103 protein-coding genes and 1 pseudogene (2 of these 104 cut by a window edge) are annotated in these 112,480 nt (G+C 63.7%); 42 read left to right on the forward strand and 62 right to left on the reverse strand.

Translation table 11 applies throughout. The annotated features are described in order from the left end of the window. From gspI to pilM, 19 genes are all read right to left on the reverse strand, one after another. Positions 1 to 276, reverse strand: partial view of a type II secretion system minor pseudopilin GspI gene (gspI, locus tag R9B85_RS10865; protein ID WP_112249638.1) — the 5' portion only. Its footprint begins 105 nt before the window's first position; 276 of the gene's 381 nt are visible here — the first part of the coding sequence; its start codon is at positions 274 to 276; the stop codon falls past the left edge of the window. Beyond that, positions 254 to 718 (reverse strand): type II secretion system minor pseudopilin GspH, encoded by a 465-nt coding sequence (gene gspH / locus R9B85_RS10870; RefSeq protein WP_112249641.1) that lies wholly within the window; start codon positions 716 to 718, stop codon positions 254 to 256. Before gspH ends, gspI begins: the two co-directional genes overlap by 23 nt. Then, the gene (gene gspG / locus R9B85_RS10875) at positions 715 to 1,161 is read right to left on the reverse strand and encodes a type II secretion system major pseudopilin GspG (RefSeq protein ID WP_075046635.1); all 447 of its coding nucleotides are present in this window, start codon (positions 1,159 to 1,161) and stop codon (positions 715 to 717) included. Before gspG ends, gspH begins: the two co-directional genes overlap by 4 nt. 1 nt (position 1,162) lies before the next feature. Further along, a complete protein-coding gene (gene gspF / locus R9B85_RS10880; protein WP_112249643.1) occupies positions 1,163 to 2,368 on the reverse strand; it encodes a type II secretion system inner membrane protein GspF in 1,206 nt (401 codons plus the stop codon). A gap of 1 nt (position 2,369) precedes the next feature. Continuing rightward, on the reverse strand, positions 2,370 to 3,833 hold the full coding sequence (gspE, locus tag R9B85_RS10885; protein ID WP_112249645.1) for a type II secretion system ATPase GspE: 1,464 nt from the start codon (positions 3,831 to 3,833) through the stop codon (positions 2,370 to 2,372). Continuing rightward, positions 3,830 to 5,671, reverse strand: coding sequence for a type II secretion system secretin GspD (gene gspD, locus R9B85_RS10890; protein ID WP_112249647.1), 1,842 nt, complete (start codon positions 5,669 to 5,671; stop codon positions 3,830 to 3,832). Before gspD ends, gspE begins: the two co-directional genes overlap by 4 nt. Then, positions 5,668 to 6,165 (reverse strand): type II secretion system protein N, encoded by a 498-nt coding sequence (locus R9B85_RS10895; RefSeq protein WP_112249649.1) that lies wholly within the window; start codon positions 6,163 to 6,165, stop codon positions 5,668 to 5,670. Before R9B85_RS10895 ends, gspD begins: the two co-directional genes overlap by 4 nt. A gap of 5 nt (positions 6,166 to 6,170) precedes the next feature. Further along, positions 6,171 to 6,683, reverse strand: coding sequence for a cytochrome b (locus R9B85_RS10900; RefSeq protein WP_112249651.1), 513 nt, complete (start codon positions 6,681 to 6,683; stop codon positions 6,171 to 6,173). Between the two features lie 51 nt (positions 6,684 to 6,734). Next, a complete protein-coding gene (gbpA, locus tag R9B85_RS10905; RefSeq protein ID WP_243432320.1) occupies positions 6,735 to 8,198 on the reverse strand; it encodes an N-acetylglucosamine-binding protein GbpA in 1,464 nt (487 codons plus the stop codon). Positions 8,199 to 8,597: 399 nt separating this feature from the next. Further along, a complete protein-coding gene (gene hemE, locus R9B85_RS10910) occupies positions 8,598 to 9,662 on the reverse strand; it encodes a uroporphyrinogen decarboxylase (RefSeq protein WP_075046641.1) in 1,065 nt (354 codons plus the stop codon). A gap of 235 nt (positions 9,663 to 9,897) precedes the next feature. Beyond that, entirely contained in the window at positions 9,898 to 11,316 is a 1,419-nt protein-coding gene (locus R9B85_RS10915; RefSeq protein WP_013974599.1) for an FAD-dependent oxidoreductase, read from the reverse strand. 106 nt (positions 11,317 to 11,422) lie between these two features. Continuing rightward, a complete protein-coding gene (gltB, locus tag R9B85_RS10920; RefSeq protein WP_423771018.1) occupies positions 11,423 to 15,868 on the reverse strand; it encodes a glutamate synthase large subunit in 4,446 nt (1,481 codons plus the stop codon). A 372-nt stretch (positions 15,869 to 16,240) separates the two neighbouring features. Next, positions 16,241 to 17,875, reverse strand: coding sequence for an SPOR domain-containing protein (locus tag R9B85_RS10925; RefSeq protein ID WP_112249656.1), 1,635 nt, complete (start codon positions 17,873 to 17,875; stop codon positions 16,241 to 16,243). 15 nt (positions 17,876 to 17,890) lie between these two features. Next, positions 17,891 to 18,988, reverse strand: a complete 1,098-nt coding sequence (gene aroB / locus R9B85_RS10930; protein WP_112249658.1) for a 3-dehydroquinate synthase — start codon at positions 18,986 to 18,988, stop codon at positions 17,891 to 17,893. Between the two features lie 96 nt (positions 18,989 to 19,084). Continuing rightward, positions 19,085 to 19,603, reverse strand: coding sequence for a shikimate kinase AroK (gene aroK / locus R9B85_RS10935; protein ID WP_025340956.1), 519 nt, complete (start codon positions 19,601 to 19,603; stop codon positions 19,085 to 19,087). A 4-nt stretch (positions 19,604 to 19,607) separates the two neighbouring features. After that, positions 19,608 to 20,876 carry a type IV pilus secretin PilQ gene (locus R9B85_RS10940; RefSeq protein ID WP_207878241.1) on the reverse strand — a complete coding sequence of 423 codons (1,269 nt, stop codon included), beginning with the start codon at positions 20,874 to 20,876 and terminating at the stop codon, positions 19,608 to 19,610. Beyond that, the gene (locus tag R9B85_RS10945; RefSeq protein ID WP_112249933.1) at positions 20,800 to 21,801 is read right to left on the reverse strand and encodes a pilus assembly protein PilP; all 1,002 of its coding nucleotides are present in this window, start codon (positions 21,799 to 21,801) and stop codon (positions 20,800 to 20,802) included. The genes R9B85_RS10940 and R9B85_RS10945 overlap by 77 nt, the downstream gene beginning before the upstream one ends. Positions 21,802 to 21,812: 11 nt before the next feature. Beyond that, on the reverse strand, positions 21,813 to 22,349 hold the full coding sequence (locus R9B85_RS10950) for a PilN domain-containing protein (RefSeq protein ID WP_112249662.1): 537 nt from the start codon (positions 22,347 to 22,349) through the stop codon (positions 21,813 to 21,815). Then, positions 22,346 to 23,227: a type IV pilus biogenesis protein PilM gene (gene pilM / locus R9B85_RS10955; RefSeq protein WP_207878243.1), complete on the reverse strand. Its 882-nt coding sequence runs from the start codon at positions 23,225 to 23,227 to the stop codon at positions 22,346 to 22,348. Before pilM ends, R9B85_RS10950 begins: the two co-directional genes overlap by 4 nt. Before the next feature lie 207 nt (positions 23,228 to 23,434). Here pilM and R9B85_RS10960 point away from each other — a divergent pair, with 207 nt between their 5' ends. Further along, positions 23,435 to 25,885: a penicillin-binding protein 1A gene (locus tag R9B85_RS10960; RefSeq protein ID WP_375150036.1), complete on the forward strand. Its 2,451-nt coding sequence runs from the start codon at positions 23,435 to 23,437 to the stop codon at positions 25,883 to 25,885. 190 nt (positions 25,886 to 26,075) lie between these two features. Here the strand turns inward: R9B85_RS10960 and R9B85_RS10965 are convergent, their stop codons facing one another. The 3 genes from R9B85_RS10965 to rpmE form a co-directional block, all read right to left on the reverse strand. Beyond that, positions 26,076 to 27,344 carry a malic enzyme-like NAD(P)-binding protein gene (locus tag R9B85_RS10965; RefSeq protein ID WP_252378394.1) on the reverse strand — a complete coding sequence of 423 codons (1,269 nt, stop codon included), beginning with the start codon at positions 27,342 to 27,344 and terminating at the stop codon, positions 26,076 to 26,078. Between the two features lie 177 nt (positions 27,345 to 27,521). After that, complete coding sequence (locus R9B85_RS10970; protein WP_313857018.1) at positions 27,522 to 28,343, reverse strand: thermonuclease family protein; 822 nt, start codon at positions 28,341 to 28,343, stop codon at positions 27,522 to 27,524. A gap of 2 nt (positions 28,344 to 28,345) precedes the next feature. Continuing rightward, a complete protein-coding gene (gene rpmE / locus R9B85_RS10975; RefSeq protein WP_046613534.1) occupies positions 28,346 to 28,561 on the reverse strand; it encodes a 50S ribosomal protein L31 in 216 nt (71 codons plus the stop codon). Between the two features lie 167 nt (positions 28,562 to 28,728). Here rpmE and R9B85_RS10980 point away from each other — a divergent pair, with 167 nt between their 5' ends. From R9B85_RS10980 to R9B85_RS10990, 3 genes are all read left to right on the forward strand, one after another. After that, entirely contained in the window at positions 28,729 to 30,948 is a 2,220-nt protein-coding gene (locus R9B85_RS10980) for a primosomal protein N' (RefSeq protein ID WP_313857021.1), read from the forward strand. Positions 30,949 to 31,147: 199 nt separating this feature from the next. Continuing rightward, positions 31,148 to 32,884, forward strand: a complete 1,737-nt coding sequence (argS, locus tag R9B85_RS10985) for an arginine--tRNA ligase (RefSeq protein WP_112249674.1) — start codon at positions 31,148 to 31,150, stop codon at positions 32,882 to 32,884. Position 32,885: 1 nt separating this feature from the next. Then, positions 32,886 to 33,584 (forward strand): SPOR domain-containing protein, encoded by a 699-nt coding sequence (locus R9B85_RS10990; protein ID WP_423771019.1) that lies wholly within the window; start codon positions 32,886 to 32,888, stop codon positions 33,582 to 33,584. 126 nt (positions 33,585 to 33,710) lie between these two features. On the opposite strand, the gene R9B85_RS10995 is transcribed toward R9B85_RS10990, so the two are convergent. Continuing rightward, entirely contained in the window at positions 33,711 to 34,127 is a 417-nt protein-coding gene (locus R9B85_RS10995; protein ID WP_112249678.1) for an NINE protein, read from the reverse strand. A gap of 166 nt (positions 34,128 to 34,293) precedes the next feature. Between R9B85_RS10995 and R9B85_RS11000 the strand changes: the two genes are divergently transcribed. Next, complete coding sequence (locus R9B85_RS11000; protein ID WP_112249680.1) at positions 34,294 to 34,929, forward strand: C40 family peptidase; 636 nt, start codon at positions 34,294 to 34,296, stop codon at positions 34,927 to 34,929. 127 nt (positions 34,930 to 35,056) lie between these two features. Here the strand turns inward: R9B85_RS11000 and R9B85_RS11005 are convergent, their stop codons facing one another. Beyond that, positions 35,057 to 36,055 carry a type IV pilus twitching motility protein PilT gene (locus R9B85_RS11005; RefSeq protein WP_423771020.1) on the reverse strand — a complete coding sequence of 333 codons (999 nt, stop codon included), beginning with the start codon at positions 36,053 to 36,055 and terminating at the stop codon, positions 35,057 to 35,059. A 65-nt stretch (positions 36,056 to 36,120) separates the two neighbouring features. Here R9B85_RS11005 and R9B85_RS11010 point away from each other — a divergent pair, with 65 nt between their 5' ends. The 9 genes from R9B85_RS11010 to R9B85_RS11050 all read left to right on the forward strand — a co-directional run bounded on the left by R9B85_RS11010 (position 36,121) and on the right by R9B85_RS11050 (position 42,687). Beyond that, entirely contained in the window at positions 36,121 to 36,804 is a 684-nt protein-coding gene (locus R9B85_RS11010; protein WP_112249684.1) for a YggS family pyridoxal phosphate-dependent enzyme, read from the forward strand. Positions 36,805 to 36,842: 38 nt separating this feature from the next. Next, the gene (gene proC, locus R9B85_RS11015) at positions 36,843 to 37,661 is read left to right on the forward strand and encodes a pyrroline-5-carboxylate reductase (RefSeq protein WP_112249686.1); all 819 of its coding nucleotides are present in this window, start codon (positions 36,843 to 36,845) and stop codon (positions 37,659 to 37,661) included. 10 nt (positions 37,662 to 37,671) lie between these two features. After that, on the forward strand, positions 37,672 to 38,262 hold the full coding sequence (locus R9B85_RS11020) for a YggT family protein (RefSeq protein ID WP_013974619.1): 591 nt from the start codon (positions 37,672 to 37,674) through the stop codon (positions 38,260 to 38,262). A 99-nt stretch (positions 38,263 to 38,361) separates the two neighbouring features. Continuing rightward, positions 38,362 to 39,501 (forward strand): homoserine O-succinyltransferase MetX, encoded by a 1,140-nt coding sequence (gene metX / locus R9B85_RS11025; protein WP_046613543.1) that lies wholly within the window; start codon positions 38,362 to 38,364, stop codon positions 39,499 to 39,501. A gap of 7 nt (positions 39,502 to 39,508) precedes the next feature. Beyond that, positions 39,509 to 40,129 carry a methionine biosynthesis protein MetW gene (metW, locus tag R9B85_RS11030; protein WP_110632944.1) on the forward strand — a complete coding sequence of 207 codons (621 nt, stop codon included), beginning with the start codon at positions 39,509 to 39,511 and terminating at the stop codon, positions 40,127 to 40,129. Positions 40,130 to 40,151: 22 nt separating this feature from the next. Continuing rightward, entirely contained in the window at positions 40,152 to 40,586 is a 435-nt protein-coding gene (locus R9B85_RS11035; protein WP_025340971.1) for a DUF4426 domain-containing protein, read from the forward strand. Further along, positions 40,583 to 41,179, forward strand: a complete 597-nt coding sequence (gene rdgB, locus R9B85_RS11040; protein WP_046613545.1) for an RdgB/HAM1 family non-canonical purine NTP pyrophosphatase — start codon at positions 40,583 to 40,585, stop codon at positions 41,177 to 41,179. The genes R9B85_RS11035 and rdgB overlap by 4 nt, the downstream gene beginning before the upstream one ends. Then, positions 41,176 to 42,351 (forward strand): radical SAM family heme chaperone HemW, encoded by a 1,176-nt coding sequence (hemW, locus tag R9B85_RS11045; RefSeq protein ID WP_112249688.1) that lies wholly within the window; start codon positions 41,176 to 41,178, stop codon positions 42,349 to 42,351. The genes rdgB and hemW overlap by 4 nt, the downstream gene beginning before the upstream one ends. 9 nt (positions 42,352 to 42,360) lie before the next feature. Further along, positions 42,361 to 42,687, forward strand: a complete 327-nt coding sequence (locus R9B85_RS11050) for a DUF3392 domain-containing protein (protein WP_003257821.1) — start codon at positions 42,361 to 42,363, stop codon at positions 42,685 to 42,687. Positions 42,688 to 43,486: 799 nt separating this feature from the next. On the opposite strand, the gene trmB is transcribed toward R9B85_RS11050, so the two are convergent. From trmB to R9B85_RS11070, 4 genes are all read right to left on the reverse strand, one after another. Continuing rightward, the gene (gene trmB / locus R9B85_RS11055) at positions 43,487 to 44,209 is read right to left on the reverse strand and encodes a tRNA (guanosine(46)-N7)-methyltransferase TrmB (protein WP_013974624.1); all 723 of its coding nucleotides are present in this window, start codon (positions 44,207 to 44,209) and stop codon (positions 43,487 to 43,489) included. A gap of 9 nt (positions 44,210 to 44,218) precedes the next feature. Then, the gene (locus tag R9B85_RS11060) at positions 44,219 to 45,013 is read right to left on the reverse strand and encodes a thiazole synthase (protein WP_013974625.1); all 795 of its coding nucleotides are present in this window, start codon (positions 45,011 to 45,013) and stop codon (positions 44,219 to 44,221) included. Between the two features lie 53 nt (positions 45,014 to 45,066). Further along, positions 45,067 to 45,267 (reverse strand): sulfur carrier protein ThiS, encoded by a 201-nt coding sequence (gene thiS, locus R9B85_RS11065; RefSeq protein WP_003257817.1) that lies wholly within the window; start codon positions 45,265 to 45,267, stop codon positions 45,067 to 45,069. A gap of 102 nt (positions 45,268 to 45,369) precedes the next feature. After that, positions 45,370 to 45,741 carry a DUF423 domain-containing protein gene (locus R9B85_RS11070; RefSeq protein ID WP_112249690.1) on the reverse strand — a complete coding sequence of 124 codons (372 nt, stop codon included), beginning with the start codon at positions 45,739 to 45,741 and terminating at the stop codon, positions 45,370 to 45,372. A gap of 64 nt (positions 45,742 to 45,805) precedes the next feature. Here R9B85_RS11070 and mtgA point away from each other — a divergent pair, with 64 nt between their 5' ends. Continuing rightward, positions 45,806 to 46,516, forward strand: coding sequence for a monofunctional biosynthetic peptidoglycan transglycosylase (gene mtgA / locus R9B85_RS11075; protein WP_112249692.1), 711 nt, complete (start codon positions 45,806 to 45,808; stop codon positions 46,514 to 46,516). A gap of 179 nt (positions 46,517 to 46,695) precedes the next feature. Here the strand turns inward: mtgA and rpoH are convergent, their stop codons facing one another. The 4 genes from rpoH to ftsY all read right to left on the reverse strand — a co-directional run bounded on the left by rpoH (position 46,696) and on the right by ftsY (position 50,863). Further along, on the reverse strand, positions 46,696 to 47,550 hold the full coding sequence (rpoH, locus tag R9B85_RS11080) for an RNA polymerase sigma factor RpoH (RefSeq protein ID WP_003249083.1): 855 nt from the start codon (positions 47,548 to 47,550) through the stop codon (positions 46,696 to 46,698). Between the two features lie 111 nt (positions 47,551 to 47,661). Further along, complete coding sequence (gene ftsX, locus R9B85_RS11085; RefSeq protein WP_013974629.1) at positions 47,662 to 48,684, reverse strand: permease-like cell division protein FtsX; 1,023 nt, start codon at positions 48,682 to 48,684, stop codon at positions 47,662 to 47,664. Next, on the reverse strand, positions 48,681 to 49,352 hold the full coding sequence (ftsE, locus tag R9B85_RS11090) for a cell division ATP-binding protein FtsE (RefSeq protein WP_013974630.1): 672 nt from the start codon (positions 49,350 to 49,352) through the stop codon (positions 48,681 to 48,683). The genes ftsX and ftsE overlap by 4 nt, the downstream gene beginning before the upstream one ends. Positions 49,353 to 49,354: 2 nt before the next feature. Continuing rightward, positions 49,355 to 50,863, reverse strand: coding sequence for a signal recognition particle-docking protein FtsY (gene ftsY / locus R9B85_RS11095; RefSeq protein ID WP_112249694.1), 1,509 nt, complete (start codon positions 50,861 to 50,863; stop codon positions 49,355 to 49,357). 230 nt (positions 50,864 to 51,093) lie between these two features. Here ftsY and R9B85_RS11100 point away from each other — a divergent pair, with 230 nt between their 5' ends. The 6 genes and pseudogenes from R9B85_RS11100 to R9B85_RS11125 all read left to right on the forward strand — a co-directional run bounded on the left by R9B85_RS11100 (position 51,094) and on the right by R9B85_RS11125 (position 58,399). Then, on the forward strand, positions 51,094 to 52,449 hold the full coding sequence (locus R9B85_RS11100) for a M16 family metallopeptidase (protein ID WP_112249696.1): 1,356 nt from the start codon (positions 51,094 to 51,096) through the stop codon (positions 52,447 to 52,449). Positions 52,450 to 52,579: 130 nt separating this feature from the next. Continuing rightward, positions 52,580 to 53,932, forward strand: a pseudogene (locus R9B85_RS11105) (M16 family metallopeptidase); the annotation flags it as partial. Then, positions 53,932 to 54,534, forward strand: coding sequence for a 16S rRNA (guanine(966)-N(2))-methyltransferase RsmD (gene rsmD / locus R9B85_RS11110; RefSeq protein ID WP_112249700.1), 603 nt, complete (start codon positions 53,932 to 53,934; stop codon positions 54,532 to 54,534). The pseudogene R9B85_RS11105 and the gene rsmD, both read left to right, overlap by 1 nt. A gap of 71 nt (positions 54,535 to 54,605) precedes the next feature. Then, positions 54,606 to 55,949, forward strand: a complete 1,344-nt coding sequence (locus R9B85_RS11115; protein WP_112249702.1) for a M16 family metallopeptidase — start codon at positions 54,606 to 54,608, stop codon at positions 55,947 to 55,949. Next, complete coding sequence (locus R9B85_RS11120) at positions 55,946 to 57,346, forward strand: M16 family metallopeptidase (RefSeq protein ID WP_423771021.1); 1,401 nt, start codon at positions 55,946 to 55,948, stop codon at positions 57,344 to 57,346. Before R9B85_RS11115 ends, R9B85_RS11120 begins: the two co-directional genes overlap by 4 nt. Before the next feature lie 60 nt (positions 57,347 to 57,406). Further along, the gene (locus R9B85_RS11125; protein ID WP_112249706.1) at positions 57,407 to 58,399 is read left to right on the forward strand and encodes a hydrolase; all 993 of its coding nucleotides are present in this window, start codon (positions 57,407 to 57,409) and stop codon (positions 58,397 to 58,399) included. Positions 58,400 to 58,542: 143 nt separating this feature from the next. Here R9B85_RS11125 and R9B85_RS11130 read toward each other — a convergent pair whose 3' ends face one another. Both R9B85_RS11130 and R9B85_RS11135 read right to left on the reverse strand, forming a co-directional pair. Then, a complete protein-coding gene (locus tag R9B85_RS11130) occupies positions 58,543 to 59,397 on the reverse strand; it encodes a sulfurtransferase (protein WP_423771022.1) in 855 nt (284 codons plus the stop codon). A 47-nt stretch (positions 59,398 to 59,444) separates the two neighbouring features. After that, positions 59,445 to 60,110, reverse strand: a complete 666-nt coding sequence (locus R9B85_RS11135; RefSeq protein ID WP_025340981.1) for a TetR/AcrR family transcriptional regulator — start codon at positions 60,108 to 60,110, stop codon at positions 59,445 to 59,447. Between the two features lie 151 nt (positions 60,111 to 60,261). On the opposite strand from R9B85_RS11135, the gene R9B85_RS11140 reads away from it, so the two are divergent. The 5 genes from R9B85_RS11140 to R9B85_RS11160 all read left to right on the forward strand — a co-directional run bounded on the left by R9B85_RS11140 (position 60,262) and on the right by R9B85_RS11160 (position 64,759). Further along, positions 60,262 to 61,692, forward strand: coding sequence for a coniferyl aldehyde dehydrogenase (locus R9B85_RS11140; RefSeq protein WP_207879177.1), 1,431 nt, complete (start codon positions 60,262 to 60,264; stop codon positions 61,690 to 61,692). A gap of 10 nt (positions 61,693 to 61,702) precedes the next feature. Continuing rightward, the gene (locus R9B85_RS11145) at positions 61,703 to 62,188 is read left to right on the forward strand and encodes a twin-arginine translocation pathway signal protein (RefSeq protein WP_112249713.1); all 486 of its coding nucleotides are present in this window, start codon (positions 61,703 to 61,705) and stop codon (positions 62,186 to 62,188) included. Between the two features lie 20 nt (positions 62,189 to 62,208). Then, positions 62,209 to 63,807: a GMC family oxidoreductase gene (locus tag R9B85_RS11150; RefSeq protein WP_215520527.1), complete on the forward strand. Its 1,599-nt coding sequence runs from the start codon at positions 62,209 to 62,211 to the stop codon at positions 63,805 to 63,807. 112 nt (positions 63,808 to 63,919) lie between these two features. Beyond that, positions 63,920 to 64,399: a pantetheine-phosphate adenylyltransferase gene (gene coaD, locus R9B85_RS11155; RefSeq protein WP_112249717.1), complete on the forward strand. Its 480-nt coding sequence runs from the start codon at positions 63,920 to 63,922 to the stop codon at positions 64,397 to 64,399. A 108-nt stretch (positions 64,400 to 64,507) separates the two neighbouring features. Then, on the forward strand, positions 64,508 to 64,759 hold the full coding sequence (locus tag R9B85_RS11160; RefSeq protein WP_013974644.1) for a YfhL family 4Fe-4S dicluster ferredoxin: 252 nt from the start codon (positions 64,508 to 64,510) through the stop codon (positions 64,757 to 64,759). Between the two features lie 135 nt (positions 64,760 to 64,894). Here the strand turns inward: R9B85_RS11160 and mutM are convergent, their stop codons facing one another. Together mutM and R9B85_RS11170 are read right to left on the reverse strand one after the other, a co-directional pair. Then, positions 64,895 to 65,707, reverse strand: coding sequence for a bifunctional DNA-formamidopyrimidine glycosylase/DNA-(apurinic or apyrimidinic site) lyase (gene mutM, locus R9B85_RS11165; RefSeq protein ID WP_112249719.1), 813 nt, complete (start codon positions 65,705 to 65,707; stop codon positions 64,895 to 64,897). 3 nt (positions 65,708 to 65,710) lie between these two features. After that, positions 65,711 to 66,529, reverse strand: coding sequence for an HDOD domain-containing protein (locus R9B85_RS11170; protein WP_181457298.1), 819 nt, complete (start codon positions 66,527 to 66,529; stop codon positions 65,711 to 65,713). Between the two features lie 191 nt (positions 66,530 to 66,720). Here R9B85_RS11170 and R9B85_RS11175 point away from each other — a divergent pair, with 191 nt between their 5' ends. From R9B85_RS11175 to ilvD, 3 genes are all read left to right on the forward strand, one after another. Further along, positions 66,721 to 67,260: a type 1 glutamine amidotransferase domain-containing protein gene (locus R9B85_RS11175; RefSeq protein WP_112249723.1), complete on the forward strand. Its 540-nt coding sequence runs from the start codon at positions 66,721 to 66,723 to the stop codon at positions 67,258 to 67,260. A gap of 202 nt (positions 67,261 to 67,462) precedes the next feature. After that, a complete protein-coding gene (locus R9B85_RS11180; protein ID WP_060498080.1) occupies positions 67,463 to 68,659 on the forward strand; it encodes a class I SAM-dependent rRNA methyltransferase in 1,197 nt (398 codons plus the stop codon). 339 nt (positions 68,660 to 68,998) lie between these two features. Next, positions 68,999 to 70,840, forward strand: coding sequence for a dihydroxy-acid dehydratase (gene ilvD, locus R9B85_RS11185; RefSeq protein ID WP_112249726.1), 1,842 nt, complete (start codon positions 68,999 to 69,001; stop codon positions 70,838 to 70,840). 246 nt (positions 70,841 to 71,086) lie between these two features. On the opposite strand, the gene R9B85_RS11190 is transcribed toward ilvD, so the two are convergent. Next, positions 71,087 to 72,142, reverse strand: coding sequence for a haloacid dehalogenase-like hydrolase (locus tag R9B85_RS11190; RefSeq protein WP_252378387.1), 1,056 nt, complete (start codon positions 72,140 to 72,142; stop codon positions 71,087 to 71,089). Positions 72,143 to 72,386: 244 nt separating this feature from the next. Here R9B85_RS11190 and R9B85_RS11195 point away from each other — a divergent pair, with 244 nt between their 5' ends. Then, positions 72,387 to 73,778 (forward strand): L-cystine transporter, encoded by a 1,392-nt coding sequence (locus R9B85_RS11195; protein ID WP_112249728.1) that lies wholly within the window; start codon positions 72,387 to 72,389, stop codon positions 73,776 to 73,778. 179 nt (positions 73,779 to 73,957) lie between these two features. Here R9B85_RS11195 and R9B85_RS11200 read toward each other — a convergent pair whose 3' ends face one another. Further along, positions 73,958 to 74,473 (reverse strand): dihydrofolate reductase, encoded by a 516-nt coding sequence (locus R9B85_RS11200; RefSeq protein ID WP_112249729.1) that lies wholly within the window; start codon positions 74,471 to 74,473, stop codon positions 73,958 to 73,960. Between the two features lie 54 nt (positions 74,474 to 74,527). Here R9B85_RS11200 and R9B85_RS11205 point away from each other — a divergent pair, with 54 nt between their 5' ends. Together R9B85_RS11205 and R9B85_RS11210 are read left to right on the forward strand one after the other, a co-directional pair. Next, the gene (locus R9B85_RS11205; protein ID WP_423771023.1) at positions 74,528 to 75,919 is read left to right on the forward strand and encodes a DUF2868 domain-containing protein; all 1,392 of its coding nucleotides are present in this window, start codon (positions 74,528 to 74,530) and stop codon (positions 75,917 to 75,919) included. Then, complete coding sequence (locus tag R9B85_RS11210; RefSeq protein WP_207879183.1) at positions 75,912 to 77,276, forward strand: GTPase/DUF3482 domain-containing protein; 1,365 nt, start codon at positions 75,912 to 75,914, stop codon at positions 77,274 to 77,276. The genes R9B85_RS11205 and R9B85_RS11210 overlap by 8 nt, the downstream gene beginning before the upstream one ends. 124 nt (positions 77,277 to 77,400) lie before the next feature. Here R9B85_RS11210 and R9B85_RS11215 read toward each other — a convergent pair whose 3' ends face one another. The 6 genes from R9B85_RS11215 to R9B85_RS11240 all read right to left on the reverse strand — a co-directional run bounded on the left by R9B85_RS11215 (position 77,401) and on the right by R9B85_RS11240 (position 85,223). After that, positions 77,401 to 77,949: a phosphonate degradation HD-domain oxygenase gene (locus R9B85_RS11215; RefSeq protein ID WP_423771024.1), complete on the reverse strand. Its 549-nt coding sequence runs from the start codon at positions 77,947 to 77,949 to the stop codon at positions 77,401 to 77,403. A gap of 133 nt (positions 77,950 to 78,082) precedes the next feature. Next, the gene (locus R9B85_RS11220) at positions 78,083 to 79,108 is read right to left on the reverse strand and encodes a putative 2-aminoethylphosphonate ABC transporter substrate-binding protein (RefSeq protein ID WP_085592463.1); all 1,026 of its coding nucleotides are present in this window, start codon (positions 79,106 to 79,108) and stop codon (positions 78,083 to 78,085) included. 18 nt (positions 79,109 to 79,126) lie between these two features. After that, positions 79,127 to 80,851 carry a putative 2-aminoethylphosphonate ABC transporter permease subunit gene (locus tag R9B85_RS11225; RefSeq protein ID WP_313857062.1) on the reverse strand — a complete coding sequence of 575 codons (1,725 nt, stop codon included), beginning with the start codon at positions 80,849 to 80,851 and terminating at the stop codon, positions 79,127 to 79,129. A gap of 1 nt (position 80,852) precedes the next feature. Then, the gene (locus R9B85_RS11230) at positions 80,853 to 81,911 is read right to left on the reverse strand and encodes a putative 2-aminoethylphosphonate ABC transporter ATP-binding protein (protein WP_375150008.1); all 1,059 of its coding nucleotides are present in this window, start codon (positions 81,909 to 81,911) and stop codon (positions 80,853 to 80,855) included. 219 nt (positions 81,912 to 82,130) lie between these two features. Further along, positions 82,131 to 83,000 (reverse strand): LysR family transcriptional regulator, encoded by an 870-nt coding sequence (locus R9B85_RS11235; RefSeq protein WP_112249736.1) that lies wholly within the window; start codon positions 82,998 to 83,000, stop codon positions 82,131 to 82,133. 9 nt (positions 83,001 to 83,009) lie between these two features. Further along, entirely contained in the window at positions 83,010 to 85,223 is a 2,214-nt protein-coding gene (locus tag R9B85_RS11240; protein WP_423771025.1) for a heavy metal translocating P-type ATPase, read from the reverse strand. 84 nt (positions 85,224 to 85,307) lie between these two features. Here R9B85_RS11240 and cadR point away from each other — a divergent pair, with 84 nt between their 5' ends. After that, positions 85,308 to 85,751, forward strand: coding sequence for a cadmium resistance transcriptional regulator CadR (cadR, locus tag R9B85_RS11245; protein WP_016712550.1), 444 nt, complete (start codon positions 85,308 to 85,310; stop codon positions 85,749 to 85,751). Positions 85,752 to 85,870: 119 nt separating this feature from the next. Here cadR and R9B85_RS11250 read toward each other — a convergent pair whose 3' ends face one another. Genes R9B85_RS11250 through R9B85_RS11260 form a run of 3 tightly spaced genes read right to left on the reverse strand, consistent with a single transcriptional unit; the run spans position 85,871 to position 88,499 of the window. Further along, complete coding sequence (locus R9B85_RS11250; protein ID WP_013974664.1) at positions 85,871 to 86,842, reverse strand: thymidylate synthase; 972 nt, start codon at positions 86,840 to 86,842, stop codon at positions 85,871 to 85,873. 51 nt (positions 86,843 to 86,893) lie between these two features. Further along, on the reverse strand, positions 86,894 to 87,700 hold the full coding sequence (gene lgt, locus R9B85_RS11255) for a prolipoprotein diacylglyceryl transferase (protein ID WP_013974665.1): 807 nt from the start codon (positions 87,698 to 87,700) through the stop codon (positions 86,894 to 86,896). A gap of 16 nt (positions 87,701 to 87,716) precedes the next feature. Then, positions 87,717 to 88,499, reverse strand: coding sequence for a sulfite exporter TauE/SafE family protein (locus R9B85_RS11260; RefSeq protein ID WP_112249741.1), 783 nt, complete (start codon positions 88,497 to 88,499; stop codon positions 87,717 to 87,719). A 129-nt stretch (positions 88,500 to 88,628) separates the two neighbouring features. Here R9B85_RS11260 and R9B85_RS11265 point away from each other — a divergent pair, with 129 nt between their 5' ends. Further along, the gene (locus R9B85_RS11265; protein ID WP_112249743.1) at positions 88,629 to 89,375 is read left to right on the forward strand and encodes an NRDE family protein; all 747 of its coding nucleotides are present in this window, start codon (positions 88,629 to 88,631) and stop codon (positions 89,373 to 89,375) included. A gap of 134 nt (positions 89,376 to 89,509) precedes the next feature. Here R9B85_RS11265 and ptsP read toward each other — a convergent pair whose 3' ends face one another. Further along, the gene (gene ptsP / locus R9B85_RS11270; RefSeq protein ID WP_013974668.1) at positions 89,510 to 91,789 is read right to left on the reverse strand and encodes a phosphoenolpyruvate--protein phosphotransferase; all 2,280 of its coding nucleotides are present in this window, start codon (positions 91,787 to 91,789) and stop codon (positions 89,510 to 89,512) included. A 22-nt stretch (positions 91,790 to 91,811) separates the two neighbouring features. Next, on the reverse strand, positions 91,812 to 92,291 hold the full coding sequence (locus R9B85_RS11275; RefSeq protein ID WP_003249017.1) for an RNA pyrophosphohydrolase: 480 nt from the start codon (positions 92,289 to 92,291) through the stop codon (positions 91,812 to 91,814). Between the two features lie 141 nt (positions 92,292 to 92,432). Here R9B85_RS11275 and R9B85_RS11280 point away from each other — a divergent pair, with 141 nt between their 5' ends. Next, entirely contained in the window at positions 92,433 to 93,089 is a 657-nt protein-coding gene (locus tag R9B85_RS11280) for an HAD family hydrolase (protein WP_423771026.1), read from the forward strand. A 129-nt stretch (positions 93,090 to 93,218) separates the two neighbouring features. On the opposite strand, the gene R9B85_RS11285 is transcribed toward R9B85_RS11280, so the two are convergent. Together R9B85_RS11285 and ilvA are read right to left on the reverse strand one after the other, a co-directional pair. After that, complete coding sequence (locus R9B85_RS11285) at positions 93,219 to 93,644, reverse strand: DUF2269 domain-containing protein (RefSeq protein ID WP_133976150.1); 426 nt, start codon at positions 93,642 to 93,644, stop codon at positions 93,219 to 93,221. A 148-nt stretch (positions 93,645 to 93,792) separates the two neighbouring features. Then, the gene (gene ilvA / locus R9B85_RS11290) at positions 93,793 to 95,307 is read right to left on the reverse strand and encodes a threonine ammonia-lyase, biosynthetic (protein WP_112249747.1); all 1,515 of its coding nucleotides are present in this window, start codon (positions 95,305 to 95,307) and stop codon (positions 93,793 to 93,795) included. Between the two features lie 135 nt (positions 95,308 to 95,442). On the opposite strand from ilvA, the gene rpiA reads away from it, so the two are divergent. After that, on the forward strand, positions 95,443 to 96,117 hold the full coding sequence (gene rpiA, locus R9B85_RS11295) for a ribose-5-phosphate isomerase RpiA (protein WP_112249749.1): 675 nt from the start codon (positions 95,443 to 95,445) through the stop codon (positions 96,115 to 96,117). A gap of 104 nt (positions 96,118 to 96,221) precedes the next feature. On the opposite strand, the gene R9B85_RS11300 is transcribed toward rpiA, so the two are convergent. From R9B85_RS11300 to R9B85_RS11315, 4 genes are all read right to left on the reverse strand, one after another. Further along, positions 96,222 to 97,124, reverse strand: coding sequence for an SdiA-regulated domain-containing protein (locus R9B85_RS11300; protein WP_112249751.1), 903 nt, complete (start codon positions 97,122 to 97,124; stop codon positions 96,222 to 96,224). A 90-nt stretch (positions 97,125 to 97,214) separates the two neighbouring features. Next, a complete protein-coding gene (locus R9B85_RS11305) occupies positions 97,215 to 98,135 on the reverse strand; it encodes an SdiA-regulated domain-containing protein (RefSeq protein ID WP_215520532.1) in 921 nt (306 codons plus the stop codon). Between the two features lie 181 nt (positions 98,136 to 98,316). After that, on the reverse strand, positions 98,317 to 98,982 hold the full coding sequence (locus R9B85_RS11310) for a fumarylacetoacetate hydrolase family protein (protein WP_112249755.1): 666 nt from the start codon (positions 98,980 to 98,982) through the stop codon (positions 98,317 to 98,319). Between the two features lie 25 nt (positions 98,983 to 99,007). After that, positions 99,008 to 100,405, reverse strand: coding sequence for an FAD-binding oxidoreductase (locus R9B85_RS11315; RefSeq protein WP_112249757.1), 1,398 nt, complete (start codon positions 100,403 to 100,405; stop codon positions 99,008 to 99,010). 170 nt (positions 100,406 to 100,575) lie between these two features. Here R9B85_RS11315 and serA point away from each other — a divergent pair, with 170 nt between their 5' ends. Continuing rightward, positions 100,576 to 101,805, forward strand: coding sequence for a phosphoglycerate dehydrogenase (gene serA, locus R9B85_RS11320; RefSeq protein ID WP_003258542.1), 1,230 nt, complete (start codon positions 100,576 to 100,578; stop codon positions 101,803 to 101,805). Between the two features lie 166 nt (positions 101,806 to 101,971). Here the strand turns inward: serA and R9B85_RS11325 are convergent, their stop codons facing one another. Further along, positions 101,972 to 102,448, reverse strand: a complete 477-nt coding sequence (locus R9B85_RS11325; RefSeq protein ID WP_112249761.1) for a DUF4399 domain-containing protein — start codon at positions 102,446 to 102,448, stop codon at positions 101,972 to 101,974. A 226-nt stretch (positions 102,449 to 102,674) separates the two neighbouring features. Here R9B85_RS11325 and R9B85_RS11330 point away from each other — a divergent pair, with 226 nt between their 5' ends. Next, positions 102,675 to 103,163: a substrate-binding periplasmic protein gene (locus R9B85_RS11330; protein ID WP_112249763.1), complete on the forward strand. Its 489-nt coding sequence runs from the start codon at positions 102,675 to 102,677 to the stop codon at positions 103,161 to 103,163. 122 nt (positions 103,164 to 103,285) lie between these two features. Here the strand turns inward: R9B85_RS11330 and R9B85_RS11335 are convergent, their stop codons facing one another. After that, complete coding sequence (locus R9B85_RS11335; RefSeq protein WP_207879207.1) at positions 103,286 to 103,777, reverse strand: DUF523 domain-containing protein; 492 nt, start codon at positions 103,775 to 103,777, stop codon at positions 103,286 to 103,288. After that, on the reverse strand, positions 103,764 to 104,396 hold the full coding sequence (locus R9B85_RS11340; RefSeq protein ID WP_112249937.1) for a 2OG-Fe(II) oxygenase: 633 nt from the start codon (positions 104,394 to 104,396) through the stop codon (positions 103,764 to 103,766). Before R9B85_RS11340 ends, R9B85_RS11335 begins: the two co-directional genes overlap by 14 nt. 113 nt (positions 104,397 to 104,509) lie before the next feature. Between R9B85_RS11340 and R9B85_RS11345 the strand changes: the two genes are divergently transcribed. Then, complete coding sequence (locus R9B85_RS11345; protein ID WP_112249767.1) at positions 104,510 to 105,262, forward strand: DUF2059 domain-containing protein; 753 nt, start codon at positions 104,510 to 104,512, stop codon at positions 105,260 to 105,262. Here R9B85_RS11345 and R9B85_RS11350 read toward each other — a convergent pair whose 3' ends face one another. After that, entirely contained in the window at positions 105,263 to 106,189 is a 927-nt protein-coding gene (locus tag R9B85_RS11350) for an alpha/beta hydrolase (protein WP_112249769.1), read from the reverse strand. A gap of 217 nt (positions 106,190 to 106,406) precedes the next feature. Here R9B85_RS11350 and R9B85_RS11355 point away from each other — a divergent pair, with 217 nt between their 5' ends. Continuing rightward, positions 106,407 to 106,976 carry a DUF6436 domain-containing protein gene (locus R9B85_RS11355; protein WP_112249771.1) on the forward strand — a complete coding sequence of 190 codons (570 nt, stop codon included), beginning with the start codon at positions 106,407 to 106,409 and terminating at the stop codon, positions 106,974 to 106,976. Here the strand turns inward: R9B85_RS11355 and R9B85_RS11360 are convergent. Beyond that, entirely contained in the window at positions 106,955 to 107,521 is a 567-nt protein-coding gene (locus R9B85_RS11360) for a sugar O-acetyltransferase (RefSeq protein WP_112249773.1), read from the reverse strand. The genes R9B85_RS11355 and R9B85_RS11360 overlap by 22 nt on opposite strands. Positions 107,522 to 107,608: 87 nt before the next feature. Here R9B85_RS11360 and R9B85_RS11365 point away from each other — a divergent pair, with 87 nt between their 5' ends. Further along, positions 107,609 to 109,972 carry a penicillin acylase family protein gene (locus R9B85_RS11365; RefSeq protein WP_423771027.1) on the forward strand — a complete coding sequence of 788 codons (2,364 nt, stop codon included), beginning with the start codon at positions 107,609 to 107,611 and terminating at the stop codon, positions 109,970 to 109,972. Positions 109,973 to 110,037: 65 nt separating this feature from the next. Continuing rightward, positions 110,038 to 110,856, forward strand: a complete 819-nt coding sequence (locus R9B85_RS11370) for an alpha/beta fold hydrolase (RefSeq protein WP_112249777.1) — start codon at positions 110,038 to 110,040, stop codon at positions 110,854 to 110,856. 129 nt (positions 110,857 to 110,985) lie between these two features. Here R9B85_RS11370 and R9B85_RS11375 read toward each other — a convergent pair whose 3' ends face one another. Together R9B85_RS11375 and R9B85_RS11380 are read right to left on the reverse strand one after the other, a co-directional pair. Further along, positions 110,986 to 111,858 (reverse strand): transporter substrate-binding domain-containing protein, encoded by an 873-nt coding sequence (locus tag R9B85_RS11375; RefSeq protein ID WP_112249779.1) that lies wholly within the window; start codon positions 111,856 to 111,858, stop codon positions 110,986 to 110,988. After that, positions 111,855 to 112,480, reverse strand: partial view of an amino acid ABC transporter ATP-binding protein gene (locus tag R9B85_RS11380; RefSeq protein WP_112249780.1) — the 3' portion only. Its footprint extends 148 nt past the window's final position; 626 of the gene's 774 nt are visible here — the last part of the coding sequence; the start codon falls outside the window, past its right edge; it ends in the stop codon at positions 111,855 to 111,857. The genes R9B85_RS11375 and R9B85_RS11380 overlap by 4 nt, the downstream gene beginning before the upstream one ends.

Here is a 112,480-nt window from a genome sequence, read left to right on the forward strand (position 1 = left end):
GCCCAGACGGCGGCTTTCGTGCAGAGTCCAGCGGTGTTGACCGAACATGACCTCCAGGCTCCGCTGGCCGGGAGCCGGCGCAGCTTGCAGGCCCAGCTCCGTCAGGTGGTTGTCGGCCACCCAGCTAGCCAATAGGCGCTCTCGAACCCCCTGCGATTGCGCCAGTACATGCTGGCTGGCCGTGGTCACCGCCACGGCCAGCACCGCGAAAATCGCCAGCGCCACCAACACCTCCAACAGGGTGAAGCCGCGTTCAGTGCACGAACTGGGGGTCATTGAGGCCATCACTCGACACGGAAACAAGGCGCACATTGTCGACCTCGAAATGCAGGGTAAACGGCGTGTGCTCGTCATTACCGTACATCAGCAGTTGCGGCGCCCCGCCAGCCAGGGCATGCGGCACAGGCAACCCATCGATCTCCAAGCGCAGGTCCAGGCCAATATCGCGATGCCTGCCGACTGCCTCCCAGCCATCCTCAGAGGCTTTGAGCAGTTGGTAGCCCTGGGCATCGATGCGAATTCCTTGCGTCAGCCCTTCCAGCACCGCCTGCTGCCGCGCGTACTGCACCAACTGGAGGAAGAGGTTGGCCTCCTGGCTGGCCACACGCTGCGGATCTCGTGCGAACGTAAACCCGGCCATGCCCATTACAATGCCCAGCAACAGCATCACCAGAAGCAGCTCCAGCAGGGTGAAGCCTCGAGTGCGGCGCGGTTTCATTCAGACCAGTTACCGATATCAGCATCCATTTCCTCACCGCCCGGCTGGCCGTCGCCGCCCAGGGAGTAGAGGTCATAGCCCTGGGTCGAACGGGTTCCTGGGCTTGCGTACTGGTAATGCGAGCCCCAGGGGTCGGTTGGTGTGCTCTTCAGATAGCCTTGGGCACTCCATTGACGTGGCAGTGGCGCCACCGTGGGGCGTTTCACCAAGGCGTCCAGCCCTTGCGCGGTTGTCGGGTAGCGGCCGTTGTCCAGACGGTAGATTTCCAGTGCGGTGGAAATTGACTGGATATCGGTGCGAGCTGCGGTCAGCTTGGCATGGTCGGGACGGCTCATGACGTTGGGCAGCACCAGCGCGCCAAGAACCCCCAGGATAATGACCACCACCATGATTTCGATGAGAGTGAAGCCGCGTTCGGCGCGGCGTGATGAACGCATGGACATGTCAGTTGACCAGTTGGTTGAGGTTGAGGATCGGCAGCAGGATGGCGAGCACGATGAACAGCACGATGCCCCCCATCACCAGCAGCATCAGGGGCTCACAGAGGCTCACCAGCAAGGAAATACGCCCTGCCAGTTGTTTGGCCTGAAGGTCTGCGGCACGTTCGAGCATGGTGTCCAGCTCACCGGCGCGTTCGCCGCTGGCGATCATGTGCAGCATCAGCGGTGGCAAGGCTTCGCTGCGTGCCAGGCAGTTGGCCAGCGTGGTGCCCTCGCCCAGCTCACGGGCGGCCCGCAGCAGGCGCTCGCGTAGAATCAGGTTGCCGATCACGCCCGCGCTGATGTTCATCGCTTCGACCAATACCACGCCGCTGCGCCCCAGGATCGCAAGGGTGCTGATGAAACGGGCCGCTTCACTGGCCCGGACGAACTCGCCATATCCGGGCAGGCGCAGTGAAAAGCCATGCCATTGCCTGCGCCGTGCCGGTTGGCGAAGGGCACAGGCAACCAGTGCGATGGCCATGGCCAATAGCGCCAGCGCTGCCAAGCCGTAATGGTTCGTGGCATCGCTCAAGGTGATCAGCACTCGCGTTGCCAGCGGCAGTTGTGCATGGTCATGCGAAAAGGCCTGCACCACGTCTGGCACCACATAGCCCAGCAGAAAACCCACCACCAGCAACGAGACAACCAGCAGGATCACCGGGTAAACCATCGCCAGCTGTACCTTCTGCCGCAGGGCCTGATGGTTCTCGCCATGCTCGGCCAAACGCTCGAGCACACCTGCCAGGTGGCCGGAACGTTCGGCAGCGGCCACGGTGGCCCGATAAACCATGGGAAATGCCTGTGGGTAATGCGCCAGGGCCTGCGCCAGCGCATGGCCTTCGGCAACCCGCTCAGCCACGCCGCGCAATACCTGACGTACGTGGCGCGGCGTACTCTGCTCGGCAACTGCCTGCAACGCCTCGGTCAACGGCACCCCGGCATGCAGCAGAGTCGCCAGCTGGCGCGTCAGCAGCGAGCGCCGGGCCAGACTCAGGGTATTGCGTGCCAGCAACCGGGCCAAAGGGGATGCCCCCAAGGGGCTCATGCTCAGCACCAGCAACCCTTGCTCGCGCAATGTTTGCCGGGCCTGGCGCGCACCCGACGCTTCCACGGTGCCTCGCTGGCGCACACCCTTTGCATCCTGGGCCTGATAGCGGAACAGCGCCATGTCAGTCCTGCCCCGTCACGCGCAGCAGTTCTGCCACGCTTGTCTGCCCCTGGCAGACACGCTGGACGCCATGCTGGAACAGGCTTGGTGTATCCACGCGGATCAATTCGAGCATGTCGTCCTGAGACGCCCGGGCATGAATCGCCTGGGCCAGCGCGGGCTTCACCACCAGCATCTCGTGCAACGCCAGGCGCCCGCTGTAACCCAGCTGGCATTCGCTACAGCCCTGCGCCTTGTAGAGCCGCGGTGGCAATTCGGCCGGGTGGCCCAGGACGCTCGCCGTGGCCTCGTCCACTTCATGTTCGACCCGGCAATGGGGGCAAAGCCGTCGCACCAGGCGCTGGGCCATGATCCCGGCCAGCGAAGATGCGAGCAGGCAAGTATCGATGCCCATGTCGGCAAGGCGTGTGATTGCGCCCAGAGCGCTGTTGGTATGCAAGGTGGACAGCACCAGGTGGCCCGTCAGCGAGGCCTGCACCGCAATCTCGGCGGTCTCCCGGTCGCGGATCTCGCCCACCATGACCACGTCGGGGTCCTGTCGCAAGATGGCACGCAGCCCCCGGGCGAAGGTCATGTCGACCTTGGTGTTGACCTGGGTCTGGCCGATGCCGGGAAGGTAGTACTCGACCGGGTCTTCGACGGTGAGGATATTGCGCGATACCTGGTTGAGGTACGAAAGCGCGGTGTACAGCGTTGTGGTCTTGCCGGAACCGGTGGGCCCGGTGACCAGGAAAATGCCATGTGGTTTCGCCAGCATGCGCATGAAGCCAGCACGCACAGAGCCGGGCATCTGCATATGGTCGATGTCCAGACGCATTGCCTGTTTGTCCAGCAAACGCAGTACCACCCGCTCGCCATGGGCGGCGGGCAAGGTCGACACCCGCACATCCACTTCGTGGCCGGCCAGGCGCAGGCTGATCCGGCCATCCTGAGGCACGCGCTTCTCGGCGATGTCCAGGCGCGCCATGACCTTGATGCGCGAAACCAGCAGTGCAGATAGCTCCCGTGGTGGCGCCAGCACTTCGCGCATGACGCCGTCGATACGCATGCGTACGCGCAGCTGATGCTCGAAGGTTTCCAGGTGGACGTCCGAGGCCCGGGCCCTCACCGCCTCGCTGAACAAGGCATTGAGCAGGCGGATGATCGGCGCATCGTCCTGTTGCTCCAACAGGTCGCTGGTTTGCGGCAAGGCTTCAGCCAGCTGCGCCAGGTCGATTTCCCGGTCCAGGCCCTGAACAACGGCCTGCGCCGCATCCTGGCCGGGGCCGTAGCAACTGGCCAGGCGCTCGGCGAAGTCGGCATCGCTGACACGCCGCAGGTGCCAGTTGCTGCCCACTACACGGCAGGCCTCGGCAAGGGCTGCCAGCGAAGTGCCTTCTCGCATCAGCAAGGCAGGCTCAGCCGCCTGGCGGTCGAGCAGGATGCCGTGACGTCGGGCAAAGCTGAACGGCAGGTCGCTGTTCATGAGCGTGGCCCTGACGCGCCGGGCAGAGCCTGCGACTCGAACATCTGCCGGGGATCTTCCGGCAGGGTCGAATCATCCGCAGCGCGTACCCCTTCGTAGGCGCGTCGTCCCGTCTCGACCAGCTCGGCCTGGCTGCGCAGAATGGTCGGGCGCAGGAAGACCATCAGGTTGGTCTTTTCCTGAGTATCGCTGCGCCACCGGAACAGACCGCCCACCCATGGGATTCGGCTGAGCAGCGGAACACCGCGCTCTACCTTGCGCACGCTGTCCTTGATCAGGCCGCCGATCACGATAATCTCGCCATCGGCGGCCAAGATGGTGCTTTTGAGCGTGCGCTTGTTGGTGATCAGGTCGTTCTCGGCCGTGCTGGGTGCAATTTCCGAGCTCTCCTGCTCGACCTCGAGGCGCAGGCTGCGCCCTTCATTGATGTGCGGGCGCACCTTCAGGCTGATACCGATGTCCTTACGCTCGACTGTGGTAAAGGGGTTCTCCGAACCACTACCGGGGGTAACGTAGGAGCCGGTCTTGAACGGCACGTTCTGGCCTACCAGGATCTGCGCCTCCTGGTTGTCCAAGGTCAGCAGGCTCGGCGTCGACAACAGGTTGCTGCGGCTATTGCTGGCCAAGGCCGAAACCAGCGCGGCAAAACGGTCCGAGCCAATGGCCAGGGCGACGCCCCCCGGCAGCTTGGTTTCCTTGCCCAGCAGGTCGGCCAGGGCAGCACCACTTTCGCTGAAGGTAACGCCGCCTTTGAGGCCACCTTTGTCGATGCCCCATTGCAGGCCCAACGCTTCATCGATGCTGCCACTGACTTCGACGATTGCCGCATGGATCAGCACTTGCGCCCGGGGCTGGTCCAGTTGTTGGATGATCTGCTCCACGCGGCTCAGCGTCTGCGGCTCGCCCATTATCACCAGAGCGTTCTGGCTGGCATCGGCCTTGACCATGGCCTCGCCGGGGAGGTCCGCGCCCAGAGCCTTGGTGCCCGGCGTACCATCGAGCCGCTTGCCCACCTCACCCAATACTTCGGCAAGCTGCTCGGCACTGCTGTGTTGCAGGCGTACCACCCGCCAGTTCTGCGAAGTGGCCGTAACCGGTACATCCAGCGAGCGGGTCAGTTGCGCAAGACGTTGCCTGGACTTGATCGGGCCCAGGATCAGAAGACGGTTACCGTTCATGTCAGCCAGTACCCGAACGCCGCTGTCCGGGCCACCGGCGGCGGCTTCGACCACCGGGAACACAACCTCGGCCTGGGCTTTGCGCAAGGTCACCAGTTCATGATCATGCCGCTGGCCACTGTCGAGCTGCAGGACCAGGTTTTCCAGGCGGTCCAGGTTGGCTGCGGAGTCGGTGATCACCAGGGCGTTGGCGGAGCTGGACGGTCCAATGTAGCCATTGCTGGAAACCAACGGCCGCAGCAAGCCGGCCAGATCGGCAGCGACACTACCCGACAGGTTGAAAACCCGTGTGGTGACCGCTGCCGGTATGGCCTCCACCTGCTGGTTTGCCCAGGCCTTGGCTTCGCTTGCAGGCAGCACCAGCAAGCGTTCGCCGTCGTTCACGGCGGCAAAGCCCTGGGCATTGAGCACCGAGTAGAACAGCCGCCGTATCCCTTCGCGATCGAGCGCCTCGTTCGAAAGGACGGTGATGCGCCCCTGCACGCGCGGGTCGAGAATGATCGGCTGGTCAAGGATCGCCCCCACCTCACGCACCACGTCGCGCACGTCGGCATCGCTCATCGCCAGTTGCCAGGTGGGTGCCTCAGCAAGCGCCAGAGCGCAGGCAAGGGTTAGAGAGGCGCCGAACGAGGCGGCGCGCAGATATCGCATCAAAGTCATTGCACCTCCCGCAACAGGCGGGCTGAGGGGTCTGAAACAGGGCGCGGGCGGGTTGCCGCACCCGTAGGCAGAAATACAGGGGGCGTATCGCTGGACAACGACACGACTTCCTCGCGGCCGTCGATCCACAGCACGATGGAACGCACATTTATTTGGCGCAGCACGCCATGGCCAGGTAACCGGTCTCCGACGCGATAGATAGCCTCGCCGCTATCGCTTCTCACTAACGCTCGGGCATCGCCCTGGCTGGAAACGAAGCTGGCCTTGAGGGCGATATCCGCCCGGCTCGACTGCCGTTGACCCGGCGCCTGAAAGCCGAACGCCAGGGCCAAGGTAGCCGCCGACAATGGTTTTTCCGGCAAAGCCGCTGTCGTCACCGGCGGGTCCTGGACGACCGGGGGCGCAACTGCGGGATAAACGCTTTCACGCCATGCCAGGCAGGCAAGCGTTACCAGCGCGAACGTCAGCCAAATCAGATACGACGAGCGCTTCATCGTAATCAGGGCAGCATCCGCCTCAGCACGCGCCGCCCGGACAGCTCATGCAAGAGCACGGCGGCGATGTGCATCGAAACGCCGAGTCCTAGCAACAGGCAAGAAGCGATGTGAGTCTTGAACCAGACGTTGTGCCAGAACGGGTCGCTCAGCATGGGCGCGATTGAGAACCAACCGAACACATCGATGACCCGATCCATCATCAGCACACCGGACAACAGCACGATAGCCGTGGTCCAGTACAAGCCCTCATGGGCGACATGAGCGATGCGCTGGTGCTTGAGATGGTCATGCGGGCTGCGTGGTTTGGGTCTGGTCAGGCGCAACAGCCAGCGCAGCATGAATATCGGAATGAACAGCGTCGTCATGGCCACATTGACGAATGCCACAAAGTGGCGTGTGGCGGGGGAGACATTCAGGTACGCCACGTAGAAACCGCTGATCAAGACCCAAATGATGACCGTGGCAGAGATCCAGTGCAGGAGGATCTGCTGCCAGCAATATTTTTGTACTTGCATAGATAGTACTCGAGGAGCCTGGCCCCACCGGAAGGGGCCAGGTCAGACGCTTTACTTCTCGGTCCAGGCCATGTTCCAGTGGGAACCAACACCTGGCTCGAACTGGGTGGCATCTGCGGAGTACTGCAAGCAGTAACCCGAGTTGGGGAACGGCTGGCACTCGTAGACCTTGCCATTCTTAGGCTGCAGCACTGTTGTGCCAGCCTTGTAGCTCGACAGCGATTCCGGGAAAACGAAGTCGTGAGACCCATCGCCAGCCGCTTTGAGCTGAACCGTCTTCTCGTCCTGCAGCAGCACCCGCTCACGCTTGTCCACACCTACGACCTTGAGGGTATGCTCGCCTTCGGTACTTTCGACATTCAGCACGAACGGCTCGGTGCCGTTGACGCTCTGGCGCGAGTAAGAAACCTGCTTCTTGTTGGTATCGAACAACCGCGCTGTCACTGTCAGGGCCTTGTTGGTCATGACGGTGAAATCCACACCACCTTTGCCATCGGTGATCGTGTATTCGGGTTTGACATCGTGCAGGTGCATCGTGGCCTGCTCGCCAGCGGCGCTTTCAAAGTGCAGAAGGTAGTTGGTCAGCCCACTTTCGGCTTTGGCGAAGATGCTGTTGGAACCCTGCACGGGCTCGATATTACCGTCCGCATCCATTTTACCGGCACGTACCAACGTCTGGGTTTCGTTGATCTGCTTGGCAAGCTTGTAAGCCCAGTTGGCAGCGATGGCTTCTTCGGCATTTTCGATCTTGATGCTTACATGGTTTGCAGTACGCTCCCCATTGGCATCGAATGCCCTGGCAGTAACTTTGTCCCCTACTTCTAGGTCACGGCTGGCGCTTATTTCAGCCAGGCGCGGCCACTCAGGGACCGGGCCGCCATCCAGTTGGATATCGACGTCAGCGACACTGTGGAAAGCCTTATCGGTATCGCCAACCTTCCAGACGGCGAGAATCACGTGCTGGCCCGAACGGTCAGCAGGCAATGTGCAGCTGTGCCTTGGATTGGTGCCGGTACCTTTTGCTGGTATCTGGTTGCTGCCATCCAACGCACAGAACGGGGTCGAATCGAATGAGTCACGGGTCAGCGCAGCGTTGGGGTTCCAATCCGCCTTGGTAATGAAGTACTCCCACGACCGCACCGGATGCGGGGCTTCATAATGCCAGTCGAACTGCATGTTACGGTCCACGACCGGGGTCAAATGCCAGCGATTGGCTGATTGCTCATCGAGTGCGGAAAAGTCTCCCCGAACACCACCACTGGCGATTTTTCCATTCTCGGGACCTTGGCTTGGAAAGCGCCCTATCACTTCGCCGACCGACCACGGTTCGTACTGGGCACCTCCGCAGTTGACGTTCAGGTTTTTAAAACCTGCATGGCAGAGCGCTGCTCGAGACGGAGGGTCAGCCAGGTAACCATGTGCATTGGCAATTTGCGCCTGCAAACCTGCACCTACGATCGCCATCCACACACCGGTGGCGACAACGCTTTTTCGCAGGGTCTTTCTTGTATTCATCACGAACTCCGAACGCATTGCTGGTTAAATGCGTAAAGGCACATTTATTGAAATGCAATGCACCTTCAGCGCGAATGGAGCGCGGAGAGTAAAGAAAACAACTTTGCGTTCATGTAGGAATAAACCTGGCAGGCCGCGGTCTTTTCTCGCGGCCTTGAGGCAATTTCCATGTAGGGACTTTCGAAACAAAAGCGTTAAAGACGCGAGAAGGGATTACTATCGATCTTCAATGTCGAGAACTTCCTCTACATCGAAAGATTCACAGCGACATGCAACTTTCTTGGTGAAACGCTGACATGTAACTTGAACAAGCCTGTTCAACATCAGGGAAATATCCCCAATCTGATGCGAACAGGCTTGCGAAAGACTCCCCGACCCGAAACCTCGGGGAGCCTCGAATCAAGCGTGATATTGCGCCGACAGCTCATGCACCGCGTTGATGAACACGCCGGCGTGCTCTGGGTCGACTTCCGGTGTGATGCCGTGGCCAAGGTTGAACACATGGCCTGTGCCGTGGCCATAGCTGGCCAGGATACGCGCCACTTCCTTGCGGATGGCCTCGGGCTTGGCGTACAGCACGGTCGGGTCCATGTTGCCCTGCAGCGCCACCTTGTCACCCACGCGGCGGCGGGCATCGCCGATCTCGCAGGTCCAGTCCAGGCCCAGCGCGTCGGCGCCGGCTTCGGCGATGCTTTCCAGCCACAGGCCGCCGTTCTTGGTGAACAGGATCACCGGCACCTTGCGCCCCTCGTGCTCGCGGATCAGGCCGCTGACGATCTTGCGCATGTAGGCCAGGGAGAACTCCTGGTAAGCCGCCGCCGACAGGTTGCCGCCCCAAGTGTCGAAAATCTGCACGGCCTGGGCACCAGCGAGGATCTGGCCGTTGAGGTAGCTGGTGACCGACTGGGCCAGCTTGTCCAGCAGCAGGTGCAGGGCCTGCGGGTTGTCGTAGGCCATGGCCTTGGTCTTGCGGAAGTCCTTCGACGAGCCGCCTTCGACCATGTAGGTGGCCAGGGTCCACGGGCTGCCGGAGAAGCCGATCAGCGGCACGCGGCCGTTGAGCTCGCGGCGGATGGTGCTGACCGCGTCCATCACGTAGCCAAGGTCTTTCTGCGGGTCGGGGATCGGCAGCGCTTCGATGTCGGCCGGGGTGCTGATGACCTTCTTGAAGCGCGGGCCTTCGCCGCTTTCGAAGTACAGGCCCAGGCCCATGGCATCGGGGATGGTGAGGATGTCCGAGAACAGGATCGCCGCGTCCAGCGGGTAGCGGTCCAGCGGCTGCAGGGTGACCTCGCAGGCGAACTGCGGGTTCATGCACAGGCTCATGAAGTCACCGGCCTTGGCGCGGCTGGCGCGGTACTCCGGCAGGTAGCGGCCGGCCTGGCGCATCATCCACACCGGGGTGACGTCTACGGGTTGCTTGAGCAGTGCACGCAGGAAACGATCGTTCTTCAGGGCAGTCATGTCGGCATCCGGAAAAAAAGTGCGGGCATTTTCTCAGACGCCAGCGCAAAAGGCACGGTCAAGGCCATGCGTTTTGTCTATTGGATGCCATGGATCAAGGATTTTTGTATACAAAAATGCCTTTGGGGCTACTTTGCAGCCCGTCGCGACACAAGGCCGCTCCTACAGGAAGTACGCGATCCCCTGTAGGAGCGGCCTTGTGTCGCGACGGGCCGCAAAGCGGCCCCATAATCAATCAGACTTCCAGGTAGTCCAGGATACCTTCAGCAGCAGTACGCCCTTCGAAGATAGCCGTCACCACCAGGTCCGACCCACGCACCATGTCGCCACCGGCAAACACTTTCGGGTTGCTGGTCTGGTGCTTGAACTTGCCCTTCTCCGGTGCCACCACGCGGCCCTGGCTGTCCAGCTGGATGCCATGCTGCTCGAACCACGGCGCTGGGCTTGGTCGGAAGCCGAAGGCGATGACCACGGCATCGGCCGGCAGGATCTCTTCGGACCCCGGGATCGGCTCCGGGCTGCGGCGGCCACGGGCATCCGGCTCGCCGAGACGAGTCTCGACCACCTTCACGCCTTCGACCTTGTCCTCGCCGACAATGGCGATAGGCTGGCGGTTGTAGAGGAACTTCACGCCCTCTTCCTTGGCGTTCTTCACCTCACGACGCGAACCCGGCATGTTGGCCTCGTCACGGCGATAGGCGCAGGTCACCGACTTGGCGCCCTGGCGGATCGAAGTGCGGTTGCAGTCCATCGCGGTGTCACCACCGCCCAGTACCACCACCTTCTTGCCCTGCATGTCGACGAAGTCTTCCGGCGACTTCTCGAAGCCCAGGTTGCGGTTGACGTTGGCGATCAGGAAGTCCAGCGCGTCATGCACGCCCGGCAGGTCCTCGCCCGGGAAGCCGCCCTTCATGTAGGTGTAGGTACCCATGCCCATGAACACCGCGTCGTACTCGGCGAGCAGTTGCTCCATGGTCACGTCCTTGCCCACCTCGGTGTTCAGGCGGAACTCGATGCCCATGCCGGTGAACACTTCACGGCGGTTGCTGAGCACGGTCTTTTCCAGCTTGAACTCGGGAATACCGAAGGTCAGCAGGCCGCCGATTTCCGGGTTGCGATCGAACACCACCGGGGTCACGCCGGCACGTACCAGCACGTCGGCACAGCCCAGGCCAGCCGGGCCGGCGCCGATGATGGCAACGCGCTTGCCGGTTGGCTTGACCTTGGACATGTCCGGGCGCCAGCCCATGGCGAAGGCGGTGTCGGTGATGTACTTCTCCACCGAGCCGATAGTCACCGCGCCGAAGCCGTCGTTCAGGGTGCAGGCACCCTCGCACAGGCGGTCCTGCGGGCATACCCGGCCGCATACTTCCGGCAGGGTGTTGGTCTGGTGCGACAGTTCCGCCGCGGCCAGGATGTTGCCTTCGGAAACCAGCTTCAACCAGTTGGGGATGAAGTTGTGTACCGGGCACTTCCATTCGCAATAGGGGTTACCGCAGCCCAGGCAGCGGTGCGCCTGCTCCACGGACTGCTGCGGCTTGAACGGCTCGTAGATTTCCACGAACTCCTTCTTGCGCTGGCGCAGCAGCTTTTTCTTCGGGTCCTTGCGGCCCACTTCGATGAACTGGAAGTCGTTGTTCAGACGTTCAGCCATTTTTCAAAACCTCTTTACCGCAGTTGCCAGCCTCAGGCTGCAAGCTGCAAGACGATCACTTGAGCACGACAGGCCCCGCGTACGGGGCCGTCACTTGCAGCTGTTGTTACTGCGGGTTGGCACGGGTGCTGGACAGCAGTTGCTTCAGGTTGGCTGCCTTCGGCTTGACCAGCCAGAAGCGCCGCACGTAGTCGTCCAGGTTCTCCGAGAGCTCACGCCCCCACTCGCTGCCGGTCTCTTCCACGTACTCGGCAAGGACCCGCGCCAGGTGGCTGCGGTAGGCCTCCATCGCTTCACCACTGATACGCTGGATTTCCACCAGCTCATGGTTGAGCTTGTCGACGAAGGTATTGTCCATGTCGAGCACGTAGGCGAAGCCGCCAGTCATGCCAGAACCGAAGTTGTAACCGGTCTTGCCCAGCACGCAGACAAAGCCGCCGGTCATGTATTCACAGCAGTGATCGCCAGTGCCCTCGACAACAGCGTGGGCGCCGGAGTTACGTACAGCGAAGCGCTCGCCAGCAGTACCGGCGGCGAACAGCTTGCCGCCGGTGGCGCCGTACAGGCAGGTGTTGCCGACGATGGCGCTGTGCTGGGTTTCGAACGGGCTGCCGACTGGCGGCACGATGGTGACCTTGCCGCCGGTCATGCCCTTGCCGACGTAGTCGTTGGCATCGCCTTCCAGGTGCAGGTTCAGGCCGCCGGCGTTCCACACGCCGAAGCTCTGGCCCGCAGTGCCCTTGAAGCGGAAGGTGATCGGCGCTGCGGCCATACCCTGGTTGCCATGCAGGCGGGCGATTTCACCCGACACGCGCGCACCGATGGAGCGGTCGCAGTTGCAGATGTCGAGGCTGAACTCGCCACCGGCCTGGTCACGGATGGCCGGCATGGCCATTTCCACCATCTTCTCGGCCAGCTCACCCTGGTCGAACGGCGGGTTCTTGTCGACCTCGCAGAACTGCGGCTTGTCAGCCGGGATATGCGAGCTGCCCAGCAGCGGCGTCAGGTCCAGGTACTGCTGGCGCTCGGTGTCGCCTGGCAGCACGTCGAGCAGGTCGGTACGGCCGATCAGTTCGCCGAGGCTGCGCACGCCCAGCTTGGCCAGCCACTCACGGGTCTCTTCGGCGACGAAGGTGAAGAAGTTGATCACCATGTCGACGGTGCCGATGTAGTGGTCCTTGCGCAGCTTGTCGTTCTGGGTAGCCACGCCGGTGGCGCAGTTGTTCAGGTGGCAGATGCGCAGGTACTTGCAGCCCAGAGCGATCATTGGCGCGGTCCCGAAGCCGAAGCTTTCGGCACCGAGGATAGCCGCCTTGATCACGTCCAGGCCGGTCTTCAGGCCGCCGTCGGTCTGTACCCGCACCTTGCCGCGCAGGTCGTTGCCGCGCAGGGTCTGGTGGGTCTCGGCCAGGCCCAGCTCCCATGGAGCGCCGGCGTACTTGATTGAGGTCAGCGGCGAAGCACCGGTACCACCGTCGTAGCCGGAGATGGTGATCAGGTCGGCATAGGCCTTGGCCACACCGGCGGCGATGGTGCCGACGCCGGCTTCTGCCACCAGCTTGACCGAAACCAGGGCCTGCGGGTTGACCTGCTTGAGGTCGTAGATCAGCTGGGCCAGGTCTTCGATCGAGTAGATGTCGTGGTGCGGAGGAGGCGAGATCAGGGTCACGCCAGGTACTGCGTAACGCAGCTTGGCGATCAGGCCGTTGACCTTGCCGCCTGGCAGCTGGCCGCCTTCACCGGGCTTGGCACCCTGGGCAACCTTGATCTGCAGCACTTCGGCGTTGACCAGGTATTCCGGGGTCACGCCAAAGCGGCCGGTGGCCACCTGCTTGATCTTCGAGCTCTTGATGGTGCCGTAGCGCGACGGGTCTTCACCGCCCTCGCCAGAGTTGGAACGCGCGCCCAGGCGGTTCATCGCCTCGGCCAGCGCTTCGTGAGCCTCCGGCGACAGTGCGCCCAGCGAGATACCGGCGGAGTCGAAGCGCTTGAGGATCGCCTCCAGTGGCTCGATCTGCTCCAGCGCCAGCGGCTGGTCGGCCACTTTCACCTTCAGCAGGTCGCGGATCATCGACACCGGACGCTGGTCCACCAGCGTGGTGTATTCCTTGAACTTGGCGTAGTCGCCCTGCTGCACGGCGGCCTGCAGGGTGTTGACCACATCCGGGTTGTAGGCGTGGTATTCACCACCATGGACGAACTTCAGCAGGCCGCCTTGCTGGATCGGCTTGCGCGCGCTCCAGGCTTCGGCTGCCAGCAGCTTCTGGTCGCTTTCCAGGTCTGCGAAACGCGCACCCTTGATGCGGCTGGAAACGCCCTTGAAGCTCAGAGCGACCACTTCCTCGGCCAGGCCGATGGCTTCGAACAGCTGCGCGCCACGGTACGAGGCGATGGTGGAGATACCCATCTTCGACAGGATCTTCAGCAGGCCCTTGGAGATGCCCTTGCGGTAGTACTTGAAGACTTCGTCCAGGTCGCCCAGCACTTCGCCGGTACGGATCAGGTCGGCCAGCACTTCATAAGCCAGGTACGGGTAGACGGCCGAGGCACCGAAGCCCAGCAGCACGGCAAAGTGGTGCGGGTCGCGGGCGGTGGCGGTTTCCACCAGGATGTTGCTGTCGCAACGCAGGCCCTGTTCGGTCAGGCGGTGGTGCACCGCACCAACGGCCAGCGAGGCGTGCACCGGCAGCTTGCCCGGGGCGATGTAGCGGTCGCTCAGCACCAGCTGGGTCTTGCCAGCGCGCACGGCTTCTTCAGCCTGGTCGGCGATGTTGCGGATGGCCGCTTCCAGGCCGACGCTCTCTTCATAGTTGAGGTCGATCAGCTGGCGGTCGAAGCCTTCGCGCTCCAGGTTCATCAGCGAACGCCACTTGGCGGGCGAGATGACCGGCGAGCTGAGGATTACCCGCGAAGCATGCTCCGGGGATTCCTGGAAGATGTTGCGCTCGGCACCCAGGCAGATTTCCAGGGACATGACGATCGCTTCGCGCAGCGGGTCGATCGGCGGGTTGGTCACTTGGGCGAACTGCTGGCGGAAGAAGTCGTACGGCGAACGCACACGCTGCGACAACACGGCCATCGGCGTGTCGTCACCCATCGAGCCGACCGCTTCCTGGCCCTGCTCGCCGAGCGGGCGCAGTACCTGGTCACGCTCCTCGAAGGTGACCTGGAACATCTTCATGTATTGCTTGAGCTGGTCGGCGTCGTAGCTGGCCACGCCCTGATCGTCGGTCAGCGTCGCCTGGATGCGCGTGGCATGCTGACGCAGCCAGCGCTTGTACGGGTGGCGCGACTTCAGGCGGTTGTCGATGGCGTCGGTGTCGAGGATCTGGCCGGTTTCGGTGTCCACGGCCAGGATCTGGCCCGGGCCGACACGGCCCTTGGCCAATACATCCTCAGGCTGGTAGCCCCATACGCCGATTTCCGAGGCGATGGTGATGTAGCCATTGGTGGTGGTTACCCAGCGCGCCGGGCGCAGGCCGTTACGGTCGAGCAGGCACACTGCATGGCGGCCTTCGGTCATGACGATACCGGCCGGGCCATCCCACGGCTCCATGTGCATGGAGTTGTATTCGTAGAAAGCGCGCAGGTCGGCGTCCATGGTCTCGACGTTCTGCCAGGCTGGCGGTACCAGCATGCGCACGCCACGGAACAGGTCGATACCGCCAGTGACCATCAGCTCCAGCATGTTGTCCATGCTCGAGGAATCGGAACCGACGCGGTTGACCAGCGGGCCGAGCTCTTCGAGGTCGGGGATCAGGTCGTTGGCGAACTTGGTGCGACGGGCCATGGCCCAGTTGCGGTTGCCGGTGATGGTGTTGATCTCGCCGTTGTGGGCGAGGAAGCGAAACGGCTGCGCCAGCGGCCATTTCGGCAGGGTGTTGGTGGAGAAGCGCTGGTGGAACACGCAGATCGCGGTTTGCAGGCGCTCGTCACCCAGGTCCGGGTAGAAGGCCGCGAGATCGCGCGGCATCATCAGGCCTTTGTAGATGATGGTCTTGTGCGAGAAGCTGCAGATGTAGTGGTCGGTGTCGTGGGCGTTGGCCACGGAAGAACGGCGACGAGCACTGAACAGCTTGATGGCGAATTCCTGGTCGCTCAGGCCTTCACCGCCGATGAACACCTGCTCGATCTGTGGCAGGCGCTCGAGCGCCAGGCGGCCGAGCACGCTGGTGTCGATCGGCACCTTGCGCCAGCCGACCAGCTTCAGGCCAGCGGCAAGGATTTCGCGGTCCATGTTGGCGCGAGCGGCTTCGGCTTTGACCGGGTCCTGATTGAAGAACACCATGCCGACGGCGTACTGCCTGGGCAGCTCGACGGCGAAGTGCTCCTGGGCCACGGCACGCAGGAATTGATCGGGCTTCTGCATGAGCAGACCGCAACCGTCACCGGTCTTGCCGTCGGCGTTAATGCCGCCGCGGTGGGTCATGCAGGTCAATGCCTGCATGGCGGTTTGCAGAAGGTGGTGGCTCGGTTCGCCCGTCATATGGGCGATCAGGCCAAAACCACAGTTGTCCTTGAATTCTTCGGGATGGTACAGACCTGTTTTCATAGACACATTCTCACCAGGTTCACCTCTCAACGGAGGTAAATCTCTTTTTTAACAACCACTTACCATCCACGCCGATCAAACGCCAGCTTTTTTGCGGTGGCCATGGAAAACCATTGTTGCACAGCGACAGCGATGCCCACAAATTTTCATGTCTCACCATTGAAAATTTATGTCGCAATTTTGAATGTTTTTGCGCCATGCGCCGTGATAGCGGCTTGGCTCGAGTCTGAAGCGTTTCAGCCATGACTGCAAGTAAGGCTTGTGGCCGGCAGTCTGGGACAGAAAAGCCTGCCGCGTGACAACGCAGCAGGCTAGTCGAAAGTCAGTAATCGCTCAGCAACTGGGCAGCGGGGTGATGCCGCCCGGAAGGTATCAGCGGGCCGAGGCCAGCTCTTGTTGGACGCTGGCGACGGTACGTGGCCAAGGTTTACCAGCCTGGACCTTCGCTGGCAAGTTCTTGATTGCCGCAACCGCTGCGTCGCGGTTGGCGAAGTTGCCGTAAGTGACAACGTACAGCGGCTTGCCCTGCAGGTTTTTCTTGAAGTAGCGATAGTCGCCACCCTGGGCCTTGACGAACGCCTGGGCCGAAGCCTCGGAGCTGGTACCCAGAATTTGCACCACGTAATTGCCCGGTTTCTGACCGGTGTACCAGCCGCTGTTGCCGCTGCCACCGGCTGCCGGCTTCTCGACAGGCTTGGCGGCCGGCTTGGCCACGGCGACTTGAGTCGGTGCTGGCGCAGGCTTGGCAGGCGCGACCGGCTTGGCAGGCTGGGTTGCGACAGGCTTCGCTGCAGGTGCAACCGGCTGCGGTTGCGGCTGTACCGGCTGGGTCGGCGCCGAGGCTACTGGCTGGGCAGGTACCGGTGCCGGGCCTGCCGGCACACCTTGCGGTGGTGCGATGGTGGTCACGGTTGGCGGCGGGTTGCCTGGCTGCAGGGCGGTATCGCCGGCCGGGCTACCCTCTTCACCCTCGCCCATGCCCGCGGCCTGGGCCAGCGGCTCGCGCATCACCGGCTGCGACTGGCCAACCAGCGGCAATGGCATCGGCTGGGAAGAACCCGAGAACTCGATGGCCGGGTTGCCACCATTGGCCTGGCCTTCGCCAAGCGGCAGCTGGGCCTGGGCGGCCGGCGCTTCGGCAGGCGCCTTGTCACCTTTCTTCGGCATCAACACCGCGGCCGCAACGGCGACCACAACCACAGCGGACAGCGCGAGCACATGTTTTTTAGGCATCTTGAACCCCATGGATGGTCGCTTGGCCGTCGAGCGGCTGGCGATCATGGCTTCGATCAAAGTGTCACGGGCGACCTGGTTGATGTTGCCAGGCCAGCCGTCGGAGTTTTCATGGATATCGACGATCTGTTCACGGCTGAACACCTCGATGCCCCGGCCAGCACCTTCCAGGCGCTGCTCCAGGTACTCGCGGGTTTCTTCTTCACTGTAGGGGGCGAGTTCGATGATATGGAAGCGTTCTTCCTCGATATTGATCTCGTCCAGCCCGGCAATCAGCGACGGCTCACCGAACAGGAACACGTGCGGGCGCCCTTCCGGTACACCCGCCGCCAATTCCAGCAACGCTTGGAGTGCCGACTCGTCGAGTTGTTCCGCATCGTCCACCAGCAAATACACTTCCTGGCCAGTCAGTGCCAATTGCACCACCTTGGCCAGGATCGCCTGCATTTCGGCTTCGGCCACATCCAGGTTCTGCGCGACCTGGCCGAGTACGCTGGCGGCATCGCTGGCGCCACGAGCGGAAACCACCACGCTCTGCACTGCCTGCTTGTTGGTACTGGCCACCAGGGCCTGGCGCAGCAGGGTCTTGCCACTGCCCAGCGGGCCGGTGACAACCAGCATCAGCTGGCTGTAGCGCGCCAGGTGGTGCAATTGGCCGAGCACGGGCTTGCGCTGGGCCGGGAAGAACTTGAAGCCGGGCACGCGGGGTGCGAACGGATCGTGGCTCAACTGGTAATGGTCGAGAAAGGCCTCATCGGCATGCAAACTGGTCATTGCGCTGTCACAACCTCAAAGCTGGGCCACGATCGCGCGGTAATCCGCCGACAACGTGGCCTGTAGAATCTCTTTCGGATAGTCGTCGGTCACCACGGCCTCGCCCATCTGGCGCAGCAGCACCAGACGTAGGCGGCCGTCGAGCACCTTCTTGTCGACCGCCATGTGCTCCATGAAATGCGCCGGGGTCATTTCCTGTGGTGGCACCACCGGCAAACCTGCGTCCTGCAACAGGCGGATTCCGCGATCGCGCTCGGCCTGGTCGATCCAGCCAAGGCGCATGGACATCTCCAGGGCCATCACCGTACCCGCCGCCACGGCTTCGCCGTGCAGCCACACGCCGTAACCCATGTGGGTCTCGATGGCATGGCCGAAGGTGTGCCCCAGGTTCAGCGTGGCGCGCACGCCGGATTCGCGCTCGTCAGCCCCGACCACGGCGGCCTTGGCCGCGCAGGAACGGCGAATGGCTTCGGTCAGCGCCGCCGGATCGAGGGCGCGCAGCGCCTGCATATTATCTTCGAGCCAGGTGAGGAACGGCTTGTCGCAGATCAGGCCGTACTTGATCACTTCCGCCAGCCCGGCAGACAGCTCGCGCGCCGGCAGGGTCTGCAGCGTGGTGGTGTCGATCAGCACCGCGTTGGGCTGGTAGAACGCACCGACCATGTTCTTGCCCAGCGGGTGGTTGATGCCAGTCTTGCCACCAACCGAGGAATCGACCTGGGACAACAGCGTGGTCGGCACCTGGATGAAGTCGACGCCGCGCTGGTAGCAGGCGGCGGCGAAGCCGGCCATGTCACCGATCACGCCACCACCCAGGGCAACCACGGTGGTGCGGCGGTCATGCCGTGCAGTCAGCAGGCCATCGAAGATCAGCTGCAGGGTTTCCCAGTTCTTGTGGGCTTCGCCATCGGGCAATACCACCGGCAGCACCGAATAGGCGCCCAGGGTCTTGCTCAGGCGTTCGAGATACAGGGGCGCGACGGTCTCGTTGGAAACGATGGCAACCTGCCGCCCGGCGATGTGCGGCGCCAGCAGTTCAGGCTGGTCCAGCAGGCCTTCGCCAATGTAGATCGGGTAGCTACGCTCGCCCAGGTCGACCTTTAGTGTCTGCATGTATCCCCACAATGTACTTGAGCGCTGCGCTGTTCGGGCGCCCGCGCGGTAACGTTGAACCTAGCCTCGGCGCTGGTGGCCGAGAATAGTCCCGGGCTAACGGGGCGGCAACTGCTGCAAGCGCTCGAGAATATCGATCACCACCATGCGAGGCGGCCGCTCGTCGGTTTCCACCACCAGGTCGGCGATCTCGCGATAGAGCGGGTCGCGGGTTTCCAGCAGGGCGCGCAAGGTCGCCTCGGGATTGGCGGTGCGCAGCAGGGGGCGATTGCGATCACGTGCGGTGCGGCCAACCTGCTGCTCCACCGAAGCATGCAGATAGATCACGCGGCCACCCTGGTGCAGGGCCTGGCGGTTGGCCTCGCGCATTACCGCGCCACCGCCGGTCGCCAGGACCACGCCGTCGAGTGCGCACAGCTCGGCGATCATCGCCTGCTCGCGGTCACGGAAACCCGGCTCGCCTTCCTTGTCGAAAATCCACGGTATGTTGGCGCCGCATCGCAGTTCGATTTCCTTGTCGGAATCCTTGAACAGCAGGCGCAGCTCTTTGGCCAATAGGCGCCCGATGGTGCTTTTACCAGCGCCCATGGGCCCCACAAGTATCAAATTTCGCACAGAATCAACGACTCACAGCAATCGCCTGGTCACTCATGATACGCGGAGTCAGGAAGACCAGCAGCTCGGATTTTTTCTCTTGTAATGCATCGCGTCGAAACAGCCGCCCAACATACGGCAGATCGCCGAAAAATGGCACCTTGTCGACCACATTGTTTTGCGAAGTCGAGTACACGCCACCGATCACGATCGTTTCACCGTCCGTCACGCGAACCTTGGCATTGACCTCGTTCTTGCGGATCGGCGGTACGTTGTTCAAGGCATTGACGTAATCCGGCTCGTCCTTGGTCACCCTGACGGTCATGATCACCTTGTTGTCCGGGGTGATCTGCGGAGTCACCTCCAGCGACAACGAGGCTTCGCGGAACGCTACCGAGGTGGCGCCGCTCTTGCTGGTTTCCTGGTACGGCACCTCGGTACCCTTGAGGATCCTGGCCGTTTCCTTGTCGGCCGTGACCACCTTGGGCTGCGAGATGATTTCCCCGTTGCCGCTCTTTTCCATGGCACTGAGTTCCAGGTCGAGCAACACGTCGCCACGCAACAGGCCCAGGCCAATACTGCCACCCACCCGCTCCACCCCCAGGTCGACGAACAGATCCTTGCCAGGGCGCGGGCTCTCGACATACAGCGGCCCGCCCCAGCGCACCCCCAGGCTTTTCTCGTAATCGACGTTGGCCTCGACGATACGTGCCTCGATCGCCACCTGGCGCACCGGCACATCCAGCTGCGCCACCAATTGCCTCAGCTCGGCGAGGCGGTCGGCCGGCTGGTGCACCACCAGCGTATTGGTGCGTTCATCGACACTCAGGCTGCCCCGACCGGCGAGGTTGCCGTCATCTGCCAGGCTCTCCAGCAGCAATTCCGCCAGCTCGGCAGCCTCGGCGTGATGGATGGGCAACAGTTCCCGGCGCAACGGCTGCAACTGCGCATCCAGCGCCTGGCCCACACGGGCATCGACAGATTGCGCGGCAAACTCGGCCGCAGGCGCCACCAGCAGCACATTGCCCTCCTGTCGCCGGGCCAGGCCCTTGCTGCGCAGTACCAGGTCCAGCGCCTGGTCCCATGGCACATCCTCCAGGCGCAAGGTGACGCTACCCTGCACGGCATCGCTGACGACCAGGTTGACACCGGCGTAGTCAGCCAGCACCTGCAGCACCGAGCGCACTTCAACATCCTGGAAGTTCAGCGACAGTGGTTCACCCTGATAAGGCATCGCCCACGCCAGCGGGACCGGCAGCAGGGCTGCCAGTACCCATTTCATCAATGTTTTCATCGTCGTCCCGGGCCTCCTTGCCCTGGTGCTTTGCGAGCGTGATGAACGCCATGCGTTCATGCCACACGCCCGCCATGAACAGCCGTTCGCGTACTTCGACCTGGGTTCGATCAACCCTCGCCACCACCCCCTGGTCACGCCCGACCCGGTCCCCAGGGCGCACGCGATAGAGCCTGCCGGCCGCCATCAGCAGTGCTTCGTGTTCCGCCCCACGCGACAGGCTGCCTACCATCTCCAGTTGCGCCAGAGGCACGCCGCCCAACCCGCTGCCCGCCAACCGTGTCGCTCCGGGCGCAAACGGGTCGACTTGGGGCGCTGCCGTCACGCCCCTGGCCGGCATTCGCGCAAGCGTCGCAGGTTCAGGCACTGGCGCCAGCGCCTGATAGGCATCAACCCGCAACTGCAGGCGTAGCAGCCCAGGCTTGCCATCGGCCGGAGCCAGCTGCAAGTCACCGCTGCGCAGCACACGCGCCTGGCCCAACCAGTCGCCCAGCCACTGCCGCAGGGCCACGTATCGCCCCACCACTTGTAGTTCCAGCGGTACCTTGCGGAAACCGCCCTGCTGTTCGTCGTCATGTACGTCGAAGCGCTCGATCAGCAAGCCATGAGCATGCCCCGATGCCGCCAGGCGCTCGAGCAGGTCACTCATGCCCTCCCCGGCCGCCAGGTGCCAGTACGCCTCCCGCAAGCGTTGCTCGGCAATGCTCACAGAGGCCTGGATTTGCGCCAGCTCGGCCAGCTGCACCGCGCTGGCTGACTGTTTTTCGTGCAACTCGGCGTAGCGGGCCTCCTCCTGCCTCTGCTGCTGCAACGCTGCAGGCAGACGCATGGCGCAGCCCAGGCCGAACAACGTCAGGGCCAACAGCACTGGCGCCAGCTGCCTGAAGCGTTTGGAGCGCTCGGCCATGGCCAGCCAGCCGAGCACCTGTGCAGCATTCACGACCAGAACGCCGAAACGCGCGCGCCCAGCACGAATTCATCGCCGCCCGGCAGGCCCCTGATGCGCTTGAGCTCCAGGCCGACCAGCGCACTCGAACGGCTCAGGTCACGCATGAACTGCGCGACTACGGCACCGGATGTGGCCAGCCCAGTCATCTGCAGGCTGCCGTCTTCCAGGCTGAGGTCGAGCAGTTGCACCCCCACTGGCAACGCCCGCTCGAGGTCAGCCAACACCCCGGCCAGCACATCCTGGTGGGCACGCAGTCCTTCCAGCGCCGCCGCGCGTGCCAGTAGCGCCTCATGCTGCGCACGCACTTCGGCCAGCGGCTGCAACTGCTCGCCCGCCACCTCCAGGGCAGCCTGGCGCTGGGTATTGGCCAGCGCCTGCTGCTGCCCGCGCTGGCGGGCCAGCTGGTCGACCAACGTCACGCCACACAGGGCCAGCAGCGCACCGGCAACCAGTTGCCTGCGAAAACACCGCAACACGGCCTGGCGTTGCCGTTCGCGCCAGGGCAGAAGGTTCAGCCGCATCATCGACGCAACCCTCCGAGAGCAAGGGCGCATGCCAGGATCATCGCGCCATCGACGGGTTCCAGGCGCGCCACATCGGGCATCAGGCGACACGGCAAGTTCAACCGGGAGCCGAGGCTCTGCATATGGCCCGGTTCGATCGGAGAACGGCTGGCGATCCACAGGCAATCGGGCAAAGGCTCACCGGCGAGCAGGGCCAGCAGGCGCTCCGGCAACTCCCCCGTTATCGTCGACAGCCCCAGGCTCAGCTCACGCCGTTGCTGAGGCCGACTCGACTGCCAGCCATAAAGGGTGCTGCTGTGCGTCTCGATACGCAGCAGCGCCGAGCTCTGATGCCTGCCCCGCGGCAGCATGCGCCCCAAGGCAATGCTGTCGACCTCCACGGCATCCAGTTGCAACCCGGCCTCCTCGACGATGCCTTCAAGTGGCGCCAGTGCACTCTGCCGACACGCCGCCACCATCACTTCGGCGCAGCCCGGCTGAACGCGAGAGCCTCCCAGAACCTGAAAATCCAGGGCCAGGTCTTCCAGTGGGAATGGGAACAGCCGTTCGGCGTCAGCCAGCAGTTGCGCCTCCATTTCTGCCCCGCCCTGTTCCGCCGGCAGGTGGCACAGCTTGCAGATCACCTGGTTGCCCGGCAGTGCCAGCGCGACCCGGCGCTGCCTGAGGCCGCTGCGTCGGTAGGCGCGCTTCAAGGCAGCCGCCACGGCGCCAGGCTCCGCCGCCCAATCACTGCCAGGCGGTGATTCGAACGGCTCTTGTACCGAGGCAAGCACCCGACAGCGCCGGTTACGCCGCTGCAGTTGCACAATCCGAATGGTGTCAGGGGCAATTTCCACCCCCACGAGTGAACCGGCATCCTTGCCGAAGCGTCCTAGCATCGTGGCATCCTTGTTGTCTGTCGCCGCCATCTGTCGCGGCTACCTGCCTCAACCCCGCGTCAACACTAGGCCGCGCCGGCCCATCGAGGCGACGGGCAGCCTGGCCGGTAACCCGGAGAGGCGAAAAAATGCTTATAATGCCCAGCGTTTTTTGGTCCGCCGGACCTGCGTGCAATCCACTCCCAACCTGGACACCGAAAAGCCTTGATACGTCTGCTGAAGTTCTTCTGGTGGTCTTCCGTCGCAGTCATCTGCGCGCTCGTACTCGGTGTGAGCGGTGCGTTTCTGTATCTTAGCCCCAGCCTGCCCTCGGTCGAGTCGCTCAGAAGCATCCAGTTGCAGATCCCCCTCAGGGTGTACAGCAGCGACGGCAAGCTGATTGCCGAGTTCGGCGAAATGCGTCGCTCGCCGATCCGCTTCGCGGAAATTCCCCCACAATTCATCCAGGCGCTTCTGTCGGCCGAGGACGACAATTTCCTCAACCACTATGGTGTCGACCCCAGCAGCCTGATGCGCGCCGCGACCCAGCTGGTGAAAACCGGCCATATCCAGACCGGCGGCAGTACCATCACCATGCAGGTGGCGAAGAACTTCTTCCTCACCAGCGAACGCAGCTTCTCGCGCAAGACCAACGAGATCCTGCTGGCCCTGCAGATCGAGCGCGAGCTGACCAAGGACGAGATCCTCGAGCTGTACGTGAACAAGATCTACCTGGGCAACCGCGCCTACGGCATCGATGCCGCCGCGCAGGTGTACTACGGCAAGTCGATCCGCGACGTGAGCCTGGCGCAGATGGCGATGATCGCCGGCCTGCCCAAGGCACCCTCGCGCTTCAACCCGCTGGCCAACCCGGTGCGCGCCAAGGAGCGCCGCGACTGGATCCTCGGCCGCATGTACAAGCTGGGCAAGATCGACGAAGCCAGCTACCAGGCAGCCCTGGCCGAGCCGCTCAACGCCAGCTACCACGTGCCCACGCCTGAAGTGAATGCGCCTTACATCGCCGAAATGGCCCGCGCTGAAATGGTCGGCCGCTACGGCAGCGACGCCTATACCGAAGGCTTCCGCGTCACCACTACAGTGCCCAGCGACATGCAGGAAATAGCCAACAAGGCCATCCTCAACGGCCTCTCCGACTACGACGAGCGCCACGGCTACCGCGGCCCCGAAGCACGCTTCCCGGGCCGCACCCAGGCGGCCTGGCTGCAGGAACTGGGCAAGCAGCGCAGCCTTGGTGGCCTGGAGCCGGCCATCGTCACCCAGGTCGAAAAAACCGGCCTCAAGGTGCTGACCCGCAGTGGCCAGGAAGAGCTGGTGGCCTGGGACACCATGAAATGGGCGCGCCCGTTCATCAATAGCAACTCCCAGGGCCGTGCGCCGCAGTCGCCGGCAGACGTGGCCCAGGTCGGCGACCTGGTGCGCCTGCAGCGCCTGGAAGATGGCAAGTTCAAGTTCAGCCAGGTACCTGGCGCGCAGAGTGCGCTGGTCACCCTCGACCCTTACAACGGCGCCATCCGCGCCCTGGTCGGCGGCTTCTCGTTCGAGCAGAGCAACTACAACCGCGCCATGCAGGCCAAGCGTCAGCCGGGCTCGAGCTTCAAACCGTTCATCTACAGCGCCGCCCTGGACAGTGGCTACACCGCATCCAGCCTGGTCAACGACGCACCGATCGTGTTCGTCGACGAGTACCTGGACAAGGTCTGGCGACCGAAGAACGACACCAACACCTTCCTTGGCCCGATCCGCATGCGCGAAGCGCTGTACAAGTCGCGCAACCTGGTGTCGATCCGCCTGCTGCAGGCCATGGGCGTGGACCGCACCATCGACTACATCGCCAAGTTCGGCTTCAACAAGCAGGACCTGCCGCGCAACCTGTCGCTGGCACTGGGCACCGCCACCCTGACCCCGATGGAAATCGCCACAGGCTGGAGTACTTTCGCCAACGGCGGCTACAAGATCACCCCGTACCTGATCGATCGCATCGAAAGCCGCAGCGGCGAGACGCTGTTCATCGCCAACCCGGCCCGGGTACCGCAAGGTGCCGAGGACCAAGCGGGAGTGGCCGCGCCCGAACAGCCGATCAGCACCGCTGCCATGCCGGGCGAGGCACCCGCAGCCTTCAGCCAGGTGGTGCCTGCACCGCAGGCGCCGGCCGTGGCCGAGCAGATCATCGACGGGCGCACCACCTACATCCTCACCAGCATGCTGCAGGATGTGATCAAGCGCGGTACCGGCCGCCGGGCGCTGGCCCTGGGCCGTACCGACCTGGCAGGCAAGACCGGTACCACCAACGAGTCCAAGGACGCCTGGTTCTCCGGCTACAACGCCGACTACGTGACCACCGTGTGGGTCGGTTTCGACCAGCCTGAAACCCTCGGGCGCCGCGAGTACGGCGGCACGGCGGCACTGCCGATCTGGATGAGTTTCATGGGCGCGGCGCTCAAGGACAAACCTGCGCATGCGCCGGCAGAGCCGGAAGGCATCCTCAGCCTGCGCGTCGACCCGGTCAGCGGCCGCGCCGCTTCGCCGAGCACGCCGAATGCATACTTCGAGCTTTTCAAGGCCGAGGACTCGCCGCCGTCGGTGGACGAATTGGGCACTGGCGCAGCACCGGGCAGCCCGTTGCCGGCGGATGAAGCTGCGCCGATGGATCTGTTCTAAGAGCCCTCGAAGGCAACACCGACCCTGTGGGAGCGGGCATGCCCGCGAACACCGGCGTAGCCGGTGCCAGCCTCCGCGTTGGATTCTTCGCGGGCACGCCCGCTCCCACAAAGGCCGCGCCAACCCCACCGGCAAACAAAAAAGCCCCGGCTCATACGAGCCGGGGCTTTTTTGTGTCGCCAGGCAGCAATCAGCCGTTGAACACATCATCCACGCTGGTCAGCGGGTAGTGCTTCGGATACGGCAGGGTAGCCACGCCGGATTCGATGGCAGCCTTGGCCACAGCATCGGAAACAACGGTGATCAGGCGGGCGTCCAGCGGCTTCGGAATGATGTACTCACGGCCGAACTCCAGGCCTTCCACGCCGTAGGCTTCGCAGACTTCCTTCGGCACTGGCAGCTTGGCCAGGTCTTTCAGGGCGATGGCGGCAGCGATCTTCATTTCTTCGTTGATGCGCTTGGCGCGAACGTCCAGGGCACCGCGGAAGATGAACGGGAAGCCCAGTACGTTGTTGACCTGGTTCGGGTAGTCGGAACGACCGGTAGCCATGATCACGTCGTTGCGAGTGGCGTGCGCCAGCTCTGGCGAGATTTCCGGGTCCGGGTTCGAGCAGGCGAACACGATCGGGTTGGCAGCCATCGACTTCAGGCCTTCGGCGCTCAGCAGGTTCGGGCCGGACAGGCCTACGAACACGTCGGCACCGTCGAGTGCGTCAGCCAGGGTGCGCTTGTCGGTAGCGTGGGCGAACTGCGCCTTGTACTGGTTCAGGTCGTCACGGCCAGCGTGAATCACGCCACTGCGGTCGATCATGTAGATGTTCTCGACCTTGGCGCCCATGCTCACCAGCAGCTTCATGCAGGAGATGGCGGCAGCGCCGGCACCCAGGCAGACGATCTTGGCGTCTTCCAGCTTCTTGCCGGCGATTTCCAGGGCGTTGATCATGCCGGCCGCAGTCACGATGGCGGTACCGTGCTGGTCATCGTGGAATACCGGGATGTCGCACTGTTCGATCAGGGTGCGCTCGATTTCGAAGCACTCAGGCGCCTTGATGTCTTCGAGGTTGATGCCACCAAAGGTGATCGAGATGCGGCGAACGGTGTCGATGAACGCCTGCGGGCTTTCCGATTCCACTTCGATGTCGAACACGTCGATACCGGCAAAACGCTTGAACAGAACACCCTTGCCTTCCATGACCGGCTTGGAAGCCAGTGGGCCGAGGTCACCCAGACCGAGGATGGCGGTGCCATCGGAAATCACCGCAACCAGGTTGCCTTTGCCGGTGTATTTGTAAGCCAGCTCTGGATCACGGCCGATTTCACGCACGGGCTCAGCAACACCTGGGCTGTAGGCCAGGGCGAGGTCACGGGCGGTGGCGGTGGGCTTGGAAAGTTCGACGCTCAGTTTCCCCGGACGAGGTTGAGCGTGATATTCGAGAGCGGCGGTTTTCAGGTCTGACATGGTGGGCATTCCGCTATTTACTGTTCTGACGGACCGCCGAGGATACGCAAAGAGCCGGGGAGCCACAAGACTGGTCGGTCACTTGTGTCAAGGCCTTTAGCCTACGACTTTACGCTATAACCCACGGGGCATACGGCTAACAGTGTGTACAATCCAGTAGCGAAATGTCTACATCTTTTAGCCTGAAATGCGCTCCAACATGCTCGGATCGGTCAATGGCAACACCCAGCGTCGCTGCCCGGGCCTGAGGCCGCCCTTGCGGGAACGATCCAGCACCCAACCACGCGCTTCGACCTGGCGTCCCTTGAGGTTATCGAAGAAGCTGGCGGGGAAGTTACGCTGCAGACGAGCGGGAACCTGCAGCACCACGGCACCGTCCAGGTTCAGCCAGATTCCGCCACGGTTGCGCTCCACGCTTTCGATGCGGCCCGCAATGACCGCGAAACCCGAGCGCCTCACATCCCCCGCGCGCACCACCGGCGAACGGCGCCACAGGCCGGAGCCAGCCTTGCGCGCAGCGTGTTCGGCAAGCTGCTGGCATGCACTGAGGCGCACGTTGGGGGCAACCGCGACGCGATAGCCCAGGCCCTCGCTGAGCAACTGTGCTTCGATATTGTCGCCATTGCGGCCGTAGATATGCGCCAGCGTCCGGCCGTATTTGTCCTTGGCCTCGATACCTGGCTCCAGCCCTACACGCCCGTCGCTAGCCTTGACCAAGGCCTGCAAACGCTGCCTGGCGGCCTCGGCATAGGGTTCGCTGGTGCGCCCGTTGCGGCCGATCTCCGGGGTGTTTATGCCGATCAGGCGCACGCTGCGGCCATCGACCAGGCGCAAGGTATCGCCATCGACCACCTGGCGCACCGCCACCTGCTGCGGGCTGTCCGGTAGCGGGCAGAACGCCAGGGCCGGGAAATGCCAGATGACGCCCATAAAAAAGGCGCCCACAAGGGGCGCCTTTTTTTGCAGCAATGCGAAACCCGAGGGGTTCGCCATGCGCATGATTACTTCTTGGTACCGAACATACCGAAGCGATCGGCGAACTTCTGTACGCGACCACCGGTGTCCAGGACTTTCTGCTTACCGGTGTAGAACGGGTGGCACAGGTTGCAAACGTCGATCGACAGGGTGCTGCCCAGGGTCGAACGGGTTTCAAACTTGTTGCCGCAGCTGCAGGTGACTGCAACTACTTCGTAGTTCGGATGAATATCTGCTTTCATGGTCACTTCCTCGAGCTGCGTGCCGCCACCCAACACCAATTGTTGAATACCGCACGTAATTAGGCGGCGAATAATACCAGAGCATCACGCCAACGCAAGTTGTCGCTTGCACCGACCGTCGTCTGCTAGGCTCGCCAGTCTTTGAAACGCCCTCCGAGACTTTCCGCGTGTCCGACGTCATCCTGCGCCTTGCCCTGCCCTCTCCGCTGCGTCGCCTGTTCGACTACAAGGCGCCGGCGAGCATGGCGCGCCAGGCCTTGGCCCCGGGCATGCGCATTCGCGTACCATTCGGACGCCGCGAAATGATCGGCGTGCTGGTGGAGGTGTGCGAACAGAGCGAAGTGCCCGCAGACAAGCTTAAGCCGGCCAGCGCCCTGCTCGACCCGGTATCGCCGATTCCGCCAGCACTGTTCAAGTTGTGCCTGTGGACCGCCCAGTACTACCAGCACAGCCTGGGTGACACGCTGAGCTGGGCCCTGCCAACCTTGCTGCGCCAGGGCGAACCTGCCGAGATGCGCCAGGAGCGCTTCTGGCACGTCGCCCCCGGCGCCCGCCTGGAAGACCCGCGCATCGCCCGCGCACCGCGCCAGCGCGATGCCCTCAAGACTCTGGGCCAGCACCCGCACGGCGTGGCCCACAGCCTGCTGGCCAAGCTCAACCTGAACAAGGACAGCCTCGACCTGTTGCTGGCCAAGGACCTGGTGCAGATCGAGGTCCGCCGCCATCTGCCGGCGCTGCGCCACGAACACTGGCTGGCACAGCCGGAACTGCCGCTCAACGAAGAGCAACGCGACGCCTTCGACGCCGTGCGCGAAGGTCTTGGCGGTTTTGGTGCCTTCCTGCTGGCGGGTGTCACCGGCAGCGGCAAGACCGAGGTGTACCTGCAGCTGATACGCGAAACACTCGAAGCCGGCAAGCAGGCACTGGTGCTGATCCCGGAGATCAACCTCGGCCCACAGACCCTGGCCCGCTTCGAGCAACGCTTCAACGCCCGCATCGCCCTGCTGCACTCGGCGGTAAATGACCGCGAACGCCTGGATGCCTGGCTGGCAGCCCGGGATGGCGAGGCCGACATCATCATCGGCACCCGCTCGGCGCTGTTTACGCCGATGAAGAACCCCGGCCTGATCATCATCGACGAGGAGCACGATGGCTCCTATAAACAGCAGGAAGGCCTGCGCTACCACGCCCGCGACCTGGCATTGGTACGTGCCCACCAGGAAAACATCCCGATCCTGCTCGGTTCCGCCACGCCATCACTGGAAACCCTGCACAACGCCCTGACCGGTCGCTACCGCCTGCTGCGCATGAACCAGCGCGCTGGCGGCGCTCGCCCGCCGCGCATGCTGCGCCTGGATGTGAAGAGCCTGCCGCTGGACAGCGGCATCAGTGGCCCACTGCAGCAGGCCATCCGCCAAACCCTGGAGGCAGGCCAGCAAGTGCTGGTGTTCCTCAACCGCCGCGGCTTCGCCCCGACCTTGCTGTGCCACGATTGCGGCTGGCTGTCCGAATGCCCGCGCTGCGATGCGCGCATGACCGTGCACCAGCGTTCCGGCGTGCTGCGCTGCCACCATTGCGGCTATGACGAGCGCCTGCCGCAACAGTGCCCGCAGTGCAACCACGTTGACCTGCGCCCGGTCGGCGCCGGCACCGAGCGCGCCGAGGAGCGCCTGAAAGTGCTGTTTCCGGATTACCCGATCCTGCGGGTGGACCGCGACAGCACGGCGCGCAAGGACGCCATGCACAACCTGTTCAGCACCATCCAGCGCGGCCAGCCAAGCATCCTCGTAGGCACCCAGATGCTCGCCAAGGGCCACCATTTCCCGCGGGTGACCCTGGTGGCCATCCTCGATGCCGATGGCGGGCTGTTCTCCGGCGACTTCCGCGCCAGCGAACGCATGGCACAGCTGATCGTGCAGGTTGCCGGGCGGGCCGGGCGAGCCGAAGAACCCGGCAAGGTCATCATCCAGACCCACCTGGCCGACCATCCGCTGCTGGTGCAGCTTACCGAGCAGGGCTACTTCGCCTTCGCCGAACAAGCCCTGGACGAACGCCGCGCCGCCGGGCTGCCGCCTTACTCGCACCTGGCGCTGCTGCGCGCCGAAGCGCACAAGCCCGGGCAGGCCGAAGGTTTCCTCGACGAGGCCTGCGCCGCTGCCGAGCGCCTGGTGGCCGAACAGCGCCTGCCGGGCATCGAGCTGCTGGGCCCCGTGCCGGCACCGATGGAGCGCCGCGCCGGGCGCTTCCGCGCACAACTGTTGATACAGGCCAACACCCGGGCGCCCTTGCATCGACTGATCAGCGCCTGGTTGCTAGTGTTGGAGCAGATGCCGAGCGGGCGCCAGGTGCGCTGGTCGCTGGATGTCGACCCGGTAGACCTGTACTGATTTTTGGGGCTGCTTTGCAGCCCATCGCGACACAAGGCCGCTCCTATCCAAGTACCTCCTGTAGGAGCGGCCTTGTGTCGCGATGGGCCGCAAAGCGGCCCCAAAGGTTGGCAACCTGCTCCCGGCAACGGATAATGCCCAGTTTTTCCACCTGCGCATCCAAGCGCTCCACCGCGCTTGCGGTCGAAAAGAGATCCCCATGAAAGACACCATTCGCCAGCTGATCCAGCAAGCCCTCACCCAACTCGTCACCGACGGTGTGCTGCCTGAAGGGCTGTCGCCGGCGATCCAGGTGGAAAACGCCCGGGACAAGACCCACGGCGACTTCGCCAGCAACATCGCCATGATGCTGGCCAAGCCGGCCGGCATGAAGCCACGCGACCTGGCCGAGAAACTGATCAATGCCCTGCCGGCCAGCACCGACATCAGCAAGGTCGAGATCGCCGGCCCCGGCTTCCTCAATTTCTTCCAGAACACCGACGCCCTGGCCAACCGCCTGGATGCCGCACTGGCCGACGCCCACCTGGGCGCGCGCAAGGCCGGCCCTGCGCAGAAGGTGGTGATCGACATGTCGGCACCCAACCTGGCCAAGGAGATGCATGTCGGCCACCTGCGTTCGACCATCATCGGCGACAGCGTGGCGCGCGTGCTGGAATTTCTCGGCGATGAAGTGATCCGCCAGAACCACGTGGGCGACTGGGGCACCCAGTTCGGCATGCTGCTGGCCTACCTGGAAGAAAACCCGATCACCAGCGACGAGCTGTCGGACCTGGAAAACTTCTACCGCGCCGCCAAGAAGCGCTTCGACGAATCCGAAGAATTCGCCACCCGCGCCCGTGGCCTGGTGGTCAAGCTGCAGGCCGGCGACCCGGACTGCATGGCCCTGTGGACGCGCTTCAAGGACATTTCGCTGTCGCACTGCCAGAAGACCTACGAGCTGCTCAACGTCAAGCTGACCATGGCCGACGTGATGGGTGAAAGCGCCTACAACGACGACTTGGCCAACGTGGTCGCGGACCTCAAGGCCAAAGGCCTGCTGGTCGAAGACCAGGGCGCCCAGTGCGTGTTCCTCGACGAGTTCAAGAACAGCGAAGGCGAACCACTGCCGGTGATCGTGCAGAAGGCTGACGGTGGCTATCTGTACGCCACCACCGACCTGGCCGCCGTGCGCTACCGCAGCAACGTGCTCAAGGCGGACCGCGCCCTGTACTTCGTCGACCAGCGCCAGGCCCTGCACTTCAACCAGGTGTTCGAAGTTGCACGCCGCGCAGGCTTTGTCGGCCACCCGATGCAGATGGAACACATGGGCTTCGGCACCATGAACGGCGCCGATGGCCGCCCGTTCAAGACCCGCGACGGCGGTACAGTGAAGCTGATCGACCTGCTCACCGAGGCCAAGGAGCGCGCCTATGCGCTGGTCAAGGAAAAGAACCCGAGCCTGGCCGACGAAGAACTGCGCCACATCGGTGAAGTGGTAGGCATCGGCGCGGTGAAGTACGCCGACCTGTCCAAACACCGCACCAGCGACTACAGCTTCAACTTCGAGCTGATGCTCAACTTCGAAGGCAACACCGCGCCTTACCTGCTGTACGCCTACACCCGCGTGGCCGGCGTATTCCGCAAACTGGGCAAAGGCTTCGATGAAGTCGAAGGCAAAATCGTGCTGCAGGCTGCCCACGAGCAGGACCTCGCCGCGCGCCTGGCGCAGTTTGGCGAAATCCTCAACAACGTCGCCGAAAAGGGCACGCCGCACGTGCTGTGCAGCTACCTGTACGACCTGGCCGGCCTGTTCTCCAGCTTCTACGAGAACTGCCCGATCCTCGCCGCCGAAACCCCGCAGCAGCAGCAGAGCCGCCTGCGCCTGGCAGCCCTGACCGGCCGCACCCTCAAGCAAGGTCTGGAACTGCTCGGCCTGGAAACCCTGGAGCGCATGTAAGTTGGCTGCCAAGAAAAAAACCGCACCCAAACGCGGCGCCAGCCGCCAGACGGCGCCGGCCAAGCAGCCGATCCCCGGTTGGGTATGGCTGGCGGTCGGCCTGACCGTAGGCGCGTTCATCGTGTTCCTGATGAAGCTTGAGCCCGGTGGCGAAGACATCAAGCGCACCAAGCCCGAGCAGCAGAAGGCGGAGAAAGTGGCCGAAGCCGGCAAGCCGGCACAGGCCACTGCGCAACAGCCGGTGAAGCCGAAGTATGACTTCTACACGCTGCTGCCGGAGTCCGAGGTAATCGTGCCACCGGAGGCCGTGCCAGAGAAAACGCCACCTGTACCGGCCCAGCCGGTGACACCGGTGACGCCGGCCGAAGCGGCGAAGATCGACACGGCGCGAGCCCAGGCGGCGCTGATGGGGCAGACCCCGCCACCGGCACCGCCGGTGATCAAGCCGGCGGCAACCACCCAGTTCTTCCTGCAGGCTGGTTCGTTCCGCAAGCAGGCCGATGCCGACAAGGTGCGCGCGCAGATCATCCTGCTGGGCCAGTCGGTGAAGGTGGAGTCGGGCACGGTCAAGGATGAAACCTGGTACCGCGTGCTGGTCGGCCCATTCAGCAACCGTGAACAGCTGACCGGGGCGCAGAAGCAGCTGGCCGGGGCAGGGTTCAGCAACCTGTTGCTGCAGCAGCGGCAGACCCGTCAGTAACAAAGAAGGCCTTGCCGCTTCGGTGCGACAAGGCCTTTTTCATGGACGCTTCTGGCCTCTTCGCGGGTAAACCCGCTCCCACAGGCACCGGAAACCCTGTGGGAGCGGGTTTACCCGCGAAAAATTTCAACGCAAGGCATTCCGCTCGGACACCTGGCTGTTCAATGTCCAAAAGTCATACAGCACCCCCACCAGGAACAGCCCGCCAGTAAAGAAGTAGATGATCGCGGTGATCCACTTGCCCTGATACAGCCGGTGCAGCCCAAACACGCCGAGGAAGGTCAGCAGGATCCAGGCGATGTTGTAGTCAATGCGCCCGGACTGGAACCTGAGGTCGGCTTCACGGTCCATGGACGGGATCAGGAACAGGTCGATCAGCCAGCCGATGCCCAGCAGGCCCAGGGTGAAGAACCAGATGGTGCCAGTTACGGGCTTGCCGTAATAGAAACGGTGCGACCCGGTAAAACCGAAAATCCATAGCAGGTAGCCAATGGTCTTGCTGTGGGTGTCGTGAAACGGCGCCCCCTGTTGATAACTGTTCATGCATAGCCCCCGTGGGTTATCCGAAAATTTTCTAAGAAAAAATGTGACTTTCTGGTCGCAGCCCGACGTACGGCATCTGGGCAATCGACCAACGGGCCAAAGATTGATCAAAAAGCTGTTATAAAGTTGCGCGCCCAACACATAACTATTCATAAGAGCTTCATCTATGCCGCCTTTACTCAAGACATGGCTGACCCTCTGCCTATTATTGCCCCTGGCCGCCCACGCCACCAATCGTGAGCAACGTCTTCCCAATGGGTTTACCGGCTACACCTCCAATGCCTCGGTAAGACACGCACCGGTCAAGCAGGCCGCGCTGCGTAGCCGTCCAAGCAATGCCGCCAGCAGCCGCAGCGTGCCCGGCGTACCGGTCGCAGCCATGTCGCCAAAGCAGAGCAGCGATGTGCTCAGCCGTGCGGTGAATGTGCTCGGCACCCCTTATGTCTGGGGCGGCAGCAGCCCGAAGAAAGGCTTCGACTGCAGCGGGCTGGTCAAGTACGCCTTCAACGACGTCGCCGACGTCGACCTGCCGCGCACCTCCAATGCCATGGCCCAGGGCCACGGCGTCAAGGTGGCCAAGGGTGACCTGAAGCCAGGTGACCTGATCTTCTTCAACATCAAGAGCCGCCGGGTGAACCACGTCGCCATCTATCTGGGCAACGATCGCTTCATCCATGCACCACGCCGTGGCAAGCGGGTAAGCATCGACACCCTGAGCAAGCCTTACTGGCAGAAGCATTACGTGGTGGCCAAGCGAGTGCTGCCGAAAGAACAGCAGCAGCTGAACCTGGCCAAGCGCTGAGCGGACCGGCGCTTTCCTGTACTGGCCCCTCCGCGGGTAAACCCGCTCCCACAGGTACACCACAGCATTCGAAGGCAGTGTTATCCCTGTGGGAGCGGGTTTACCCGCGAAAGGGCCGGCACGGGCGCTACAAATTCTTGATCAGCCCTCGCTCTCTCAACCCCCGCATCGCTCCCTCCATCGTCCGCATCCCGTCCGCACCAGCCGCCTGCATCACCGAATACAACTGCGCCATCCGCCCTTCCCGAACAAGGTTACGCACCGCTGGCGTCACCACCAGCACTTCCCGCGCAGCAACCCGCCCACCGCCCGCACGCCTGACCAGCACCTGCGCCACCACCAGCCGCAACGACTCGGCCAGCATCGTCCGCACCAGTGGCTTCTCTTCGGCAGCGAACACCTCCACCAGCCGGTCGATACTGTTCACCGCCGATCGCGTATGCACTGTCGCCAGTACCAGGTGCCCGGTCTCGGCCGCGCGCAAGGCCAGGCGAATGGTTTCCAGGTCGCGCAGCTCACCGATCATGATCACATCCGGGTCCTGGCGCAGGGCACTGCGCAGCCCTTGGGCGAACCCACCGCAATGGCGGCCAACCTCACGCTGGTTGACCAGGCTGCAATGGCTGCTGTGGATAACTTCCACAGGATCTTCGAGGGTGATGATATGCAAAGCCCGATCGCGGTTCAGACGGTCCAGCAGTGTCGCCAAGGTGCTGGACTTGCCGCTGCCGGTCGGCCCACCCACGAGGATCAGGCCATCGCTGCACTGCGCAACAGCTTGAAACACATCCCCCAGGTCGAGCTCATCGAGCGTGGCGATATGCCCCGGGATCAGGCGAAAGGTGGCCGCAGGGCCATGCAGCTGGCGAAACAGGTTCAGCCGAAAGCGCCCCAGCGCCGGCAATTCCAGCGCCAGGTCCAGCTCATCTCCCTGGGCCCACTGTCGGCGCTGGTCTTCATCCAGCATCGGCGCCATGCCTTCGGTCAAGGCGGCCGGGCCCAAGGTCGGCAGGGCCATGCGCTGCAGCTCGCCATCCAGGCGCAACATCGGTATCTGGCCCGCCGCCAGGTGCAGGTCGGAAGCCCCCGCATCCACGGCCCGGACCAACAGGTCGGTCACATCCATGAGACTCCCCAAAGGCCTTCAAGTAGGTAGAATGCCGCAAACCCCACAGCCGCCGGCATCAGTCCATGTCCACCCTAGCAGACAACCTTTCCGCTATTTCCGCCCGTATCGCCAGCGCTGCCCAGGCTGCCGGGCGTGATCCGGCCAGCGTCCAGTTGCTGGCCGTGAGCAAGACCAAGCCAGCCAGCGCCATCCGCGAGATCCACGCCGCCGGCGTGTGCGATGTCGGGGAAAACTACCTACAGGAAGCGCTGACAAAGCAGCAGGTACTCAGCGACCTGCCCTTGATCTGGCACTTCATCGGCCCCATTCAGTCGAACAAGACCAAAGCCATCGCCGAGCATTTCGACTGGGTACATTCCGTGGACCGCCTGAAGATCGCCCAACGCCTGTCGGAGCAGCGCCCAGCCGGGGCGCCACTGAACATTTGCCTGCAGGTGAACGTCAGCGGCGAAGACAGCAAGTCTGGCTGCGCCCCCGCCGACCTGCCGGCCCTGGCCAAGGCGGTAGCCGCACTGCCCAACCTGCGCCTGCGCGGGCTGATGGCCATTCCCGAACCTACCGATGACCGCGCCGCCCAGGAAACCGCCTTCGCCACCCTGCGCCAGTTGCAGGAAGGCCTTGACCTTGGCCTGGACACCCTGTCCATGGGCATGAGCCACGACCTGGAAGCTGCCATTGCACAGGGTGCGACCTGGGTGCGTATCGGTACCGCCCTGTTCGGCGCCCGCGACTACGGGCAGCCCTGATTCCATGCTTTACTCACTCTTTCCCACAAGGACCTGACATGAGCAAGACTCGTATTGCCTTTATCGGCGCCGGCAACATGGCCGCCAGCCTGGTCGGTGGTCTGCGTGCCCAGGGCCTGGACGCCTCGCAGATCCGCGCCAGCGACCCGGGCGCCGAGACCCGCAGCCGCATCCAGGCCGAGCACGGCATCGAAACCTTCGAGAACAACGCCCAGGCCATCGATGGTGCCGACGTCATCGTCCTGGCGGTCAAGCCGCAGGTCATGAAAGCCGTGTGCCAGGCCCTGCAACCGAACCTGCAGGATGGCCAGCTGATCGTTTCCATTGCCGCCGGCATCACCTGCGCCAGCCTGCAGAGCTGGGTCGGCGCTCGCCCGGTGGTGCGCTGCATGCCCAACACCCCGGCACTGTTGCGCCAGGGCGTCAGCGGCCTGTATGCCACCGCGCAAGTATCCAGCGAACAACGCCAGCAGGCCGAGCAATTGCTGTCGGCCGTGGGCACCGCCCTGTGGCTGGAGCAGGAACAGCAACTGGACGCCGTGACCGCCGTCTCCGGCAGCGGTCCGGCGTATTTCTTCTTGCTGATCGAAGCCATGACCGCGGCGGGCGAAAAGCTTGGCCTGCCACGTGAAACCGCCTCCCAGCTGACCCTGCAGACAGCCCTGGGCGCCGCACGCATGGCGGTTGCCAGCGATGTCGATGCCGCCGAACTGCGCCGCCGTGTCACCTCGCCTGCCGGCACCACCGAAGCGGCGATAAAGTCGTTCCAGGCCAGCGGCTTCGAAGCCATCGTCGAACAGGCGCTGCAGGCTGCGGCTACACGTTCCGCCGAGCTGGCCGAACAACTGGGCAAATAAGGAGCCTTAGATGAATGCACTGTCCGGCGCCGCGATCTTCGTGGTGCAAACCCTGGTCAGCCTGTACTTGGTGATCGTCCTGCTGCGCTTCGTCCTGCAGCTGGTCAAGGCCAACTTCTACAACCCGCTGTGCCAGTTCGCCGTGCGCGCCACACAGCCGCTGCTCAAGCCGATTCGCCGGGTCATCCCCAGCGTCGGTGGGCTGGATACCTCGTCACTGCTGTTGTCGGTGGTCATCCAGGCGCTGCTGATGGCTTTCGTGCTGATGGTCACCTACGGCACCTTCGGTGACATCCTGCATCTGCTGATGTGGGCCATCATCGGTATCACCTCGCTGTTCCTGAAGATTTTCTGGGTGGCGATGATCGTCATGGTGATCGTGTCCTGGGTTGCTCCCAACAGCCACAACCCGGCGGCCGAGCTGGCCTACCAGATCAGCGAACCGGTGCTGGCACCGTTCCGCCGCATCGTGCCAAACCTGGGCGGCATGGACATCTCGCCGATCTTCGCCTTCCTCGCGATCCAGGTAATCCAGTCGTTCGTCATGCCACCGCTGGCCGCCTACGCCGGCATGCCGCAAGAGCTGTGGCGGATGATCTGAGCCCCACCTGCCCTTGGTTGCTTCCAGCGACAAGCCTCTGCTTGCCGCTGGGGGTAGCGCTCTTTAGACTTACGCCTCCGTCAAGCGTGAGCAGGGTCGATGTCCACTGTCTTTCCCGAAGATTCCGTCGGTCTGGTAGTACCGCAAACCGCCCGGTTCGATGAACCGCTGGCACTGGCCTGTGGCCGCTCCCTGGCCAGTTACGAGCTGGTCTACGAGACCTATGGCACCCTGAACGCCAGCGCGAGCAACGCCGTGCTGATCTGCCATGCCCTCTCCGGCCACCACCATGCCGCTGGCTACCATGCCGCCACCGACCGCAAGCCAGGCTGGTGGGACAGCTGCATCGGCCCTGGCAAGCCGATCGACACCAACCGCTTCTTCGTGGTCAGCCTGAACAACCTGGGCGGCTGCAACGGCAGCACCGGCCCCAGCAGCGTCAACCCGGCTACCGGCAAGCCCTACGGTGCCGACTTCCCGGTGCTGACCGTGGAAGACTGGGTGCACAGCCAGGTGCGCCTGGCCGAGCGTCTGGGCATCCAGCAGTGGGCCGCAGTGGTCGGTGGCAGCCTGGGTGGCATGCAGGCACTGCAGTGGACCATCAGCTACCCCGAGCGCGTGCGCCATTGCGTCGACATCGCCTCGGCGCCCAAGCTGTCGGCACAGAACATCGCGTTCAACGAAGTGGCACGCCAGGCCATTCTCACCGATCCGGAATTCCATGGTGGTTCGTTCCAGGACCAGGGCGTGATCCCCAAGCGCGGCCTCATGCTGGCGCGCATGGTCGGCCACATCACCTATCTGTCGGACGACTCGATGGGTGAAAAATTCGGCCGCGAGCTGAAGAGCGACAAGCTCAACTACGACTTCCACAGCGTCGAATTCCAGGTCGAGAGCTACCTGCGCTACCAGGGCGAGGAGTTTTCCGGGCGCTTCGACGCCAACACCTACCTGCTGATGACCAAGGCGCTGGACTACTTCGACCCCGCCGCCGCCCAGGGCGGCGACCTGGCGGCCACCCTGGCCCACGTCAAGGCGGATTACTGCATCATGTCGTTCACCACCGACTGGCGCTTCTCCCCGGCCCGTTCGCGCGAGATCGTCGACGCTCTGATGGCTGCGCGCAAGAACGTCTGCTACCTGGAGATCGACTCGCCTTACGGGCACGATGCCTTCCTGATCCCCACGCCTCGCTACATGCAGGGTTTCTCGAACTACATGAACCGCATTGCCATCTGAGGACAGCATGAGAGCCGATCTGGAAATCATCCACGACTGGATCCCCGCCGGCAGCCGGGTACTCGACCTGGGCTGCGGCAGTGGCGAACTGCTGGCCTCGCTGCGCGACCGCAAGCAGGTCACCGGCTATGGCCTGGAGATCGACCCCGACAACATCGCCGCCTGCGTGGCCAAGGGCGTCAACGTCATCGAACAGGACCTGGACAAGGGCCTGGGCAACTTCGCCAGCAACAGTTTCGATGTGGTGATCATGACCCAGGCCCTGCAGGCCGTGGAGTACCCCGACCGCATCCTCGACGAGATGCTGCGCGTGGGCCGCCAGTGCATCATCACCTTCCCCAACTTCGGCCACTGGCGTTGCCGCTGGTACCTGGCGACCAAAGGCCGCATGCCGGTTTCGGACTTCATGCCGTACACCTGGTACAACACGCCGAACATCCACTTCTGCACCTTCGCCGACTTCGAAGAGCTGTGCCACGAGCGCCGCGCCAAGGTGCTAGACCGCCTGGCGGTCGACCACTTGCACCGCAACGGGTGGGGTGGCCGGCTTTGGCCTAATCTTCTAGGTGAGATCGGCATCTACCGCGTCAGCAGCCCGGGCCTGCAAGAACATCAGCTCGCGGTCTGACGCCCAGCGGAGGAATCACCCCATGCGTCGCCTAGCCCTGTTCCTGATCAGCCTGTGCCTGGCCCTGCCGGTACTGGCTGCCGATGCTGCCCGCCCCGAGCGCAAGGAAGTGTTTGGCGACGTGACGGTGCACTACAGCGCGTTCACTTCCAGCATGCTGACACCGGAAGTGGCCGCAGCCACCGGCCTGGTACGCAGCAAGAACCAGGGCGTACTCAACATCGCCGTGCTCAAGGCCAACAAGCCCGCCACGGCGGTGGTCAGCGGCACGGTCAAGGACCTGACCGGGCGCAGCAGCCCGCTCTCGTTCAAGCAGATCACCGAACAGGGTGCGGTGTACTACATCGCCCAGTTCAAGATCGACCAGCCAGAAACCGTCACCTTCGACCTGAATATCGAAACCGGCGGCATCAGCAACTCCCTCAGCTTCAATCAGGACGTTTTCCCAGGCGAATGATGAATTTCCAGCAACTCGTATTGGCCAGCCACAACGCCGGCAAACTCAAGGAACTCCAGGCCATGCTCGGCGCGTCCGTGCAACTGCGCTCGATCGGCGAGTTCAGCCAGGTCGAACCGGAAGAAACCGGCCTGTCGTTCGTCGAGAACGCCATCCTCAAGGCGCGCAACGCCGCACGCATTTCCGGCCTGCCGGCCCTGGCCGACGATTCGGGCCTGGCGGTGGACTTCCTCGGCGGCGCGCCGGGCATCTACTCGGCACGCTATGCCGATGGCAAGGGTGACGCGGCGAACAACGCCAAGCTGCTCGAAGCGCTGAAAGACGTGCCTGAAGCCGAGCGCGGTGCGCAGTTCGTCTGCGTTCTGGCACTGGTGCGCCATGCCGACGACCCGCTGCCGATTTTGTGCGAAGGCCTGTGGCACGGGCGCATCATGTTCGAGGCAAGTGGCGAACACGGCTTTGGCTACGACCCGCTGTTCTGGGTACCGGAGCGCAACTGCTCCAGCGCCGACCTGGCCCCTGTGGACAAGAACCAGCTCAGCCACCGCGCCCGCGCCATGGCCCTGCTCCGCCAACGTCTGGGCCTGGCATGATCGAAACGCTGTCCAACCCCGGCGCGACGGGCTTTACCAGCCTGCCGCCGCTGGCGCTGTACATCCACATCCCGTGGTGTGTACGCAAATGTCCTTACTGCGACTTCAACTCCCACGCTGCCGGGCCTGAGCTGCCGGAAGATGCCTATGTCGCCGCCCTGCTGACCGACCTCGACCAGGAGCTGGCCGCAGTGCAAGGCCGGCCGATCAGCTCGATCTTCTTCGGCGGCGGTACCCCCAGCCTGTTCAGTGCCGACGCCCTTGGCCGATTGCTGCGTGGCGTGGAGCAACGCATCCCGTTTGCGCCGGACATCGAAATCACCCTGGAGGCCAACCCGGGTACGTTCGAGCAGGACAAGTTCAAGGCCTACCGGCAAACCGGCATCAACCGCCTGTCCATCGGTGTGCAGAGTTTCCAGCCAGCCAAACTGCAGGCGCTGGGGCGTATCCACAACGGTGATGAAGCAGTCCGCGCCGCCGGCATGGCGCGCGCCGCCGGCTTCAACAACTTCAACATGGACCTGATGCACGGCCTTCCCGACCAGTCGCTGGACGACGCGCTGGGCGACCTGCGCCAGGCCATCGACCTGGGGCCGACGCACCTGTCGTGGTACCAGCTGACCGTGGAGCCGAACACGGTATTCTGGAACCAGCCTCCCGAGCTGCCCGAGGACGACATCCTCTGGGATATCCAGGAGGCCGGCCAGGCACTGATGGCCGAACACGGCTTCCGCCAGTACGAAGTCTCGGCTTATGCCCAGGCCGGGCGCGCCGCACAGCACAATCTCAACTACTGGCGCTTTGGCGACTTCATCGGCATTGGCGCTGGTGCCCACGGCAAGCTGACCTTCGCCGACGGGCGCATCCTGCGCACCTGGAAGACCCGCCTGCCCAAGGACTACCTGAACCTTGCCAAGCCGTTCAAGGCCGGCGAAAAGCTGCTGCCAGTCGACGAGCTGCCGTTCGAGTTCCTGATGAACGCCCTGCGCCTGACCGATGGGGTGGAAGCAGAACTGTTCACCCAACGCACCGGTTTGCCGCTGGCACAGCTGCGCGAGGCACGCCGCGCGGCCGAACAAAAAGGCCTTTTACAGGTCGAACCGGATCGACTGGTGGCCACGCCGAGGGGCCAGTTGTTCCTCAATGACCTGCTGCAGTATTTCTTGACCTAAGGATGACCCATGGATCTGGTACTTGATCTGCTCGCGACGGTTTCTCGCTGGAGCCGCAGCAACCTGTCGGAGATTTCACTGGCCTTGGTAGGCTGCCTGCTTGTGCTGTTCGGCACCGATATCAAGGGCTGGGTGGAACAGCGCCTGGGCGGCCTGGCGGGTGCCCTGCGCGTACCGTTCATGGCCTTGCTGGTGATGATCGGCAGCGGCGCGGCGCTGATCTATGCAACGCCTTGGGTGGTTAAAGGGCTGAGCCAGTTCAACAACTACGCGCTGGCGCCAGTGTTGCTGGTAGTACTGGTGCTGATCGGGGTGGTGGCGGATCGTCGCGGCTGAGCCACGGCCCTGCACTGAACCCTTGTAGGAGCGGCCTTGTGTCGCGATGGGCTGCAAAGCGGCCCCATCAATTGCTGCCTCACCGCTGACATCCTGGGGCCGCTATGCGGCCCATCGCGACACAAGGCCGCTCCTACAAGGGCCGCGTAATCTGGCGAGTACAGAGATAGGTTCCAAAAGCTGCCCCGGAGAACCAGGGCAGCCCTACCACCTGACTAACCCTTAGCGGGCATCATCGAAGTGGTCGCGCATGAAGTCCCGAACGGTCTTGAGCACAGTCAAGATCCGGATGAACGTCCAAACGCGGCTCAGCGCATCAAGCAAACGCTTCATATGCCTTGGCCTCCGTGTTGGCGGGCCAATCTTCCAGCATCTAACCGGTACTTCGATGCCTTCGAAAACTGTGTGAGAGTCTTCTGTGAAGTGGCCAGGTCAATGGCCCTTCGAAGAGGTGCACCGGCACGGTTCTCAGGCCGTGTCGAAGGGGCCGGAAAGCAGAATTCTTCTCCTACCCGGCCCATCACTGATTTCATTCACACAGGAGCAGCGCGATGATACTTGGAATGCTCACCCAAGACTGTTAACCGCTCCGACACACGTGATGCCGGATATTTCTGAGCATTGACGTTCCCCCGCCACGCTGCCTATGATCAGCCAACTGTGTGAGGGTTTTCTGTGAAACCTCAGAGCGAAGGATACTCAGTCCTGTCGCTCCCAAAAAAAACCGCCTTTCTCAAGGCGGTTTTTTTTCGCCTGCATTTCTGCAGGCATCGGCATATCAAAAGGCCGTATCAGCCGGTCAATCCACCTTCTCGAACTTCAAATCCCAAACCCCATGCCCCAGCCGCTCGCCGCGGCGTTCGAACTTGGTGATCGGGCGCTCTTCCGGGCGTGGCACGTAGGTACCGTCTGCAGCACGGTTGCGATAGCCCGGCGCAGCGCTCATCACTTCCAGCATGTACTCGGCATACGGCTCCCAGTCGGTAGCCATGTGGAACACGCCACCCGGCTTGAGCTTGCGCCGTACCAGTTCGGCGAACTCCAGCTGGACGATGCGGCGCTTGTGGTGGCGCGCCTTGTGCCATGGGTCGGGGAAGAACAGCATGAGGCGGTCGAGGCTGTTGTCCGCCACGCAGCGGTTCAGCACTTCGATGGCATCGCAGTCATAGACCCGCAGGTTCTTCAGGCCTTGGGTCAAAACGCCGTTGAGCAGCGCACCGACACCCGGGCGGTGCACTTCCACACCGATGAAGTCCTGCTCAGGCGCGGCAGCAGCCATTTCCAGCAGGGAATGGCCCATGCCGAAGCCGATCTCCAGGGTACGCGGCGCCGAACGGCCGAACACCTGGTCGTAGTCCACCGGGCTGTCGGCCAGCGGCAGGATGTACAGCGGGCCGCCCTGCTCCAGGCCACGCTGCTGGCCTTCGGTCATGCGCCCGGCGCGCATCACGAAACTCTTGATGCGGCGGTGCGGGCGGGCTTCGCCGTCGGGGGTGATCGGCGTATCGTGCGATTCAGTCATCAGGGGCTCTTACTTGATCAGACCATCCAGCGGCGAAGAGGCGCTGGCGTAGAGTTTCTTCGGCATACGGCCGGCCAGGTAGGCCATGCGACCGGCAACGATGGCGTGCTTCATGGCCTCGGCCATCAGCACTGGCTGCTGGGCGTGGGCAATGGCCGAGTTCATCAGCACCGCTTCGCAGCCCATTTCCATGGCGATGGTGGCGTCGGACGCGGTACCCACGCCGGCATCGACCAGCACCGGTACCTTGGACTCTTCCAGGATGATCTGCAGGTTGTAGGGGTTGCAGATACCCAGGCCGGTACCGATCAGGCCTGCCAGCGGCATGACCGCGATGCAGCCGGCTTCGGCCAGCTGGCGGGCGATGATCGGATCGTCGCTGGTGTAGACCATCACATCGAAACCATCCTTGACCAACACTTCGGCGGCCTTGAGGGTTTCGATCACATTGGGGAACAGGGTTTTCTGGTCGGCCAGCACTTCCAGCTTGACCAGGTTGTGGCCATCCAGCAGTTCGCGGGCCAGGCGGCAGGTGCGCACGGCTTCGACCGCGTCGTAGCAGCCAGCGGTGTTCGGCAGGATGGTGTAGCGGTCCGGCGGCAGCACATCGAGCAGGTTCGGCTCGCCCGGGTTCTGGCCGATGTTGGTGCGGCGCACGGCAACGGTGACGATCTCGGCACCCGAGGCTTCGATGGCCAGGCGGGTTTCTTCCATGTCACGGTACTTGCCGGTACCGACCAGCAGGCGCGACTGGAAAGTACGCCCGGCCAGGGTGAAGGGCTTGTCGCTACGAACGTTGCTCATGGTTGTTCCTCGGGAAAAGGTTGCTGGGCTTGCAGGTGAATCGCCGGCCGGAATCAGCCGCCACCGATGGCGTGAACCACCTCGACCTGGTCGCCGTCGTTCAACAGCGTGCTGTCGTGCTGGCTACGCGGCACGATATCCAGGTTCAGTTCCACCGCGACGCGGCGCCCGGTCAGCTCCAGGCGGGCCAGCAGGGCCGCGACGCTTTCGCCAGCAGGCAATTCGTAAGGTTCACCGTTCAGTTGAATGCGCATGCGCACGGCCACCATTGTTCTTTGGGGCCCGCATTCTAGCGCTGAACCGCCCTGCAACCCAAGGGCGCCGCACGCCATTAGTCGCGATTGTGGACCACTCGGTCAACCGAGCCGCCAGGCTGCCAGGCCCAGGCACAGCCAGCCGGCGAGGAAGCACAGGCCACCAAGAGGGGTGATGATGCCCAGCTTGCCCAGGCCGCTGAGGGTCAGCAGGTACAGGCTACCGGAGAACAGCACTATCCCCACGGCAAACAGGCCACCAGCCCAGCCGACCAGGCGCCCTGGCAGGTGCACCGAGAGCACGGCGACGCCGAAAATCGCCAGGGCATGCACCAACTGGTAGGTCACACCGGTCTGGAAGATTGCCAGGTAGTCGGCCGTCAGCCGGCTTTTCAGGCCGTGGGCGGCGAAAGCGCCCAGGGCGACACCGGTGAAGCCGAAAAAGGCGGCAAGCATCAGGAAGCTGCGAAGCATGGGACGACTCCTTGGATCGGGTCTGTATAATGGCCCCTTCCACCCGTACGGCCAAGCCATCGCCATGCTGCCAACCCTTCTCCGCCGCCTCTCTCGCGCCCTGCTCTGGTTCGCTGCCGGCAGCATCGTGCTGGTGCTGGTGTTCCGCTGGGTGCCACCACCCGGTACGGCGCTGATGGTCGAGCGCAAGGTACAGTCCTGGGTGAATGGCGAGCCGATCGACCTGCAGCGCGACTGGGAGCCGTGGGAAAACATCTCCGACGACCTCAAGGTCGCAGTTATCGCTGGCGAAGACCAGAAGTTCGCCAACCACTGGGGCTTCGACATCCCGGCCATCCAGGCGGCGCTGGCCTATAACGAGCGTGGCGGCAGCATTCGCGGTGCCAGCACCCTGACCCAGCAGGTGGCCAAGAACCTGTTCCTGTGGTCCGGGCGCAGCTGGTTCCGCAAAGGGCTGGAGGCCTGGTTCACCGCGTTGATCGAGTTGTTCTGGTCGAAGGAGCGGATTCTCGAGGTCTACCTGAACAGTGCCGAATGGGGCAAAGGTGTGTTTGGCGCCCAGGCGGCAGCGCGCTACCACTTTGGCGTCGATGCCAGCCGGCTTAGCCGCCAGCAGGCGGCGCAGCTGGCAGCGGTGCTGCCGAGCCCGATCAAGTGGAGTGCCAGCCGGCCCAGTGCCTACGTGGCCAGCCGGGCCGGCTGGATTCGCCGGCAGATGAGCCAGTTGGGTGGGCCCAGCTACCTGATGCAGCTCGACTCGTCTCGAAAGCTTTGAATGCTGTGCCGGCCTCTTCGCGGGTAAACCCGCTCCCACAGGTACTGCACTGCCCCTTAGACTTGTGCAGCACCTGTGGGAGCGGGTTTACCCGCGAAGAGGCCAGAAAATCCAATACAAATAAAAAAGCCGCTCACCCGATCAGGGGCCAGCGGCTTTTCTGTGCAACCAAGGCCTGATCAAGCAGCGATCAATGCCTTGACCTTGTTCATCGCATTCTTCTCCAGCTGGCGAATACGCTCGGCCGAAACACTGTACTTGTCCGCCAGCTCATGCAACGTGGCCTTCTCTTCCGCCAACCAGCGCTGGTAGAGAATATCGCGGCTACGCTCGTCCAGCCCTTGCAGTGCTTCGTGCAGGTTGCTGGTGGAGTTGTCGCTCCAGTCTGCATCCTCCAGCTGCACCGCCGGGTCGTAACGGTGGTCTTCCAGGTAATGTGCAGGCGACTGGAAGGCACTGTCATCGTCAGCTTCCGCTGCCGGATCGAAGGCCATGTCCTGGCCGCTGAGGCGGCTTTCCATCTCGCGCACTTCACGCGGCTCCACGCCAAGGCTTTCCGCCACGCGGTGCACTTCGTCGTTGTTCAGCCAGGCCAGACGCTTCTTCTGGCTGCGCAGGTTGAAGAACAGCTTGCGCTGGGCCTTGGTGGTGGCCACCTTGACGATGCGCCAGTTGCGCAGGATGAACTCGTGGATCTCTGCCTTGATCCAGTGCACGGCGAACGAAACCAGGCGCACGCCCATTTCCGGGTTGAAGCGCTTGACGGCTTTCATCAACCCGACGTTGCCTTCCTGGATCAGGTCGGCCTGGGCCAGCCCGTAGCCGGCATAGCTACGAGCGATATGTACGACGAAACGCAGGTGGGCCATCACCATTTGACGAGCGGCCTCGACATCCTGCTCATAATAGAGACGCTCGCCCAGATCACGCTCCTGCTCGACAGTCAGCAGCGGGATGCTGTTGACCGTGTGCACGTAGGCTTCCAGGTTTGCACCGGGTACCAGGGCATAGGCAGGTTGCAACGATGTGGTCATTCAAGAACCTCCGACTTACAGAACTCACGCCTTGTGGGCGCTGCCAACATTGACCTGGAACGACGGTACAAGTTCCATAGTGAAGAACTTGTCAATGCTGGCACGTAAAAACTATCGCGGTGCCAGCTCGTTCAGGTGGCGGGCCACTGCGATCCATGCACCGATATACCCCAACAGCACCGCTCCGATCAAGAGCGACAGACCATCGGACGCCGGCACCCCGCCCAGGGCGAAGTCGCTACCGTACAACCCGGAAAGCCCTACCACCGCCTCGTTCAGCCAGTTCAGGCCAAACGCCAGGATGCCCCATGCGATCACCCCTGCACCCAGGCCATACAGGGCACCCATGTACAGGAAAGGCCGGCGTACGTAGGCGTCCGTGCCACCGACCAGCTTGATCACTTCGATCTCGGTACGGCGGTTTTCAATGTGTAGACGAATTGTGTTACCGATTACTAACAGCAGGGCAGAAATCAGCATTACGGCCAGGCCGAAGACGAAGCGGTCACCCAGCTTGAGGATGGCCGCCAAGCGCTCGACCCATACCAGATCAAGTTGCGCCACTTCCACCCGCGGCAGCTCCGACAGGCGCTGACGCAAGGCTTCCAGGGCCGGTTTGTCGACTTCGGTAGGGGTCACCACCACCACGCCAGGCAGCGGGTTGTCAGGCAGTTCACGCAGCGCTTCGCCCAGGCCGGACTGCTGCTGGAACTCCTCCAGCGCCTGCTCGCGGCTGACATACTGCGCGTCGGCCACGCCGGGCATGCCCTTGATCTCGTCGCGCAGCGCCTCGCCTTCACGGCTGCCTGCATCGAGCTTGAGGTACAGAGAAATCTGCGCGGCGCGCTGCCACGAGCCGCCAAGCTTCTCGACGTTCTTCAGCAACAACGACAGGCCCATGGGCATGCTCAGTGCCACAGCCATTACCAGGCAGGTGAAGAAGCTGCCGATCGGCTGCTTGCCCAGCCGGCGCAGGCTGTCGGCCATACTGGCGCGGTGGCTTTCCAGCCAGGCATGCAGCAGCGTGCGGAAATCCGGGCCATCATCGTCGTCGTGCTTTTTCTTCGCCGGTTGCGGGTCGGCCGGTTTCGGCGCAACCCGCTCGGAAACTTTCGGCGTACGTGTAGTGCTCATTGCCCGGCCTCCCCATCGCCGATCAAGCGGCCGCGCTGCAAGGTCAGCATGCGGTGGCGCATGCGCGCAATCAGTGCCAGGTCGTGGCTGGCGATCAATACCGTGGTACCCAGGCGGTTGATGTCCTCGAATACCCCCATGATCTCTGCGGCCAGGCGCGGGTCGAGGTTACCGGTGGGTTCGTCGGCCAGCAGCAGGGCTGGCTGGTGGACGATGGCGCGGGCGATACCCACCCGCTGTTGCTGCCCGGTGGACAGGTCGGCCGGGAACAGCTCGCCCTTGTCGGCCAGCGACACTCGCTCCAGCGCCGAGTCCACGCGCTTGGCGACCTCGGCCTTGGACAGGCCGAGAATCTGCAGTGGCAAGGCAATGTTGTTGAACACCGTGCGGTCGAACAACAACTGGTGGTTCTGGAACACCACGCCGATCTGCCGGCGCAGGAACGGGATCTGCGAGTTGCTGATCTGGCCCAGGTCCTGCCCGGCCAGCATCAACTTGCCGCTGGTCGGGCGCTCCATGGCCAGCAGCAGGCGCAGCAAGGTGCTCTTGCCCGCGCCCGAGTGGCCGGTGACGAACAGGAATTCGCCCCGGCGCGCCCGGAAACTCAGCTCATGCAAACCCACATGACCATTGGGATAGCGCTTGGCAACCTGTTCGAATCGGATCATGTTCAGTCTCGCTCGGCGAACAGAGCCTTGACGAACGGCTCGGCTTCGAAAGTACGCAGGTCGTCGATGCCTTCACCGACACCGATGAAGCGGATCGGCAGCTTGAACTGCTTGGCCAGGGCGAAGATCACCCCGCCCTTGGCAGTGCCATCCAGCTTGGTCAGGGCCAGGCCGGTCAGTTCGACGCTCTGGTTGAAGTACTTGGCCTGGCTGATGGCGTTCTGGCCGGTGCCGGCGTCCAGCACCAGCAGCACCTCGTGCGGCGCTTCGGCATCGAGCTTGCCGATGACCCGGCGGACCTTCTTCAGCTCTTCCATCAGGTTGTCTTTGGTGTGCAGGCGGCCAGCGGTGTCGGCGATCAGCACATCGACGCCACGAGCCTTGGCGGCCTGTACGGCATCGAAGATCACCGAAGCGGAGTCGGCGCCGGTGTGCTGGGCGATCACCGGGATCTGGTTACGCTCGCCCCACACCTGCAGCTGCTCGACCGCAGCGGCACGGAAGGTGTCGCCAGCAGCCAGCATCACTTTCTTGCCTTCGAGCTGCAGCTTCTTGGCCAGTTTGCCGATGGTAGTGGTCTTGCCGGCGCCGTTCACACCGACCACCAGGATCACGTAGGGCTTGTTCTGCGCCTGTACCACAAGCGGCTGCTCGACCGGGCGCAGCAGCGCAGCCAGCTCTTCCTGCAGCGACTTGTACAGGGCATCGGCGTCGGCCAGCTGCTTGCGGGCAACCTTCTGGGTCAGGTTCTGAACGATGGTGGAAGTGGCTTCCACACCAACGTCGGCGGTCAGCAGGCGGGTTTCGATTTCGTCGAGCAGGTCGTCATCGATGACCTTCTTGCCCAGGAACAGGCTGGCCATGCCCTCGCCGATGCTGGCGCTGGTCTTCGACAGGCCCTGCTTGAGGCGGGCGAAGAAGCCGGGTTTGGCCTGCTCGGCCGGCGCGGCGATCGGGGCTTCAGCCTCGGGGGCAGCTGGCGCTGGTGCTGGTCGCTCCGGGATCGCGGGTGGCGCTTTCGGCTCCAGATCCGGCACCAGGGCCACGGGCTCCTCGGCAACCGGCAGCACCAGGCTGCTGACCGGCAGGGCCGGCTCGACGACCGGGGCCGCCTCGACAGGGGCTGGTTCGACCGGGGCTGCCTGCAAAGGCATGGACGCGACCGGCTGCGATGCAGGTGCTACCAGCGGCTGAGACGCAACCGGCTCGGGTTCAGGGGCCTGCAACGGTTGGGAAGCAACCGGCTCGGGAACAGGGGCCTCGACCAACGGGGACTGCACCGGTGCGGCGACCTGCTGCGGTTCGGTCAGCTCTGGGGCCGCAGGGGCCTGTGGCGCTTCGGCGGTAGTCTCCTCGACCGGAGCGGCTACAGGTTGCTCGACGGCAGGGGCTTCCTTCGCGGGCTCGCCCGCTCCCACAGGTTGCTGCGGCTTCTTGCGAAACCAGCTGAACAGGCCTTTCTTTTCGCCAGCCTCGGCCGGCGCTTTTTTGTCGTCGTTGGAACCAAACATGGAAGACGGCTATCTCAGGGTAGCGATGGGCCAGCTATGGCGCATCGGGAATTCTCTCTACGCAGAACAGACTATCTTGAAGCCGGCTGGTTCATGCGCAACGTTTTGTCTTAGTGTCCTGCAGGCCAGAACGGCGACAGGCATGGTCGCCAGGCAACCGGATCAGTATCCTAGCACCTCCTGGCCCGCCGACGCTAAACCAGCGGGCCGCCGAACAGGTTAAACACCGTATGAATGCTCTAGCCCGCCGCGCCGCTGGCCTGTTGCTCGGCACGCTCTGCCTGCCGCTCGCGGCTTTCGCCGCCGATGTGCAACCCACCCACGAATTCATCCTCGACAACGGCCTGAAAGTGGTCGTGCGCGAGGACCATCGCGCCCCGGTAGTGGTCTCGCAGATCTGGTACAAGGTCGGCTCCAGCTACGAAACCCCGGGCCAGACCGGCCTGTCCCACGCGCTGGAACACATGATGTTCAAGGGCAGCGCCAAGGTCGGCCCCGGCGAGGCCTCGCGCATCCTGCGTGACATCGGCGCCGAAGAAAACGCCTTCACCAGCGACGACTACACCGCCTATTACCAGGTGCTGGCCCGCGACCGCCTGCCGGTTGCCCTGGAGCTGGAGGCCGACCGCCTGGCCAGCCTGCGCCTGCCTGCCGACGAGTTCAGCCGCGAAATCGAGGTGATCAAGGAAGAACGCCGCCTGCGCACCGACGACCAGCCCAACGCCAAGGCATTCGAGCTGTTCCGCGCCATGGCCTACCCCGCCAGCGGCTACCACACCCCGACCATCGGCTGGATGGCCGACCTGGAGCGCATGAAGGTCGAGGAACTGCGCCACTGGTACGAATCCTGGTACGCCCCCAACAATGCCACCCTGGTGGTGGTCGGCGATGTCACCGCCGAAGAGGTCAAGGGCCTGGCGCAGAAGTACTTCGGCAGCATCCCCAAGCGTGCCGTGCCGCCGGCCAAGTTGCCCCTCGAACTGGCCGAACCAGGCCAGCGCCAGCTGACCCTGCACGTGCGCACCCAGTTACCGAGCCTGATCTACGGTTTCAACGTACCTGGCCTGTCCACCGCCAAGGACCCGCGTACGGTGCATGCCCTGCGCCTGATCTCGGCACTGCTCGACGGCGGCTACAGCGCCCGTATGCCGGCACGCCTGGAGCGTGGCCAGGAGTTGGTGGCCGGTGCCTCGTCCAGCTACAACGCCTTCACCCGCGGCGACAGCCTGTTCCTGATCTCGGCCACGCCGAACGTGCAGAAGCAGAAGACCCTCGCCGATGTCGAAAAAGGCGTCTGGCAATTGCTGGACGAACTCAAGACCACCCCACCCAGCGCCGAAGAGCTGGAGCGCGTACGCGCCCAGGTCATAGCCGGCCTGGTCTACGACCGCGACTCCATCAGCAGCCAGGCCACCACCATCGGCCAGCTGGAAACCGTCGGCCTGTCCTGGAAACTGATCGACAGTGAGCTGGACGAGCTCAAGCGCATCACCCCGCAGGACATCCAGAACGCCGCGCGCACCTACTTCACTCGCGAACGCCTGAGCGTTGCCCATGTACTGCCCGAGGAGTCCGCTCATGAGTGATCGCCGCACGCCACGCCCAACCCTGCTGGCCACGGGTATCCGCGCCCTGGCCCTGGCAACAGTACTGGCCGCTCCGGCCATGGCCGACAACGCCACCAAGGTCGACAGCAGCGCGGCCCGCCCGGCCAATACCTTGCAGTCGCTAGCCGAGCTGGATGGCAAAGCACCCAGCCGGCGCCAATTGAACATACAGCACTGGAATACCGCCGAAGGTGCCCGGGTGCTGTTCGTCGAGGCCCGCGAATTGCCGATGTTCGACCTGCGCATCACCTTCGCCGCCGGCAGCAGCCAGGACGCCGGCACCCCGGGCCTGGCGGCGCTGACCAATGCCATGCTCAACGAGGGCGTAGCCGGCAAGGACGTGACCGCCATCGCCGAAGGCTTCGAAGGCCTGGGCGCGGACTTTGGCAACGGTTCCTACCGTGACATGGCCGTGGCCTCGCTGCGCAGCCTCAGCGCCAAGGACAAGCGCGAACCGGCGCTCAAGCTGTTCACCGAGGTTGCTGGCAAGCCGACCTTCCCGGAAGACGCTCTCAAGCGCATCAAGAACCAGATGCTGGCCGGCTTCGAATACGAAAAGCAGAACCCCGGCAAAATCGCCGGCAAGGCCTTGTTCGGCAAGCTCTATGGCGACCACCCCTACGCCCACCCGAGCGACGGCACTGCCGAAAGCATCAACGGCATCACCCTGGCGCAGCTGCGCGCCTTCCATGCCAAGGCCTACACCGGCGGCAATGCGGTCATCGCCCTGGTCGGCGATCTCAGCCGCGCCGAAGCCGAAGCCATCGCCGCCCAGGTGTCCGCCGGCCTGCCCAAGGGCCCGGCACTGGCCGCACCAGCCCAACCCACTGACGCCAAGGCAGGGCTGACCCACATCGACTTCCCGTCCAAGCAGACCCACCTGATGCTGGCCGAGCTTGGCATCGACCGCCAGGACCCGGACTGGCCGGCCCTGTCACTGGGCAACCAGATTCTCGGCGGTGGTGCGTTCGGCACCCGGCTGATGAGCGAGGTACGTGAAAAGCGCGGCCTGACCTACGGCGTGTACTCGGTGTTCAGCCCGATGCAGGTGCGTGGCCCGTTCATGATCAACCTGCAGACCCGTGCCGAGCTCAGCGAAGGCACGCTCAAGCTGGTGCAGGACATTCTCACCGACTACCTCAAGGCCGGCCCCACCCAGCAGGAACTGGACGATGCCAAGCGCGAACTGGCCGGCAGCTTCCCGCTGTCCAATGCCAGCAACGCCAGTATCGTCGGCCAATTGGGCGCCATTGGCTTCTACAACCTGCCGCTGACTTGGCTGGAGGACTTCATGCAGCAATCCCAGGCCCTCACCGTCGAGCAGGTCAAGGCGGCCATGAACAAACACCTGTCAGCCGATAAACTGGTGATCGTCACCGTTGGCCCGAAAGTGCCGCAAAAAGCGCTGCCAGCACCCACTGACAAGCCCTCCGAGCAACCGCTCGGGATACCGGAGCATTAATGCCAAGATCCACCCCACCCGCCCGCCCCCAATCGGGCCAAAGCAAGGGCCAGGGCCACCTGCGCATCATCGCCGGCGAGTGGCGCAGCCGCCGCCTGGCAGTGCCCGAAGGTGAAGGCCTGCGACCAACGCCCGACCGCGTGCGGGAAACCGTATTCAACTGGCTGGCGCCATACATCGAGGGCGCCCGCGTGCTGGACGCCTTCACCGGCAGCGGCGCCCTGGTACTCGAAGCCCTGTCCCGCGGGGCCGAAGACGCCGTGGCGCTGGACAGCAACCCGGCGGCAATCGCCAACCTGAAGAACAACCTCGAGATCCTGCGCTGCCCGCGCGGGCAAATCCTGCAGACCGACGCCCTGCGCTATCTGCAAGGCCCGGCCAAGCAGCAGTTCGACGTGGTGTTCCTCGACCCACCGTTCCACCAGGACCTGCTGGCAGACACCTGCAACCTGCTGGAACAGAACCAGTGGCTGCGCGAGCAGGCGTGGGTCTATACCGAAAGCGAAGCTGCGCCGTCGACCTTGCAACTGCCGGGCAACTGGCGCCTGCACCGCGAGAAAAAGACCGGCCAGGTGCACTATGCACTCTGGCAGCGGGGCTAATTATCTAGTGCAGGCGGGCTCATTCATTCGCTGAAGCTGTTCTGGTTCACCCCAACCAGAGCACTTCAACGATGACTTTGCCTACACCTTTGCCCGTCGATCTCGACAAGGTTTCTGCGGGGCTTGCGGCACTTGCTTCTGCCGCCCCCGCGCCGCTGCAGCATTTCACCCTGGAAAACGGCCTGTCCGTTTACCTGCGGGAAGATCACCATACCTCGCTGGCCGCAGTCCAACTCTGGTATCACGTGGGCTCCAGCGATGAACCAATCGGCCATACCAACCTGTCACACCTTCTGGAGCATTTGATCTTCGAAGGTAGCAGCAAGCTTGCGGCCGGCCAGTATTCCCGAGTGATCGCGCGCATTGGTGGCGAGGCCAATGCCACCACGCACCTGGACGCCACTTCATACGAAATCTCGCTACCGGCCTCCCGCCTGCCAATCGCACTGGAAATCATGGCCGACGCCATGGACAGCGCGACCTTCGCTCAGCCCGAAATGGACCGGGAAATCAAGGCGGTCGAGGACGAACGCCGGCTCAAGTTCGATATCCAACCGGATCAACAAGCCTTCGATCGGCATAGCGCTCTGGCACACGGGGCCAGCCCCTACGCTGCCCCGACTTTCGGCTACCCGGCCGACCTTGGCAACATCAAGCTGGAGACCCTCCGTACCTGGTATCGCACATGGTACCAGCCAAACAATGCCACCCTCGTGGTTGCCGGCAGCGTGGATTTGCCAACACTTCGGCAACAGGTAACACGTTACTTCGCAAGCTTGCCCAAGGCACCGATCGCCGACCGGCCGGTGCCGCGCCACGACACGCTGCTACAGGCACGCAGCCATGTTGTGAGCCTGCCCGGATTACGCGACGGACTCATCATGTCGTTCAACGTCCCAGGCAAAGCTACCGCCCCGGACACGGCAACGGCACCAACACTGGAACTGCTCAGCGAACTGCTCGGCGAAGGTTTCAGCTCCAGGCTGTATAGCGATCTGGTACGGGACAAACGCATGCTGACAGGCGTCAGGACGACGTATGACCCGCTGGTTCGGGGCGACACGCTGCTAACGATTTCAGCCTATGTGAACACCGCCAACGCCACGCCGGAAGAGGCCGCGGAGGCCGTTTACCAGCATGTGGACGAGCTGCGGAGCAAGGTTCTGTCCGCAGAGGAGCTCGAGCGCGCGAAGCTGCGCATGCTCGCGAGCCGTCTATACAGCCGCGACGACCTTGCTTCGCAGGCAGAGCAGATCGGCGCGGCCGCCGCCGTCGGCCTTCCAGCCTCGGTTATCGACCAGGACATCGCCATCATCCGCCATCTCGGGAGCGCGAAGGTGCAACAAGTGGCGTTGGATTATCTGGGACGCGAACGGCTGACCATCACCTACCTTCAGCCAGGAGCGCCAGCATGAACCACAACAACTCCCTTACCGCCCGGCCCCTGCTGTGCGACGGCCCCGCTACCGATACCGCCCTCGCGGCCATGGCCAATTTGCGGTCCACACAGGATATCGAGCTTGGTCAGGTTCCACCCTTGCAAGCCGCGCCGGAACTGTGGCAAACCGCTGAAGGCGCGAAAGTCAGCTTCATTGAAACCCATGGCCGTCCAATGTTCGACCTGGCACTGCGCTTTCGCGCGGGCAGCGTCCTCGACGGCACCAACCCAGGGCTTGCAGCGCTTGTACTGTATAGCCTGGATCAAGGGACCGAGCAGCTCGATGCAGCGCAGTTTGCGCAGCAGATAGAGGGTTATAGTGCAATCCTGAGCAGAAGAATCAGCGATGACAGTGCTGTCATCACACTACGCTGCCTGAGCCTGCCAACGTTACGTGCCAGCGTCATGCAGTTGCTTGCCGACATGCTGGCTCGGCCTGCTTTTCGTGAACCTGACGTGGCAAAAATCCGCGAGCGTATAGCTTTCAATCGGGCCAAGCTAGGCAACCACCCTTTGATACGGCTAGCAGACACGACAACCGCACATGTCTTCAGAGTCCACCCATATGCCTCCCGCCTCACCGCGGACACTATCTCCAGTATCAGCGACGAGCAGATAAGGGCTTTCCACCAACGCGCCTACTCGGCCAACAACCTCGATATCGGCCTGGTGGGAGACCTCACCCGCGAAGAAGCAGAGCAACTCATCAACGACCTCGTCCGGGCTCTACCGCAAGAGTGGGCCGCAACAGCCCCGCCACCGGCGCCCGAACATCAGCCACTTGTGCAGCACCTGGAAGCCGCCGGGGGCGCGACCCGAGCAATACTGACGGTTTCGTCCAAGGCGTCACCACGCGACCCGGTATTCCCTGCGTTGACATTGCTGAACGTGATTCTCGGCAGTACCTATGAATCACGGTTGTCGCAAGAGTTACGCACCCTGCGAAACCTGACCTACTCCATCTATTCCGACTTGAAGCCACTCGACGCCGCGAGCTTGTTGCAAATTCACTGGGATACCGCGCCTCAATACAGAGACGCGGCCGGTGCGCTGGTGTCGGGCATACTGGCGTGCCTTCGCGACCGGGGCCCCAGCCAGGCGGAATGCGATGTGGCTGTGAACCAGATAGCAGGCAAACTGCATCACAATCTGGCAAACAACGCGAAACTTGCCCAAGCGCTGGCGACATACAGCCATCAAGGGTTACCGGGAGACCACCTGGCCACCTTCCTTGAGAAGCTCGGGGCACTCACGCCTGCGAACCTGCGTGAAGCCGCGCAGGTATGGTTGAACCATGACGCGCAGGTTTTCGTCACGCTTGGCCCGGTTACAGAGCAATTGCCGCTGCCGGTTGCACCGCCGGTCGACCAATAGCGCAGGTACAGTGGCGCTGTTCCATGGCACTCTAGGCAGGCACATCACGAGTCGCCCAGCATGCCCAGCCCCAGCGCCACATTCCGCCCGGCCATCGGCCTGTCCAACCCCCACCTGCAAACCCTGTGGGGGCCCCTGTGGCGCAAGTTGCCCGAACTGCAACGCAACCGCGAACGGTTGTGGCTGGCCGATGGCGATTTCATAGACCTGGACTGGCACGGCCCGCACCAGCCGCATGCACCGTTGGTGCTTGTACTGCACGGGCTGACCGGTTCCTCCCACTCGCCCTACGTCAAAGGCCTGCAACAAGCGCTGCAAGGCCGCGGCTGGGCCAGTGTGGCGGTGAACTGGCGCGGTTGCTCGGGCGAGCCCAACCTGCTGCCACGCAGCTACCATTCCGGCGCCAGCGAAGACCTGGCCGAAATCGTCAGCCACCTGCGCGCCCAGCGCCCTTTGGCGCCATTGTATGCGGTGGGTTATTCGCTGGGGGGCAATGTGCTGCTGAAGTACCTGGGCGAAAGCGGTGTCGCCAGCCAGTTGCAGGCTGCGGTGGCAGTGTCGGTGCCGTTTCGCCTGGACCACTGCGCCGACCGCATCGGCCAGGGCTTTTCAAAGGTGTACCAGGCGCATTTCATGCGCGAGATGCTGGCTTATGTGCAGCTCAAGCAGCGGCACTTCCACGACAAGGGCCAGCATGAAGGGCTGGCGACGCTGCAACGGCTGGGGCCGTTGGGTAACCTGCGCACGTTTTGGGATTTCGACGGCAAGGTCACCGCACCGCTGAACGGTTTTCGCGATGCGCACGACTACTACCGCCGCTCATCGAGTCATTTCTTCCTCGGCCAGAACCGCACGCCGACGCTGATCATCCACTCCAGCGATGACCCTTTCGTCTCCGGCCACAGCCTGCCAACGGCCCGCGAACTGGCGCCGCAGACCCGCTTCGAACTGCACAGCCGCGGCGGCCATGTGGGCTTTGTCGATGGCAGCCTGCGCAACCCGGGGTACTACCTGGAGCGGCGCATTCCGCAGTGGTTGGTGGAAGGTAGCTAGTCCCGAATATCCTGAGACTGCGCGATCCATGTGGGAGCGGGTTCACCCGCGAAGAATCCGGCGCGGTGGATGGCACCCGCTCTGCCGGTATTCGCGGGTGAACCCGCTCCCACAGAGTCCCTGCTAAAACCGCAGATACATTGTTATTCGCCAGTAGCCACACCATGCTCCGGATCATTGATCCACTCGCTCCACGACCCGGCATACAGCTTGCCCAGCGGATACCCCGCCAACGCCAGGGCAAACAGGTTATGACACGCCGTCACCCCTGACCCGCAATACGCCACCAACTGCTCCGGCGCACGCCCGGCCAGCTTTTCAGCAAAGCGCTGTTTTAGCTGCTCCGGCGGCAGGAAACGCCCATCGGCTCCCAGGTTGTCGGTAAATGCCGCGCACTGCGCCCCGGGAATATGCCCGGCCACCGGATCGATCGGCTCCACTTCGCCACGGAAACGCGGCAAGGCACGCGCATCGATCAAGGTCAGGTCTGCGTTACCCAAGCGCTTGGCCAGGTGCTCGGCATCGATCAGCAGCTTGCCGTCCGGCTCACCGTTGAAGGTGCCTTCCCGCTTGAGCGGCGGGTCCAGGCTGAGCGGCAGGTGCGCCGCATGCCAGGCCTTCAGGCCACCGTCGAGGATCGCCACGCCGCTGCGCTTGCCCAGCCAGGCCAGCAGCCACCAGGCACGGGCGGCAAAAGCACCAGGGCCGTCGTCGTACAGCACCACCTCGCTGTCGTCGTCCAGGCCCCACTCACGCAAGCGCTCGACCAGCCGGCGTGCATCCGGCAACGGGTGGCGCCCGGTGCGCCCCTTGCTCACCGGCCCGCTGAGGTCACGCTCCAGGTCGGCAAAATGCGCCCCGGCAATATGCCCCTGGGCATAGCTGCGTTGGCCATAGTCCACATCCTCGAGGGCAAAGCGGCAGTCGAGGATCACCAACTTGGGCGAGCCCAGACGCTCGGCCAACTGCTGCGGGGTGATCAATTGCACTAGGGGCATGACAATCTCCTGATCGATGGCACTATCGATAGCACTAAGGCCCTGGGCTAGTGCTCCAGGGCCTGGTTGAACGGTACATGGAATTCCTGGCAAAGGGCGTCCACCGCATTGCGGGCGTTGTCGGTGACGAAGCCGAGCTCCAGCACCAGTACCTGGTAGACGCCGCGCTTGAAGGCTTCTTCACCCAGGTGCGCGGAATGCTCCCGCGTGGTGCTGAGAAAACGTACCCAGGACGTCAACACGATCCAGGCGTTGATGGTCAGCGATTCGATCTGCGCTGGTGCCATGGCCAGGATGCCCGCCTCGACGAAGCCGCGGTAGATCGCCTGGCCCTGGCGCAGGCAGCGCTCGGAAAAGCGCCGATAACGGGCGGCCAGTTCCGGGTCGCTGTCCAGCAGGTGCTCCAGGTCGCGATGCAGAAAACGGTAGTTCCACATCGCCGCCAGCAGGGCCTTGAGGTAGAAGCGCTTGTCTTCCACGGTCGCCGCGCGGCCTTGCGGCGGGCGCAGGAAGCTGTCCACCAGTTCTTCGTACTGGCTGAACAGCAAAGCGATGATCGCCTGCTTGTTGGGGAAGTGGTAATACAGGTTGCCGGGCGAAATTTCCATGTGCGCGGCAATGTGGTTGGTACTGACGCTGCGTTCGCCCTGCTGGTTGAACAGCTCGAGGCTGTTCTGCACGATGCGCTCTCGGGTCTTCATGCGCGGGGCCATGCTCAGCTCCCAGTCTGCGGGCCTTCATCAAAGGGTCATCTTACGGCGTATTGGCAATGGAATGCACCGCTCGACAACGCGGAAAAATTCGCACCATGGTACAAATTAGAGTATAGGCTCTAGGGATTCCCTGCCCGGACTCGAAGCCGCCATGAACTCGCCCAGTGCCTTGCCCCCTGTGCAATCCGACCTCGACCTTGCGGCGACGTTCGCCACCCAGCGCCAGGCCTTTTCCGGCAACCCCTTGCCAGCGGCGGCGCAGCGGCGCCAATGGCTGAAAAGCCTGCGGGAAGCCTTGCTGGCCGGCCAGGCCGAACTGATCGAGGCAATCGGCCAGGACTTTGAGGGGCGCAGCGCCGACGAGACCTTGCTGGCCGAGCTGCTGCCCTCGGTGCAAGGCCTGCGCCACGCCGAAAAGCACCTGCAGCGCTGGATGCGCGCCAGCCGGCGCAAGGTCGGCCTGGCCTTCCAGCCGGCCAGCGCTCAGGTGCGCTACCAACCCCTGGGCGTGGTCGGCATCATCGTGCCGTGGAACTACCCGCTGTTCCTTGCCATCGGCCCGCTGACCTGTGCCCTGGCCGCCGGCAACCGGGTCATGCTCAAGCTCAGCGAAGCCACGCCCGCCACTGGCCAGGCGCTCAAGCGACTGCTGGAGCAGGTGTTCCCCACCGATCTGGTCAGCGTGGTGCTCGGCGAGGTCGAGGTAGGTCAGGCCTTTGCCCGCCTGCCGTTCGATCACCTGTTGTTCACCGGTGCCACCAGCGTCGGGCGCCAGGTAATGCTGGCTGCGGCGCACAACCTGACCCCCGTCACTCTGGAACTGGGCGGCAAGTCGCCAGCCATAGTCTCGGCCGACGTACCGCTGGACAGCGCCGCCGAGCGCATCGCCTTCGGCAAGACCCTCAACGCCGGGCAGACCTGCGTCGCCCCCGATTACGTACTGGTGCCACGCGAGCGGCTGGAGGCCTTCAGCGAAGCCTACCAGCGTGCCGTACACCGGCTGTTCCCGCGCATCGCCGACAACCCCGACTACACCGCCATCATCAACACGCGCCAGCTGCAGCGCTTGCAGCACCTGCTGGACGATGCCCACGCCAAAGGTGCGCAGGTGCTCGACCTGTACCCCGGTGAAACCCGCCAGGGCCGGCGCCTGCCACCCCACCTGCTGCTGGAGGTGAACGACGGCATGCAGGTGATGCAGGACGAAATCTTCGGCCCGCTGCTGCCGCTGGTGCCCTACGACAGCCTCGAGCAGGCACTGGCCTATATCAACCAGCGCCCGCGCCCTCTGGCGCTGTACTACTTCGGCTATGACCGCGCCGCTCAGGAGCAGGTGTTGCGCCACACCCACTCCGGCGGGGCATGCCTGAACGACACCCTGCTGCACGTGGCTCAGGATGACTTGCCGTTCGGTGGCATCGGCCCTTCAGGCATGGGCCATTACCATGGCCATGACGGCTTCCTGACCTTCAGCAAGGCCAAGGCGGTGCTGGCCAAGCAACGCCTCAACGCTGCCCGGTTGATCTACCCGCCTTATGGCAAAGCCCTGCAGCGTCTGGTCTTCAAGCTTTTCATCCGCTGAGGGCCGGCCCATGCACCGCCGCGACCTGCTGCGTTTCAGCCTTGGCGCCAGCGTCTTTCTGGCCGGTACCAGCCTGGTCGGCTGCAGCGCACAGACAGCCGCGACGGGCTACCAGGTACTGCGCGACGACGACCTGCCGCTGCTGAACGCGCTGATCCCGGTGGTACTGGCCGGCACGCAGGCCGCCGAGACTCTGGTGCTGCACAGCCTCGACCACAAGTTGGCGGCGCTGTCGCCGGAAATGCTCAAGCTCACCCGGCAGTTGTTCGACGTGCTCAACCTGCCGCTCACCCGCGGCCCACTGACCGGTGTCTGGGGCGCATGGGAATACGCCAGCGCCGCGCAGGTCACGGCCTTCCTGCAACGTTGGCAGCGCAGCTCGCTGAACCTGCTGCGCATGGGCCACGCCTCACTGCTGCAGTTGCTGCAGATGGCCTGGTACGAACGCCCTGAATCCTGGGCCAACTGCGGTTACCCGGGGCCACCGAAAATCTGAAAACGACAAGAGCAGCGCCAATGCCTGTACCCGACCCCTTTCGCCAAGGCCTGGAACGCGGCTGGATCACCCACGACGCGTCGCGCCTGGAGCACGACCTCACGCTGGAGGCCGACGTTGCCGTGATCGGCAGCGGCGCCGGTGGGGCTACCAGCGCACAGATGCTCAGCACTGCCGGCTTCAAGGTGCTGCTGATCGAAGAAGGCCCGCTGAAGACCAGCAGCGATTTCCACCTGCTGGAAAACGAAGCCTATGCCAGCCTGTACCAGGAAGGCCTGGGCCGCATGAGCAAGGATGGCGCCATCACCATCCTCCAGGGCCGTGCCGTGGGCGGCACCACGCTGGTCAACTGGACCTCGAGCTTTCGCACGCCGCCACAGACCCTGGCGCACTGGGCCGCGGCCCATGACGTGACCGGCCTGGGCGAAGAGCAAATGCGCCCCTGGTTCGAACGCATCGAGCAGGAACTGGGCATCACCCCATGGGCCTTGCCACCGAATGCCAATAATGACGTGCTGCGCCGTGGCTGCGAACAGCTGGGCTATCGCTGGGCAGTGATCCCACGCAACGTGCGCGGCTGCTGGAACCTGGGCTACTGCGGCATGGGTTGCCCGGTCAATGCCAAGCAATCGATGCTGGTAACGCGAATTCCCGCCACCCTGGAACGGGGCGGCGAGCTGTTGTACCTGGCTCGGGCCGAGCGCTTCGAACACAACGGCGAGCGCATCCAGGGCTTGTCATGCCAGGCCCTGGATAGCCAGGGCATACACGCCACAGGCCGGCAGGTCCGCGTTCGCGCACGTCACTACGTCCTTGCCGGTGGCGGCATCAACAGCCCGGCCCTGCTGCTGCGCTCCGACGCGCCCGACCCGCACGGACGCCTTGGCAAACGCACCTTCCTGCACCTGGTCAACTTCAGCGCTGCACGCTTCAACGACCGTATCGACCCTTACTACGGCGCGCCGCAGTCCATTTACAGTGACCACTTCCAGTGGCAAGACGGCAGCGACGGCCCGGTTGGCTACAAGCTGGAAGTACCTCCGCTGCACCCTGCCCTGGCCAGCACGCTGCTGGGCGGGCATGGCCACGAGAATGCCCGGCGCATGGCCGAACTGCCACACACCCACGTGATGCTGGCGCTGCTGCGTGACGGCTTCCACCCGCAAAGCCAGGGCGGCGCCGTGGAGCTGCGCGGCGATGGCTCACCGGTGCTCGATTACCCGATCACCGACTACCTGCGCGACGGTCTGCGCCGCGCCTATCGCAGCATGGCGCAGATCCAGTTCGCCGCCGGCGCCACCCAGGTCACCCCGGTGCACAGCGATGCCAGCGCTGCATCCAGCCTGGAGCAGGCCTTGGCCATGATCGACAAATTGCACCTGGAGCCCTTCCGCACGCGCCTGGGCAGCGCCCACGTGATGGGTGGCTGCGCCCTCGGCGACGACCCGCGCCAGGCGGTGTGCGACAGCCTTGGCCGCCATCACCAGCTGGAAAACCTGTCGATTCACGACGGCTCGCTGTTCCCCACAAGCATCGGTGCCAACCCGCAACTGTCGGTGTATGCCATCAGCGCCAAGCTCACCGAAGCGCTGGTCGCCCGCCTGGCACACAGCGCATGACAAGCAACCGGGCCCCTGTCTATAGTGCCATCAGCCGGCCGCATGACTTGGCCGGGGCGCCGTCGCTGCGCTACCATCCGACTCCCCAACGCACTCCAGCCAGGATGACGCGATGAACCGAGTGTTGTACCCGGGTACTTTCGACCCCATTACCAAAGGCCATGGCGATCTGGTCGAGCGCGCCTCGCGGCTGTTCGACCACGTGATCATCGCGGTGGCGGCCAGCCCCAAGAAAAACCCGCTGTTCCCGCTGGAACAACGGGTGGGTCTCGCCCGTGAGGTCACCAAGCACCTGCCCAATGTCGAAGTCATCGGCTTCTCCTCGCTGCTGGCGCATTTCGCCAAGGAACAGGGCGCCAACGTCTTCCTGCGCGGCCTGCGTGCGGTGTCCGACTTCGAGTACGAGTTCCAGCTGGCGAACATGAACCGGCAACTGGCGCCCGACGTCGAAAGCCTGTTCCTCACGCCTTCGGAGCGCTACTCGTTCATTTCCTCGACCCTGGTCCGGGAAATTGCCGCGCTGGGGGGGGATATCAGCAAGTTCGTCCACCCAGTGGTGGCAGATGCGCTGACCGAACGCTTCAAGAAGTAATCTTTAGCGGCTGATCATCGCGCCCGCGTGCACTGCGGGCGCGAATGCGGCACAATTGTGCCCACTGCGTTGAACATGCCCGGGCGCTGAGCCCCGGCCGGAGTCCCCATGTCCCTGATCATCACCGACGATTGCATCAACTGCGACGTCTGCGAACCCGAGTGCCCGAACGAGGCCATCTCCCAAGGCGAAGAGATCTACGTGATCGACCCTAACCTGTGCACCCAGTGCGTGGGTCATTACGACGAGCCGCAGTGCCAGCAGGTCTGCCCGGTCGACTGCATCCCGCTGGATGAAGCGCACCCGGAAACCGAAGAAGAACTGATGGCCAAGTACCGCCGAATCACCGGCAAAGCCTGATCGCTGTATGGCAAGGGCTTCGCCCTTGTTCGCGGGTAAACCCGCTCCCACAGGTATTGCACTACCCTCAAGGCCTGCGCTGTACCTGTGGGAGCGGGTTCACCCGCGAATTGGGCCGCACAGCGGCCCCTAGCCTCAGCGCTGACAGCGCGGGCAGAACACGCTGGCCCGTTGCCCCAGCTTCACCTCGCGCAACTCCGTGCCACATACCTTGCACGGCTGCCCGCCCCGCCCGTACACGAACAATTCCTGCTGGAAGTACCCAGGCTGCCCGTCGCCACCGATGAAGTCGCGTAGCGTGGTGCCACCCTGCTCGATCGCCGCCGCCAGCACGCGCTTGATCTCGATCGCCAACTTCAGGTAGCGCGCCCGGGAAATCCCGCCCGCCTCCCGACGAGGGTCGATGCCGGCGGCAAACAGCGCCTCGGTTGCGTAGATGTTGCCCACACCCACCACTACCGCGTTGTCCATGATGAACGGCTTGACCGCCATCGATCGGCCGCGTGACAGCTGGAACAGGCGCTCACCGCCGAACAGGTCGGTCAACGGCTCCGGCCCAAGGCGCAGCAATAGCTCGTGATTGAGCGGGTCCAGGCTCCACAGCATCGCGCCAAAGCGGCGCGGGTCGGTGTAGCGCAGCATCAACCCCGACTCCAGCTCGATATCCACATGCTCATGCTTGGCCGCCGGCAGGCCCAGCTCGACCAGGCGCAGGTTGCCCGACATGCCCAGGTGGCTGATCAGGGTGCCGACCTCGGCATTGATCAGCAGATACTTGGCGCGCCGCTCGACACTGACGATGCGCTGCCCCGACAGGCGCACATCCAGGTCTTCCGGAATCGGCCAGCGCAGGCGCCGGTCACGCACCACCACCCGGCTGACGCGCTGGCCTTCCAGATGGGGCGCAATACCGCGCCGGGTGGTTTCTACTTCTGGCAACTCCGGCATGTGTCAGTGCCCGCCCAACTCGCGAATGTTCTGCTTGAGGTTTTCGAAATCGTATTCCGACAAGCCAATGTAATCGAGCACCAGCGGGCCGACCACATTCCATTCATGGTCCACGGTCTGGTTGCCCAACACCCGGTACGATGCGCAGATGTGTTCGGCCATCTTCAGCACCGCCAGCAGGTTTTTCAGCTGGTTCTGGGTATTGCGCGAGCTCTCGTCGCGGAACACCGCCAGGGCGTTGTGGTGGTTGGCAATGGCCGCGCTGAGGTGCTCGGGCAGGCGCCAGGACTTGGCCGTGAAATAGCCGACCACCGAATGATTGGTGTTGAACGCGCGGTTTTCGGTATCGACCACGCGGGTTTCCTCGTCGGCCTTGGCATAGGCTTCTTCCAGCACCTCCATGTAGTCGGGGAAGCGCTTGAGCATAAGCGGCACGCCACAGTCATGGAACAGGCCCAGGGTGTAGGCCTCGTCCGCCGCCTGGATGCCGGTGCGCTTGGCCAGGGTCAGGCAGGTCATCGCCACGTCCTGGGCGGTGTCCCAGAAGCGGTTGAGGGTAACGATGGTCTCGTCGGACATCTCGCCCTTGATCGACTGGGCGTTGATCAGGTTGATGATCGAACGGCTGCCCAGCAGGTTCACCGCGCGCTGGATCGAACCGATCTTGTTGGAAAGGCCGAAATGCGGGGAGTTGACCAGCTTGAGCAAGGCGCCCGAGAGGCCCGGGTCCTGGGAAATCAGCTTGGCGATGGTTTCCAGGTCAGGGTCAGGCATGTACTGCTCGAACTGCAGGTCGACCATGATCTGCGGTTGCGGCGGGATGGTGATGCCTTGCAAGGCTTGCTGGATCTGTTCGGCGCTGAGTTCTTGGGACATACGTGCACACTCGTTTGGGACCGCCGATTCTAACCCTCCAGAGCGGAAAGGGACCAACCACTGAATCGTTGCGCCGGAACTTTACCTTATCCATCCAGGCCTCCTTCTCATATTCATCAAGCAAAGGAGCAAGGCCCATGAGTGCAGAACTGAACGGCAAGCGAGTGGCTTTCCTGGTCACCGACGGCTTCGAGCAAGTGGAACTGACAGGCCCTCGCGAGGCCCTGGAACAGAGCGGCGCGGTGGTGGACATCCTCAGCGACAAGGAGGGAACGGTACGCGGCTGGAACCACGACCAGCCGGCCGATGAATTCGCCGTGGACGCAACCTTCGAAAGCGCCCACCTGGACCTCTACGATGCCCTGGTGTTGCCCGGCGGCGTGCAAAATTCTGACACGATTCGGTTGATCCCCGCTGCGCAGAAACTGGTGAAAAGCCACGATTCGGCTGGCAAGCCGCTGGCGGTGATCTGCCATGGTGGCTGGTTGCTGGTGTCGTGCGGGTTAACCAAGGGCAAGCGGCTGACCAGCTACAAGACCCTGCAGGACGACATCCGCAATGCAGGGGGGGACTGGGTGGATGAAGAAGTGGTGGTCGATGGCAACCTGATCACCAGCCGCCAACCCGATGACATTCCGGCGTTCAACCAGCAACTGATCAAGGCATTGGCAGCCTGACGCCATCTCATGGCCTACGCGAGACCTGTAGGAGCGGCCTTGTGTCGCGAAAGGGCCGCAAAGCGGCCCCGGCAATTTATGCGCCGCTGCTGAAGTTCCGGGGACCGATGCGCAGCCCTTTCGCGACGCAAGGCCGCTCCTGCAAGGGACGCGTGCCCAGGCAACAGGCTATAATCCCGCTCTTTTTTCCCGGAGCGACGTCATGTCCCTGCCCAGCCTACGCCTCAAAGCCAACGCCGACCGCCGCCTGCGCGCCGGCCACCTGTGGGTCTACAGCAACGAAGTCGACGTCAGCGCGACCCCGCTGCAAGGCTTCCAGGCCGGCCAGCAGGCTGTTCTCGAGGCAGCCAATGGCAAGCCGCTGGGCATCGTCGCGCTGAGCCCGAACAACCTGATCTGCGCGCGCCTGCTGTCGCGTGATATCAAGCTGCCGCTGGACAAATCGCTGCTGGTGCACCGCCTCAACGTCGCCCTGTCGCTGCGCGAGCGCCTGTTCGACCAGCCGTGCTACCGCCTGGTCTACGGCGACTCCGACTTGCTGCCAGGCCTGGTGGTAGACCGCTTCTTCGACATCCTCGTGGTGCAATTGGCCTCCGCCACCATGGAAGCGCACAAGGATGACGTGATTGCAGCGCTGGTTCAGGTGCTCAAGCCCAGCGGCATCCTGTTCAAGAACGATTCCGCCGCGCGTGACGCCGAAGGCCTGCAGCGCTACGTCGAGACCGTCTACGGTGAAGTCCCGGACTGGGTGCCGCTGGAAGAGAACGGCGTCAAATTCGAAGCCCCGGTACGCGAAGGCCAGAAGACCGGCTGGTTCTACGACCACCGCATGAACCGTGCACGCCTGGCGCCGTACGTGAAAGGCAAGCGCGTGCTCGACCTGTTCAGCTACATCGGTGGCTGGGGCGTGCAGGCCGGCGCCTTCGGCGCCAGCGAAGTGTTCTGCGTGGATGCCTCGGGCTTCGCCCTGGACGGCGTCGAGCGCAACGCCGCGCTGAACGGCATCAGCGAGAAGCTGACCTGCATCGAAGGTGATGTGTTCGAGGCCCTGCGCGAACTGAAGGCCGCCGAAGAGCGCTTCGACGTGATCATTGCCGACCCACCCGCCTTCATCAAGCGCAAGAAGGACCTGAAAAACGGCGAAGCAGCCTACCGCCGCCTCAACGAGCAGGCCATGCGCATGCTGAGCAAGGACGGCATCCTGGTCAGCGCATCGTGCTCGATGCACCTGCCCGAGGACGACCTGCACAACATCCTGCTGACCAGCGCCCGCCATCTGGACCGCAATATGCAATTGCTCGAGCGCGGCGGCCAGGGCCCGGACCACCCGGTGCACCCGGCAATCGCCGAAACCCGCTACATCAAGAGCATTACCTGTCGGTTGCTGCCCAACAGCTGACAGACAAGGCAACTCTGACCCTGTGGGAGCGGGTCTACCCGCGAATGCGATGGCGTGGCTACCGCCGTCTTCGCGGGTGAACCCGCTCCCACAGAGTCCCCTCAGGCTTCAAAAGGGCCAACTATCCATATCTGCATTCCCTCGCCGCGCCAGCGGTGTAGAATCGGCCTATTCATCGCCAGTCATCCCCGGCGGGTTTATGAGCTCTGCCCAAGCACGCGGCGATCCCGCGCGGTCTTCGGCCCCCATCCGTGCCAGTGGCAACCGGCCTGCGGCGCAAAGGACATAGAGAAGCTCACTCCCCTTTTAGTGACCTGATTAAGCCGCCAGGAGTGTTTCATGCCTGATTATCGTTCCAAGACTTCCACCCAAGGCCGCAACATGGCCGGCGCCCGTGCCCTGTGGCGTGCCACCGGGATGAAGGACGAAGACTTCAAGAAGCCGATCATCGCCATCGCCAACTCGTTCACCCAGTTCGTCCCGGGCCACGTGCACCTGAAGGACCTGGGCCAGCTGGTCGCCCGCGAAATCGAACGCGCCGGTGGCGTGGCCAAGGAATTCAACACCATCGCGGTCGATGACGGCATCGCCATGGGCCACGATGGCATGCTCTACTCGCTGCCAAGCCGCGAGATCATCGCCGACGCCGTGGAGTACATGGTCAACGCCCACTGCGCCGACGCCATCGTGTGCATCTCCAACTGCGACAAGATCACCCCCGGCATGCTGATGGCCGCCCTGCGCCTGAACATCCCGGTAATCTTCGTGTCCGGCGGCCCGATGGAAGCCGGCAAGACCAAGCTGGCCAGCCACGGCCTGGACCTGGTCGACGCCATGGTCATTGCCGCCGACTCCTCGGCTTCCGACGAAAAAGTCGCCGAATACGAGCGCAGCGCCTGCCCGACCTGCGGTTCGTGCTCCGGCATGTTCACCGCCAACTCGATGAACTGCCTGACCGAAGCCCTGGGCCTGGCCCTGCCCGGCAACGGTTCGACCCTGGCCACCCACGCCGACCGCGAACAGCTGTTCCTCACCGCCGGCCGCACCATCGTCGAGCTGTGCAAGCGTTACTACGGCGAGAACGATGAGTCGGTACTGCCGCGCAACATCGCCAATTTCAAGGCGTTCGAGAACGCCATGATGCTCGACATCGCCATGGGTGGGTCGACCAACACCATCCTGCACCTGCTGGCTGCAGCCCAGGAAGCCGAGGTAGCGTTCGACCTGCGCGACATCGATCGCCTGTCGCGCAAGGTGCCACAGCTGTGCAAGGTTGCGCCGAACATCCAGAAGTATCATATGGAAGACGTGCACCGTGCCGGCGGCATCTTCAGCATCCTCGGCTCGCTGGCCCGTGGCGGCCTGCTGCACACCGACCTGCCGACCGTGCACAGCCGCAGCATGGAAGAAGCCATCGCCAAGTGGGACATCACCCAGACCGATGACGAAGCCGTGCACACCTTCTTCAAGGCCGGCCCTGCCGGCATCCCGACCCAGACCGCGTTCAGCCAGTCGACCCGCTGGCCGAGCCTGGACCTGGACCGTGCCGAAGGCTGCATCCGCAGTGTCGAGCACGCCTATTCGCAGGAAGGCGGCCTGGCCGTGCTGTACGGCAACATCGCGCTGGACGGCTGCGTGGTGAAAACTGCCGGCGTCGACGAGTCGATCCACGTATTCGAAGGCACCGCGAAGATCTTCGAGAGCCAGGACAGCGCCGTACGCGGCATCCTCGCTGACGAAGTGAAGGCCGGCGACATCGTGATCATCCGCTACGAAGGCCCGAAAGGTGGCCCGGGCATGCAGGAAATGCTGTACCCGACCTCGTACCTGAAGTCCAAGGGCCTGGGCAAGGCTTGTGCCCTGCTCACCGACGGCCGCTTCTCGGGCGGCACCTCGGGCCTGTCGATCGGCCACGCCTCGCCGGAAGCCGCCGCTGGCGGCGCCATCGGCCTGGTGCGCGACGGCGACAAGGTGCTGATCGACATCCCGAACCGTTCGATCAACCTGCAGGTCAGCGACGAAGAGCTGGCCGAGCGCCGAGTCGAGCAAGACAAGAAGGGCTGGAAACCGGCTGAAGTACGCCCACGCAAGGTGACCACCGCGCTGAAGGCCTATGCCCTGCTGGCGACCAGTGCCGACAAGGGTGCTGTGCGTAACAAGGCGATGCTCGAAGGGCTGTGAGGCTCTGAAGGTGTGAAAGAAGAACCGGCGCCCAGAGCGCCGGTTTTTTTATGCCTGCAAGGGCCCTTTCGCGGGTAAACCCGCTCCCACAGGTACAGCGCCTGACTCAAAGGCAGTGGGGTCCTTGTGGGAGCGGGTTTACCCGCGAAGAGGCCTCTCCCACAGGTACGGTGCCTGGCTCAAAGGCTGTGGGGTCTCTGTGGGAGCGGGCGCGCCCGCGAAGAGGCCAGCACAGGCACCCATGGCTTACTGAATCTGCTCCGGCGTCACGATCACCCAGTTTTTGTCCGCCGTCACCGGCAGCCCTTCCTTGGCCTGCGCCGCGGCATTCCTGGCAATCATCCCGTTCATCTGGTCCATGTACTTGGCCTTGCGGTTTATCCACAAGTGGATGCCGCCTTTGCCCACATCCACCCCATGAAACTGCATGTAGCCATCGCTGGTCGGCGTATCGCCCCCCACCAGCACCGGCTTCTTCCACTCATCGATGTAGGTCAGGATCGCCGCCTGCTTGCCCGCCATCCAGGTGGCCGGGGTCCACAGGTACGGGGTCAGCTCCAGCCCCACGTTAGCCTTGGCATCATACTGCCCGGCGCTGATCTGCTTGCGTGCGGTGGTCAACTGGCCGCTGGCGCGGTCCTTCAGCAACAGGCTGACGCCAATCACGTTCTGCGGCTTCACGTTGTAGCCGTACTTGGGGTCCGACGCGACCATGCGCACCAGCTCCTCGGAAGCGGCGGAAATCACGTAGACCTCGATACCGTTCTCCATCAGCTTGTTGTACAGCTCGGCCTGGCCCTTGAAGACCTTGGGCGGCTGTACCTCGATGGCCTTGACCTGGTCCCCTTCGTAATAGGTGGCGGGGATCGGCTTGCCCGAGGCCATTAGCTCATCCACCTGCACTTTCAGCTCCTGCAGGGTAAAGCCGGAGAATACCTGGGCCACCCACGGGTAACAGACCATGTCATCGACTTCGCACAGCCGGTAGTAGTAGCTGAACAGGCTTTCCTTATGCTCGGCGGTGTCCTTGAACGGCATCAGCTTCAACGAGGGGTCGAGCTTGTCGCGGCTCAGCAGGCCTTTGTTTTCCATGAACGGCAGCAAGGCCTCTTCAAGGTCGTAGCGGTAACTGGTGTTGTCCATGTCGAACACCGCGTAGTTACCCTTGTTGGCATTGGCGGCAATCATGCTGTCGAGCTGCCTGGCTGCCTCGGCGGGCCAGTGTTTGAGCTCGGTGGCGAAGGTTTCGATACTGAACAGCAGGGACAGGCTGATGGCGACGGCTTTCGGAGCGAATTTCATGCATGAATCTCCTGAAATGACCCGGAAACGCTAGTGCAACAATCCCCGTCGACAGGCCTCGATAACGACCCTCATGCAACTGCAAACGCCTTGTTCATTGCAATCCGCGACACGCCGTTATTCCATAAACGACTATGCACATTCGATTTAGGTATAAATTCGTTTGTTTTCAGGCTGTTAGCATTTCCGTTCGCAATCGCTCACAGAGGCGATGCCTCTTCTGCTTTTTTCCGCTGGAGCTTCAATGAATCTGCCGCTGTCCCTTAATCTGCTGGCGTTCCTGGCCCTGCTGCTGGGCCTGGCACAAACCCGCCGCACCGACTGGAGCCTGGCCAAGAAGGTATTGCTGGGCCTGGTGCTGGGCGTGGTGTTCGGCCTGGTCCTGCATACCATCTATGGCGCTGGCCACCCTGTGCTCAAGGCCACCATCACCTGGCTCGACCTGGTCGGCAACGGCTATGTCGGCCTGTTGCAGATGATCGTCATGCCGCTGATCTTCGCCTCGATCCTGAGTGCCGTGGCGCGCCTGCACAACGCCTCTTCGCTGGGCCGCATCAGCGTGCTGAGCATCGGCACCCTGCTGCTGACCACCGCTATCGCTGCGTTGATCGGCATCGTCCTGACCAACCTGTTCGGCCTCAGCGCCGAAGGCCTGGTAGCTGGCGCGCAGGAAAGCGCGCGCATGCAGGTTATCCACAGCGACTACGCTGGCAAGGTTGCCGACCTCAACATCCCGCAGCTGCTGCTGTCGTTCATCCCCAGCAACCCGGTAGGTGACCTGGCACGGGCCAAGCCGACCTCGATCATCAGCGTGGTGATCTTTGCCGTGTTCCTCGGCCTGGCTGCGCTGCAGCTGATCAAGGACGATGCCGAGAAAGGCGAACGCGCGCTGACGGCCATCGACACCCTGCAGGCCTGGGTGATGCGCCTGGTGCGGGTGGTGATGAAGCTCACCCCGTATGGCGTGCTGGCGCTGATGACCAAGGTGGTGGCCAGCTCGAACATGGAAGACATCCTCAAGCTGGGCAGTTTCGTGGTGGTGTCCTATTTGGGCCTGGCGCTGATGTTCGTGGTGCACGGCGTTATCCTCGCCGCCACCGGCGTGAGCCCGCTGCGCTTCTTCCGCAAGGTGTGGCCGGTACTGACCTTCGCCTTCACCAGCCGCTCCAGCGCCGCAAGCATTCCGCTGAACATCGAAGCGCAAACCCGCCGCCTGGGCGTACCGCAGTCGATTGCCAGCTTCAGTGCATCGTTCGGGACCACCATTGGCCAGAACGGCTGCGCCGGCCTCTATCCCGCCATGCTGGCGGTGATGGTGGCGCCGGCGGTGGGCATCGATACCTTCGACCCGCTGTGGATCGCCACCCTGGTGGCCATCGTCACCCTGAGTTCGGCAGGTGTTGCCGGTGTGGGCGGCGGTGCAACTTTCGCCGCGCTGATCGTGCTGCCGGCCATGGGCTTGCCGGTGGAACTGGTGGCGTTGCTGATTTCGGTAGAGCCGCTGATCGACATGGGCCGTACGGCGTTGAACGTGAACGGTTCGATGACCGCAGGGGTGGTGACCAGCCAGCTGCTGAAAGAGACCGACAAGAATGTGCTGGCTGGCGATGAACATGCCGAGCTGAGCCATACCTGACGGATTGCCGAGCCACTGTGGGAGCGGCTTTAGCCGCGAACACCGGCGAAGCCGGTGCCATGCACCGCGTTGGATTCTTCGCGGGTGAACCCGCTCCCACAGGGACCGCGCAGGCCTCGACCTCACTTGGTCCCTGAGCGGCCTTGTGTCGCGATAGGCTGCAAAGCAGCCCCAAAATCTCAAACCCTGTCCCAAACCTCAAAGTGGTACGCAGGTTTACCTTCCTCAGCCTGCGCCTCGCTCGACACCAGCTTCCACTGCTCCCGATCAAACTCCGGGAACCACGCATCCCCTTCCGGCGACAGCTCGACCCGCGTCAGGTACATCCGGCTGACCAACCCCTTCTCCAGCGCCTGCCCATACAGCTGCGCCCCGCCAATCAGCATCAGCTCATCGACACCCTTCTCCCGCGCCCACTGCTCGGCCCGCAGCAGCGCCTCTTCCAGCGATGCAAACACCTCGGCCCCCGCCAGTTCCAGCCCTGCCTGGCGGCTGACGACGATATTCAATCGCCCTGGCAATGGCCTGCCCAGCGAGTCCCAGGTCTTGCGCCCCATGATGATCGGCTTGCCCAGGGTAGTGGCCTTGAAGTACTTGAAGTCCCCCGGCAGATGCCAGGGCATGGAGTTGTCGATGCCGATCACGCGGTTCTCGGCGTGAGCCGCGATCAGGCTGAGGGGGAGTGATGTATTCATGCCAGCGAGGATAGCACCGGGCGTGTGGGTTATGCTTCTGCCCTGACCTGTGCAATGGAAGACCTTGTGACCGCACCGACTTCACTGGACAAGCGCTGGCTCACCGAAGCGATACGCCTGCGCGAGGAACATGCCGGTCCCCTGGAGGACCAGGAAGCCAACCGCCACGCCCGCCAGGCAGGCGGTGACCTGGCGGCCCGCATCGAAACCCGTGCCCTGTTCCTGGCCGAACGCGACGGCATCAGCACCGCCCTGCGCCACTGGAAACAGGGTGCACGCCTGGCGTTGCTGGCCTTGCTGGTGCTGGCCATGCTCAGCGGCGCAGGGTTGGCGCTGGCCGCCCTGGGCGACGGACAGCGCCCGGTGAATGTGTTCTGGGCCCTGGGCAGCCTGCTCGGGCTGAACCTGCTGATGCTGCTGGGCTGGGCCATCGGCTTTGCCCTGAGCGGCGAGCATGGCGCGGGGCTGGGCCGCCTGTGGCTATGGTTGAGCGAACGCTTTGCCCGCGACGCCAAGGCCGCGCACCTGGCACCGGCGCTGCTGGTGCTGCTGCAACGCCAGCGCCTCAACCGCTGGCTGCTCGGCCTGCTGGTGCATGGCCTGTGGCTGCTGGGGATGATCACCGCGCTGGGCATGCTGCTGGCCCTGCTGGCGACCCGGCGCTATGGCTTTGTCTGGGAGACCACCTTGCTCGCCGCCGACCCGTTCATCCACCTGACCCGGGCCCTGGGCGCACTGCCCTCGTTGCTGGGCTTCACGGTACCCGACGAGGCCATGATCCGCGCCAGCGGCGATAGCCAGCCGGCCCTGGACCTGGCGCGCCAGGCCTGGGCCAGCTGGCTGCTTGGCGTGGTGCTGGTGTACGGCCTGCTGCCGCGCCTGCTGTTGGCCGGGCTGAGCCTGTGGCGCTGGCGCCAAGGCCGCCAGCGCCTGGCGCCGGACCTCAGCCTGCCCGGTTACGCGCAATTGCGTGAAGCGCTGATGCCGCGCAGCGAACGCATCGGTGTCCAGGATGCCGCGCCCGAAGCACTGCCGCAGTTTGCCGCTGGCCAACTGGAAAGCGGCAGCAGTGGTGCCCTGCTGGTCGGCCTGGAGCTGGACGACCAGCACCCCTGGCCGCCCGCCCTGCCGAAAAACGTGACCAGTGCTGGCGTGCTCGACAGCCGCGAATCGCGCAACCGCCTGCTCGAACAGCTCAGCCGTTTTCCACCGGCACGCCTGGCCATCGCTTGCGACCCACGCCGCTCGCCCGACCGTGGCAGCCTGGCGCTGCTCGCCGAGCTGGCACGCAACGCCGGTGCCACCCGTATCTGGCTACTGCAGGCCGCACCGGGCGAGGCCCTGGACGCCCAGCGCCTGGGCGACTGGCACGAAGCCCTCGACCGCCTTGGCCTGGCGTATGCCGATACCTCGCCGCTGACCTGGCTGGAGCATGGCCATGACTGAGCCGCTGAAACTGGCCGTGGTCGGCCACACCAACGTCGGCAAGACCTCGCTGCTGCGCACCCTGACGCGCGATGTCGGCTTTGGCGAAGTCTCCCACCGCCCCAGCACCACCCGCCATGTGGAAGGTGCGCGGCTGTCGGTGGACGGCGAACCCTTGCTCGAGCTGTACGACACCCCGGGCCTGGAAGACGCCATCGCCCTGCTCGACTACCTCGAGCGCCTGGAGCGCCCGGGTGAGCGCCTGGATGGTCCGGCCCGCCTCGAGCGCTTTCTGCAAGGCAGCGAGGCACGCCAGCGTTTCGAGCAGGAAGCCAAGGTGCTACGCCAGCTGCTGGCCAGCAATGCCGGCTTGTATGTAATCGACGCCCGTGAACCGGTGCTGGCCAAATACCGCGACGAACTGGAAGTGCTGGCCAGCTGCGGCAAGCCGCTGCTACCGGTGCTCAATTTCGTCGCCAGCCATCAGCACCGCGAGCCGCAATGGCGTGAAGCCCTTGCCAGGCTTGGGCTTCACGCGTTGGTGCGGTTTGACAGCGTGGCACCGCCAGAGGATGGCGAGCGCCGTTTGTACGAAAGCCTGGCCCTGCTGCTGGAGGACGCCCGACCGGCCCTGCAGCGGCTGATCGATGACCAGCAGGCACAGCGCCTGGCGCGCCGGCACAGCGGCAAGCGCCTGATTGCCGAGCTGCTGCTGGACTGCGCCGCCTGCCGGCGCAGCGTCGAGACCGACCCGGCTGCCGAAGCCCGGGCCATCGAGGCATTGCGGCAGGAGGTGCGCCAGCGCGAACAGCGCTGCGTCGAAGCACTGCTCAAGCTATATGCCTTCCGCCGCGAGGACGCCCATGCCAGTGACCTGCCGTTGCTGGATGGCCGTTGGGGCGATGACCTGTTCAACCCCGAAACCTTGAAGCTGCTGGGCGTGCGCCTGGGCAGTGGTGTGGCCGCCGGTGCTGCGGCGGGTGCCGGGGTGGACCTGCTGGTCGGCGGCCTGACACTGGGGGCTGCCGCCCTGGCCGGGGCGATTGCCGGCGGCGCGCTGCAAACGGCGCGCAACTATGGTTCACGGTTGATGGGCAAGCTCAAGGGCAAGCGCGAGCTGACGGTGGACGATACGGTGTTGCGCTTGTTGGCCTTGCGTCAGCAGCAGTTGATGGTGGCGCTGGAAAACCGCGGGCATGCGGCGCAGGACAGCATTCGGCTGGGGGAACTGGATGAGAAAGCCTGGCGGGAGGGCAAGTTGCCGGAGGCGCTGAGCAAGGCGCGGGCGCACCCGCAATGGTCCACGTTGAACCCTGGGGCGAAGCTGAATCAGGCCGAGCGGCAGGAGCAGCTGGAGGCGCTGGTTTCACAGTTTTGAGTGGGCAGGTCTGGCCTTTCGCGGGTAAACCCGCTCCCACAGGTATCTCACATTCCTTGGGATATGCGCTATTCCTGTGGGAGCGGGTTTACCCGCGAAGAGGCCGGCACAGGCAGCCCATCTCTCAAAGCAGTGCCAAAGCCCTCTGCTTCAACCCACCCAGATCAACCACCGGCACCCCAATCTCCTTGGCCATTTCATCCCACTCCCTCATCCGCAAGCTCACCTCGAACAGCGGATCCCGCTCGAACACATCCGCCTCGCCCTCACTCATCACGCCCCCCTGATACTCCAGGGTCCGCCGGCTCGCTTCACTCAACCGCTGGTAATACCCAGGCTGGCGCAAAGTCAGGTAGCGCTTGGCCTCCACGTGATACTGCACCAGCCGCGCCATGCGTTCGCCGAAACCACAGCGGCGTAAATACTCGGCGCCGATGCGCTCATGGCTGACCACGCCATAGCCGCCCATGCTGGCGTCACCGCCGCACAGGTGGCCGATGTCGTGGAAGAACGCCGCCAGCACCACTTCGTCGTCGAAGCCTTCGGCCATGGCCAGTTGCGCGGCTTGGGACATGTGTTCGAGCTGGGTGATGGCTTCGCCAATGTAGTCGTCACTGCCATGGCGTTCGTACAGCGCGAAGGTGCTGACGATGATCTGGGCTGGGTTGGGCATCACTGTTTATTCCTGGCGGGATTGCAGCAGTGGCTTCTTCGCGGGCATGCCCGCTCCCACAAGGATCGCACACAGCTGAAGGACTGCGTGGTACCTGTGGGAGCGGGTTCACCCGCGAAGAGGCCGGTGCAGGTTACTGCTGGGCCACCTTCTCCGACTTGCCGTCATAGCGCTTGCGCCACTCGGCCAGGATCTGGTCACGGTTCTTCGAGGCCCAGGCAAAGTCGTTCTTGATCAGGCGCTGTTCATAGTCCGCCGGCAGCTCGGTCTGCGGCTTGGCAATACCCGGCGCAGCCAGCACGGCAAAGTTCTCCTTGTACAGCTCCATGGCCGCCGGGCTTGCCGAGAAATCAGCCAGGCGCTTGGCCGCATCCGCTTTTGGCGAACCTTTGATCACCGCAGTCGCCTCGATCTCCCAACCCAGGCCTTCCTTCGGCAGCACGATATCCAGCGGCGCGCCCTGGCGCTTGAGCTGCACGGCCGGGTACTCGAACGAGATACCGATCGGGAATTCACCCGCTGCGGCAAGCTTGCACGGCTTGGAACCGGAATGAACGTACTGGCCGATGTTCTGGTGCAGCGCATCCATGTACGCCCAACCCTGCGGCTCGCCAAAAGTCTGCAACCACGCACTGACATCCAGGAAGCCGGTGCCGGACGAGGCCGGGTTAGGCATGACGATCTTGCCTTTGTACTCAGGCTTGGTCAGGTCCTGCCAGCTCACCGGCTTGCTCAGGCCCTGCTTCTCGGCCTCGATGGTATTGAAGCAGATGGTGGCGGCCCACACGTCCATACCGACCCAGGCTGGCGGGTTGGCAGCATCGCGGTAGTTGGCGGCAATCTTGCCCAGGTCCTTCGGTGCATAGGCTTCGAGCATGCCGTTCTGGTCGAGGATGGCCAGGCTGGAAGCGGCCAGGCCCCACACCGCGTCGGCTTGCGGGCGGTCTTTCTCGGCCAGCAGCTTGGCAGTGATGATGCCGGTGGAGTCACGGACCCACTTGATCTCGATGTCCGGGTTGGCCTTCTCGAAGGCCTGCTTGTAGCTCTTCAGCTGTTCGGCTTCCAGGGCGGTGTAGACCGTCAGCTGGGTACCAGCGGCCGAAGCCTGCAGGCTGAACACGGCGGAAACGGCAGCGGCAAGTGCAAGGTGCTTGTACATGGGTAGGTTCCCTACAGGTCAGACAGTCGCGGCGCGTTGGCGCCAGGCTTGGGAGCGGCGCAGCAGGCCGCGTGAGGCTGCGGCCAGCAGCAGTGAAGCGCCGGCACTGGTCAGCAGGATCAGGGTGGACATGGCGGCGGCACCACCGACGTTGCCGGCGTCGTCCATGTTCAGCACGGCGACGGCTGCCAGGATGGTGTCGGGGCTGTACAGGAAGATCGCCGCCGAGACGGTGGTCATCGCCGAGACGAACAAGTAGCGAATGATGTCCAGCAGCGCCGGCAGGCAGATCGGCACGGTCACCCGCAGGAAGTGCCTGTACAACGGCGCCTTCAGCGACAACGCGGCGGCCTCGAATTCGCCATCTAGCTGGCGCAGGGCGGTGGTCGCGGTCATCTGCGCGGTGGTCAGGTAGTGGGCGATGGTGCACACCACCAGTAGCCCCATGCCGCCGTAGAACACATGCAGCGGGTTGCCGTTCAGGTTGAAGAAGAATACGTAGCCCAGGCCCAGCACCAGGCCCGGCACGGCCATGGGGATGAAGCTGAGCAGGCGCAGCGCCTGGTTGAGCAGGCGTTGGCCCTGGGTCTTCTCCATCAGGTAGGCGCCGGTGAAGATCACCATGCTGCCGATCAGCGCGGTGCCGATGGCCATGGTCACGCTGTTGCGGTAGGCCAGCCAACCGCCACCAGCGGTGTCCTCGAACATGTAGTGACGCAGCGACAACGACAGGTTGTAGGGCCAGAACGTGACCAGCGAGGAGTAGACCGCCATGCCGATCACCAGCAGCAACGCCGCGCACACCAGCAGCACGATCATCAGAAAGCAGGCATCACGGCCACGCGACGGCTTGGGCTCGAACACCTGGGCACGGCCGCTCATGGCCTCGCCCTGGCGCCGGCGCAGCCAGGCATCGACGGTAAAGCTGAGCAGCGCCGGCACCAGCAGCACCATGCCGATCAGTGCACCACGGCCGAACTGTTGCTGGCCGACCACCGCCTTGTAGGCTTCCAGCGCGAGCACCTGATAATCGCCACCGACCACGACCGGCACACCGAAGTCGGTGATGGTAAGGGTAAATACCAGGCAGAACGCCGCGAACACTGCCTGGCGCGTGGCCGGCCAGGTAATGCTGGTGAACGCCCGCCAAGGGCCGGCCCCCATGCTGGACGCTGCGTCGAACAGGCGTGCATCAGCCAGCGACAGCGCCGACAGCAGGATCATCAGGGCATGCGGGAAGGTGTAGATGGCCTCGCCCAACACAATGCCCCAGAAGCCGTAGATGTTGTCGTTGAGCAAACCGCGCAGCAGCCCCTGGTTACCGAACAGGTAGACCAGGGCGATGGCCGGCAGCATCGACGGCGCCAGAAGCGGCAGCAGCGAAATCCCCCGCCACAGGCCCTTGGCCGGGATCAGCGTGCGTTGCAGGGCATAGGCGAACAGGTAGGCCAGCGGCACCACGATGGCCGCCACCGTGAAGGCCACCGACAGGCTGTTGCCCAGTAGCCAGTGGAAGTTTTCGCTGGCGAACAGCTCGCGGGCCGCCAGCAGGCCACCACCTTGGCCCGCTTCGGCACTGAAGCCGCGCCAGAAGATCGCCAGCAGCGGCATCAGCACCGCCAGCACCAGAAGAATCAGCAGCAGGCTCTTGCCACCGACGACGAACAATCGGTCGCCCAGGGCGACGCCCGCACGCGTCGCGGCCTTGGCCTGGCTCAGTGGCAGGGTCATTTGCGCGGCCATCTCAGGCAAACACCTGCAGGCTCTGTGGCGGCAGCGCCACCCAAATGTCCTGTGAGCCCAGCCGCGGCATGGCCTCGGGGGCCAGCTCCGCCAGCAGCGCATGACCAGGCAGGGCCTTGAGCTCGAAGCTCATGCGGCAGCGGTTACCGAGAAAGGTAATTTCACGGACCATGGCCGGGAACAGGTTTTCTTCGTGCACCGCCGGGTTGACCGTGATCGCCTCCGGGCGGCAGAACAGCCGGCCGCTGCTCGGTCGGGCCGAACCTGGTGCCAGACGCATGTTCATGCCACCGACCTGGGCATGGCTGTCACTGCTGCGCTGGAACGGCAACCAGTTGCCCTGGCCGACGAACTCGGCAACGAACGGCGTGGCCGGCTGGTCGTAGATTTCCTGCGGGGTGGCGTACTGCTCGACCTGGCCGTTGTTCATCACCGCAATGCGGTCGGCCATCAGCATGGCCTCGTCCTGGTTGTGGGTGACCATCAGCGTGGTGATACCCAGCTGACGCTGCAGCTGACGCAGTTCGGTGCACAGGTGCTCGCGCACCCGGGCGTCCAGCGCCGACATCGGCTCGTCCAGCAGCAGCAACGATGGCGACGGTGCCAGCGCGCGGGCCATGGCCACACGCTGCTGCTGGCCACCTGAAAGCTGACCGGGGTATTTCTTCTCGCTGCCGGCCAAGCCCACCAGTTCGAGCATTTCGGCCACGCGCAGGCGGGCCTGTTCGCGGCCGCTGCCAGTCAGGCCATAGGCAATGTTGGCTTCGACGGTGAGGTTGGGGAACAGCGCGTAGGACTGGAACAGGATGCCGTAGTCACGGGCCTGGGGTGGCAGCTCGGAGATATCGCGCTCGCCGATGTACAACGTACCGCGGTCCTGGCGCTCCAGGCCGGCGATGCAGCGCAGCAATGTGGTCTTGCCGCAGCCGGACGGCCCGAGCAGGCACACCAGTTCGCCGGCGGCGATGTCCAGCGAGACATCGTTCAGCGCCGTGAAGGCGCCGAAGCGCTTGTGGATGTTGCGCACTTTCATCTGTGCGCCGGGGGTGGTGTGGTTCATGGCAGGGCCTCATCGAAGAGATGGGGGCCATGCTAGGAAGGCTGTGCGAAGGTTCTGTGGCTTTAGGGCAAAAGCGGGTGATAGTGGTATAGGCAGATTTGGTAGTGGCCTTTGCGGGCCTCTTCGCGGGTAAACCCGCTCCCACAGGGATCGCGCCGCATCTGAAGGCTGTGCAGTACCTGTGGGAGCGGGCAAGCCCGCGAAGAGGCCAACACAGGTCTAGAAGTGTGAACCGGCAACTTCCTGCGCCACCCCAAGGAACGCCGCCGGCAACCGGGCCTGGCGCCGCTCCTTCAGGCAATACAGGTACTCATGCATCACCGGCGCGTTATCCAGCGCCAGCACCCGCAATTCAGGGTTGTGCGGCACCTCATGCCGGGCAATCACGCTGATGCCGATATTGCGCAGCACCGCCTCGCGGATCGATTCGCGGCTGCCAATCTCCAGCAATGCCGTGGCCTTCACCCCGGCCTCCTGCATCATCTGCTCGGTCAGCTTGCGCGTGGTCGAGCCTTTCTCGCGCATCAGCAGGCAATGCCCGGCCACTACGTCGATGGACACCGCCTGGCGGTGTGCCAACGGGTGGTTGCGATGCACCGCGACTACCAATGGGTCCATCCCCAGCACCCGCCGCACCAACCGCGAGTCTTCCAGCAGTTGCGACGAAGCGGCGATATCCACCCGGTAGTCCTCGAGCATCTCCAGCACCTGCTGCGAGTTGCCGATTTCCACCGCTACTTCCACCTGCGGCAGGCGTTCGCGGTAGATCTTCACCAGGTCGAGAATGTAGTACGGCGCCGTGGCCGCAATGCGCAAGCTGCCCTGGGCCTGGCCGCTGTTGCGCAGCTCGAATTCGATGTCGGCCTCCTGCTGCAGCAGTGCCTTGACCATCGGCAGCAGGCGCACGCCCTCCTCGCTCAGCACCAGGCGCCGCCCGCCTCGGTAGAACAGCTCCACCGCGTACTGGCTCTCCAGGTTGCGAATCTGCGTGGTCACCGTGGGCTGGCTGAGCCCGAGCTTCTTCGCCGCCAGGGTGATACTGCCCAGGCGGGCCACCATGTAGAAGGCTTTCAGCTCCGAACTCAGCATGCACGTCCTCTATTTGCGCAACAGGCGCAAGCCGTTGAATACCACCAGCAGGCTCACGCCCATGTCGGCAAACACCGCCATCCACATGGTGGCCATGCCGGCAAAGGTGATCGCCAGGAAGATCGCCTTGATGCCCAACGCCAGAACGATGTTCTGCATGAGGATCGCCGCACTTTGGCGCGACAGCCTGACGAAGGCCGGGATTTTCCGCAAGTCATCGTCCATCAGCGCCACATCGGCCGTCTCGATGGCAGTGTCGGTACCGGCCGCCGCCATGGCAAAACCGATCTCGGCGCGGGCCAGCGCCGGGGCGTCGTTGATGCCGTCACCGACCATGCCCACCCGATGGCCCTGGGCGTACAGGGCTTCGATGCTCTTGAGCTTGTCGGCTGGCAGCAGGTTGCCTTCGGCACGGTCGATACCCACCACGGTGGCGATGGCCTGGGCGGTATGCGGATTGTCACCGGTCAGCATGACAGTCTTGATGCCCAGTTCATGCAGCTCGGCGATGGCCTGGCGACTGCTTTCCTTGACCGTGTCGGCAACCGCGAACAGCGCCAACGGGCCGGAGCGGTCGAGCAGCAGCACAACGGTCTTGCCCTGGCGCTCCAGCGCATCCAGCTGGGCCTCGAGCTCGGGCGAGCACAGCCCCAGTTCCTCGACCAGACGGTGGTTACCCAGGTGGTAAACCTCCCCCGCGATGGTGCCACGCACGCCGCGCCCGGCCAGGGCGGCGAAATCATCGACCTCGCTCAACGCCAGGCCTTGCTCCTTGCCGAACTGGGCAATGGCGCGGGAAACCGGGTGGTCCGAACGCTCGCCCAGGCTGGCGGCCAGGGCTTGCGCGCGGCCTTCGAACAGCGGCTCCAGCACCTTGGCGTCGGTCTGCACCGGCTTGCCATGGGTGATGGTGCCGGTCTTGTCCAAGGCCAGGAAGTCCAGCTGGCGCCCGCCTTCCAGGTACACCCCACCCTTGATCAGGATGCCCTTGCGCGCGGCGGCGGCCAGGCCGCTGACGATGGTCACCGGGGTCGAGATCACCAGGGCGCATGGGCAGGCCACCACCAGCAGCACCAGGGCGCGATAGACCCAGTCGAACCAGGCACCGGCCATGAACAGCGGCGGTATCACCGCAACGGCCAGGGCGATAGCGAACACCACCGGGGTATAGATGCGCGAGAAGCGGTCGACGAAACGCTGGGTAGGCGCCCGCGCGCCTTGCGCTTCCTCGACGGCCTTGATGATCCGGGCCAGGGTCGACTGCCCGGCAGCGGCGGTAACGCGGAACTCCAGCGCCCCTGCCTGGTTGATGGTACCCGCGAACAGTTTGTCGCCTACAGCCTTTTCCACTGGCAGACTTTCGCCGGTGATCGGCGCCTGATCGACACTGGATTGCCCGCTAGTCACTTCACCGTCCAGGCCAATGCGTTCGCCTGGGCGTACCCGCACCAGGGCACCGATGGCCACCTCCCGCACCTCCACTTCCCGCCACTGGCCGTCGGCCTGGCGCACGGTGGCCATGTCGGGGGTGAGCTGCATCAGGCCACCGATGGCGTTGCGCGCGCGGTCCAACGAGCGAGCTTCGATCAACTCGGCGACGGTGAACAGCACCATCACCATGGCCGCTTCCGGCCATTGGCCGATCAGCACTGCGCCAGTCACGGCAATGCTCATCAGCGCGTTGATGTTGAGGTTGCGGTTTTTCAGGGCGATCCAGCCCTTTTTGTAGGTACCCAGACCACAGCCGAAGATCGCTGCCAGCGCCAACGCCGCCACCACCCACTCCGGAGCCAGCGCGGCAAAATGCACGATTTCGGCGGCGACAGCGGCAATACCGGACAGCGTCAGCGGCCACCAGCGGGTCTTGGCCACTTGTGGTGGGCTGGCGGCGCCTTCGTCTTCGGCGCCAAGCGGCTCGGCTTTCATGCCCAGGCTATCGATGGCCTGCTCGATTTCAGCAGTGCCGCCCAAGGTGTGGCGCACGCCAAGCACACGGTTGATCAGGTTGAATTCCAGCTGCTCGATACCGGCCAGTTTGCCCAGCTTGTCCTGAATCAGGGTCTGCTCGGTAGGGCAGTCCATGGCCTCGATGCGGAAACGGCTGAACTGAGCATGGCTGCTGGGCTTTTCGCTCAGTTGGACCAAGGCTGGCGCAGCAGCGCTGCCACAGCAGCTGTGAGCGTGGTGATCGTGCTTGTGTTCGTGGCTGACAGGCTGGTTCATGGGGTCATCCTTAATTTGAGCCTGTTGCCAAGTGAACACCCTGTAGCCACTATAGGGTCAAGCCACTTGCTGGAGAATTTCGTGATGAAGATCGGAGAGCTGGCCAAAGCCACCGACTGCGCGGTGGAAACCATCCGCTACTACGAGCGCGAACAGCTGCTGCCGGAGCCGGCGCGCAGCGACGGCAACTACCGGCTGTACACCCAGGCCCATGTCGAGCGGCTGACCTTCATCCGCAACTGCCGCACCCTGGACATGACCCTGGATGAGATCCGCAGCCTGCTACGCCTGCGCGACAGCCCCGATGATTCGTGCGGCAGCGTCAATGCGCTGATCGACGAGCATATCGAGCATGTGCAGGCGCGGATCGATGGGCTGGTGGCGTTGCAGGAGCAGCTGGTAGAACTGCGCCGACGCTGCAATGCGCAGGGGGCGGAGTGCGCGATCTTGCAGCAACTGGAGACGAACGGGGCGGTATCAGTGCCGGATACCGAGCATTCTCATGTGGGCCGAAGCCACGGGCATTGAGCCAAAAAGCTTCGCGGGTAAACCCGCTCCCACAGGGACCGCACAAAGCTCAGACCTGTGCAGCACCTGTGGGAGCGGGTTTACCCGCGAATAGGCCATTTCAGGCAAATAGAGATCTGTCAGACCGCCATCGGCGCTGTCATCGGCGCATGATGCTCATACCCTTCCAGCCAGAAATCGCTCGGTTCGATCTTTTCCAGCCACTCCGGCTCGTACTTGCCGGTTTCGGCAAACGCCGGCACGCGGTCGCTGATCACCAGCTTCGGTGCCTCCAGCGGCTCACGCTTGAGCTGCTCGTTGAGCATGTCCAGGTGGTTTTCATACACATGGGCATCGCCAATGAAGTAGGTGAACCAGCGCGGCGTGTAGCCGGTCAGGCGGCCGAACAGCGACAGCAGCGCCGCGCCTTCGGTGAGGTTGAACGGCGTACCCAGGCCCAGGTCGTTGGAGCGGATGTAGAGGGTCAGGGAAATCTCCCTGGTCTCCACATTCGGGTGGAACTGGTACAGCAGGTGGCACGGCGGCAAGGCCATCTCGTCCAGCTGCGCACAGTTCCAGCCGTGGAACAGGATACGGCGGCTGCCCGGGTCGTTGGCGATGGTGTCCAGGCACTGGCGCACCTGGTCGATGGCCTTGTACAGGATGACGAACGCGACACCGTCCTCCTCGTCCTGGGCGATGCGCCGGAAGCCCGCCTTTTCGGCCATTTCAATGGCCGCCGGGTTGCTCAGCGGAATGCGTTTGTAGCCCGGCCACTGGCGCCATTGCACGCCGTAGATCTCGCCCAGGTCGTCATGACCCTGGCGGAACGGGTTGGCCAGCCACTGGGCGTTCTCATTGGCGTTCTGGTCCCAGACCTTGCAGCCCAGCTCGCGGAATTCACCGGCGTTCTTCACGCCACGCAGAAAGCCGACCATTTCGCCGATCGCCGACTTGAACGCCAGCTTGCGCGTGGTGATGGCCGGAAAGCCCTTCTGCAAGTCGAAACGCAGCATGGCGCCCGGCAGGCTGATGGTGCGGATGCCGGTGCGGTTCCCCTGCAATGTGCCGTTGTCGATGACGTCGCGGACCAGGTCCAGATACTGTTTCATGGCTTACCTGTAGCAAAAACGGCAGGAGGATCGCCCCTGCCGTGGGATTAATCAGGCGGGTTTCGCCGTAGGCTTGCGATTATAAGCCCACCAGATCAGGCCAAGGCCAGCCAGGATCATCGGCACGCACAGAATCTGACCCATGGTCAGCCAGCCCCAGGCCAGGTAGCCAAGCTGGGCATCCGGTACGCGGACGAATTCGACGATGAAGCGGAAGATGCCGTAGAACAACGCAAACATGCCGGAAACCGCCATGGTCGGCCGCGGTTTGCGCGAGAATGCCCAGAGGATCAGGAACAGCGCCACACCTTCGAGTGCGAACTGGTACAGCTGCGACGGGTGACGCGGCAGCTGCGCCGGGTCGCTGAACGGCGGGAAGACCATCGCCCATGGCACGTCGGTAGCCTTGCCCCACAGCTCGGCGTTGATGAAGTTGCCGATGCGCCCGGCGCCCAGGCCGATCGGCACCAGCGGCGCGACGAAGTCCATCAGCTCGAAGAACGACTTGTTGTTGCGCTTGCCGAACCACAGGGCCGCCAGCATCACGCCGATGAAGCCGCCATGGAACGACATGCCACCCTTCCATACCTCGAAGATAAGCGTCGGGTTGGCCAGGTAGGCGTGCAGGTCGTAGAACAGCACGTAGCCCAGGCGGCCACCGACGATCACGCCCATCGACAGCCAGAACACCAGGTCGGAGAGCTTTTCGCGCGTCCAGGTGGGGTCAAAGCGGTTCAGCCGGCGCGAGGCGAGCAGCCAGGCACCGCCGATGCCGACCAGGTACATCAGGCCGTACCAATGGATTTTCAGCGGCCCGATGGCGACGGCCACGGGGTCTATCTGCGGGTAAGGCAGCATGGAACTTCCTCTCGATTCAAATCAAAAAGCTGAGGCCGACACAGAACAACAGGGCTGCGAACAGGCGTTTCAACAAACGTGGCGACAGCTTGTGCGCCAGGCGCGCGCCGAAGCGGGCGAAAAACATGCTGGTCACGGCAATGCCGAGCAGCGCCGGCAGGTATACGTAACCCAAGCTGTGGTCCGGCAGGTGCTCCTCATGCCAGCCCAGCAGCATGAAACTGAAGGCACTGGCCAAGGCAATCGGCAGGCCACAGGCCGAAGATGTGGCCACTGCCTGCTGCATGGGCAGGCTGCGCCAGGTCAGGAACGGCACGGTCAGCGAACCGCCGCCGATGCCGAAAATGGCCGAAGCCCAGCCGATCACCCCACCTGCACCGATCAGCGCGGGCTTGCCGGGGATACCACGACTGGCCTTTGGCTTGATGTCCAGGGCCATCTGCACGGCGATGACCAGGGCGAACACGCCGATGATCTTTTGCAGCAGCGGCCCCTGGATCAGCGAGGCGGTCTTTGCCCCGACACCAGCCCCAAGGAGGATGCCGAGGGTCATCCAGGCAAAGATCGGCCATTGCACCGCGCCCTTGCGATGGTGCTCGAGCACGGCGTTGATCGAGGTGAAGACGATGGTTGCCAGCGAGGTACCGACCGCCAGGTGGGTCAGCACCGAGGCATCGAAACCTTGCAGCGTGAAGCTGAACACCAGCACCGGCACGATGATGATACCGCCGCCCACGCCGAACAGCCCGGCCAGCACACCGGCACAGGCCCCCAACAGCAGATAGAGCACGAATTCCATTCGTCTTCCCCGAGAAAACAATGCGGCATGGTAACGGAAGCCGGGCTCGGGGCTCTAGTGAACAGTGTGTCAGGATGGATCGTCTCTGCCGCTGTGCGTAAAGTGGCAAAAAACCCAGAGGCCTGACCGATGTGCCTGATCGTATTCGCCTGGCGGCCGGAACATGCCCTGCCGCTGATCGTGGCGGCCAACCGCGATGAGTTCTATGCCCGCCCCACCCAGGCTCTGGCGGCCTGGGAGGATGCGCCCGGGATATATGCCGGGCGCGACCTGGAGGCCGGTGGCACCTGGCTGGGCGTTGGCCCGCAGGGGCGGTTCGCGGCGCTGACCAATATTCGCGACCCGGCGCAGCCACTGGGGCCGCGCTCGCGGGGCGAGCTGGTGGCGGCGTATCTGCAGGGTGAGTTGGGGGTCGAGGCCTATCTGGACCAGGTGGCCAGCCGCAGCGCTCAGTACTCCGGGTTCAACCTGCTGGTCGGCGATAGTCGGCAGCTGGGTTATCTGCATGCCCGGGACGCAGCGCCGCGCTTGCTGGAGACAGGGGTTTACGGGCTTTCCAATGCCGGGCTGGATACGCCTTGGCCGAAGCTGGTGAAGGCGCGTAGTGGGCTGGAAGGGTTACTGGAAACGCCGGAGCCACAGCGCTTGCTGGGGTTGCTGGCAGATGCCGAACCGGCGCCGGAGGGCGAGTTGCCGGAGACGGGCGTTGGTTTGGCAACAGAGAAACTGCTGTCGAGTGTGTTCATTGCCAGCCAGAACTACGGGACACGGGCGAGTACGGTGCTAATTGTTGATGATCAGGGCAGAAGGCGGCTTATTGAGCGCAGTTTTGGGCCCTTTGGTGGACATCTTGGAGAAGTTGAATTGCTGGCCTGATAATTTGCTGTTGCGTGCTCCGGCCTCTTCGCGGGTAAACCCGCTCCCACAGGTACTGCGCCGCATCTGAAGGCTGCGCAGTACCTGTGGGAGCGGGTTTACCCGCGAAGAGGCCGGAACAGGCTACCTCACATTCACAGGGTTTTATTGGCCCCAGGCCCGATCATCCGCGCCAACCCGAGGTTCTTCAGGGCCAGTTGCAGCGAGCTGTGGATAACCTGCGGGTTGTCATGGCTCAAGGCCTCTACCAGCAGCTCCTTGGCCTTGCTCATATTCACCTGGCGCAGCATCCACTTCACCTTCGGCAGGTTGGTGGCGTTCATCGACAGGCTGTCGAAGCCCATGGCCATCAACAGGATCGCCGCTGCCGGGTCACCGGCCATCTCACCGCAGATACTTACCGGCTTGCCTTCACCATGGGCGTCGCGCACTACCGTGTTCAGCGCCTGCAACACCGCCGGGTGCAGGTAGTCGTACAGGTCGGCGACACGCGGGTTGTTGCGGTCCACCGCCAGCAGATACTGGGTCAGGTCATTGGAGCCGACCGACAGGAAGTCCACCTGCCGCGCCAGCTCCTTGGTCTGGTACACCGCCGCAGGAATTTCCACCATCACGCCAACCGGCGGCATCGGCACATCGGTGCCTTCGTCACGCACCTCGCCCCAGGCGCGGTGGATCAGGTGCAACGCTTCTTCCAGCTCGTGGATGCCGGAAATCATCGGCAGCAGGATACGCAGGTTGTTCAACCCCTCGCTGGCCTTGAGCATGGCGCGGGTCTGCACCAGGAAGATTTCCGGGTGGTCGAGGGTGACGCGGATGCCGCGCCAGCCCAGGAACGGGTTTTCTTCCTTGATCGGAAAGTACGACAGCGACTTGTCGCCGCCGATGTCGAGAGTACGCATGGTCACTGGCAGCGGGTGGAAGGCCGCCAGCTGCTCGCGGTAGATGGCCAACTGCTCTTTCTCGCTGGGGAAGCGCTGGTTGATCATGAACGGCACTTCGGTGCGGTACAGCCCCACCCCTTCGGCGCCGCGCTGCTGGGCACGGGCCACATCGGCGAGCAGGCCGGTATTGACCCACAGCGGCATGCGATGGCCGTCCGGGGTAACGCACGGCAGTTCGCGCAGGGCATCCAGGCCCTGGGCCAGCTGGCGCTCCTCCTCGACCACGTCGCTGTACTGCTTGCGCAGCACTTCGCTGGGGTTGGTGAACACCTCGCCCTTGTAGCCGTCGACGATCATCTCGATGCCGTCGACCTTGGAATAAGGCAAATCGACCAGGCCCATCACCGTGGGGATGCCCATGGCGCGGGCCAGGATGGCTACGTGGGAGTTGCCCGAGCCCAATACCGAGACCAGGCCGACCAGCTTGCCTTCCGGCACTTCGCCGAGCATCGCCGGGGTCAGCTCTTCGCTGACCAGGATGGTGTTGTCGGCATACACCAGCGACTGCGCGCGGGCTTCCTGCAGGTAGGCCAGCAGGCGCCGGCCCAGGTCCTTGACGTCGGAGGCGCGCTCGCGCAGGTAGTCATCGTCCATCAGCTCGAAGCGGTTGACGTGCTCGCCCACCACCTGGCGCAGGGCGCCCTGGGCCCACTGGCCGGTCTTGATGACCTCGGTCACCTCACCGCCCAGGGCCGCATCTTCGAGCATCATCAGGTACACATCGAACAGTGCGCGCTCCTCCGGGCGCAGCTGGGTGGCCAGCTTGGCCGACAGCTTGCGCATATCGTCGCGCACGCCTTCGAGGGCGTTCTGGAACAGTTTCAGTTCGGCGTCGATGTCGTCGACAGTCTTGTCCGGTACCACTTCCAGATCCGCTGGCGGCAGCATCACCACCGCGCGCCCCACGGCGGCGCCAGGCGAGCCCGGCACGCCGACGAAGCGCGCTTCCTGGATGCCCTTGCCCTGGCGGCCCAGGCCGCGGATCGAGCCGGTCGCTTCGGCGTGGGCGATAACCCCGGCGAGCTGGGCGCTCATGGTGACCAGGAAGGCTTCTTCGCCTTCGTCGAACTGGCGGCGCTCCTTTTGCTGGATGACCAGTACCCCGACCACGCGGCGGTGGTGGATGATCGGCGCACCAAGGAACGACGCGAATTTTTCTTCGCCGGTTTCGGCAAAGTAGCGGTAACGCGGGTGGTCGGCAGCGTTTTCCAGGTTCAACGGCTCTTCCCGGGTACCGACCAGGCCGACCAGGCCTTCGTTGGGGGCCATGCTGACCTTGCCGATGGAACGCTTGTTCAGGCCTTCGGTGGCCATCAGCACGAAGCGGTTGGTTTCCGGGTCGAGCAGGTAGACCGAGCAGACCTGGCTGCCCATGGCCTCCTTGACACGCAAGACAATGATCCCCAACGCCGACTTGAGATCTTTGGCGGAGTTTACTTCCTGGACGATCTTGCGCAGCGTATTGAGCATGGCTCGGGGTCGAACTCCGTCGTCAGTCGCGCGTCAGCAGACGCGGTGCTAGCTCTTTCAGGGCGCGTCGGTAGACCTCGCGCTTGAATGTCACAACCTGGCCCAGCGGGTACCAATAGCTGACCCAGCGCCAACCATCGAATTCCGGCTTGCCGGTCAGGTCCATCCGCACCCGTTGTTCGTTGCTGACCAGGCGCAGCAGGAACCATTTCTGCTTCTGGCCGATGCACAGCGGCTGGCTATGCGTACGCACCAGTCGCTGGGGTAAACGATAACGCAACCAGCCACGGGTGCAGGCAAGAATTTCCACATCATCGCGTTCAAGGCCAACTTCTTCGTTCAGCTCGCGGTACAGGGCATCTTCCGGCGTCTCGTCAGGGTTGATACCACCCTGGGGAAACTGCCAGGCATCCTGGTTGATCCGTCGAGCCCATAGCACCTGCCCGGCATCATTCGTGAGAATGATCCCGACGTTGGGGCGAAAACCATCCGGGTCGATCACGGCAGCAACCTCGCAAACGCATGTCACCGCATTGTTCCACAAAGCTTGCGAGCGCAGCAACGCGCCCGCAAAGCTTATGTGCAGCTGCGTGAAAACTCCGTATTCTGCGGGCCTACCCTGTGGCTGATGCGAGTGACCGCGATGCGCCTGGCTTTATTCGACCTGGACAATACCCTCCTCGGTGGCGACAGCGACCATGCCTGGGGTGACTACCTTTGCCAGCGCGGCATCCTCGACCCGATTGCCTACAAGCAACGCAACGATGGCTTCTATCAGGACTACCTGAACGGCACCCTGGACCTGCAGGCCTACCTGGCCTTTTCCATGGAAATCCTTGCGGCAACACCGGTAGCCCAGCTCGACGAATGGCACCGCGATTTCATGCGCGACTGCATCGAGCCGATCATCCTGCCCAAGGCGCTGAGCTTGCTGCAGCAGCACCGCGAGGCCGGCGACCAGCTTGTGATCATCACCGCCACCAACCGCTTCGTCACTGCACCGATTGCCCGGCGCCTGGGTGTTCGCGTGTTGCTGGCGACCGAATGTGAGAAGCGTGATGGCCGCTATACCGGGCGTAGTACCGATATACCGTGTTTCCGTGAAGGCAAGGTGACGCGGCTGGAGCGCTGGATGCTGGAGAACGGCTTCGATCTTGAGGACAGCTATTTCTATAGCGACTCGATGAATGACCTGCCGTTGCTGCAGCGGGTAGCGCATGCGGTGGCGGTGGACCCCGACCCGAAGCTGCGGGCGGAGGCCGAGAAGCGCGGGTGGCCGGTGGTTTCACTGCGGGATTGAGGTTTTCCTGTGCCGGCCTCTTCGCGGGTAAACCCGCTCCCACAGGTACTGCACAGCCCTCAAGCCTTGCGCATAGCCTGTGGGAGCGGGTTTACCCGCGAAGAGGCCAGCACATACAGCACAAGGCTGTCAGACCGGCTTGGCCCCCATCAGCCCGGCGATAGACAGGAAGCAAACCCCACTGAACACCGCCAATGCCAAGGTCAAGCGCAACCCCACCACCTCGGCCTTGCGCAGCCGGTTCAGCCGCACCAGCAGCCACCACACGGCAAACGCGCCCAGCGTATAGATGACGCTGGAAGCCAGCACCCAGGTCTGCCCCAGCGGCCAGCCCACCAGGTGTACCAGCCACCAGCCGGTGAACGGCATGCTCACCAGGCACAGACCCATCACCAGCCAGACGAACACCAGCGGGCGACGCAGCAGCTTGGCGTAGGCCTCGGCATCGCCCTGACGGCGGGCGCGCACGGTCCAGAGCGCCAGGCCCAGAGCGCCCAGCAGCAGGAGTGCGGTGGCGATGATGTGCAGGGTTTTGAGGGTGGTCAGGTGTTCCATGTCTCGGTTGTCCTTAAGCAGGCCATTTTGTGCAGGCTTCTTCGCGGGCTTGCCCGCTCCCACAGGAATATCACAGGCCCTGAACCCTGCGCAGTACCTGTGGGAGCGGGCAAGCCCGCGAAAGGGCCATCAGCCCCAGCTTAGCTGCTCAGCCCAGGAACAGCTTGTAGGCCGGGTTGTCAGTCTCGTCCCAGTACGGGTAGCCGATTTTCGCCAGCGCCGCCGGCACCAGGTGGCGCTCGTCCTCCGGCACCTGCAACCCCGCCACTACGCGCCCGTCAGCGGCGCCATGGTTGCGGTAATGGAACATCGAGATATTCCAGCGCCCGCCCAGCTTGTTGAGGAAGTTGAACAGCGCCCCTGGCCGCTCGGGGAACTCGAAGCGCAGCACCATCTCGTCACTGGCACCGGCCGAATGGCCACCGACCATGTGGCGAATATGCAGCTTGGCCAGCTCGTTGTCGGTCAGGTCGGTAACCGGGAAGCCCTGCTCGGTCAGCTGCTGCACCAGCGCCGCTCGTGGGTCGTTTTCCGGGTGGGTCTGCACGCCCACGAAGATATGCGCCTCGTCGGAGGTGTGCTTGCGGTAGTTGAACTCGGTGATCTGGCGCTTGCCGATAGCCTCGCAGAAGGCCTTGAAGCTGCCCGGGCGCTCGGGAATGGTCACGGCGATGATCGCTTCGCGCTTTTCACCCAGCTCGGCACGCTCGGCCACATGGCGCAGGCGGTCAAAGTTGACGTTGGCACCGGAGTCGATGGCCACCAGCGTCTGACCGGTCACGCCGTACAACTCGACGTACTTCTTGATGCCCGCCACGCCCAGGGCACCGGCAGGTTCGGTGATCGAGCGGGTATCATCGTAGATATCCTTGATGGCCGCGCAGATCTCGTCGGTACTGACGGTGACCACTTCATCCACATGGTGGCGGCAGATATCGAAGGTGTGCTGGCCGATCTGCGCCACCGCCACGCCGTCGGCGAACAGCCCGACCTGCGGCAGCACCACGCGCTCGCCGGCCGCCATGGCCGCCTGCAGGCAGTTGGAGTCGTCCGGCTCGACGCCTATCACCTTGATTTCCGGGCGCAGGTACTTCACGTAGGCAGCAATCCCGGCGATCAGGCCACCGCCACCCACCGGCACGAATATGGCGTCCAGCTGGCCAGGGTGCTGGCGCAGGATTTCCATGGCCACCGTGCCCTGCCCGGCGATGGTGTGCGGATCGTCGTAGGGGTGTACGTAGACGAAGCCCTTTTCATCGACCAGTTTCAGCGAATAGGCCAGCGCCTCGGGGAACGAGTCGCCATGCAGCACCACCTTGCCGCCCCGCGAACGCACGCCTTCGACCTTGATCTCAGGGGTGGTCTTGGGCATCACGATAGTGGCCTTGATGCCCATCTCGCGTGCGGCCAAGGCCAGGCCCTGGGCGTGGTTGCCGGCCGAGGCGGTGACCACGCCACGGGCTAGCTCATCCGGTGTCAGTTGGGCCAGCTTGTTGTAGGCCCCGCGGATCTTGAACGAGAACACCGGCTGCAAGTCTTCGCGCTTGAGCAGAATCTGGTTGCCCAGGCGCTTGCTCAGCTGCCCCGCGCTCTGCAGCGGGGTTTCGACCGCAACGTCGTAGACGCGCGAGGTGAGGATCTTCTTGACGTACTGTTCGAGCATCGGGAAAGCATCACTGGGCCGCGGGACAAGGGCTGGGAGTCTACCCCAGCGCTACGTCGGGCGACCACAGCAAAGCCGCCCGAGCCGTTATACTAGGCTCTTTTCAAAACCGCACCTGCCCCTCTCGGAGCCCGCATGACCCAGGACCAACTCAAACAGGCCGTCGCCCAGGCCGCTGTCGACATCATTCTGCCCAAGCTGGATGAAAAGAGCGTCGTCGGCGTCGGTACCGGTTCGACCGCCAACTTCTTCATCGACGCCCTGGCTCAGCACAAGACCGCCTTCGACGGCGCGGTCGCCAGCTCCGAAGCCACCGCCCAGCGTCTGAAGGGCCATGGCATCCCGGTCTACGAGCTGAACAGCGTCAGCGAACTGGAGTTCTACGTGGACGGCGCCGACGAGAGCGACGCGCACCTGAACCTGATCAAGGGCGGCGGCGCAGCCCTGACCCGCGAGAAAATCGTCGCTGCAGTGGCCAAGACCTTCATCTGCATCGCCGACGCCAGCAAACTGGTACCGGTGCTGGGCGCCTTCCCGCTGCCGGTCGAAGTGATCCCTATGGCCCGCAGTCACGTGGCGCGTCAGCTGGTCAAGCTGGGTGGTGACCCGGTTTACCGTGAGGGCGTGGTTACCGACAACGGCAACGTGATCCTCGATGTGCACAACCTGCAGATCACCAACCCGGTGGAGCTGGAAGCGCAGATCAACGCCATTGTTGGCGTGGTGACCAACGGCCTGTTCGCGGCGCGGCCGGCGGATTTGCTGCTGCTGGGTACCGCTGAGGGCGTGAAAAGCCTGAAGGCCGAGTAAAACCCTTCGCGGGTAAACCCGCTCCCACAGGTAATGCGCTGGCCTCAAGGCCCGTGACATCCCTGTGGGAGCGGGTTCACCCGCGAATAGGTCCTCACAGGCACTCACTCCGCTGGCTGTTTGAACACATAGAACAGGTTCGGCTCACTGACCAGATAGATGGTCCCCGCCTCGTCCATCGCAATCCCCTCCGCCTGCGGCACCGTCGCCTGCAACCCCTGAAACCCCTTGCGCAGCGACATGGTACTCAGCGGCCGACCCTCGACATCCAGCTCCAGCACCAGCCGCGACTCGTCCGACAGCGCCAGCAGATGCCCGCTGCGCTCATCGAACTGCAAGCTCGACAGGTCCCGCACGAACAGCCGCGAATCGCGCTTGCGGTCCTGTACCACATGCACCGCATAGGGCTGCTCAGGTTTGTCGTGCGGGAAGCCATGCACCTCGTAGATCAACATCGGGTCACGCTCCTTGGCAACGAACAGGCGCTTGCCCGCCGAATCGTAGGCCAGCCCCTCGAAGCCCTTGTTGCCGTTCAGGCCAATGCCCAGGGTCAGCTGCTCGGCATCGCCGGCATCAAGGAACATCGTGTCGTCTTCCAGGCGCACGCGAATCAGCCGCTGCTGACGCTCGTCGGTGATCACATAGCTGTTGGGCCCGACGTACTCCACGGCTTCCGGGTCGCCGAAGCCGGTCAGCGGTACCCGGCGCAGGATGCGGCCGTCCAGCGACAGCTCGATCAGCTCCGAGCGGGCATTGGTGACTGTAAACAGAGTCTTGCGATCGGGGTCGTAGGTCAGCGCCGATATGTCGTCATCCAGCCCTTCAACCGGCTGCGCCTCAACCACTACCTGGTAACGGTCCAGGCCGATGCTCTGTTCGGCTGGCTGCCACCAGGCCTTGAGGTTGAACCAGCCACGCTCGAACAGGCGAAACTCCTGCCCGGCCAAGCCGAGCAGGATCAAGCCGATGACGGCCAGAACAGGAAACGGGCGAACAAAACGGCGCATGGGGGCAGACTCGACATAGGGGTGGCGAATCTAACCATGAACAACTGAAGTAAAGCTTAATGCCAGCATCCGAAAAGTCGGATATTGGGCTCAGTTCTTTCTGAAGCGATAGAACAGGGCCGGCTCGCTGACCATGTACAGGTTGCCCTTGTCGTCCATGGCCACCCCTTCGGCACGCGGGATGGTGTCCTGCAGGCCGTTGAAACCGCCGAGCAAGGTCATGAAGCTGACTTGCTGGCCCTGCTCGTCCAGCTCCAGGAGCATGTTGGAATCGGCCGAAAGTACCAGCAGGTGGCCTGTACGCGGGTCGACACCCAGCGCCGAGAGGTTGCGCAGGTCCAGTTCGTCACTAGGCAACGGCTGCTTTTCGCCCGTGAGCGGGCTGCGGCCATCGGTGTTCCAGGTGTACAGCTTGGGCGGGCGCTCCTCGCCGATGACCAGGCGCTGGCGCAGCGGGTCCCAAGCTACCGCCTCGAAACCTTTGTTGCTCTTCACCGACTGGCCGAGGTCGTGGCTCTGGAAATCATCATGGTTCAACACGGTGGTCTGCGCATCCACCTTGACCACGGTCAGGTCGTGCAGGCGCTCGTCGGTGATTGCCAGGTAGCCGTCTTCCAGCACGGCGACGCCTTCGGGGTTGTTCCAGCCGTTTAGGGGGATCTTGCGCAGAACATCGCCATCCAGGCTCAGTTCGACCAGGATCGGGTTCTTGCCCATGACAGCGAACAGCGTGCGGGTACGTGGGTTGAAGGCCACATCCGAAGCTTCATCATCGTCCATGCCCGGCAAAGGTTTGGCATCGATATCCACCTGGTAGTCCGGCAGCCATACGCTTTCGCTGCGTTCGGCGGTGCTTTCGAAGCTTTCCTTGACCCACAGCGCGCCGCGGTCATCCCAGTGCATGGCCACGGCCACGCCATAGCCGATTACCGCTGCCACGGCCAGGCCGAAGGGCCAGCGCAGGAAGAAACGACGCTTTGGGGTTGCCGGGGCGCTGGTGGGAGATGGCATGCGGGGTTCCTGGGAAATAGGCGTAGATCCGCGCATTATCCGGATGAGGTGTGAAAAATCGGTAAACAGCACCGGCCTATTCGCGGGTAAACCCGCTCCCACAGGGCTCTCCACAGGTTTGAAGCTTGTGATATTCCTGTGGGAGCGGGTTTACCCGCGAAGAAGGCGACGCGGTTTCGAGTCAGAGCACCCGGCTTTCGAAGCGGCTCACACCCGGCAGCTCGAGCACCACTTCGTCACCGACACTGAACGGCCCTACGCCAGCCGGGGTGCCGGTGAGGATCACATCCCCAGCCTGCAGCGAAAAATGCGCGGCCATGTGCTGGATCATCGGCACGATGGGGTTGAGCATCATCGCGCTGTTGCCGTCCTGGCGAACTTCGCCGTTGACGGTCAGGCGCACCGGGATGTCGGTCACATCCTCGAAACTGGCAGCCGACACGAACGGCGGCAATACGCAGGCGCCGTCGAAGCACTTGGCCAGCTCCCAGGGCAGGCCCTTTTCCTTCAGCTTGGCTTGCACATCGCGCAGGGTCAGGTCCAGCGCCGGGGCGTAACCGGAAATGGCATCCAGCACCTCCTCCTCGCTCGGATGAGTCGATAGCGGCTTGCCCAGCAGCACGGCAATTTCCGCCTCGTAGTGCACCGAGCCACGCTCGACCGGAATCTTGAAACCGCCCTCGGCCGGCACCACGCAGCTACCCGGCTTGATGAACAGCAGCGGTTCGGTGGGGATCGGGTTGTCCAGCTCCTTGGCATGCTCGGCATAGTTACGGCCGATACACACCACCTTGCCCAACGGGAAGTGAATGCGTGTGCCGTCTACGTACTGGTGCTGGTAACTCATGGCCGACTCCTCTGGATGCTGCTTTCTATTCAGGTGCGAAGATCTTACCCGGATTCATGATGCCGTTAGGGTCGAACACGGCCTTTATTGCCTTCATGCAGGCGATTTCTTCGGGCGAGCGGCTGTAGCCCAGGTAGTCACGCTTGGTCATGCCAACACCATGCTCGGCGGAGATCGAGCCGTTGTAGCGCTCGACGATCTCGAACACCCACTTGTTGACCTTGGTGCACGAGGCGAAGAAGTCGTCCTTGCTCATGTGCTCGGGCTTGAGAATGTTCAGGTGCAGGTTGCCGTCACCGATGTGGCCGTACCACACCACTTCGTAATCCGGGTAATGCTCAGCGACGATGGCATCGATATCGCGCAGGAACGCTGGCACTTTCGAGACCGTGACAGAAATGTCGTTCTTGTACGGGGTCCAGTGCGAGATGGTTTCCGACAGGTACTCACGCAGTTTCCACAGGTTTTTCAGCTGGGTCTCGCTCTGGCTCATCACCCCGTCCAGCACCCAGCCCTGCTCGACGCAGTGCTCGAAGGTGGCCAAGGCTTCGTTCGCCACCTCTTCGGTGCTGGCCTCGAACTCCAGCAGCGCGTAAAACGGGCAGTCGGTCTCGAACGGCGCCGGCACGTCGCCACGCGCCAGGATCTTGGCCAGGCCCTTGTCGGAGAAGAACTCGAAGGCGGTCAGGTCCAGCTTGCCCTGGAAGGCATGCAGCACCGGCATGATCGAGTCGAAGTCCGGCGTACCCAGCACCATCGCGGTGAGGTTGCGCGGCGCGCGGTCCAGACGCATGGTGGCCTCGACCACGAAGCCCAGCGTGCCTTCGGCACCGATGAAAAGCTGGCGCAGGTCGTAGCCGGTGGCGTTCTTGATCAGGTCCTTGTTCAGCTCCAGCAGCTCGCCCTTGCCAGTGACCACTTTCAGCCCGGCCACCCAGTTGCGAGTCATGCCGTAGCGAATCACCTTGATCCCGCCGGCATTGGTGCCGATATTGCCGCCGATCTGGCTGGACCCGCTGGAGGCGAAGTCCACCGGGTAATACAGGCCCTGCTCTTCGGCGAAGGTTTGCAGCTGGCGGGTAATCACCCCTGGCTGGCAAACCACTGTGCGATCGAAAGCATTGAAGCCGAGTATCTGGTTCATGTAATCGAAGGCGACCACCACTTCGCCATTGGCCGCCACGGCGCCTGCGGATAGCCCGGTACGCCCGCCAGACGGCACCAGCGCCACCTTGTGCGTATTGGCCCAGCGAACGATCGCCTGTACCTGCTCTACTGTTTTGGGGAAAACGATGGCGCTGGGCGCCGGTGGGTAATGCTTGGTCCAATCCTTGCCATAGGCTTCCAGGGAAGCTGCGTCGGTCAGGACCTTGCCAGGGTCGACAAGGGTCATCAGTTCATCAATTACAGCGGGGTGGGTCATCGCTGGAACTCTCGACTTATTCATAGTCACCCTGAGCACTCTTCACCTGTCGGGATAAGCTCAGATTGTGTCGCGTATGCTAGCATAGCCCTCCCGCTGTTCATGCTAAGGCTGCCTTTGCGCCTGGCATCACCCTCGCCATTTTTTCTCCGGGATACAGGTTTACGCAGATGAGCAAGACTTCTCTCGACAAGAGCAAGATCCGGTTCCTTCTTCTTGAAGGTGTGCACCAGAACGCGGTCGATACCCTCAAGGCCGCCGGCTACACCAACATCGAATACCTCACTGGTTCGCTGCCGGAAGCCGAGCTGAAGGAAAAGATCGCCGATGCCCACTTCATCGGCATCCGTTCGCGCACTCAGCTGACCGAAGAGATCTTCGACTGCGCCAAGAAACTGGTCGCTGTTGGCTGCTTCTGCATCGGCACCAACCAGGTCGACCTGGAAGCTGCCCGCGAGCGCGGTATCGCCGTGTTCAACGCGCCATACTCCAACACTCGTTCGGTAGCCGAACTGGTACTGGCCGAAGCCATCCTGCTGTTGCGCGGCATCCCCGAGAAGAACGCTTCCTGCCACCGTGGCGGCTGGATCAAGAGCGCGGCCAACTCCTTCGAAATCCGCGGCAAGAAGCTGGGTATCGTCGGTTATGGCTCGATCGGCACCCAGCTGTCGGTCCTGGCCGAGAACATGGGCATGCAGGTGTATTTCTACGACCCGCTGACCAAGCTGCCACTGGGCAATGCCGTGCAGGTCACCAGCCTGCACGAGCTGCTGGGCCTGGCCGACATCGTTTCGCTGCACGTGCCTGAACTGCCGTCCACCCAGTGGATGATCGGCGAGAAGGAAATCCGCGCGATGAAGAAGGGCGCGATCCTGATCAACGCTGCCCGCGGCACCGTGGTCGAGCTGGACCACCTGGCCGCCGCCATCAAGGACCAGCACCTGATCGGCGCCGCCATCGACGTGTTCCCGGTCGAACCGCGCTCCAACGACGAGCAGTTCGAAAGCCCGCTGCGTGGCCTGGACAACGTGATCCTGACCCCGCACATCGGTGGTTCCACTGCCGAAGCCCAGGCCAACATCGGCCTGGAAGTGGCCGAGAAGCTGGTCAAGTACAGCGACAACGGTACCTCGGTATCCTCGGTCAACTTCCCGGAAGTGGCCCTGCCGGCGCACCCGGGCAAGCACCGCCTGCTGCACATCCACGAAAACATCCCGGGCGTGCTCAGCGAGATCAACAAGGTCTTCGCCGAGAACGGCATCAACATCTCCGGTCAGTTCCTGCAGACCAACGAGAAAGTCGGTTACGTGGTGATCGACGTTGACGCCGAGTATTCCGACCTGGCGCAAGAGAAGCTGCAACAGGTCAAGGGCACCATCCGTTCCCGCGTCCTGTTCTAAGTTCGCTGGCGGCATGAAAAAGGGAGGCCCTGGTGGCCTCCCTTTTTTTTACCTGTGATATCGACGTCGCCTGCTTCGCGGGTAAACCCGCTCCCACAGAATCACCACAAGCTTCAGACCTGTGGGATCCCTGTGGGAGCGGGTTTACCCGCGAAGAATCCGACACCTATTTCACATCGACAGTAATCTTCTGCGACACGACGCTCGGCTTGAACGGCACGTGATACTGGTCACCCAGCACCAGTTGCAGGGTGTGCTTGCCCGGGGTCAGGGTAATGCTGGTTTCGGTCTGCGCCTTGCCGAAGTGCAGCACTTGCGGGCCGTCCGGCAATGCGGTGCCGGCCTGTGGCATCAGGCTGGTCGGCAGCGCCATGTCGGCCACCGGCTCTTTGTCCACATCCACCAGCAGGTGGTGGTGCCCGCTGTGCGGGGTGCTGTCACCCGCAGGCTTGAGCGCCATGCCCTCGATGCCGAACTTGACGGTGAAGGTCTTGTCGACCGTTGCGCCATCGGCGGGGGAAACGATGAAGACCTTGGCCTCCTTGGGCGGCTCCTGGCTTTTCAGGACATCTGCGGCGCTGGCGAACATTGACGCTCCCATCAACAGACCAGCAACGGCAGCACGCGAAAATAGGCTGTTCATTCACTTCTCCTGTGATTCACTTATTGACCGCCGCCAGTATTCCAGTGGCGGCGGTGGTTCACCTTAGTTGATATGTACGCCCAGATGTTCACATCGTCGGGCAGAAATATTTCAGTCAGGGTTAAACAATGCCGAGGCTTCAAGGTCATAGGCTGCGCTCGACCATGGCGAGGAAGAAAGCCGTGGCGAAGGTTATTCATCTGCCAAAAAGATAAAGGGGCTTTTCATGCGGACGACCATTGGAGTAATGCTGGCGGTACTGATCACGCCATTGGCTCAGGCCGAGCTGATTGATGATATTGCCGACCGGGGCGAACTGCGCATTGCCGTGCAGGCCGACAACTCGCCGTACGCGTTCAAGGAAAACGACCACCTGAGCGGCTTCGAGATCGACTTCGGCCAGGCGCTGGCCAAGGAACTGGACCTGCGCGCCGAATTCATCGAAGCCCCTGCGGCAGAGGTGCTGCCGGGTGTCGAGGCTGGCAAGTACGACATCGCACTGACCCCGTCGAGCGAATCGCCCAAGGGTGACGGCCCACTTGATGTGAGCCTGCCGTTCAGCGAGAAGCAGCTGGTGATCCCGTTCCAGAAGGACAACCCGGCGTTCGAGAGCGCGGTGAACAATGCACTGCAGCGGCTCAAGGACAACGGGCGAACTGCCGAGCTTGAGCAGAAGTGGTTCAAGGGTGTGCCTGAGACTGCGGCCGAACAATAGGATTTTTGCTGCCTGTACCGGCCTCTTCGCGGGTGAACCCGCTCCCACAGGGACATCACAAGCCTTGAGGGCTGTGGAGAACCTGTGGGAGCGGGTTCACCCGCGAATGGGCCGGTACAGGATTACTCCAAGGCCCGCTGTGCCTGCTCCAGCTCCAGCTCGCTGAACACCTGCACCCCCGCTCGCTGCAGCAACGCCGTGGTCACCCCTTCCCCGGCCACCTTCACACCACTGAACGTGCCGTCGTAGGTCAGCCGGTTGCCACACGAAGGGCTACCCGCCTTCAGCACCGCCACGCGAATGCCATGCTGGCGCACCAGCTCAAGCGCCCGCTGTGCCCCGGCCAGGAACTCGGCGCTGACATCCTCGCCCGTCACCGTCAGCACCTGCGCGCCACCGTCGAGCACCTCAGCGCCCTGCCCGCCCGGTATCTCGGCAGGCGGCCGTGGGGTCGGCAAGCCACCCGCCACTTCCGGGCACAACGGCACCACGCGCCCTTCGGCCTGCCAGCGCTGCAACAGGTCGGGGTGGCCACTGGCGCGGCCGTCATAGCGCACCGGCTGCCCCAGTAGGCAGGCGCTGACCAGCACCTTGGGCAGGTCAGAAGGGGTCATTGCCACGGCGCCGGAACCAGCCGGTCAACGAAAGCCGCTCACGCCCTGCCGGCAGCACCTCATGGGGCACCTCGCCCGACAGGAACACCACCAGGCAGCCCGCCACCGGCTCGACATCATGCTCGACACCGTCCGCCAGGAACATGCGCAACTGGCCACCGTCCTGCGGCTGCCAGCCTTCATTCAGGTACAGGACTGCCGACACCATGCGCCGGTCATCGTCGCGGAAGCGGTCCAGGTGCCGGCGATAGAACGCCCCCGGCGGGTACAAGGCAAAGTGGCACTCGAAGTCTTCCAGGCCCAGGAACAGGCCCTGGTTGATGGCCTGGCGCAGCTGGTCCATGGCGCCAAGGTACTGGTCGCAGGCCTCGGCCTGGCCAGGGTCGATCCACTGGATCTGATCGCCGCGAATGGCCTCGCGCACCTCCTGGGCAGCCCCGCGCCCAACCCCTGCCGGGTTGAGTTCGCCTTCGGCATCACGGCGGCGGCACTCGGCCGCAAGCGCGCGCACCAGGTCGGCAGGCAGAAAAAGCGCCTGCTGGGACCAGCCATGGGTGGCCAGATCGTCGACGACGGCCGCAAGCATCGGGTGTTCAGGGGAGGTGTGCATGGCGCGCATCATATCCATTAGCCATGCCGGCGCACAGCGCCACTTGGCCGAGAAGCATGCGGATATCTCGACAAACTGGCGCCCGGCCACGGACAATAGCCACCTGCCGACAGGAGTCCTGAATGCGCCGTCTGTTTTCCCTGATTCTGCTGATGATCTGCACCGTGCCTGTCTGGGCAGACAACCTGGATCAACTGTACAAGGCCGCCGGCTGGCCCGACCAGCGCGCCCATTTCAATGATGCCCTGACCGCCGCCCAGGAGCGCTACCGCAACAGTTTGCCACCCGCCGTGTACCAGGCACTGGTAAACAACAGCAACCAGCGCTTCCAGGCCCAGGCGGTGGACCGTCGCGCCCAGGCGCAGCTGCGCGCAACCTTGGCCAACCCGGCACCGGCGCTGGCCTTCTTCCGGTCGCCGCTGGGGCGCAAGGTTGTGGCTGCCGAGCTCAAGGCCACACGCAAGGACGAGCTGGCCAGGAATGCCAAGGGCTTGCCGAAGATTCAGGCCAGCGATGATCGCCTGCTGATAATCGGGCACCTGGCCCAGGCCCTGCCAGCGCGCGAAGCCGGCGCCGAAGTGAGCCTGGCCATCGCCGGCGTGGCCGCCGACAGCCTCAGCTCGATGATCCCCGGCCTGTTCGGCGGCGGCCAGGCCCAGGGCCTGCTCGATGGTCAGCGCCAGCGTTTGATGAGCCAGATCGGCGAAGACCTCAACAACACGTTGCTGTATGTCTACCGTGACCTGTCCGACGCCGAGCTGGAAGAGTTCGCCACCTTTGCCGAGTCGCCAGACGGCAAGGCTTACTACCAGGCCGCCCTGGCCGCAGTACGCGCAGGCCTGGCGGTTGGCCAGAGCAGCAGCGACCTGAAGTGATCAGCCCAGGCGCTGGTCGATGAAGTCGAAGTAGCGCTGCCGAATGCCCGGCAGCTCGTTGGCCAGGTGGTGACGGGCCTCGGGCAGCATCAGAATCTGCGGCTCGGCAAACTTGGCCTTGAGCACTTCGAGGTTGTACGGCCAGTCCACCGTGCCATCCGCTTCTCCTTGCACGATCAACGGCCGCCGCGTGCTGCGCGGCGCGGCCTCGATGCGTTTGACCCAGGCAATCAAGGCACCCACCCAGGCCGTCGGCAGGCGGCGCGGTTGCAGCGGGTCGGCTTCGAGGAACGGCAGGAAGGTCGGGTCATTGGTGTTCTCGCTGAAGCGCCGCTCGATGCCGTTCACGAAGTGACGCAACACGCGATAGCTCAGCTTCGACCAGCGCCAGGCGCAGGGCCGCACCAGCGGCGCCAACAGGATGACCTGGCCATCGATGGGGCTGCGCGCGCCCTGGTGCAGCAGGTGGTCCACGGCGATGGCGCCACCGGTGCTTTGCCCGCACAGGTGCCAGGGGCGCGGCAATTGCAGCGTGCGCGCCTGCTCGAACAACGCCTCCAGCACCTGCTGGTACAGCGCGAAATCACTGATGCTGGCCCGCTCGCCGCTGGACAGACCGTGGCCGGGCAGATCGCAGCTGATCACGGCGAAACCCTGTTTGAGCGCCCAATCGATCACATGCCGGTAGAGGCCCATATGGTCGTAATAACCGTGCAGCAGGAACAGCGTCGCGCTCGGCTGGTCGGGTAGCCAGGCTTGCCCGACCAGCTCGAAGCCTGCGGCCTGGAAGCCGCCCAGCCAACTGTTGGCCGACAGGTTCAGGCCATAGAAGCGCTGGTAGTCCTGCGCCTGGGCCGACAACGGCTGGCGAACGGTGAACGGCGCCAGACTGGTGCGCAGGAGGTCAGGGTGAAAGGCAGCGGGCATCGGGTACATCCACAGCGAAGCAAGTATTGATCTGGGATATTCAGCTCTGGCTGGCGTCGTGGCAAGCTTGCTCACCTTCGAACTTGTAGGAGCGGCCTTGTGTCGCGATAGGGCCGCAAAGCGGCCCCAGCAATATCAGCTTGATGCACACATCTTGGGGGCGCTTCGCACCCCTTTCGCGACACAAGGCCGCTCCTACAGGGGCCGCGGGAAATTCATGAAGACTCGGACCATCAAACAGCTGTGCACGGCAATCGCCCTCCTGGTCGGCGCCGTCACCCTCTGGCAGGCCTACACCACCTTCCAGGCCCGCTACCTGCGCCCGTTCGACAACCAGACAACGCTGTTCGACGGCAGCCAACTGCAACTGCCCTCCGAACTGGCCGGACCAGGCCCGATCCGCGTGGTGCACTTCTGGGACCCGGCCTGCCCGTGCAACGTCGGCAACCAGCAGCACCTAGGTGAACTGGTCAGCCAGTTCGCCAGCCAGGGCGTGACCTTCCACGTGCTGCAAAAGCCTGGCAGCCATGGCCAGCTGCCCGCGAACCTCACTGCCCTCAAGCCGCTCGCCAGCCTGCCCGGCAGCGAGCAGCTGCCCGCCTCCCCAGCCGTGGCCATCTGGGACCGGCAGGGTCGCCTGGCCTATTTCGGCCCCTACAGCGAAGGCACGGTGTGCAATGCCAGCAACAGCTTCATCGAGCCGATCCTCAAGGCACTACTCGACGGCCGCCAGGTGAATGCCTCCAATACCCTGGCGGTGGGCTGCTACTGCCCCTGGGCCGGCTGACGCACCCGAGCAGGGTTGCCCACCACCACCGCGCCTGCCGGCACATCACGGGTGACCACACTGCCAGCCCCCACCACGGCGTTGTCGCCAATGATCACCCCCGGCAGGATGATCGCCGCACCGCCGATCCACACGTTGTTGCCGATGGTCACCGGCCGACCGCTCTCCAGCCCTGTGCGGCGCACCTCGGGGTCGAGCGGGTGGTCGGCGGTATAGATCTGCACGTTGGGGCCGATCTGGCAGTCATCACCGATACGCACCGGCAGCACATCGAGGATCACGCAGTTGAAGTTCATGAAGGTGTTGCGGCCGACGCTGATGTTATAGCCATAGTCGCAATAGAACGGCGGGCGGATCACCGCGCCTTCGCCGACCTGGCCAAAGTGCTCGACCAGAAGCCCATGACGTGCGTCGTTGAGCAGTTCGACACTGCTGTTGTAACGGTGCATCCAGTGCTTGTTGGTGATCTGCTCGGCCTGCAGCTCGGGGCAGCCAGCGTGATAGAGCTGGCCTGTAAGCATTTTCTGTTTTTCGCTGAGGGACATGGAAACTCCTTCCTGGGGGCTATGCTCTGTTCGCGAATCCGCCGATCATCGGACCACATTTTTCGCTTGAACGCACAAGGAGCCTGCATGAAGCGCAGCCTGACCCTGTTGGCCGTGGTGGTTGCCGCGGCCGCCGGCGCCGGATACTGGTACGTGCAGGGCAAGCTGCCGCAACGCGAGGGCGAGGTCGCCATCGCCGGCCTGCAGGCGCCGGTCAGCGTGCGCTACGATGCCCGCGGCGTGCCGCACCTGCAGGCGCAGAACGAGCCCGACCTGTACCGTGCCCTCGGCTACGTGCATGCCCAGGACCGGCTGTTCCAGATGGAGATCCTGCGCCGCCTGGCCCGAGGCGAGCTGGCCGAGGTGCTGGGCGACAAGCTGCTGCCCACCGACACCCTGTTCCGCAGCCTGCGCATTCGCGAACAGGCAGCACTGATGGCCAAGCGTCAGGACCACCAGTCACCCGCCTGGCAAGCCCTGCAGGCCTACCTCGACGGGGTGAACAGCTGGCAGGCCAGCCACCCCAAGCCCATGGAGTTCGACCTGCTCGGCATCCCCCCGCGCCCGTTCAGCGCCGAAGACACCCTGAGCATCGCCGGCTACCTGGCCTACAGCTTTGCCGCCGCGTTCCGGACCGAGCCCGCGCTCACCTACATCCGCGACCAGCTGGGCCCTGAGTACCTGAACATCTTCGATCTGGCCTGGCAGCCCGAGGGCGCCTTGGGTACACCGCTGGCCGCTGCCGACTGGCAAGGCCTGCAGGCCCTCGCCCGCCTCAGCCATGATGCACTGGGCGATGCGGGCATCCCGCAATTCGAGGGCAGCAACGCCTGGGCCGTGGCCGGCAGCCACACCCGCAGTGGCAGGCCGCTGCTGGCCGGCGACCCGCACATCGGCTTCGCGGTGCCGGCTGTGTGGTACGAGGCCGAGCTGTCGGCGCCGGGCTTCAACCTGTATGGCTACTTCCAGGCGCTGAACCCGTTCGCCCTGCTCGGCCACAACCGCGATTTCGGCTGGAGCCTGACCATGTTCCAGAACGACGACGTCGACCTGATCGCCGAGCGCACCAACCCGGCCGACGCCAACCAGGTGATGGTCGATGGCAAATGGCAGGCGCTGGAAAAGACCGAGCAACAGATTGCCGTCAAAGGCGAAGCACCGGTCACCCTCAGCCTGCGCCGCTCGCCCCATGGCCCGATCATCAACGATGTGCTGGGCGCCACTGCCGGGCCTACGCCCATCGCCATGTGGTGGGCGTTTCTGGAAACCGAAAACCCGATCCTCGACGGTTTCTACCAGCTCAACCGCGCCGATACGCTGGGCAAGATGCGCGAGGCTGCGGCCAAGGTGCATGCGCCGGGGCTCAACCTGGTGTGGGCCAATGCCCTTGGCGATATCGGCTGGTGGGCAGCGGCGCAGTTGCCGATCCGCCCCGACGGCGTCGAACCCGCGTTCATCCTCGACGGTGCCAGTACGCAGGCGGACAAGCTCGGCTTCTATCCCTTCAGCGTCAACCCGCACCAGGAAAACCCGGCGAGCGGTTACATCGTCTCTGCCAATTACCAGCCTCCGGCGGCGGTGCCGATACCCGGTTACTACAACCTGCCGGACCGAGGCCGCCAGCTCGACCGCCACCTGGCCAACCCCGATGTGAAGTGGGATACCCAGAACAGCCAGGCGCTACAACTGGACACTGCCAGCGACCATGGCCCACGCACCCTTGCGCCGCTGCTGGCAACACTACGCGCAGTGGCCGAAGGTGACGAAGAGAAGGAGCTGGTCGAGCAACTGGCAGCCTGGGGCGGCGATTACCCGCTCGACTCGACCAGCGCCACGCTTTTCAACCAGTTCCTCTACGAGCTGGCATTCGCGGCCCTGCATGACGAACTGGGCGACACCTGGTTCCCGGTGCTGATCAGCACCCGCGCCATCGACGCCGCCCTGCCGCGCCTGGCGGCGGATGCCGATTCGCCGTGGTGGAATACCCGCGGAGGCAACCAGCGTACCGACCGTACCCTCGTGGTGCGCACGGCCTGGCAGAACAGCCTGAAGCACCTGCGCGAGACCTTTGGCAGTGACCCGGCCAGCTGGCAGTGGGGCAAGGCGCATACCTTGACCCACAACCACCCGCTGGGGGTTAAAAAGCCGCTGAACCTGCTATTCAACGTCGGCCCGTTCGCCGCGCCGGGCACTCATGAAGTGCCGAACAACCTCTCGGCGAAGATCGGCCCGGCGCCATGGCCGGTGACCTATGGGCCGTCGACGCGGCGGCTGGTCGACTTTGCCGATGCCGGGCAAGCGCTGACCAGCAACCCGGTCGGGCAGAGTGGCGTGCCGTTCGACCGGCATTATGCGGACCAGGCCGAAGGGTATGTGCAGGGGCAGTACCAGAAGGCGCAGATGGGGGTGATTCCGGCGCAGAGTACCTTGCGTCTGGTGCCAGCTCAGTAAAGGGGCTGCCATGCAGCCCCCGACAATTTCGAATCCCTACAACACTCCAAACCGAGACCCACCCCATGCAAAGACAATTCATCGAAATCGACGGCGCCCGCATGAGCTACATCGACCAGGGCCAAGGCTTCCCGGTCCTGCTCGGCCACAGCTATCTGTGGGACGCCGAGATGTGGCAGCCGCAGATCGACGCCCTGTCGCAACATTTCCGCGTCATCGTCCCCGAGCTGTGGGGCCACGGCCGCTCCGATGCTCCGCCTGCCACGACCATCGACATGGACAGCCTGGTCCGCCAGCATCTGGCGTTGCTGGACGCCCTGGACATTCCCAAATGCCACCTGGTCGGGCTATCGGTAGGCGGTATGTGGGGTGCACCGCTGGCTGCTGCCCACCCTGAACGAATTGACCGCCTGGTGCTCATGGACACTTACCTGGGCGCCGAGCCGGAGGAAACCCGGCTCAAATACTTTGCCTTGCTGGATCAAGCGAGCGAGGCCGGCGAATTCACCGACCCGCTGCTTGACATCATCGTGCCTATTTTTTTCCACCCAACCGTCGAGACGGTGCCGGAAATCCGCGAGCGGTTTCGTGCCCAGCTAAAGGCAAGCACTGCGAAAATCATTCGCGAGAGCCTTGACCCCATGGGGCGGATAATCTTCGGACGACGCGACCTGCTGGAGCAACTCAAGCAGCTGGCAAGCGAGAGAACCATCCTGATGTGCGGCGACCAGGACATTCCGCGGCCGCCGAAAGAGTCCAATGAAATGGCGCGGATCATTGGTTGCCTGGCGGCGCAGATTCCGTTTGCGGGGCATATCTCTAGCCTGGAGAACCCGCCGGTGGTGAATGAGTTCCTGTTGAACTGGCTGCCGCGTAACCAGTGAGATTGCCGGAGCTGCTTTGCAGCCCTTGTGGGAGCGGGTTCACCCGCGAAGCAGGCAACGCGGTGCATGGCACCGGCTTCGCCGGTGTTCGCGGGTGAACCCGCTCCCACAACGGCCTCATTTATCCGACTAACCCTGCCACTTGCCCCCTTCCACGATCACGCTTTCCGGCTTGGTGTCATCGCTCAGTTCCTTGCGCACATACTGGTCATACAGCTTCAGCAGAAACTTCTCCTCCCCCAGCTTGGCCAGCTCGGCATTCACCCAGTCACGCAGCTCGGTGTTGCCCTTCTTCACCGCCGGTGCAATCGGTGCCTCGTCACCCAGCAGCTCAGGCAGCACGCGGTACCCCGGGTTCTGCTTGGCCCAGCTGAACAGAATCAGGTTGTCCTGCGCATAGGCATCGCCACGCCCGGTGGCCAGCGCCTGCAGCGACTCGCTGTTCTTCTCGAACTTGAGCAGTTTCCAGTCCGGGTGGTTCTTGGTCAGCCAGATATCAGCGGTAGTGCCGGTGGTGACGATGATGGTCTTGTCGGCCAGGTCTTCGAGCTTCTGCACCGGGCTGCCATCCGCGACGATGGCCTGCACGGCAACGCGCAGGTTGGGGTTGGTGAAGTCCACCGCCTCCTTGCGCTCCGGGGTCACGGTCATGTTGGCGAGGATCAGGTCGACCTTGTCGCTCTGCAGGAACGGGATACGGCTGGCTGGCTCCACGGCAACGAACTCGACCTTGTTTTCATCACCTAGCAGATCCTTGGCCAGGCGCCGGCCGATATCGGTATCAAAGCCCACGTAGCGGCCCTGCTCATCGACGAAACCGAACGGTGGCTTGTCGGTGAACACGCCGACAATCAGCTTGTCGCGGGCCTTGATGGTCTCCAGGTAGCTGGTTGCCGGCGAGGCCGCCGCCGGCTTGGGTGGTTCTTCAGCCTTGTTGCAGCCGGCCAGCAGGGCCAGGCCGAACAACGGCGCCAGCAGTTTGGTGAGGTTGGCAGTTTTCATGACAGTTCCTTGTGCAATGTCTTCGGCAGGCTTTCTACGAAGGAGAATTTCTCCAGGAACTGCTGCGCGCGTGCGGTCCGCGGTCGTGTGAAGAAGCTCTCGGGGTCGCCCTGTTCAAGGATCCTGCCGGCCTCCATGAACACGATGCGGTCGGCCACCGCGCGAGCGAAGGCCATTTCGTGGGTAACGATGAGCAAGGTCATGCCGTCGCGGGCCAGGCCCTGGATCACCTGCAGCACCTCCTTGACCATTTCTGGGTCGAGGGCTGCGGTAACCTCGTCGAACAGCATTACCTCGGGGTTCATGCACAGCGAACGCACGATGGCGATGCGCTGTTGCTGGCCCCCGGACAATTGCCGGGGAAAGGCGTCGCGCTTGTCCAGCAGGCCGACCCGCGCCAGCAGCGCCTCGGCCTGGGCCTGGGCTTCGGCGCGCTCGCGCTTTTGCACCTTGAGCGGGCCAAGCAGCAGGTTGTCGATCACGCTCATGTGACCGAACAGGTGATAGCTCTGGAACACCATGCCGACCCGCTGGCGGACTTCGCGCCAATCGGTGCGTGAATCGAGCAGTTCCTGCCCGGCCAGGCGCAGGTGGCCGCTGTGGGCCTGCTCCAGGCCGTTGA

It is taken from the genome of Pseudomonas sp. NLJ1 (genome assembly GCF_049486705.1).
Classification (GTDB): domain Bacteria; phylum Pseudomonadota; class Gammaproteobacteria; order Pseudomonadales; family Pseudomonadaceae; genus Aquipseudomonas; species Aquipseudomonas inefficax.

Bases quoted from the DNA above. Each gene is read 5' to 3' on its own strand.
- gspH (WP_112249641.1), bottom strand. From the start codon at position 718: ATGAAACCGCGCCGCACTCGAGGCTTCACCCTGCTGGAGCTGCTTCTG.
- gspG (WP_075046635.1), bottom strand. From the start codon at position 1,161: ATGTCCATGCGTTCATCACGCCGCGCCGAACGCGGCTTCACTCTCATC.
- gspF (WP_112249643.1), bottom strand. From the start codon at position 2,368: ATGGCGCTGTTCCGCTATCAGGCCCAGGATGCAAAGGGTGTGCGCCAG.
- gspE (WP_112249645.1), bottom strand. From the start codon at position 3,833: ATGAACAGCGACCTGCCGTTCAGCTTTGCCCGACGTCACGGCATCCTG.
- gspD (WP_112249647.1), bottom strand. From the start codon at position 5,671: ATGACTTTGATGCGATATCTGCGCGCCGCCTCGTTCGGCGCCTCTCTA.
- R9B85_RS10895 (WP_112249649.1), bottom strand. From the start codon at position 6,165: ATGAAGCGCTCGTCGTATCTGATTTGGCTGACGTTCGCGCTGGTAACG.
- R9B85_RS10900 (WP_112249651.1), bottom strand. From the start codon at position 6,683: ATGCAAGTACAAAAATATTGCTGGCAGCAGATCCTCCTGCACTGGATC.
- gbpA (WP_243432320.1), bottom strand. From the start codon at position 8,198: ATGAATACAAGAAAGACCCTGCGAAAAAGCGTTGTCGCCACCGGTGTG.
- hemE (WP_075046641.1), bottom strand. From the start codon at position 9,662: ATGACTGCCCTGAAGAACGATCGTTTCCTGCGTGCACTGCTCAAGCAA.
- R9B85_RS10915 (WP_013974599.1), bottom strand. From the start codon at position 11,316: ATGGCTGAACGTCTGAACAACGACTTCCAGTTCATCGAAGTGGGCCGC.
- gltB (WP_423771018.1), bottom strand. From the start codon at position 15,868: ATGAAAACAGGTCTGTACCATCCCGAAGAATTCAAGGACAACTGTGGT.
- R9B85_RS10925 (WP_112249656.1), bottom strand. From the start codon at position 17,875: ATGACCAGTTTGCATGCCGATGAGGCCTTTCTCGACCATTACCAGTTG.
- aroB (WP_112249658.1), bottom strand. From the start codon at position 18,988: ATGCAGACACTAAAGGTCGACCTGGGCGAGCGTAGCTACCCGATCTAC.
- R9B85_RS10940 (WP_207878241.1), bottom strand. From the start codon at position 20,876: ATGAAAACATTGATGAAATGGGTACTGGCAGCCCTGCTGCCGGTCCCG.
- R9B85_RS10950 (WP_112249662.1), bottom strand. From the start codon at position 22,349: ATGATGCGGCTGAACCTTCTGCCCTGGCGCGAACGGCAACGCCAGGCC.
- pilM (WP_207878243.1), bottom strand. From the start codon at position 23,227: ATGCTAGGACGCTTCGGCAAGGATGCCGGTTCACTCGTGGGGGTGGAA.
- R9B85_RS10965 (WP_252378394.1), bottom strand. From the start codon at position 27,344: ATGTCAGACCTGAAAACCGCCGCTCTCGAATATCACGCTCAACCTCGT.
- R9B85_RS10970 (WP_313857018.1), bottom strand. From the start codon at position 28,343: ATGCGCATGGCGAACCCCTCGGGTTTCGCATTGCTGCAAAAAAAGGCG.
- rpmE (WP_046613534.1), bottom strand. From the start codon at position 28,561: ATGAAAGCAGATATTCATCCGAACTACGAAGTAGTTGCAGTCACCTGC.
- argS (WP_112249674.1), top strand. From the start codon at position 31,148: ATGAAAGACACCATTCGCCAGCTGATCCAGCAAGCCCTCACCCAACTC.
- R9B85_RS10995 (WP_112249678.1), bottom strand. From the start codon at position 34,127: ATGAACAGTTATCAACAGGGGGCGCCGTTTCACGACACCCACAGCAAG.
- R9B85_RS11000 (WP_112249680.1), top strand. From the start codon at position 34,294: ATGCCGCCTTTACTCAAGACATGGCTGACCCTCTGCCTATTATTGCCC.
- R9B85_RS11005 (WP_423771020.1), bottom strand. From the start codon at position 36,055: ATGGATGTGACCGACCTGTTGGTCCGGGCCGTGGATGCGGGGGCTTCC.
- R9B85_RS11010 (WP_112249684.1), top strand. From the start codon at position 36,121: ATGTCCACCCTAGCAGACAACCTTTCCGCTATTTCCGCCCGTATCGCC.
- proC (WP_112249686.1), top strand. From the start codon at position 36,843: ATGAGCAAGACTCGTATTGCCTTTATCGGCGCCGGCAACATGGCCGCC.
- R9B85_RS11020 (WP_013974619.1), top strand. From the start codon at position 37,672: ATGAATGCACTGTCCGGCGCCGCGATCTTCGTGGTGCAAACCCTGGTC.
- metX (WP_046613543.1), top strand. From the start codon at position 38,362: ATGTCCACTGTCTTTCCCGAAGATTCCGTCGGTCTGGTAGTACCGCAA.
- metW (WP_110632944.1), top strand. From the start codon at position 39,509: ATGAGAGCCGATCTGGAAATCATCCACGACTGGATCCCCGCCGGCAGC.
- R9B85_RS11035 (WP_025340971.1), top strand. From the start codon at position 40,152: ATGCGTCGCCTAGCCCTGTTCCTGATCAGCCTGTGCCTGGCCCTGCCG.
- rdgB (WP_046613545.1), top strand. From the start codon at position 40,583: ATGATGAATTTCCAGCAACTCGTATTGGCCAGCCACAACGCCGGCAAA.
- hemW (WP_112249688.1), top strand. From the start codon at position 41,176: ATGATCGAAACGCTGTCCAACCCCGGCGCGACGGGCTTTACCAGCCTG.
- R9B85_RS11050 (WP_003257821.1), top strand. From the start codon at position 42,361: ATGGATCTGGTACTTGATCTGCTCGCGACGGTTTCTCGCTGGAGCCGC.
- trmB (WP_013974624.1), bottom strand. From the start codon at position 44,209: ATGACTGAATCGCACGATACGCCGATCACCCCCGACGGCGAAGCCCGC.
- R9B85_RS11060 (WP_013974625.1), bottom strand. From the start codon at position 45,013: ATGAGCAACGTTCGTAGCGACAAGCCCTTCACCCTGGCCGGGCGTACT.
- thiS (WP_003257817.1), bottom strand. From the start codon at position 45,267: ATGCGCATTCAACTGAACGGTGAACCTTACGAATTGCCTGCTGGCGAA.
- R9B85_RS11070 (WP_112249690.1), bottom strand. From the start codon at position 45,741: ATGCTTCGCAGCTTCCTGATGCTTGCCGCCTTTTTCGGCTTCACCGGT.
- mtgA (WP_112249692.1), top strand. From the start codon at position 45,806: ATGCTGCCAACCCTTCTCCGCCGCCTCTCTCGCGCCCTGCTCTGGTTC.
- rpoH (WP_003249083.1), bottom strand. From the start codon at position 47,550: ATGACCACATCGTTGCAACCTGCCTATGCCCTGGTACCCGGTGCAAAC.
- ftsX (WP_013974629.1), bottom strand. From the start codon at position 48,684: ATGAGCACTACACGTACGCCGAAAGTTTCCGAGCGGGTTGCGCCGAAA.
- ftsE (WP_013974630.1), bottom strand. From the start codon at position 49,352: ATGATCCGATTCGAACAGGTTGCCAAGCGCTATCCCAATGGTCATGTG.
- ftsY (WP_112249694.1), bottom strand. From the start codon at position 50,863: ATGTTTGGTTCCAACGACGACAAAAAAGCGCCGGCCGAGGCTGGCGAA.
- R9B85_RS11100 (WP_112249696.1), top strand. From the start codon at position 51,094: ATGAATGCTCTAGCCCGCCGCGCCGCTGGCCTGTTGCTCGGCACGCTC.
- rsmD (WP_112249700.1), top strand. From the start codon at position 53,932: ATGCCAAGATCCACCCCACCCGCCCGCCCCCAATCGGGCCAAAGCAAG.
- R9B85_RS11115 (WP_112249702.1), top strand. From the start codon at position 54,606: ATGACTTTGCCTACACCTTTGCCCGTCGATCTCGACAAGGTTTCTGCG.
- R9B85_RS11120 (WP_423771021.1), top strand. From the start codon at position 55,946: ATGAACCACAACAACTCCCTTACCGCCCGGCCCCTGCTGTGCGACGGC.
- R9B85_RS11125 (WP_112249706.1), top strand. From the start codon at position 57,407: ATGCCCAGCCCCAGCGCCACATTCCGCCCGGCCATCGGCCTGTCCAAC.
- R9B85_RS11130 (WP_423771022.1), bottom strand. From the start codon at position 59,397: ATGCCCCTAGTGCAATTGATCACCCCGCAGCAGTTGGCCGAGCGTCTG.
- R9B85_RS11135 (WP_025340981.1), bottom strand. From the start codon at position 60,110: ATGGCCCCGCGCATGAAGACCCGAGAGCGCATCGTGCAGAACAGCCTC.
- R9B85_RS11140 (WP_207879177.1), top strand. From the start codon at position 60,262: ATGAACTCGCCCAGTGCCTTGCCCCCTGTGCAATCCGACCTCGACCTT.
- R9B85_RS11145 (WP_112249713.1), top strand. From the start codon at position 61,703: ATGCACCGCCGCGACCTGCTGCGTTTCAGCCTTGGCGCCAGCGTCTTT.
- R9B85_RS11150 (WP_215520527.1), top strand. From the start codon at position 62,209: ATGCCTGTACCCGACCCCTTTCGCCAAGGCCTGGAACGCGGCTGGATC.
- coaD (WP_112249717.1), top strand. From the start codon at position 63,920: ATGAACCGAGTGTTGTACCCGGGTACTTTCGACCCCATTACCAAAGGC.
- R9B85_RS11160 (WP_013974644.1), top strand. From the start codon at position 64,508: ATGTCCCTGATCATCACCGACGATTGCATCAACTGCGACGTCTGCGAA.
- mutM (WP_112249719.1), bottom strand. From the start codon at position 65,707: ATGCCGGAGTTGCCAGAAGTAGAAACCACCCGGCGCGGTATTGCGCCC.
- R9B85_RS11175 (WP_112249723.1), top strand. From the start codon at position 66,721: ATGAGTGCAGAACTGAACGGCAAGCGAGTGGCTTTCCTGGTCACCGAC.
- R9B85_RS11180 (WP_060498080.1), top strand. From the start codon at position 67,463: ATGTCCCTGCCCAGCCTACGCCTCAAAGCCAACGCCGACCGCCGCCTG.
- ilvD (WP_112249726.1), top strand. From the start codon at position 68,999: ATGCCTGATTATCGTTCCAAGACTTCCACCCAAGGCCGCAACATGGCC.
- R9B85_RS11190 (WP_252378387.1), bottom strand. From the start codon at position 72,142: ATGAAATTCGCTCCGAAAGCCGTCGCCATCAGCCTGTCCCTGCTGTTC.
- R9B85_RS11195 (WP_112249728.1), top strand. From the start codon at position 72,387: ATGAATCTGCCGCTGTCCCTTAATCTGCTGGCGTTCCTGGCCCTGCTG.
- R9B85_RS11200 (WP_112249729.1), bottom strand. From the start codon at position 74,473: ATGAATACATCACTCCCCCTCAGCCTGATCGCGGCTCACGCCGAGAAC.
- R9B85_RS11205 (WP_423771023.1), top strand. From the start codon at position 74,528: ATGGAAGACCTTGTGACCGCACCGACTTCACTGGACAAGCGCTGGCTC.
- R9B85_RS11210 (WP_207879183.1), top strand. From the start codon at position 75,912: ATGACTGAGCCGCTGAAACTGGCCGTGGTCGGCCACACCAACGTCGGC.
- R9B85_RS11215 (WP_423771024.1), bottom strand. From the start codon at position 77,949: ATGCCCAACCCAGCCCAGATCATCGTCAGCACCTTCGCGCTGTACGAA.
- R9B85_RS11220 (WP_085592463.1), bottom strand. From the start codon at position 79,108: ATGTACAAGCACCTTGCACTTGCCGCTGCCGTTTCCGCCGTGTTCAGC.
- R9B85_RS11225 (WP_313857062.1), bottom strand. From the start codon at position 80,851: ATGGCCGCGCAAATGACCCTGCCACTGAGCCAGGCCAAGGCCGCGACG.
- R9B85_RS11230 (WP_375150008.1), bottom strand. From the start codon at position 81,911: ATGAACCACACCACCCCCGGCGCACAGATGAAAGTGCGCAACATCCAC.
- R9B85_RS11235 (WP_112249736.1), bottom strand. From the start codon at position 83,000: ATGCTGAGTTCGGAGCTGAAAGCCTTCTACATGGTGGCCCGCCTGGGC.
- R9B85_RS11240 (WP_423771025.1), bottom strand. From the start codon at position 85,223: ATGAACCAGCCTGTCAGCCACGAACACAAGCACGATCACCACGCTCAC.
- cadR (WP_016712550.1), top strand. From the start codon at position 85,308: ATGAAGATCGGAGAGCTGGCCAAAGCCACCGACTGCGCGGTGGAAACC.
- R9B85_RS11250 (WP_013974664.1), bottom strand. From the start codon at position 86,842: ATGAAACAGTATCTGGACCTGGTCCGCGACGTCATCGACAACGGCACA.
- lgt (WP_013974665.1), bottom strand. From the start codon at position 87,700: ATGCTGCCTTACCCGCAGATAGACCCCGTGGCCGTCGCCATCGGGCCG.
- R9B85_RS11260 (WP_112249741.1), bottom strand. From the start codon at position 88,499: ATGGAATTCGTGCTCTATCTGCTGTTGGGGGCCTGTGCCGGTGTGCTG.
- R9B85_RS11265 (WP_112249743.1), top strand. From the start codon at position 88,629: ATGTGCCTGATCGTATTCGCCTGGCGGCCGGAACATGCCCTGCCGCTG.
- ptsP (WP_013974668.1), bottom strand. From the start codon at position 91,789: ATGCTCAATACGCTGCGCAAGATCGTCCAGGAAGTAAACTCCGCCAAA.
- R9B85_RS11280 (WP_423771026.1), top strand. From the start codon at position 92,433: ATGCGCCTGGCTTTATTCGACCTGGACAATACCCTCCTCGGTGGCGAC.
- R9B85_RS11285 (WP_133976150.1), bottom strand. From the start codon at position 93,644: ATGGAACACCTGACCACCCTCAAAACCCTGCACATCATCGCCACCGCA.
- ilvA (WP_112249747.1), bottom strand. From the start codon at position 95,307: ATGCTCGAACAGTACGTCAAGAAGATCCTCACCTCGCGCGTCTACGAC.
- rpiA (WP_112249749.1), top strand. From the start codon at position 95,443: ATGACCCAGGACCAACTCAAACAGGCCGTCGCCCAGGCCGCTGTCGAC.
- R9B85_RS11300 (WP_112249751.1), bottom strand. From the start codon at position 97,124: ATGCGCCGTTTTGTTCGCCCGTTTCCTGTTCTGGCCGTCATCGGCTTG.
- R9B85_RS11305 (WP_215520532.1), bottom strand. From the start codon at position 98,135: ATGCCATCTCCCACCAGCGCCCCGGCAACCCCAAAGCGTCGTTTCTTC.
- R9B85_RS11310 (WP_112249755.1), bottom strand. From the start codon at position 98,982: ATGAGTTACCAGCACCAGTACGTAGACGGCACACGCATTCACTTCCCG.
- R9B85_RS11315 (WP_112249757.1), bottom strand. From the start codon at position 100,405: ATGACCCACCCCGCTGTAATTGATGAACTGATGACCCTTGTCGACCCT.
- serA (WP_003258542.1), top strand. From the start codon at position 100,576: ATGAGCAAGACTTCTCTCGACAAGAGCAAGATCCGGTTCCTTCTTCTT.
- R9B85_RS11325 (WP_112249761.1), bottom strand. From the start codon at position 102,448: ATGAACAGCCTATTTTCGCGTGCTGCCGTTGCTGGTCTGTTGATGGGA.
- R9B85_RS11330 (WP_112249763.1), top strand. From the start codon at position 102,675: ATGCGGACGACCATTGGAGTAATGCTGGCGGTACTGATCACGCCATTG.
- R9B85_RS11335 (WP_207879207.1), bottom strand. From the start codon at position 103,777: ATGACCCCTTCTGACCTGCCCAAGGTGCTGGTCAGCGCCTGCCTACTG.
- R9B85_RS11340 (WP_112249937.1), bottom strand. From the start codon at position 104,396: ATGCGCGCCATGCACACCTCCCCTGAACACCCGATGCTTGCGGCCGTC.
- R9B85_RS11345 (WP_112249767.1), top strand. From the start codon at position 104,510: ATGCGCCGTCTGTTTTCCCTGATTCTGCTGATGATCTGCACCGTGCCT.
- R9B85_RS11350 (WP_112249769.1), bottom strand. From the start codon at position 106,189: ATGCCCGCTGCCTTTCACCCTGACCTCCTGCGCACCAGTCTGGCGCCG.
- R9B85_RS11355 (WP_112249771.1), top strand. From the start codon at position 106,407: ATGAAGACTCGGACCATCAAACAGCTGTGCACGGCAATCGCCCTCCTG.
- R9B85_RS11360 (WP_112249773.1), bottom strand. From the start codon at position 107,521: ATGTCCCTCAGCGAAAAACAGAAAATGCTTACAGGCCAGCTCTATCAC.
- R9B85_RS11365 (WP_423771027.1), top strand. From the start codon at position 107,609: ATGAAGCGCAGCCTGACCCTGTTGGCCGTGGTGGTTGCCGCGGCCGCC.
- R9B85_RS11370 (WP_112249777.1), top strand. From the start codon at position 110,038: ATGCAAAGACAATTCATCGAAATCGACGGCGCCCGCATGAGCTACATC.
- R9B85_RS11375 (WP_112249779.1), bottom strand. From the start codon at position 111,858: ATGAAAACTGCCAACCTCACCAAACTGCTGGCGCCGTTGTTCGGCCTG.